Source organism: Fenollaria sp. C0166D3, from assembly GCF_056590255.1.
The window spans coordinates 1-115343 of the sequence record NZ_JBWPVU010000001.1 but is presented as its reverse complement, the minus strand read 5'-3'; the positions used below and the strand labels follow the sequence as shown (position 1 = coordinate 115343).

The following is a 115343-nucleotide window of genomic DNA, read 5'->3' as shown; positions in this document are numbered from 1 at the left end:
CTTCCTCTTTAAGATTATTATCCAATTTGCATAATAATAAATCATATGACTCAAGATTTATGTCTTTTTTTGCTAAAACATATGCTTCATCTATCTTTTTGATGTATGAGTAGTCACCCTTAATTATCATCTTGTAAAATCTTTCACTTAAATTATAAGTATATAGACTTGTGCCTTCAATTTTATTGTCAATTCTATATACAAAAGAATTGTCATCAGCATAATAATAGTTTTCTACTTCATCAATGAAGTCATAATCTTCAAAATCTCTCGTGATATATAGCATTTGATTAATATCATACTTTGATAAATATACATAGAAGCCGTTGATATAAGAAGCTCTGATTATATTATCCTCAGCGCTGAATAAGTCTATATAGCTATTGTCATTTATATCCACTTCGTATAGAGTAGTCATATTAGCCTCGCCTCTACTTATTGCAAGTAGTGAATCATCGCTCTTAAAGTTTGCGTCAATTATGTTTAAATCATCTCTATAATCTATAAACTTTATTTCATCTTTTGCTTCATTGTATATAGCACTGCTTAAAGCCGATGACTTGTCTTTAAAGTTGATAATTATGTCATCATTTTCATTCTTCTTGTATATAGACTTAATATCGCCACTAAAAGACAATATCTTCTTAGAGCTTCTGTTAGCTATATCATAGATATAAATATTGTTAAGTTCATCGTCTTTCTTATTATAGTATATAGCTTTATCTGTATTAAGCTTAAATACATTACCATTGTCAATAAACTTTGAAATAATTTCTTCATCAAGTGAAAGAACTTTACCCTCATTCGCATCAAAATTTATTTTTAAATTTTTTATAGGATGATCATGATCATCCTTTTCATAAACAAATTTATATTTAATCTGCCAAATGGGCCTGTCTGTATAAATTAAGTCAGCTGAATCAGGTAAGTTCGCAATAAGCTTATATTTTTGTTTGACATAGTTGATTGCATTGTCCTTAGTATATTTTATATCGATATTCTTAATACCACTTTTGTCAATAACAAAATCATCCGCTTCTATATCATCAGGAAGTTTATTAAGCAGCTTAATACTTATATATGGCGTGCAAACATTGTTCGAGTCATTCTTAGAATTAAGTAATATATGAAACTTTCCGTTCTTGTATACTAGAGACGAAAGCTCTATATCATCAGTTAAGCATGGCTTAATAACCATGCTTAATAATGAACTATCGTTTTTATCAATTTCTACCCTATCATTTTGCACTTCAAGATCCTTTAAATAATTAATCTTTCTAAGCACAAAAGGAATTTCTTTATTTTCACTTAATTCAATCTCTTCTCCTTCATTTATAGGAACATCAAGGTCATCAAAACCATAGCGCTTATCACTATCCTTGATGAATAGTGGTCCGTTAGTGCAAGCGCTTAGTGCAATTATTGAGATAAATATAAGTAATAAAGATATATTTTTTCTCATCTAAACAAATTATATTTCTTCGTCTTCATTAGATTCATCATCTGAACCTAAGTCTATATCGTTTAATAAATCTCTTAACTTTCTTGCTTCAGCATGTGTTAGGGATATGCCCTTACCCATCCTGCTGTGGTCTTCTCTCCAGTTTCTAATGTCAACTTTACCATCGGCACCGTTCCATGAAATAACGTTTACCTCTTTAACCATGCCTCTTCCATTGTTAGAAAATTCTCCTAATTGTTCTAATATTTCGTATTCAAAATCTTTTGCCATTTTAATTCTCCTATTTATTTAATATTTCTATAGCTTTTTGTATTTGATTATCTTTGTCAAGATTATCTATAGATATAGTTTTTACTTCTTCATTTAATTCTACTTTTACATCTGGCGCTATGCCCTTGCCGTGTATATTAACTCCGCTAGGTGTATAATAAGCGCTTGTTGTAAGTTTTAGGCCTTCACCATCTGGCATATTGTATACAGTTTGTACTATGCCCTTACCAAAGGTTTGTGTACCAACTATAGTTGCTCTCTTTCTATCTTTAAGCGCGCCAGCAACTATTTCCGAAGCTGATGCAGAGCCCTTGTTAACAAGAACAACTATCTTGATATCGTCTGCGCCTTTAGTAGCGTTTATTGTTTCTTTATTGTTTTGCTTATCAAGTGTGTACATGATTAAGCCGCCATCAAGAAAAGTATTAACTACTTGTGTTGATGTTGTTAAAAGTCCGCCTGGGTTGTTTCTTAAATCTAGTATTAGCTTTGTCATGCCTTGCTTCTTAAGCTCTTTGTATTGTTTGTTGAAGTCATTATATGTTGGCGTATCAAAACCTGATATGCTTATATAGCCAATATTATCTTTTAAAAGCTTTGATGAAACAGTTTGCACTTTGATTATTTCTCTTACGATATCAAAGTCTAAGAACTGCGCTTTACCATTTTTATCTCTTCTTAATATAGTGATTTTAACCTTTTCACCAGGCTTACCTCTCATAATCTTTACAGCGTCATCCATCTTATCAGCAGTAAAGTCTTCTCCGTTAATCTTTATGATCTTATCATCAGTCTTTAAGCCCGCTCTATCAGCTGGTGTGCCCTTCATTGGTGAAACTATAGTAATTAAGTTGTCATCAATTGATCCGCTTACGTATATACCAAGGCCAGCGAACTCTCCATCGGTCTCTTCATTAAACTTTTTGTATTCATCTTCAGTCATGTAGTATGAGTATGGATCATTTAAACTACTTACAGCGCCTTTAAGCATGCCCATAAGAACGTCGTAATCATCAGCCTTCTTATAGTAATTCTTGTCAATCATACTCTTAACTTCATTTATTCTTTCTAAAACATATTCGTCATCAAGTTTTTTATCCGTCTTTTCGTTATCTTCTTTTTTGGCAATGATTGTCGAATCAACACCTTTACTCTTTGAATTGCCAATATTGTACGAAATAAGATTGCTTGTAAAGAATAAAGCTAGGACCAATATTGTTATTAATACTTTCTTTGATTTCATTTTATCCTCCGTTATCTAAGCCAATTTATTGGGTTTGTGAAATTACCGTTCTTTCTTACTTCAAAGTGTAAGTGCGGACCTGTTGAGAAGCCGGTCGATCCAACTTTTGCTATTGCTTGACCTTTTTTAACTTTTGCTCCCTTGCTCTTTAGTAATCTCGAGCAGTGTCCGTAGCCAGTAACTATCTTTCCTCCATGGTCAACTAGTATTAGGTTGCCATAGCCAGCATATTTGCCAGAGAAAATTACTGTGCCATCTGCTGCTGCGACGATATTTGTTCCTGTTGGAGCAGGTATGTCAATACCAGTGTGTAATCTTTTTATCTTAAATATAGGATGATTTCTATAGCCATAGCCTGAACTAATTCTAGTATGACCAGGTAGTGGCCATCCAAGCTTACCTCCTACAAACTTCTGAGAATTAGATTGAAGCTTAAGTATTTGTGCTCCTAAGTTCTTAGAGTCTTGTTCAAGTTTTGCCAGACTCTTCTTTGCCTTCTCTATATCATTTTTTAATATTGAAAATTGTTTTTCTTGTTCTGATTTTAACTTAGTTACTTCATCTTTTTGACTAGCTAGTTTGTTTTTATTCTCAACTTGAGTGTTCTTTAAGCTTTCTAGTGAAGATTTTATCTTAACAATGTTATCAACTTCGCCTTCAATGCTTGCGATGAGGTTCTGGTCTCTCTTGGCCATCTTTTGAACCATGTTTTTCTTAGAAAGATAATCATCCAAAGATTTAGATGAAAGAAGTACTGTAACATAGTTATCATCACTATTCATATACATGCTTCTTAGTCTCTTTCTAAACAAAGCATCATTTTCTTTTAGTCTTTTTTGAGCATCATCAAGCTCAATAGTCTTTTGAGCTATCTTATTGTCAGTATCTTTAATAGCGTTATTAAGATTATCTATACTCGAGTTTAAAGATGAAATACTATTTCCATACTTAACTATATTGTTATAAACGTTTGTAGATTCTTTTTGTTTAGTGTTTATCTCAATTTTAGTGTCCTTAATCTGCTTGTCAACATTTTTCTTCTTATTCTTTAGCTTGCCAGCTGCAAAGACAGTTTGAAAACTTAAAGCTAATATTAATAAAACGATTATCAATCTCTTCTTCTTAAACAAATAATCACCTATACCTTTAATAACTTCTTAAGTGAACTGATGCTACCAAGCATACCAATTCCAACACCTAATGTCACAAATATAATACTAAAGTCTGTAATAATATTTTCTGGACTAACTAAGGCATCGCTAAGCATTCCATTTTTTGATCCAGCTAGATAATCATATACATATGAGTAGCCAAATTTTACACATAGCATTGCGATAAGTGCTGCAATTAGGCCTATCATTATACCCTCAAACACATATGGACCAGTGATGTAGCCGTTAGTTGCTCCAACATACTTCATAATCTCAATCTCTTTCTTTCTTGAGCTTATGGATAATCTTATAGTATTTGAAATCAAGAATATTGAGATGAATATTAAGGCTATGATTAAACCAAAACCGCCTATCTGCATGTACTTAGATATCTTAAGTAAATGTATTACTTCATCAGATAAATACCTTACATCTTCAACGCCTGGCATCATCTTGATCTCTCCAGCAACATCGTTTATCTTTTCTATATCATTAACATGAATCTTGAATGCATTTGGTAGTGGATTATCTTCCTTGTATTCTTCAAGTAAGTAGCTCTTATTTTCCCATTGTTCAAACATGCTTTCTAGGCCTTCATCTTTGGAGATAAATTTAACTTCTTTAACTTCATCTATGTCCTTAAGCTTCTCTTCCATGTCCTTAATACCTTCATCATCAACACCATCTAATAAGAAGACCTTTACTTCATTTATCTTTTCTTTAGTGTCGCCAACAACTTTATTAACACTTAAAACTATAATCAATACAGTTGAAAGTATTAACAAAACCGAAAGTATCGATACTATTGCTGCTAAGGCCATGTTGAAGTGCCTTGCTATACCTTTAAATCCGTCTTTAATTATATTTATTATCTCTCTAAATTTCACAGTAGTACCCACCTTCATAAACATCACTTATAACATTACCGTGGTTTAAAGTGATTACTCTCTTTTTCATCTCATCTACGATGTTCTTCGCATGCGTTGCCATGACTATGGTTGTGCCTCTATTGTTGATATCTTGCAATAGGTTCATTATTTCCCATGCAGTATCTGAGTCGAGGTTACCTGTTGGCTCGTCCGCAATGATAACATCTGGCTTATTTACTAAAGCTCTGGCAATGGCAGTCCTTTGGCACTCGCCTCCTGAAAGTTGGTGAGGATAAGACTTTGCCTTATCGCTTAGACCAACCATGCTTAGTATAATTGGCACACTTCTTCTAATCTCTCTAGGCTTCTTGCCTATGATTTCCATAGCAAAAGCAACATTTTCATAAACAGTCTTGTTAGGTAAAAGTCTAAAGTCTTGAAAAACAACTCCTATATACCTTCTGATATATGGAATCTTTCTGTTGCTAACATCTGTTATGTCTTCATTATTTAAATATATCTTGCCGCTAGTGGGCCTAATTTCTTTCAATATTAATTTTGTCAAAGTTGACTTGCCTGCACCAGATGGTCCTATCAAAAATACAAACTCACCCGGTTTGATGTGTATGTTTATATCATTTAGAGCAAGAACTTCGCCATATTTTTTACTTACGTTTTCTAATTTAATCAAAAATATAACACCTCTTGTCATTTATAATCGTTTTGTGGTAGAATATACATATATATTATAATACAAAATGCTTAAAAAATAAAGGGGGAATTTCTTTGAACAAGAAAACACTAAGATCTCAGCTCTTAGAGGCAAGAAAAAACATCTCCGAAGAAGATAGACTAAATAAGTCAAAGATAATAATCGATAAGCTGATGGCGACTCACGAGTATAAGAACGCTACTAATGTCATGGCCTTTGCTAGCTTTGGTACCGAGGTTAATACTCATGATTTTATAAAAACTTCACTTGCTAATGGCAAGAGAATCATCTTACCTATATCAATCAAAGAAGACAGAAGTCTTTTTTTGCAAGAAATTACAAATTTTGATGAACTAAAACCATCTACTTATGGTATACTAGAACCAGAGAAGAAAGAAAATTTTGATAGAAATAAACTTGACCTAGTCATAGTTCCCGGTGTTGCCTTTGACCACAGAGGCTTCAGGATGGGCTACGGTGGCGGTTACTACGACAGATTCTTAGCCTCACTTGACAAGAGAACTAAGATTGTCGCTATCAATTTTGAGGAGCTATATGTATATAGAGTTATTATTAGCAGGTGCGATATGAAAGTTCCTGTCCTTATAACAGATAGAAAAATAAGAAATTTCCAAAGGAGAGCAAGATGAAAAGATATATTGGTACAAATGTAATGGGCTTGAGATGCCCTATAATAAAAGCTGGCGATGATATAGTTGACATCGCTGTTGATACTATATTAAAAGCGAGTGAAGCTGGCAACTTTAAAATCAATGACAGAGACGTCGTTGGCTTAACTGAATCGATAGTTGCTAAGTCTATGAATAACTTTGCAACAGTTGATGACATAACTCATGACTTAAAAAACAAATTTAACTGCGATGAAGTTGCTCTAATCCACCCTATCATGAGTAGAAACAGATTTGCAATTTGCTTAAAAGGTATTGCTAAAGCATTCAAAAAAGTATATGTCTTATTTAGCTACCCTCATGACGAAGTTGGTAACCACTTATGCGATCCAGATGAGCTAGATAACTTTGATATCAATCCTTATGGCGAGATAGTTGAAGAAAAAGAATTCAAGAAATGCTTCCCTAATACAAAGCACATATTTACTAATGTTGACTACATTGAATACTACAAGGAAATAATCGAAGAAGCAGGCGCTGAAGCAGTTATGCTCTTTGGCAATAACGAAAGAAATGTACTTAAATACACTAAAAACATCTTAGTATGCAGTATACACACTCGCGTTAGAACTAAAGAAAAGCTTAAAAAAGCTGGCGCAGAAAAGATATTCTGTCTATCTGAAATACTTGATACATCCATTGACGGTTCAGGCTTTAACGAAAAATACGGTCTACTTGGCTCAAACAAGTCTACTGAAAACAAGATAAAACTATTCCCAAGAGATTGCGAAAAAATCGTTTACGCTATTCAAGATAAAATTCTAGAAAAAACTGGCAAAAAGATTGAAGTCCTTGTTTATGGCGATGGCGCTTTCAAAGACCCAGTTGGTAAGATATGGGAACTAGCTGACCCAGTTGTCTCTCCTGCTTTTACAGATGGCTTAAAAGGTACACCAAACGAAATAAAACTTAAATACATCGCTGACAATAGCTTTGCGGAATTAAAAGGCGAAGCACTAGAAGAAGCTATTAAAGAAAAGATTCACAATAAAGACAGTAATCTAGTTGGCTCGATGGAGTCACAGGGAACAACACCGAGACAGTTAACAGACCTTATAGGCTCACTATGCGACTTAACAAGCGGTAGCGGCGATAAAGGAACTCCTGTTGTCTATATAAAAGGCTACTTCGATAATTTCTCGGAAGAATAATATTAAGATATTTTTAAAGGCGATTAGAATTTTTTCTAATCGCCTTTAAAATGTTTTCCGATCATATTTGAGCAAAAACTAATTTGTAAGTTTTTCCTCTGCTTTTATTACTTTACCATCTTTTGTTTCAACAATATAAATTCTATTTGCTAAATCCTCGTTTGTTTTAAATAAGGAAGCAAAATCATTAAAACTTTCAAAAGTATATTTCCTGTCGCCCTTTGTATCTTTAGCGTACTTTTCTTCAACATCAATTATTATTACCTTTGTATTTTCATCAACTTTTAGCATATCCTTATTATCTAATTCCTTATAATAAAAACCACCTGGATATTCATCTTCAGGTATTTCTAACCTTTCTAGTTCCTTTTTATCTTCTTCTAAGAAGTAATTTAAAAGTATAACTTCTTGTGCTTCTATCTCCGTTTCATTTACTTTAAGGAATTTGTAAGTTTTAACTGTGCTTTCCTTAGAATCACCCTTTTCATTATTTGATACATCTTTGTTGCAAGCAAATAATGAAAGTGTAAAAATTAGTAATGTTGTTAATAATAGTATTTTTTTCTTGTTCATAATAATCCTCCTTTTTTAAACAATCCAATCATAAATTTTATATAATATAATTAATTATCAGTCATGCACCCCCATATCACTATAGTTTTATTTTATTTAAACAATTATAATTATAGCTAGCATTGTAAAATTATAATTGTATCAAATTTTATAACTGAAAAACTATTGTTCACAAGCATTTATTGTTATTTCTCCAGTTAAGATGTTTATTGATTTGTTACTTATTAAAACTTCATATTTACATCCTTCAGTAGTCTTCATCTTAATTATCGTATCATCTTTAAACTCATTATCATAAACTAATTTATTATTTTCCATAATAATAATATTGTATTTAATTCTACCATTACAGCTTAAGTCAGATAAATTAAGTGTAAAACCATTATAATTTAATCCTCCTAAATTAGAATTATCAAACAAATAATTAGTATATTCTAATTTTCCAAGTCTTAAATTATTATTTACATTTACAGATTTTAATTGTGCTGTATATATGTCATTTAATTTTAGTTTACTATATTCTTCTTCACTTATTATATGAATTCTTCCATCAGAATTGTCAACACTTTGAAACTCTACTTCTGTTCCAATAACTTCTATTCTATCTTTCTCTAATTTAACTACACTAGCAAAAACTGGTATGCTAAAAATAAATGTTAAAGCGAATATAAATGAGCCTAGTATTGTTTTTTTGTAATTTTTCATTATAATCATCCTTTCTAAATTTGGATTTAATTTTAAAGTTACTTCATCTCTTTTTACTGAATTGCTCATAAGTTGAAACATTGACTTACAGTAGCCTTTTCTTGATTCTAAAGTATCTCCCAATCTTGAAATGACCTCTTTGTCTGTAAAGATTTCGATATCTTGCTCTAGATATTTCAAACTTACAATAAGTAGTGGATTACACCAGAATACACAAGCTACAATATTTACTATATGATTAAATAAGATATGAAATTTTTTTATATGTGTCAGCTCATGCATCATAACATACTTTAATAACTCTTCATCATCTAGTATATATGACTGGAGAATTATTTTAGGTTTCAATAAGCCATATGTCACTGGTGTTTTTAAATTATTATTTATATAAATACTGACTGTCCTTCTTAATTTAAAAGACTTTATATAATCTATGCACTTATTTTCATGTATTATTTTTGAGTCCTTCATAATTTTATCAAATTTTATATATTTATATAGAACATAGCACAAAATAATCACTGTTACTATATAACGATTAATTGGATATAATACATAACTTGCCTTCTGTGACATTAATCTTATAACTGAGTCAATATAACTTAAGATGTATAATATAAAATTAAATATCTTATTGGAGTTAAATTCTTCAATTCTGATTAAAATTTGATATGGGCATATCAAGTATGCAAATAAGAGCGCCCATAAAATAATACTTGCTGATTTAAAAGCATTTTTGTTTAAAAATTTTCTTATGAGTAATATTAATATTATAAGCAGTAAACTTTTAAAACTTTTAAGCAAAGCATATTCATTATATATGTCTACTATCACCTTTACTATCCTCTACCTCAAAATTTTCTAATAAGTTTTTCATTTCTTCAAGTTCTTCTTCTGAAACTTTTTCTGTGCTTAAAAATGTTTTACACATATTTACAAGAGATCCTTTAAATAATTTTTGAAACACTTCTTTTTGCTTGCTAAGTAAAGCTTCTTCGCGTGACAGAATAACACTAATCGTATATTTTGGATAACGCCTATCCAAGACTCCCTTTTCTATTAATCTGCCGATGAATGTATAAGCAGAAGTTTTACTAATTCCATATTTTTCTTTTAAAATTTTGGACAATTCTAAAGCTTGTATTTCTCCGTTCTCATCTAAAACATCTCCTTGCCATAGAAGCTCCATAACTTGTAATTCACCATTTGATAAATCCATATTATACCTCCTATTTCATTTTCATTTATTTTAATATTTTCACTTCGAATATATCATATTTTATATTAAAAGTCAAGTACTTTTTATTAACTAATATCTATATTTATATATAAGTAAATTGCATAAAAAAACCCTCTCTACTCGTAATGAGTAAAGAGGGTTTTATAATTTTAACTATTTTTCTATAAGTTTAATTACTTCTTCTTCAACGTGTTCTTTTGTGATGCCATACTTTTCGAATAACACTTTTCCTGGCGCAGATGAGCCGAATCTATCGATACCAATCGCAGTACCTTCTAAGCCGACAAACTTGCCCCAAGGCATTGTTGAAAGTGCTTCTACTGATACTCTTCTCTTAACATTTGATGGTAACACCTTTTCGATGTATTCTTTGTCTTGATTTAAGAATATCTCTTGTGATGGCATACTAACAACTCTTATCGATTTGCCTTTTGCTTCTAAATCCTTAGCTGCTTCTATTGACAAAGCTACTTCTGATCCTGTAGCTATGATTATAGCGTCGATTGCATCCTTTGCTTCTTTATGAACAATGTATCCGCCCTTTAATGCTTCTTCAGATGAATTATCAAGCAGTTTTAGTCCTTGTCTTGAAAGTATCAAGCATGTTGGTGTTTCTTTGCTCATTAAAGCTGCTTGCCAAGCGTAAATTACTTCTCTTGAGTCAGCAGGTCTAATTACGTTGATGTTTGGTATGCTTCTAAGCATAGCTAAGTGCTCTATAGGTTGATGTGTTGGTCCGTCTTCGCCAACGCCGATGCTGTCGTGAGTTAATATATATATAGCTGGTAAATTCATTAGTGAAGCTAATCTGATTGATGGCTTCATATAATCTGAGAAGACTAAAAATGTTGCCGCATATGATCTTAGACCACCGTGTAATAAGATACCATTGCAAATAGCTGCCATTGCATGTTCCCTAACACCAAAGTGAATGTTTCTTCCTTCTGGGCATTCGCTTGAGAAGTACTTTTCATCATTCATCACTGATTTGTTTGATGGACCTAAGTCTGCTGAACCACCAATTATATTTTCTAATACATGGCTTACTTTGTTAAGAACTTTGCCAGATGAAGATCTTGACGCATCGTCTTTAAGCTCTATATCAGTACATGCTTTTAGTACTTCTTCACTTACTTCATCATTATAGAAACTCATAAGCTTGTCATAATCAGCTTTGTACTTAGCTTTGTATTCTTCTAATTGCTTATACCAATCTTCTTCATACTTATCAAGCTCTTCGCACTTTTCTTTCATGTAATCAAGAACGTCTTGGCCCACATTAAAGCCTTCTTCTTCATATTGAAGATTCTTTCTAAGTGCTGCAAGTGATTCAGCTCCTAGAGGTGCACCGTGAGCGCCTGCAGTTCCTTCTTTGCCTGTAGCGCCATAACCTATCTTTGTCTTGATCTCGATTAGTGTTGGCTTATCAGTGCTCTTCTTTGCTTCAGCTATCGCCTTTGATATGGCCTCGATATCATTACCATCTTCAACATATAAAGTGTTCCAGCCAAGTGCTTCATATCTTGCTCTGACATTTTCAGTGAAAGCTACTTCTGTATCTCCTTCTATGGTAATGTTGTTTGAATCATATAGAACAACTAATTTATTTAACTTAAGTGTTCCTGCTAAGGATGATGCTTCGTTTGAGATGCCTTCTTGAAGACAGCCATCGCCGCAAAGTATATAGGTCATGTGGTCAATAAGCTTGTTATCATCTTTATTAAATAATGCTGCTAAATGCCTTTCAGCAATCGCCATACCAACACCCATAGCAATACCTTGGCCAAGTGGTCCAGTGCTTGCTTCAACGCCTTTTGTATGCATGTACTCAGGGTGACCTGGCGTAAGTGAGTCAAATTGTCTGAAATTTTCTAAGTCTTCGATCTTTAAGCCATAGCCATATAAATTAAGTAGTGAGTATAAAAGCATAGATCCATGTCCTGCAGATAAGATAAATCTGTCTCTGTTTATCCAATCGGGATTCTTTGGATTGTGCTTTAAGTGCTCATTAAATATTGTAAATGCTGCTGGCGCTGCTCCTAGTGGCAAGCCAGGGTGGCCTGAATTTGCTTTCTCTATCGCTTCAGCTGATAGAACTCTAATTGTGTTTATCACCTTTTGTTTAACGTCCATATTAACCTCCTATTTTTCTTTATCTATATACTCTACTGCATTTTTTGTAAATATTATCTTCATTAAAAATTTTGGTATATCTAATTGTCTTTTAAATCGTTTTGGTTCTTTGATTAACCTGTATAGCCATTCCATCCCTATCTTTCTTATAAAAGATGGCGCTATCTTGACATTGCCTGCCAGTACATCTATGACACCGCCATTAGCAATAGCTAGTTTGCTCTTTAACTTATCTTTATTATAATAGATAAATTTTTCTTGATAGCCAGCGCCCATACCTACGAAGATGGCGTCTGCCTTTGAATCATTTATCTTTTGTATTAAAGCTTCTTCTTCATCAGATGAAGCGTGACCGTTATGGCTACCATTGAAATATCCGTTATTGTAGCCTGCTATGACAATGTTTGGATAATCATGATTGATTCTTTCAATAGCTTTTTCAGCTATCCCAGGCTTTGCTCCTAATAAGAATAGTGAAAGATGCCTCTCGTTCATTAGCTCTAATATTTTAATAGATGTATCATAGCCTGTTACTCTTGATTTAAGTGGCTTCTTTTTTAGTTTTGATGCAATCATTAATCCAATTCCGTCACATAAGTTTAGTGAGGCTGAGTTAATAATTTTCTTAAACTCCTCATCTCTTCCTGCTCTCATGACTATCTCTGGATTTGGTGTATATATATAATTTAGTTCATCGTTATTAAAAAATTCACCTATCTTGTTCATGGTCTGATCCATGTCAACGTTATTTATTCTAACACCTAATATTTTAATGTCCATTAGCATCATCCTCTAAAAGTTCTAGCGCAAGCTTACTTGCCTCTATCGCCTTTTTCTTATTCTCTTCATTAATAGTACTTAAATTAGAGATGAAAGAATCTCTATTATCTTTAATGTACTTATACGCTTTTAGTAAATCGTCATAATTAATTGCGTCAACGTCAATATTTATACTCTCGTCAAAGTCTTTAAGCAGTGTCTCTGTCTTTGGATCATAAGAAAGACCAATGAATGGCAGGTTTTGATGTATCGCATATATCATGGCATGAAGCCTCATAGCCACGATAAAGTCAGCGTTCTTCATAAGACTCATGAGTATCTCAACTGGATACTTTTCGTCTATAATCTTACTTGATTTTAAATTCGACGCAATCTTTTCAGAGATAGTTGTATCTCTAGGCGTTTGCATTGGCATGAAGACTATGTTTTTGCCCTCATCAATAAGGTAATTTAAAAACTTATTTAGCTCAGATATAAGCTTTTCGTCATCCATCCACGATCTAATTGATACCAAAACTGTATCCTTATTTATATCAAATTTCTTGCGAACACTTTCATCGCTAGCCTCTTTTAAATTGAATACAGGATCTGATAAGACTTTTATATTTGGATTGTTAACGCCGATGGACTTTATAAAATCATATGAGTCCTTGTCTCTAAGCGTAATGTAGTCAACTTTATTAAGTACTCTTCGTGTGATATTTATATTAAATCTCTTGTTTATAGGTCCAACACCATTGGAGTAGACGAAAACTTTTTTCTTGTAGCGCTTAGCGAGCTTCATTATTAACAAGTAGTACCAAATTGATCTTGAACTTGTCTTGTCTTGAAGTAAGCTTCCGCCGCCACTTATAAGCATGTCTGATGCCTTTAAACTTTTTCTTACATCAAAAAATTTAAATCTATCAACGGCAGCTACGCCATATTCCCTCTCAGTTAAGTCCGGATCTTTTGATAGAACTTTAATATTTAGATTAGGATCCAATGACTTAAATGATTCTATAATTGATTTAAGTATAGCATCATCGCCCGAGTTTGAAAAGCCGAAGTAGCCCGACATAATTATTTTCTTTGAGACTATCTTCTTGTAAATGTCTACATGCTTCTCAGCCATCTTGATGTGGGTGAAATTATCGATGATTCTACTATAAAGATTTTCGCCAAGCTTTTTTCGCTCGTCATCATTATTTTTTAAATCAAGTATATGCGCTGCTAAGGCCTTGTAATCTTGCTTTTCAAATAGTTTTCCTGTCTCTCCATCAAGTATGATCTTTGGTATACCGCCAACTTTAGATGCAATGGTAGCCTTCTTTAATGAGCCTCCCTCCATAATAACGTATGGGAATGACTCGCTTAAGCTGCATAAGACATTAATATCTATCGCGTTAAGAAAATCGTATGGATGCTCTTCGTTACCTAAGAAATAAACATTGTCTTCTAAGCCTAGCTCTTTACTTAGGCTTAATAAGTGCTCCTTATCTTGACCGTCTCCCGCAATTAGGAATATGACTGATTTGTCTTTATCAAGTACTTCTCTTGCCGCTCTTAGATATGTCTCATGATCTTTAACCTTATCTAGTCTAGCTAAGATGCCGACTATGAACTTATCCTTATAAGCAATATTTTTTTCTTTTAAATAGCTTTCTTTGTCCTTAATAGCTCTATCTTCTAAAAATATACCATTGTATATAGTAAATATTTTATCCTTATCAAAGCCTCTACTTACAAGCATATCCTTAAAACTATCAGAAACTGCTATGTAATTATCAAATCTTTTTAAGGCAAACTTGTTAAGATTAGTGAAAACTATATTCTTATAAAAATTATCTTTAAAGTCTAATAAATAATCGCTGTGAACTGTAGTTATGAACTTAGCCTTGACTTTCTTCTTTAAAAAGTAGCTTATAAGGTTAGCTCTTGCTCCATGTGAATGAACTATCTCATAATTTTCACTCTCAATAAGGTCCTTAAGCTTATTAACGACAGAAAAATCAAATCTGCTTCTTTGTTCAATGACCTCGACATCTATGCCATGCTTTTTTAAGTCCTCTGCAAAAGGTCCATCGATAAAGCAAACTAATTTTACATCTACTTTGTCTTTTAAACCGCAAAGCAAATTTATGATGTGAGTCTTTGCTCCACCTGTGTCCCCGCCACTAATTAGATGAAGTACTTTCATAATCAATTCCTTTATTTCTTAGTCCCATGATAAGCGCTGCATACATAACAAAATATATGATCATAGCTGGGAACTCAAATATATTCTCAACAGAGTTTTGTATCAAAACGCCTAAAGCGCCGCAGAATAGTCCGCATGCTAGTATCTTATTATCTAAGTTCTTTTGTGTAAATACTACTTTTAATGTAGATATTAAAAAGCCGAGTATCATAAAGCCTATTGCGCATATACCATAGTAGCCTGTTTCGACAAGTGTTTTTAAGTAGTAGTTATCTAAGTAAAACGGCGATAAATCATTATTTAAAGCAACTGCCCCACCATATCTACCAAGGCCAACGCCCCAAAACTTATGCTTTGACCAAACTTTTAGGCCAATTGTCCATCTATATATCCTGCCGCCACTAGCTGATTTAAACATGTATTCTGGTGTTAGCATGTATAATAATCTTGTTGATAGTGAGTTGCCTGATACTATAAACAAAGAGCCAAGTATCACGAATGGCGTAAGTACACGCACATTTGTAAATAATATAAAGACGAAGATGGCTAGTGCAAAGGCAATCCACGCGCCTCTTGAGTATGTTAATAGTAGTCCTAAGAGCATAACCATGACTTCAATAAAATATATGGCTTTTGACTTTTTATTCTTTTCAATTAAAAATAAAGCTATTGCAAGTGGTATTATTAGTACAAATAGTACGCCAAGTATATTTGGTGAGCCTACTATTGAAAAGGCTCTTACCTTTATTGATTCACTTGAATCAATCCAGTTGCCTGGCATTTTAACTTTGAATATGAATTGATATAAGGCGTGTAAACCAAGTAAGAAGCCGCCGTGCATTATAAACTTTGAAGTTGTCTTGACAATATTTTCATTTGTAAAAAATTGTACAAAGATGTAGTACCATAGAATGTGTTGGAACATAGCTCTAAATCCTTCTATAGCTATCTTAGTGTTCGGTTGCACTACAAGTACATGTATTATACCTAGAATGAAGTATACAGCTAACACAAAGCCAAATGGGGTGAAATTATATCTAATGCTTCCATTTGAATTCATCCTTCTCATTGCTATATAAAAAATCATGAATAAAAAGTAAAATTCATCCCAATAGTTTGCAAATGAGCTCAGTCCAGGTATCCTTCTAATAATATAGTCAGTAAATATATATGCTACAATTACTAAGACAAAAATAAAGCCAAAGTAGTTTACACCAGTAAGCTTAATAAAGCCCTTGTAAATGATTGACTCATGAAATGCAGTATTAAATTTATCAACTATGCCACGGATAAAGCTTTCTTTGTATACTTTGTTTAGCTTTTTATAAAATTTAGACATCTTTTCATCTAGTTTAGCTAATAATTTGTATAAATGGCTACCTTTTAAACTATCATTATAAGTTCTTAGTTTATATTGCGGTTTTGTGTAGTCAAATAGAAAGCTTGATCTAAGTAGAGAGAGTATATAGATGTATATTCTATAAAAAAGACTCTCTTTAAACAGTTTTTCCATCTTAATCAACTTTCTTCCTATCAGCTATAAGCGCACTAAGTCTATAATTATCAGACTCTAAAAATATTGTAGAGCCAAGTCTTAGCTCTTGCTTGCCAAACTTAAGCGAGTTATTTACATGTGAAAAATCGCCTTCTATAGTAACTATAGTCTTTTCCTTAAGTGGATCAATAGCTTTTATTACTTCACCATTGTCATCAACTGTATTTACATAGAAGTCTTCTCTTTTAATATCTTTAACGAAGATATCGAAGTGATTTTTCATTTCGCCTAGTTGATCGCCTACTCTTATACAATCTGTATTGCCTTTATCTTCATATAAATATAATGTCGCCTCATACTTTTCAGTCGTTTTGCCTAAAGTTATGTCGGCAACATCTTTTCTCATTAATTTTAGTGAAGCAAAGAAAACTAAGGCTATTACAATCAATACTGCTATTATATCTAATAAACTTATTTTGCCAAATAATCTTAATTTATTATCTATTATTTTCATCTACTTCCTCCACATTAGTTATATAGCCAAGATATGCGTGATCCTTAGTCTTTACGTACATATCAACGCCTGCTTTTATCTCTTGTCCGCCTAAAGACATGTAGGGACCAGTATAGTTGACATTAGCCTTAATCTTAACTATAGGGTTAACAAATTCCGCATCGTCAACTACAACGATCTCGCCGTTAGTCTTTACTAATTCATTCTTTTTAGCTTGTATATCAACGCTTATTATTTCGCCGTCTTGAAATGTTTCTTGCGCAAATAATTTATCTCCAGGTTTCAAATCCTTGATAGCGTCTCTTGTAATATCATCTTTAGCTTCTGCTGTGATGATAACTGTTCTTTTTTCTTCTTTACCTATGTTTGACTTAATATTTTTTCTATTGACAAGTAAAAATATAAGTACTAAGAAGATTAATATAATAAATATATCAAAAATATTTATCTTAAATTTCTTCTTCATTTATTCCTCCAAAATTTTGTTTATAATATTGTTTAGCTCTTCAGCTTGTGCTTGTCTTGAGTATTTTTTGATTAGCTCTTTATCGCCATAATAATTATTCTCGCTCTTATAGTTTTCGTATAGCTTCATTATAGCGTTTTTAATCTCTCTAGTCTCTCCAGGTTCTGCAACAAGGCCAGTCTTTGTCTCTTCTATAAGCTCGCCTGCTGCTCCATGCTTAGGAACTATAGCTAAGATGTTTTTATATGCTCTTAGATACTCAAAAACTTTTCCTGTGTAGAAGTTCTCAGAGCCTTTGCCCTTACCTATTAATAGCAAAAGCACATCCGCTTCAAGTAGCTTTCTTATTGAGTCTTCATGAGCCAGATATGATAGATAATTAATTTCTTTTTCAAAATTATATGTTTTTTTATACTCTTCTATTTGAGATTCTTTTACATTGCCTGCAATATTTATCCTAATCTCGTTCTTATCGATTTTACCTTCATCTACAAGCTCTTTTAAGGCTGATAAAAATTCATGTAAATTTCTTCTGCCATATAAAGCGCCAGTATGAATAAAGGTAAATTTATCACTTTCTTCTTTAGGATATATGCCTAAAAAGTCCTCTTCGTCGTAACCGTTCGGTATATAAATAGATTTGCCCTTAAGCTCAGGTAAATCTGCTATAAAGTTATCGAGCATAAATCTAGTGTTTGTAATAAAGTAATCGCACTTAGAATTTATTTCAAGCTCAGTCTTTTTAGATGCCTTCATCTTCATTCTTGATGAAAAGCTATCTAGGTGGAATGGATTATTTGTCCACTCATCTCTATAGTCGACTATCCACTTCATCTTTGGAAATTTTTCTTTTAAGTATAAGCCAAATAGATGAGCAGAATATGGATAGCTTGTAGTATATATCACATCCGGATTGAATTCTAAAGCTATCTTTTCTATCTCTTTTTTATTGAATTTATACCAAAAAACTTCTGCATCAGGAAGAGCAAAGAACTTAGCATAGACCTTCTTAAATAGACCGCTATTGTTAATATCATGGGCCTTAAGTCTAATAACTTTAACGTTTTCTGGAACGTCTTTTAATAAGCTATCGTCTTTTAAGTCTTTACTTGCATCCTTTGAAACGACCAAAACTTCATTTCCAAGCCTTGATAGGTATTTTACAAATTTTAAACTTCTTTGCACACCGCTTCCACCTATTGGCGGGAATTGATTTGCAATAAATAATATCTTACTCAAGTTCTCCACTACCTAATAAATAATAATTAAATCCTAGTTCTTCTACTTTTTCTCTATCAATAAAGTTTCTTGTGTCAAAAATATTCTTTTTATTCATAATCTTCTTTATTTCTTTATAGTCAAGGAACCTAAATTGACCATGATTTACGCCTAAAACCAATAAATCTGCGCCTGTAACTACTGGGCGTATATCATCATAAAGTTCATTAAATTCAAGTATTTGATCATTCTTAAATGGATCGTAAACGGCTACATTGTAATCATCTTTCAATAAAGCAATAAGATGAGTTATTGGGCTTTCTCTAAAGTCATCAATATTTGGCTTAAATGAAGAGCCAAGTATAGCTATCTTTGAGCCTTTATCAACTATTTTCCTTATCTTATCCGCAGTAAACTTAGGCATAGAGTCATTTATATCTCTAGCTTGATGAATTAACTTAGAGTTTTCCTTATCTGCTGTTACTAAGAACCATGGGTCTACGGATATGCAGTGTCCGCCAACACCTGGTCCTGGTGTATGAACATTTACTCTTGGGTGTTTATTAGCTAATTCAATTAGTTCCCATACGTTGACACCAAGTGTGTCACAAATCTTAAGCATTTCATTTGCAAGAGCTATGTTAACGTCTCTGAATGTGTTTTCTAGTAGCTTACATACTTCAGCTGTTGTTGCATCTGTTGTAAATACTTCTGCATCAACAAAAGTCTTATACACATCTCTAACTATTTCGGCAGATTTTGTATCTACTCCACCTACTACTCTATGGTTATTCTTTAGCTCATATAAAATATTTCCTGGGATAACTCTTTCAGGACTGTGAGCTAAATATATGTCTTCTGAAACCTTTAAGCCAGACTTTTCAAGTATAGGCTTAACAACATCTTCAGTTGTGCGTGGTGGAGATGTTGATTCCAATACGACAGTATCACCTTTTTTAATAACTTTTAATATGTCGTGACAAGCATCCTTAATGTACTTTAAGTCGCAGCTCTTGTCATCATTAAATGGTGTTCCGACGCAGATGATATACATATCAGCTTCATGAATCCTATCTGAAACTTCTATCCTTCCTTCTTCAAGAGCTTTGTCTAGAACTTCTTTAAGTCCTGGCTCATCTATCTCTAAAGTTCCATTCTTAATCTTTTCGATTTTTTCCTTAACTGGATCATATCCAAAAACCTTGAAATGATCACTTAGTATTGTGGCTGTTGGTAAGCCAATATATCCTAATCCTAATACGGAAATGCTTTTAATACTCATTATTTCCTCCTAAATTTTCTATATGTAAAAATTATTTAGTCAGTGCTAAACTTATCTTTAGTCCCTCGTCAACCTTGGCCATAAGCTTGTCAGTTACGCTTCCTATCTTTTCTCTTAATCTCTTCTTATCAATAGTTCTGATCTGTTCAAGCAAAATTACGCTATCCTTAGGCAAGCCAAATTCCGGTCCATCTATCTCTATATGGGTCGGTAGTTTAGATTTATTCAGTTGACTTGTAATTGCCGCAACAATGATAGTCGGTGAATACTTGTTGCCAACATCGTTTTGCACGACAATAACTGGCCTCACACCGCCTTGTTCAGAGCCTATGACAGGTGATAAATCTGCATATATAATATCACCTCTTTTAATCATATTCTCACATCCTTTCTGATAAGTAAGACAATTATATTATAAGTTAAAATCGCTTATAAGTCAATAACTTTACGGGTTTAAGCTATATATCTTTATAGTTGTGAGAGCTTATTTCTTCTCCATCGTAAAAATACTTTCTAGAAATTCTATCCTTCATATCAGTTAGAACTTCATAATTAATAGTGCCTTCAATCTTAGCCAAGTCATCGTAAGTCATAGCCTTGTTAGTGCCGTCACCTATTATAGTTACTACATCAGCTACTTGAGCATCAGTACCTGTAGCATCAATCATAAATTGGTCCATACAAATGTTTCCGATGTTATTCAATAGCTTGTCTTTATATAAGACCTTTAACTTGTTTTGTAAAAGTCTTCTTACGCCATCTGCGTATCCTATAGGTATTGTGGCAACCTTAGTCTTTTTGTCAGCGATGAAAGAGAAAGTATAACTAACGCCCTCGCCCGCTTCTATCTCTTTGACATTTGAAATACAAGCTTTTAATTGCATTAACTTTTTTAAAGGTAAATTCTCTTTAATAACTTCATCAGATGGATAGTAGCCGTAAAGAATGATGCCTGCTCTAACATAATCAAGGTTTAAATCCTTTAGATCCATGATGGATGCTGAGTTAGAAACGTGTTTTATCCTTATCTTAAGTCCAGCTTCTTCGAGCATGGCAACGGTGTTTTGATAATTGTCATATTGCTTTTGAGTTAAAGTTTTATCTTTGATGTCAGCATTAGCAAAGTGAGTAAATATACCTTCTATGTCGATATTGTCAAGCTTTGATATCTTTAAAATTTCTTCCACAGACTTTGCTCTATGAACTTCATCTGCTTGAAAACCAATTCTAGACATACCAGTGTCAAGCGCAATATGTATCTTGGCAGTCTTATTTTGTCTTAGAGCTTCTTCACTAAGCTTTTTAGCCTTATCATAGCTAAATATAGCGCTCGTTAAATTATACTTAACTACTTCTTCTAAATAATTATCCTCTAAGTAATTAAGCATAAGTATATCCTCTTCAATACCTGCTTTTCTAAGCTCCATTGCCTCGCTCGCAACAGATACAACAAATCTATCAATTCCTAAGCCTTCCATAAACTTAGCAAGAGCTACAGCTCCATGACCATATGCATCAGCCTTAATAACAGGCATGATCTTCGTTTCAGGACTGATAGCCTTTTTAATAGAGTTGATATTGTATTCAAGATTGTTTAAATTAATTTCAAGCCAAGCGGCTCTATTGCCCTTCATTTATTTTACCTCCATCATCTTAATAGCTTTCGGTATAAACTCAATTATATCGCTTGCTATTAATGAATATTCTGTGTATTTTTCTTTTGCAAGATCCCCTGCTAGTCCATGCAAATATACCCCGTACTTCGCTGCATCAAAGGTATTGAAGCCTTGAACAAGTAGTGAAGCAATAATACCAGACAGCACATCGCCTGATCCTGCTGTAGCCATACCAGGGTTTCCTGTATGATTTATGTATTCATTGTCTTCATCCATGACAATAGTATTGTGGCCCTTTAAAACTACTACTACTTCAAACTTTTCACTAGCAAGGCGCGCATATTTTTTAGGCTCTTCTATAATTTTTTCTGTGTCAACATCTATAAGTCTAGCCAGTTCAGCAAAATGCGGCGTGATTATAGTCCTGTATCCTAGTTTATCTCGATATTTCTTCAAATAATGAAGACCATCTGCATCAATCACAAGCTTTTTATTTGAACGGATTATGTCTTTGTAAATATTATCTCTATTCTCAAAAAATGACCAAGCTGGTCCAAAAAGCACAGCGTCCATATCTTTTAAATCATAATTATCATTGCATCTGATTATAGTTTCAGACAGCTTCACGCTGAGTATATCCTGTATATCCCTGTCAATGTACAAATAAGATAAACCGCAGCCCGTCCTCATCGCAGCAAGTGACGCAAAGTAAGGCGCCCCAGTCATTGAAAGAGAGCCAGCAAATATGGCAAGCTTACCATAGTCGCCCTTATGAGTAAAGTCATCCCTTTTCTTAAACACTTTAAATTCATCAGCAATATTGATTTTGCTAGAGCATTCGTTTGTACTTGCAACGCTTATTGCGTAGTCGCCATCATGCGAGATTGAGACAAAAAAATTTATACCATTCACATAAGCAAATGGTACATCATTTTTTCTCTCTATAGAGATGTCTTTATATTGTAGTCCAGCTAAATTGCCATTTAAAGCCTTAATAATAGCTTCTTTAGCCGCAAAAATCCCAGCACAAGTTTCATCAGCCTTAGCTGATGATTCTATATAGCTTATCTCTGCATCACTAAAGAAGCGATTCAAAAACTTTTCATTTTCCATTAATTTTCTAATTCTAGATATTTCAAGTATATCTACACCTATACTCATTAAATTATTCCTCTAATCTCTTCAAAACTTTCTATCTTATTATCATTCATATATTTTTCTAAGTCTTCAACAATATTTGGCATAATCATAGGCTCTGTAAAGTTCATAGTGCCAACTTGTACTGCACTTGCTCCAGCCATAATAAATTCGATTACGTCTCTATAGTTTTGTATGCCACCCATGCCTATAACAGGTATATTAACAGCCTTTGACACTTCATAAGTCATTCTTAAGGCTATAGGTTTGATTGCAGGGCCTGATAGACCTGCAGTTTTATTGTTAAATACAGTTTTGCGCCTGTCTATGTCTATGGCCATAGCGTTAAATGTGTTAACAAGACTTAGTGCATCTGCACCAACTTCTTCGCAAGCTTTAGCCATTTCCACTATGTCGTTAGCATTAGGTGATAGCTTTACTATAAGCGGTTTGTCTGTAGCATCTCTAACTTTTTTAACAACATCTTTAGCAACGCAAGTCTTGATACCAAAGGCCATGCCGCCGCTTTTAACGTTTGGGCATGAAATATTAAGCTCTATCATTTGAGCTTCTGTCTTTGATATTAATCTAACTGCCTCTAAATAATCTTCTATGTTATTACCGCCAATATTTACAAGTGTGATAAGGTCCTTTGATAGTAGAAAGTCTAGTTCATTATCGATAAAAGCTTGTATACCAGGGTTTTCAAGGCCTATAGAATTCATAAGGCCGCTTGGAGTTTCGAATAATCTTATGCCTTCATTACCATCTTTTGGATTTAGTGTAAGGCCCTTAGTGGAGACGCCGCCTATCTTTGAGATATCGTAGTACTCCTCATATTCTTTACCAAAGCCGTAGGTTCCGCTCGCAGCGATTAGTGGGTTTTTAAATTCAATATCAGCTATCTTTACTCTTAAATCAGTCAATTAAAAACACACCTCCTCCAAATATTGGTCCGTCCTTGCAAACGCGTCTCATGCCAACTTTAGTCTTTATACTGCAGCCCCTGCATGTTCCTACGCCGCAAGCCATCCTTGATTCCATGCTTACTAGTACTTTATTTCTATTATGAGCTTTTAATAATAGGGCTTTCATCATTGGGAATGGTCCGCAAGTATATATCTTATCGTATTTCTCCGATTCTAAAATATCTATGATATAGCCTTTATAACCGACCTTGCCACTTTCTGTTGAAATATATGTATTTTCAACATATTCTTCAAAATCTTCGATTAAGTATGGATTATCTCTAAATCCTGCGTAATAATCTATATTCTTAGTGATATCTTGTATAGATCTAGCAAGGTACTTAAGAGGCGCTATACCAACAGAGCCGCCAACTAAAGCCACTTTTTCATCTTTATTAGGTAATGGGAACTTGTTTCCTAGTGGTCCAAGTAAATATAATTTATCGCCTTTTTTAAGCTTCATCATTATATCTGTTCCTCTACCAACATTTGCTACCAAAAGATAGATATTGCCCTCCTCATCTATATCGTAGATGCTTATAGGCCTAGCTAGAAGAGGGTCTGTTCCTTGCCACGATTTAATCATATAAAATTGTCCAGGTGCACCTTCGAATGGTCCACTTACTTTTAAAACGTAGATATTGTCAATAATGTGATTGTTTTCTAATATCGTACCCTCTTTGTATGCATTTCTAGCCACAGATATCCTCCTTCATATTTATAACAGCTTCTCTAATGTATTTTAAATAATTTTCAGACTTATAATCAGTGTCGTCCATGTGCTTCATATGGCTTGTTATTATACCTCTTGATGAGTTAACGATGCCGCCATTAAGCTCTGTAAGCAATTTTCTTACAGTTGAAGCTTTTCCGCCTTGAGCACCATAGCCAGGAACTAAGAAAAATTCCCTAGGAAATCTCTTTCTTATCTCATCTTGTTCGCCACTGTCCATGATGTTATCACCAACAACGAAGCCTAGAGATGAGTAGCCATAGTCACCGATGTATTTATCTGCAATCTTACTTAGATTGTCACCAATTATATTATACAATGTTTCGCCTTTACTTTCAAGGTATTCTATGTCTAAAGCACCAGGATTTGAAGTTCTTAATAGCACAAATATTCCTTTTTCTCCGCTTTCCAAATAAGGCAAATAAGGTTTTATGCTATCATAGCCCATAAATGGTGAAAGTGTTATGAAGTCAGCTTCAAAATCTCCTTCAAAGTGTGCTTTTGCATACATTTCTGCGGTCTTTGCAATATCAGATCTTTTGATATCGCCTATGCTTAGCTTATTCTTCTCTCTAAGGTATTCTAAAGTCTTTTTGTATGCTAATAGTCCTTCTACGCCTAAAGCTTCGTAGTAAGCAATTTGAAGCTTATATACAGCTACCAAATCATAGCTTGCATCGATTATGTCCTTGTTGAATTTAAAAACTCTATCTGCGATACTTTCAATACTATTTAAATGCTCTGGAATATAGGACAAATCTGTGTCTAGACCGACACAGATTGGACCAAATTTTTGAACTTCTTCAAATAATCTATCTATAATCATATTATTCCCCGTAAACATGATCACAGTAAGCACATTTGTACTTGCCTTTTTCTCTATCAACTAAGACAAATTTGTGCGGAATATTTCTTTCAACAGATGTTATGCAGCGAGGATTCTTGCATTTTATAACGCCTTCTACAACTTCTGGAAGAGTAAGATTTATCTTTCTTTCGATCTTTTCATCTTTTATTACGTTCACAGTGATGTTAGGATCGATAAAACCTAGCGCAGATAAATCTAAGTCTATTTCATTTTCAATCTTAATCATATCTTTGCTGCCCATCTTTTCACTGTGTGCGTTCATGATTAATGCTACAGTGTAGTCAGCTTCTCTAAGATTTAGATATTCAAATATTTGTATACCATGTCCAGCTTGTATATGGTCTATAACTATACCTTTTGAAATACTATTTATACTTAACATTATTTAACCCCCAATAATTTTGCTATCAGTGCCATTCTTATATACATACCGTTCTTAACTTGTCTAAAGTACCAAGCTCTTGGATCGTCGTCTACGTCTACAGCTATTTCGTTAACTCTTGGTAGTGGATGAAGTATTGCTAGGTCTTTCTTTGCGTTCTTAAGCTTTTCAAGGTCTAGAACGTAGCTGTCTTTCAATCTTACATAGTCAGCTTCGTTGAAGAATCTTTCTTTTTGTACACGTGTCATGTATAATACATCAAGATCGTCAATTACATCTTCAAGTCTTTCTACTTCTGTATATGGTATAGATTTTTTATCAAGAACTTGTTCTTTTAAGTATTTTGGAACTCTTAGTTCATCTGGTGAAATAAGAACAAATTTGTTATTGCTATATCTTGACATTGCTTTGATTAGTGAGTGAACTGTTCTGCCGAACTTTAAGTCGCCGCATAGACCTATAGTCATGCCGTCAAATTTGCCTTTAGCGCTTAGTATTGTAAATAGGTCTGTAAGTGTTTGTGTAGGATGTTGGTGTCCGCCGTCTCCTGCGTTAATTAGTGGTACTGTGCAAGCGTTGTGGCCATATTGTGGAGCGCCTTCTTTTGGATGTCTCATAGCAATGATGTCTGAGTAGCAGCTAACTGTTCTTAGTGTATCAGCTAGTGTTTCTCCCTTTGCTACAGAACTAGAGCCCGGCTCCGAGAAACCAATAACATTTCCGCCTAATCTCAACATAGCGGCTTCAAATGAAAATCTGGTTCTGGTGCTGGGCTCATAGAATAGAGTAGCTAGGATTTTACCATCACATACGTGTATAAAATCCTTTTCGTTTTCAACAATTTCTTTACCTAGTGCAAATAGCTCATCAAGCTCCTCTAGGCTTAGATCTTCCGGATCAATATAATTTCTTCCTTTAAGCATAATATCCTCCCTATATTTTTTTTATCCTTATAATCATACTACTAATAAATTTAAAAGTCAAGAACTTTTTTTACTTTTTTTCAAATTTTACAAACTTATATGCTTCATCTAATTTTTTTAAAATCTCTTGTCTTATTTTTTCTAATTCTTCATCTTCCTCTTCATCTGCAAGTGAAGCCTTAAGATATTCATATCTAGCATCGAGCAATTCGCTGTCGGTATTGTCGTCTGAGTAAAGTGCGCTTAAATTTGTATAGTATTTAAAGTTTTCAAAGTTCTCTAATGTATAGTTCTCAATAAATAATTTATCATTGTACTTAAAGTTTTTGAAAAACTTTTCTTTCTTTGCTATCTTATTGCTACTTATATAAGCAAGTATGATTAAATACATGATAAATATAATCATCATGATGATAGTGTACTTGATGAAGTAGTGATTTGTATACATCTCAAGGTCTCTCTTTATTATGACGCGCACTAATAGAAAGTGTAAAAAAGCCCTTCTTGTTGCATTACTCGCAATAATCCTAAACACATAGAATGTTTGTGTATCCTTAATTCTGGGTCTTATAATTAGGTAATAAAAAATTAATGATATGCTTAGTGCTATATCCAGTCTATGCACCTTTGATATTGGTAACAATATTAGATTAAGTATCATTAAAGAAAAACTAGATAGCTCGATAATGGAGCGCAAGTCCATGATATATTCTTTAAAGTATTGTTTATTTCTTTCCATAGTATCACCATATATATTATATCATATATTAAGTCTTATCATATACTTTATATAAATTTTTTAATAGTAATATTTAGATTGTATTGATTATTCTTTTTAATTTCTTAATTTCTATATTTCTATATAGCTGTGTGTAAAATAAATTTTTGCATAAAAAAATGAGGCTTGCGCCTCATTTTTAATTAGCAATTTGCATCGCTTGTTATATATCCAGCTTTTGCTAAAACTTCTTTAGCTTTATCTAGGTTCTTTGTACTAACCATGATAACTGGTCCTGTACAACCCATACCGCTTTCAGCATAGATACCTTCTTTCCAAAGTGCTTGAACTGAATCTTCAAGTTCTAGTATATCGATACCAGCGATAGCTTCTTCAACAACTTCCTTTGCTGGAGCTGCTACTGCTTCCTTTGGACCGTCATCTTTCTTTTCATTAGATTTATTTAATGATGCTAAAACATCTTTTAAACCAGCTGCATTAGCTGCTTCAAAAGTAGCTTTTGCTACCTTGTGTAAGTTGCCCTTAACAAGGCTTGCAGCATATACTAATGCATTTGCTACAACAGGAACGCCTGATGCTCTAGATACTATAAGTATAGTTCTATCGAAGTCTTCACCAATACCAGGTCCATAACCAAAGCCAGCTGCTTCGTATGATCCACCAGTTGTGAATGAAGAGAACATCTTCATAAGAATGTTACCTGTAAGTGAGTCATTAACTACAACATCGCATGAAGCTTGTAATAAGTCGTTTCCTCTCATTACATCTCCGCCGTCTGCTCTGTGTGACTCAGCAAATTTTATATTAAATCCATTTTCGTTTAATTGTTTAAAAGCTCTTTCAACTTGTCTTGCTCCGTCAACATTTAGTATACCAAGACTTGGATCTTGATTACCTAATGCTTTAGCTACGATTAAACCATAGATACCATTAAGAACCATTGCTTCTACTCTGTGTGCAGAAGATGTTCCTGTTGTTGTTGCTATAAGCATTTCTTTACCATATCCAGGAGTAACAGCTCTACCTACAGTAGATACTCCGATTGGGAAATTATAATGCATAGTAACGCATGCATCTATCTCTCCAGCGTCTAGCAATTCTTCCATCTTCTTATAGCCTTGATCTTCATCAGAAACTTCATATTGAGTTAATTCAGTTTCTGCTTTAGGACCGATAAGGACAACTTCGATTGAAGAATCTCTAGATTGAGCAAGTTCTGCAGCTTTAACTAAGTTTTCAGTACCGTGTTCACTACCAAAACTTGTTAAGCCAACACGTACTTTTTTACCGAATGAACCAGTTTCTAAGCCATCAGCGATGTCATTAAAAACTTGTCCAATCATTTTCTTAATGTTGTCTGACATATCGTCACCTCTAATTTTCTTCTGTGAATGATTTAGCGAAATCTCTCATTGCATCTGCTACATATTTCTTGATAGTTTCTTCAGATGCTGCACCTTCTTCGCTAACCTTTCCTGGGTTCTTTTCGATTACTATAGAAACACCGTCGAATAGGTTTGTCATTCTACCTAAGAATAAGCTTCCCTTACCAACAATCATAGCTCTTTTTACTGCTCCGCTCTTGATATCATCTATAACAAATCCAAGATAAGGTGCTCCTGAAGGTATATGGCCTTGAGTTGGAGCCCAACCTTTCATACCATGTTCAACGATAAAATCAGGAAGTGCAGTTCTTTCGATTTCGCCATTCTTTACAGCTAAAGCTCCTATCATCTTAAAGTTAGCTTCAGGAACGTCACCTGCTCCAGCTGGTCTTGTTATATCTGGATTTTGCATTTCTACTGAATATTTATCTACATCTATGATTTTTAATCCAGCTTTTGTTAGTGGATTTGTAACTAAAGAAGTGATAACTGCTTGTGGTGATGAACCAGTGCCAACTGTGTGTCTACCAACTATATCAGTTCTGATTATTGGATGTTCTCCATCGTTTTGAGAGACAACAAATGCAAATCCTGCAACACAGTCTTCGATTATTGGCATTTCTTTCTTAACATGGTCTCTTCCGTTCATGCCAAGTTTAGCACTAGAACCACCTGCAACTACCAATACATTCTTAAATGTTCCAGCTTGTACTAATGACGAAGCAGAAATTAAAGAGTGAGTTGGAGCTGCACAGAAGCCTCTAACGTCTGAACCTGATGCGTTAACTAAACCAGTTAATTCTGCTATAGATTTAGCAAAGTTACCGCCACCTCTTTGGTTCATATCACCGCATGCTTCTTCTGAACATTCAATTACATATTCAATTGATTCAGGATCAATGTGGTTCTTTTCTATACAGTTTAAAGCAGCAAATATACCTGATGCTTTAACTACTAAGTTTTCAAACATTACGTGAGCTGATAAGTTTTGGTCAACATCATGAGCTCTCTTTACACAACCAACAACTTTGTCATCATTCATGATTGCTTCAGCACCGTGATCATTGATTAAACCTTCAATTTCTGCTAATTCAGTTCCTTCACCTAATCTTTTTATTAGATCTTCTTTTATTAGTGGATGTTCTTCAAATTCTTTTTTTACTTGTTCAGTAAATTCTTTAGTTAAAAATACTAATTCAAATACGTCAGCAACTTTCATCATACCGATAAGTTCTGATTGCGGAAGAATTTCACCCTTTTTGCCATGTCTATCAGCACCTTCTAATAAATGCTCATGCCATGGTTCAGGCACTTCTCTTAACTTTTCAGGAACTTCATTACCTATATAAATTTGGTTAGGTAAATAGTTAACACAGTCTTCGAAACTTCTTAAATGTTTTGGAACTGCCTTTAGATACTCTGAATCTGGATGTAGAGTTCTTTCTGTTGTTTGTGTAGTTCCATTGTGGATTACCATATCAGGTGCTTGTAACAATACATAAGCTGCACCCTTTAATACTGAATAATTCATCCATACACCTCCGTAATATTTTTTTATTATGAATTATCTATAACATAGCAATACTATGACATAAACTAATTATGTACTTCGCCCTTAATTGAAAGGGCGAATATAATTATCTAAAATAATTATTTATCGAAAACAGTTTGTCCATCAACTTCAGTTTCTAAAGCATGTAATGCTTTTTCAACTAGCTTTCTTCTTAGAGAAACTTCTTCCTTGTGGTCAAGTTTTGGATCTCCAAGAGGATGTGGAATAGCTATTGTTGGAACTATTCTGTTAGCACCAACTGTTAATGAAATTGGAACTACTGTACACATGTGAACTACAGGGATTCCTGCACGTTCGATTTCTTTTACCATTGTTGCACCGCAACGTGTACAAGTACCTCAGGTACTAGTTAATATAACTCCATCAACATGGTTTTCAACTAATTCTTTTGAGAATTCTTCAGCAAATTTCTTAGCATTTGCAACGGCAGTACCGTTACCAACTGTTGTGAAATATGCATTGTATAATTTTCCTATTTTACCTTCTTTTTCAAATTCTCTCATTATGTCAAGAGGTAAAACTCTGTTAGGATCTTCGTTAGCATATACAGGGTCGTATCCACCGTGAGCTGTTTCAGCATTTTCACTTGTGAATGCATCTAATCCTGTAATGTCATATCTTCCGTATTTAGAAGCTGATGATGCTTCGATATGATCAGGGTTTCCTTTTGCACAAATACCACCAGATGTTACTAAAGCGATAGTTGCGTGAGCCATATCTTTGATAGCTGGGTTTGGATCAACCCTGTCAAAGTTAGGCATTGGATATTCTGTAACATATTCTTCACCGTTTAACTTCTTAAGCATCATGTTAACAGCTCTTCTTGCTCCTCTTTCTTCTGCGAATAAATTGTATCTTACTCCTCTTTCGATGTATCCTTCTTCTGCTGGAGTACCGATTTCTTCATTCTTAGCTAGTTTAAGAGCTAATGGAGCCATCTTCTTAACAGCGTCAACCATACCAGCCGCACTGTTCTTTGTACTAACTATATATACTGATTTCTTGAACATATCAGCACCTGGGTTTTCAACATACATACCAGTTACTGCAGGAATGCCAAGTTCAGATTGTACTGCGTCAGTAATTGTAGCACAAGCTACACCGTATCTTCCTGCGTTAAATGCAGGTCCTGCGATGAATAGATCAGGTTCATATTTTTTAACCATTTCTAGTATAGCTGCTTTTGCTTCTTCAATGTTTTCTCCGAAATATGAGTCACCACATACTATAGTCGCAACAATTTCAGCTTCTCCTTTAAATTGGCCAGTTAAAGCCATACCAGGACCCATAACCTTTTCTTCAACATAAGGTTTTATATCAGCTTTTTCTTCTCCACCAACACCGGCAAAGAATTGGTTAATATAATGAACTACTCTAAATTTACTCATCATATTTCCCCCCTTTTACTAAAATTTTTGGGCACTATTAATATTGAGTGTACTCATCTCTGATAGCTTTGATTTCACTAGTAATAGCATCAACGTCTAATACCATTTCCATCATGCCTATTTGTTCGTCATAAACGCCTGCATCAACACTTTCCTTGAATTCAGGGTCTAATGCATGGTATACCTTAAGTCCCAACGAGACTCCGGCTAAAGGACCAGCCCATGTAGGGTCACCTGCTGTAACAGTTTCAGCTGCTAAGCCTGCTGTTTCAGCTTCTCCTCCACCAAGTAAAACTATAATGTTTTCTGCACCGTATTTATCTACGGCTTCTTTTACTCTGTTTTGGTTTTCTAGGTCCATAGCGCCTGCGGCAGTTCAGACAAAACATTCAGTAGCTGAGAATACAACTTCTGCAGGTGTTGTCTTTATACACTCTTCCATAGCAGGACCAGGAATACCGTCTCTGTCGCCAATTATAACAACTTTTGAATTTTCATTAAATATTGACATTCAAAAACTCTCCTTTCCTATTTTTATTTTTAATTAATTATTTGCCTCTTGCTGTTAAATATCCGAAACCTACTTCAGAAGTAGCTCCTGTTATAGCTTGGATTTCAACTGTTACTGAACCGTCTTCTTTTAATGAACCGTCAAATCCACCTGCGATTGTATCGATAAATTCAGGGTGACCAATAACTTTGTCCATCTTAGGTAATTCAATAACTTGGTTAGCGTTACCGCCAGTTACAACTGCATCTGCAGCCTTATCAGCGTCTGCTAACGATTGAGAAGCACCGTCTCTACCAGCGTATTCATCTGTAATGATTACAGTCTTAACGCCTTGTCCTTCGATCTTCTTGCAGTTCATGATTAAGTCTGTATCTGGGTTACCAAAACCTTCTTGTGAAACAACAGCTCCATCAAGATCTAGATATCTAGTTAGTTTAGCAGTCCAGTTTGAACTTCTTTCCTTATCAGCAAGATAAACGTTTTCGTTAGTGATAATCATACCAACAAAGTTGATAGTTTTACCGTGTTCTTTGTACAATTCTTTAACAACTGGGTTGTTCATGTGTACATAAGATGGGTTCTTATCGCATGATGATACGCAGTTACCACTAATTATAGCTCCATCAAAAACTTCAGTTGGGTATAAAATTGTAGGAACTATTTGCTTTGCATCGACACCATAAACGTATGTGTCATGTAGAAGTCCTTGAGATTGTAGCATTTGAACATATGCAACTCTTGGAAGTCCTTTGAACTTTTCAGCACCTTCCATTAAAGGTAGTGTTTCATAAACTTCTGTTTCATCTGGAGTCAAGTTTCTTGCTGCTTCAGCTAAGTAAGCTGCAGTCTTGAATCCACAATATCTTAGAGCTTTTTCATGTTCGTGTTGCTTCAAACCATCAATTGGTTCAGCAATAACTACAATGTTGTTAGTTTTTGAGAATGGTGTATATTGAGCACCTGGTCCTGTCATGTCGACAATACCTTCTTGGAAACCAACAATTTTACCTGTTGTCATTACTGCACAACCTTTAAGAACGTTTGTTTTACCTGAACCAACTACGTCAACTTTTGAAAGAATTCCAGGGAATACTCCACCAGGTCCTTCAACTTTAACTCTTGGTTCAACAACATCTTTAACCGGTGTGATTCTAACACTTTCTCCCGGTCTAGCGATTTCTACGTCTACGGATTTAATATGTTCATCTTCCTTGCAAAGATTGATAATGTCTTCTTTATTTACATATAGAACTCCATTTTCTACCTTTGTCTCTTGGCCGAATTGAACATCTTTAATAAGCACGTTGCCTATTTCTAGACGCATAATCTCACCTCCCTTAAAATTTGAATATATTTAACTATAAAATAGTAAATAAACTTTAGTTATATTTTTCTAACATTTCTCTAACTGATTCTTTAGTAGCGTCTTCTTTAACTCTTGAATCTACTTGAGAACCGTCTTTGTAAATAGCAATTACTGGTAAGCCCATAACTTTTTCACCAATTGCTAATCTTCTACCTTTTGAAATATCAAATGAAGTGAATTTAACGTTTGTAAATTCTTCTTCCATTGCGTGGATGTGTGGCATTAAAGCCTTGCAAGGTTCACATGTAGGACCCCAGAAATCCACTAATACATAGCCTTCTGCTTGTTTAACTTCTTGTTCAAAATTGTCTTTTGTTACTTCTAACATTACGATTCCTCCTTAAAATATCTTTACTTTATATACTTAGACTATTAGTCTGCAAAGTTTTCGTTAATATATTTTTCTGCTTGTGTAGCTGCTATAGCTCCATCTGCAGTTGCTGTAACAACTTGTCTTAATTCTTTCTTTCTGTTGTCTCCAGCTGCAAATACTCCAGGGATATTTGTGTGCATGTTTTCATCAGTAACGATGTAGCCACCTTCCATATCTAGGATGCCTTCAACAATATCGTTCTTTGGAATATATCCTACGAATACGAATAGACCAAATGTTCCGTCGTTTTCGTCAGCAAATATTTCGCGTTGTTCTTTTGTCTTAGTATCTTCAAGAACTATGCTTGTTAAGATTCCGTCACCTTTTACTTCTACAACGTTAGCGTTCCAGATGTAGTCAAGTTTTGGATTCTTGTATGCCTTTTCTTTAATACTTTCAGCTGCTCTTGCTTCTTCTTTACCTTTTCTGTAAACAAGTGTAACCTTTCTAGCAAATTTAGATAAGTACATAGCTTCTTCGAAAGCTGAGTCTCCACCGCCTACTACATAAACTTCCATGTCTTCAAAGAAGTTAGCATCGCAAGTTGCGCAGTAGCTTACGCCTCTACCTGTAAATTCAACTTCGCCTGGGCAACCAATCTTTCTTGGTGTAGCGCCTGTAGCAACAATAACAGTCTTGCCTTCATAAGTTTTGTCTTTGCAAACAACTTTTTTAACTTTATCGTTTAGTTCTAGTTTTTCAACAGTATCTAAAACGAATTCAGCTCCAAAGCTGTCTACTTGATCTTTCATTCTCTTAATTAGGCTTGGACCTGAAGCTTCTTCAACAGAACCAGGATAGTTAGCAACTTCGTCAGTTATAACTATTTGTCCACCAGCTTTTTCCTTTTCTAGGATAAGAGTTTTAAGTCTTGCTCTTGAAGCGTATAAGCCAGCTGCTAGTCCTGCAGGGCCCCCTCCAATAATAATTACATCATACATTAATGATATACCTCCTTATACTACATATTGTTTATTAACAAAATTGTCTGTAAAATAAAAAACAGAAAACAAGCCACTCTTGTTCTCTGTCTATAACCTGTGAGATTCTCTTAAACAAGATTGCTCCATCGGTGCTATAAGCTTTCCAGAGTACTGTCAAAATGCGGTTCTTTTACCTGAGACTTTTGAATTTAAGTAGTGAGCTCAAATTCTTTACCCTTCGGTGACATATGTTCTCTCCCGCATCTGTCGTCCAGTTCTTTACTAATTATATTATACCACAATTAGTATAATTTTACAAGCATTTCTATATTTTAATTTTTTATATCTGAATTAAAACAATTTATGAAGAAAATGACTTAATTATTCAAAATGTTTTAATATATATCCTGCGATATTGTCAGCGTGGTCTCCTATTCTTTCTAAATTTGATATTGTATCTAGGAAGATGATGCCTTGCTCTTCTTCACATTCGTTTGTCATCAGTCTTCTAAAATGTTTTTCTCTAAATGCTTCTTCGCAAATATCTATTTCTTTTTCAGTATTAACTATGTCATATGCTTTTTCCTCTGACATAGACCTATAAGCATCCATAGTCATAGTAAATACTTTATATGTTAAATCATAAATTTCATTTAATTCGTTCTTGCCTTCTTGTGTAAAATGTATGTCCATGTTAGTTTTTTCTTCGCTTAATTGAGCAATATTCTTAACATGGTCTCCAGCTCTCTCTATATCATTTACAATAAAGAATAAATCATCGACCGTTTCGTGCTGTTCTTTAGAAAGTCCTGACGTTGATACCTTTACTAAATAATCTATAATTTCTTTTTGCAGACTATTAATAAGCTCTTCTCTATCATAAATAACATCCATTAACTCGCTTTTTTTATTAATCAATAAATCTCTTGAATCATCAATATTTTGAAGAACCAAATCGTTCATTCTTGTTAATTCATCCATAACTGTTTCTATTGCTAAGGCTGGTGTAGTAAGTATACGATAGTCTAGATGTATTGCGTGCTTATCAGCTTTATCGTCGCCTTCTGGTATTAGCTTTTGAGCTAATTTAACAAGTACTTTTGCAAATGGCATCATCCATAAAACGTTAATAACGTTAAAGAAAGTATGCGCCATGGCGATTTGTGTTGTTGTTTGACTAAAGTTATTAACAACATAAGTTTCAATAGGATTCTTTAATAAAAGCATAAATAATAATGAGCCAAAGACATTAAAAATAAAATGTATAAATGCTGCTTGTTTAGCTGTTCTGCTAGCTCCAATACTCGAAATAAGTGCTGTAGTTGTTGTACCTATGTTTTGACCAAATAATATTGGAAAGGCTATGTGCATATTAATAATATTTTGTGATGCTAATGCCAGTATAATCGCTTGAGCAGCTGATGATGATTGCAGTATAGTTGTCATAACAATACCTACTAACATTCCTAGCCAAGGATTAGTAAGTTTCGCCATCAAATTTGCATATACAGTACTTTCTCCTAATGGCCTCATTGCTTCTCCCATTGCTGCCATACCAAAGAAAAGTATACCTATACCTAAAATAATTTCTGCATAGCTCTTAATTCTTTTCTTTTTACCTAGCATGAAAAGAAGCACACCAACAAATATTGCTATAGGTGCATATCTTGATATATTTAAAGCAAGCATTTGACCAGTAATTGTTGTACCTATGTTTGCTCCGAAGATTATTCCAACCGCTTGATATAGGTTCATTAAACCAGCGTTTACAAAGCCGACAACCATAACCGTAGTTGCTGATGAGCTTTGTATAATCATAGTTACCACTGTACCAACTAATATACCCATAAAGGTGTTTTTAGTTAACGCCCCAATTATTTTTTTTAATTTGCTTCCTGCCGCCTTTTGAAGTCCATCCCCCATAAGGCTCATTCCGTATAGGAATAAACCTAGGCCGCCCATAAGTCCTAATGCATAATCCATAAAATCACCTATATAAGTTCCATAAAATCTAATTGCCTAAGAGCTTCGTATAAAATTACTGTACAAGAGTTTGCTAGATTTAATGATCTTTTTAAATCTTTAATCATTGGTATCCTTATTGCTCTGTCACTGTATTTATTAATTAAGTCCTCTGGCAAACCCGCTGTTTCTTTTCCGAAAAATATAAAGTCGCCATCTTTAAATTTAACATCAGAATAAATGTTTTTAGTCTTTGTTGTTGCTAGATAAAAGTTTGCATCTTTATTCTTTTCAAAAAAATCATCCAGGTTTTCGTAGATTGTAAGATCCAGATACTTCCAATAATCTAGACCCGCTCTTTTAAGGTATTTATCACTTAAATCAAAACCAAAAGGTTTAATTAAGTGAAGTCTAGAATTAGTGAGCACACAAGTTCTCGCTATGGCCCCAGTATTGTGCGGTATCTCTGGTTCATGTAATACTATGTTTATTGCCATGAGCTCCTCCTAAAAATATTGTTTCAAAAATTTCATAATTCCGTCGTGATCATTATCGTAATCAGTTATGAAATCTGCTTTTTGCTTTAATTCGTTTGTTGCATTGCTCATAGCAACGCCGACTTTTGATTCTTCAATCATCTCTATATCGTTATTATTGTCCCCAAAAGACATCAAATTATCTAAACTTAATCCTAAGTTCTTACATAAATACTTAAGAGATTTAGCTTTATTTACCCCTTCTGGAACAATCTCGATATTATTAGACCAAGAGCTTGATATTTTAACGCCATCTATCTTCTTTAGCTCAGTTCTTATTTCTTCAAGATAATTTTCATCCTCTTCTACTAATAAAACCTTAAAATAAGAATTGCTTTCACATGAATCTCTAAGCTCTCCTATATTATTGTATTCAATTATGTCAATAGTATCTTTAATATTTTTAGGAACTCTTGAATAAGTGTTTAAGGATGTAGTTCCTTTAAGTCTATAGAACTCATTTACTCCATAAAAATGGAAATTCATCTTGTAGTCATAAAGTAGATTCACTACTTTTATAAATGCATCTGTGTCAATAGGTTTCTCGTAGACTCTTCTGCCTTCACTATCAGTAACAACGCTGCCATTTGTCGCTACTATAGATGTTTTAAATGGCAGTATCTTTGCATATGCTTCGATCGATTTATGAAGTCTACCGCTTGATAAAACTATTTCGACGCCGTTTTCATTTAATCTTTCAAGTTCTAGCGAAGTTCCTCTGCTTACCATTTTCTCGCTATTTAGTAAAGTTCCATCCATATCAAAAGCAAGTACTTTTATATCTATCATGGTAGCATCACCGCTTCATCACTGTTTGAAGCATCTCCACTAGGATCTTCCTCTCCAGCGGTTTTAGTAGAAACCCTAACTATAGTATCTCTCTTTGGATAATAGTCCTTTGTAAACTGTTTATTCGAAATTACTTTTCCATCTTTTGTAACAATCTTGTTTGTTACAACTCTATAGCCATCGTATCCTTTTACGTCAACAACTCTTTCGCCAGCTTTTAGGTTTGGATCTTCTTTCTCAATAGCCTGTGATTTGATTACTTCAACTATCTCTGATTTAAAGCTTATATCGTAATCTTTCTTTGTTTTATCGCCATAAACATAAAATGTTACTTTGTTATTTGTAACGCTTGAGTCTATATATATAGGAAAATCATAAGAATTTTGAAATCTTAGATTTTTAGATCCTTTCCAAACTGCGCAGTCTTGTCCTTTTGGCACATAGTTTGCAGCTCTTGAGTGAGGGTGTCTTTCAAGTATTTTAACTCCCGCTCTAACAAGCGCATTATAAAGCGTAGTTGAAGTTTGGCACATGCCTCCTCCTAAACCATTTTCATACTCTCCACCCTTTAAAACATGTGCATTTTTATATCCATTAGCTGCCGTTATATCTCCTATGGCATTATTAAAGTTAAAAGATTCTCCAGGAAGCAAAAGTTTTTTAGAAACAGAGTTTGATGATACTCTGATATTTGTCTTTCTTTCGTTTGAGCTAGTGCTTATATCTGTTGTGAACGAACCAATAAGTCCGTTTATTCTTTCAAGGTCAGAATGTTTCTTTTCTGGTTCTATAGTTTCTACACTTGCTGTAATTGTTTCAGTATTATTATTAATAGCATCTAAGATATCATTTTTAAGTTTTTCTCTATCTAGTTTTTTCCCATCTTTACTCTCTGTAGATGTGATTTTGCCATTGTTTACGCTAAATTCTGCATTTACCGCTTCTGTATCGATTTCACTTGCAATTTTAGCTACAAAATCATCTACATGTGAGTAATCAATCTCTTTATCTATGACTACGTTTAATGGATTTTCTTTAAGAGCCTCTAACTTATTGTATCTCTCTTCTAGTTCGCCCTCTCTAGCGTATTCGTAAGCTTCGCTTATGGCTTTATCTATGTCCATCTTATGATCTAGATTTTTTAGCTCAAATGTATAATTCTTATCTTCTACATTAATATTGATATTTTTACCTTCTAGCTCATCAGCTTTTGCGGCAAGTATCTTGTCTTTAGCTTCTTCTTTAGATAAGCCGCCAACATCTATGCCGTCTATAGTAATACCCGTATAAATATCGTCTCCTTTAAGAGCTTCTTCCATAGCTTCAATTCTTTTTCCTTCAGTATACTTTGTGTAGCCAAAGTACCCACCGCCTAAAATTAGTATTAGTACTATAAATATTGCTAATCCTTTTTTCATTTATCAATTCCCTTTCTGTATAAACAAATATCACTTAAATTACAAAGTTCACATAGTGGTCTTTGCGCCTTGCACACTCTTCTTCCGTGAAAGATTAAGAGGTGATGTGCTAGTGACCAAGTATCCTTCGGCAGCTTTTTCATAAGCGCCTTTTCTGTATCCAAGACATTGTCTTCATCTACTAAGCCGATTCTGTTAGACACTCTAAAAACATGAGTATCAACAGCTATCCTCTGTACGCCAAAAGCGTTAGATAAGACAACATTTGCAGTCTTTCTACCGACTCCTGGTAATTCAATTAGCTCTTCAAATGTGCTTGGCACTTGGCTATCGTATTTATGTACTAATATATCGCAAGTCTTTTGTATGTTTTTCGCCTTATTTCTGAAAAAGCCTATGGATTTGACCATGTCCTCTATTTCAGAAAGTGGCCTTTCTATGTAATCTACCGGTTCTGGCATGATTTTAAACATCACATCAGTAACCTTGTTGACTTGCTTATCTGTGGTTTGAGCTGATAATATCGTTGCTATCAAAAGCTCAAATTCATTTCTAAAGTGCAGCTCAGGACCTGCGTCAGGATAATCCTGACGCAGTATGTCCAAAACTGTATTTATTTCTTTTTTATTTAATACTTTTCTCATAACTATACATCTCTTTATCTATATTTGTAATTTCAACTCTATCGTCATTGTCGATGAAGTTAATAATCTTCTCGATAGTTTTCTCGTTATATTTACTTTCATTTGACACGAAGGAAAAGCCTAAATCACTCACCTGCCACTTATCATTGTCCGAAGCTTCACAAACAGATACGTTAAACCTTGACTTAATCCTTTCGACAATTGATTTAACAACCATGCGTTTATCTTTTAAGCTCAAAGCATCATATATAGTTATGCTGATAAGCATATTTGTGACGAACATTATTGTAAAATGTTCATTTCCTTTCCAACTTTTTCAAATATTCTGCATGCTTCGTCAAGTTGTTCTTTAGTGTGTCCTGCTGTAACCATGCATCTTACTCTGCCTGTTCCTCTTGGTACTGTTGGGAATACTATAGCTGAAACGAATACTCCGTTTTCAAGTAATTTTCTTGAGAATTCCATAGCTTTAGCTTCTTCGCCAATAATTACTGGAGTGATAGGTGTTTCACTGTGGCCAGTGTTGAATCCAAGTTTACCTAATTTTTCCTTGAAGTATTTAGCGTTATCCCAAAGTTTATCAGTATATTCGCTGCTTTCCATAAGCATCTTGATAGCTTCTGTTATAGCACCAACTGATGCTGGTGTTAAGCTTGTTGAGAATAATACTGGTCTTGCTCTATGGATTAACCATTCGTACATTGTTTCAGAACCTGCTACATAGCCACCTATACAGCCTATAGCCTTTGATAAAGTACCAATTGAGAAGTCAACTCTTCCGTGTAAATTAAAGTGGTCAACTGTACCTCTACCATTTTCACCAAGTACACCAGATCCATGAGCGTCGTCAACATATGTCATACATTCATACTTTTCAGCTAAATCAACAATATCAGGAAGTTTAGCTATATCTCCGTCCATTGAGAATACACCGTCAGTTATAATAAGTACGTTTCTATAGTTCTTTCTCTTTTCTTTTAAAACGTCTTCCAAACTATCCATATCAGAGTGCTTAAATATAGCTCTATCTGCTTTAGAAAGTCTTGATCCGTCGATGATTGAAGCGTGGTTTAACTCATCAGAGATGATTAAGTCGCCTTTTTCAGTTACTGCTTGGATAGTACCAGCGTTGCAGTTAAATCCTGATTGATAGATGAAGGCTCTTTCTTCTCTCTTGAACTGTGCTAAAACTTTTTCAAGTTCTTCATGGATATCCATGTTACCAACTATAGTTCTAACAGCTCCTGAACCTGCTCCGTATTTTTCTACCATTTCGATAGAAGCTTTTTTGATTCTAGGGTTATTAGCAAAACCTAAGTAGTTGTTTGAAGATAAGTTAATTACCTTTTTACCATTTAAAATAATTTCAGCGTCATCAGGTGAGCTTAGTATAGGTAACTTTCTATAAACTCCTTGATCCTTTAACTCTTGGATTTTGTCTTTTAAAAATCCTAATTCGTGTACATTTGACATAATACCCTTCCTTTCATTAAATAATTCATTCTTATTTATATCTATAATATTTGCATTTCTCTCAAGTATTTTCTTGCCACGCCATAAAGCGGCCATAGCTTTGTATTTTTCTTTAAACTCTCTATTGCTTAATTTAAAATCATCTTTATAAACAAGGCCATAGTCATCCGACTCGTGGAACTCTTCATGAAATACTTTTTTTGCGTTTTTATTGTATGGACATACTTCTTGGCAAATGTCGCAGCCATATATGTAAGTCTTTATATTCTTCTTTTCAAAATCGTCTAGCTCGCCCTTCTTTTGAGTGATGTATGATAAGCACTTAGACATCTGCATCTTATAATCACACAAGGCTTCGTTTGGGCAGGCTCTTTCGCATATATCACACGAGCCACAATCAATTTTTAAGCTTTCATCATAATAATCACTAGGCTCATTACTTATTATATACCCAATAAAGATAAAAGAACCTAAGTTCGGATTGATAATACAAGTATTTTTGCCTAAAAATCCGAGGCCTGATTTTTGCGCAAGTAGTCTTTCTACTAGTGGACCAGTATCTACAAAGACGTGACTTTCTGATTCTGCATTAATAAAGAGCTCTCTATCAATTGCTTTAAGCTTATCCGTAAGCACTTTATGATAGTCATAACCATACGAAGATCTTGAAAGCAAATAAGTACCATCTTTTTTCTTGGCTTTTTTATAATTATAGCTCAGTCCAAAAACTATTATGCTCTTTGCATTAGGAAAAAGATCCTTTGGATTTAGCCTTTCTTCCTCACTATACTTTGTAAATTCATTTGCCGCCACTCCAATAGCTTCAAGCCGTTCTGCGTCTGTAATTCTAAAGGTGTCTACGCCATATTTTTTAATTAATATATCTACTTCGCTATGCTTGATAATCATTTTAGTAGTTCTAAGCTATCGTCAGTAAATCTTGTAGCTCCTCTGTTGTAATTAACAGATAGAACTAAACCTATACAAGCTAGGCTCGTTAGCTGGAAGGTTCCCGCATAGCTTATGAAAGGTAGCGGTATACCTGTAACTGGCAATATCCCAAGTATCATACCTATGTTTTGAACTATATGAAAGAAAAACATTCCTAAAAATCCCGATACCATGGCTGAGCCAAAAACATTATCAGAGTTTTTAGCAATAATAATCATTCTTCTTAGCATACTATAATAAAGGAAAATCATTATAGCTCCGCCCACAAAGCCTGTTTCTTCGCCGACTATAGCGAAGATTGAGTCAGTATGCTTCTCTGGAACGTACTTATACATATTTTGCGTTCCTTTAAATAGACCTCTACCAAATAATTTTCCTGAGCCTAGAGCAATCTTACCTTGAATAACTTGTCTACCTGAGCCCATCGCGTCTCTTGTAGGATCCAAGAAGTCATAAATTCTGTTCTTTTGATATTGGTTCATAGAAAACCAAAGAGCAGGTATCGATAATACTCCTAAGCCTATGGCGTAAACAACATATTTTAAAGATATCCCTTGTGAAAATAGCATGATGAATATAAAAAACACATAAACGATTGCTGTTCCTACGTCTGGTTGTAATAATATTAATACAACTGGTAGAAATGCAAAAGCAAGTATCTTTAATAAAACAAATGGATTATTGATATTTTCAATATTGTTTTCTATGTATTTTGCTAGTGATATTATTAAGCCTACCTTTACAAACTCTGAAGGCTGAAATGTAAATCTTGAGCCAATCTCTATCCAGCTCTTGGCATTATTAACAGTCTTACCGAAGATAAGTGTTGCAATCAATAATAAGATGCAGCCAGCGTATATTATTAAGTATAACTTGCCCCAAATATTATAATCAATTAGCATTAAAGCAAACATAATGACTATGCCTAATGCTAAAGACAAAAAGTGTGTCTTCATTAGACCGTTTTGCACTGGCTTTGAAAATGATAGTGTAGTTGAATACACCATGATGGTTCCAAAGGCAAGCAGCGCTAGTATTGATAAGACAAGTATTATATCTACTCTAAACTTAGGTTTTTTAATCATATTACTCTCCCTTTGCATACATATTTATTATAAAATAAAGGCAGTTATAAGTCAAGGAGTAAGCGATTATTATTTTAAATATTCTTAATAATCTTATATAAATAAAATATTTTTTCTTTTAAACACAAAACGCGCAAAACGATTTTCTAAAAACGTTTTTACAAGAATGATTTTAGGCAAAATAAAAAGCCTTGCTACTCATAATGAGCGGCAAGGCCATATAATAATTAATATTATTCGTTGTCAGCTTCTTCTTTTTCTTCTTTACCTACTACAGGTACATCAGCTGCTGAAGTTTCTTCTACTTCTTCCTCTTCTTTTTCTTCTCTTGGCATTGATAATGCACATACAACTTCATCAAGATCTATAAGTACTTCAACATCTTTGTTGTCTCCTACTAGGTCCTTAACTGTGAATGAGTCATCATAATCCATGTTTTGAACGTCAATTGAGAAGCTATCAGGAATATTGCTTGGTAATACTAAAACTTCGATAGTATCAAGTTGTTGATTTAATACAGATGGTTGCTTTCTGATTTCATCTCTGTTAAGTAATTCAACTGGAACTTCAATTTTAATCTTTTCGTCCATGTTAATTCCTTGGAAACCAACATGATAGATTTGATTTTTGAATGGATGTCTTTGAATTTCTTTAATGATAGCTGGTCTTATTGCTCCATCGATATCAAGATCGATAACGCTTGTCATACCTGCTTTTTGATATAACATTTGAAATTCTAGATCATCAATAGTGATGTTTTCAGTTTCTTTTCCTTTTTGAAATATTGCTGCTGGTAATTGTTCGTTTTGTCTAATTTTATCAACTTTATTTTTTCCTACAGCTTCACGCTTTTCTGCTTTTAATTTGTATTCAGCCATAATATCCTCCTTAAAATTTATTACTTATTTATTATCTGACTTGTCTTCAGCTTCACCCTCATCAGGTGTTTCGCTGTCTTTGCTGTCTTCTTTTGTATCAGCGTCTTTGTCTTCTTCTTTAGTCTTTACATCGTCATCTTTTATTTCAGGTAAATCCATCTTCTTAACGTCTGCATTTGCTCTAAGATCTTTCATGTATTCAATGAATTTTTGACTCTTAAGAGTTTGTTCGATTTCAGTTTTTAAATCTTCTAATTGATCTTTCTTGTCATCAACTTTAACTATGTGATAACCCATATCACTCTTAAATACTTTAGAATAAGATCCAATTTCAGTAGCGCTTACTGCGTTTAAAAACTCTTCAGGCATAGTAGATGCTTGTACTTCACCCATATTGCCACCGTTAGCAGCTGAGTAAGTATCGCTCGATTCGTTTTTAGCTAGTTCAGCAAAATCTTCGCCAGCTTCAAGCTTATCATAAAGCTTCTTAGCATCTTCTTCGTTATCTGCCATGATTTGACTTAAGCTATACTTAATAAGTCTTTCTTTATTAGCATCGTAGAAGTCTTTTATTTCTTCTTCAGTAACTTTATTTTCCTTATAGAAGGCTTCTTCAAGCTTTTGTTGCTTATAATCTTTTTTAATACTATCCTTAATGAAGTCATCAGTGATATTTTGTTGCTTCAAGAACTCTTCATATTGTTCTTGTCCGCCCATATCCTTAATAGTTTGTTCATATAAATTATTTACTTCTTCGTCAGTGATAGCGATCTTCTTATTATCAATTTCTTGATTAATTAGTTCATCAACTATAAGTTTTTCAAGTATGTTTTCTTTAAGCTTATCTTTGAATGAAACACCGTCTTTATCAGTTTTCTTTAGTGCTTCTTCACCAAGTTGTTGCTTGTACATACGTTCATACACTTTATAGTTTTCAGTGAACTCTTTTTCTGATATTGCCTTTCCATTAACTGTTGCTACTGCATTTTCATCTGCCTTCTTGCAAGAAACTGCAAAAAGCATTGTAAGTATAGTTAATGTAAGCAAAACAATTTTAAAATTTTTCTTCATTATATCTCCCCTTAAATTTTACTCATAGAATTATTATATAACCTTTTGAATATTTTTTCAAGCTTTTTTTATCTATTTACTCATTTTAAGTAAAATTAATATATCTTTTATAAGCTTTATCTTGTTTTCTCCCTCAATAGAGACCCTTATAACGTTCATATATCTCTTATTGATATAGAGTCTGTTCTTATACTTCTTATAAATATCGGCTATCCACTGTGGGTTTATGACTTTCTCGTTTAAAAACTCTATCCTAAAGTCGCCACTCACTTCGTTAATAGATGTGATTGAGAACTCTTTGGCCATGGATCTAATCTCACTAATATCAATTAAGTTTACTATCGGCTTAGGTATGTCAGCAAATCTATCGACAATTTCGTCAATAAGTTCGCTCTTCATTTCTTCATTTTCAACGGCAGCTATCTTCTTATATAAATCCATCTTAACATATTCATCAGGTGCAAAGTCATCCGGTATATAAGCGTCTACGTTTATGTCAACTCTTGTATCGATATCCTCTTTCACTTCGTAGCCTCTAAGCTTCTTTATGGCAAGGTTCAAATACTTAATATATAAGTCGTAGCCAATGGCAGCGATGTGACCATGTTGTGAAGTGCCTAAAAGGTTGCCTGCGCCTCTTATCTGCAAGTCGCGCATAGCAATTTTATATCCGCTGCCAAGCTCAGTAAACTCTTTGATTGCCTTAAGTCTCTCCTCTTGCGTTTCAGTAAGAACTTTATTTTCTCTATAAGTAAAGTAGCCGTAAGCAATTCTGTTCATTCTACCTACTCTTCCGCGGAGTTGATAAAGCTGGCTTAGGCCCATATTTTCAGAGTTATATACGATGATGGTATTTGCATTAGGTATATCAAGACCAGTTTCGATTATGGTTGTCGATAGCAATACATCATACTTATGATACATAAAGTCTATCATGACCTTTTCAAGCTTCGCCTCAGTCATTTGTCCGTGGCCAATGGCGATTCTTGCTTCTGGTACTAGGTTTTGGAGTTCATTATACATAGACTCAATCTTTTCGACATTGTTAAAGACAAAAAAGACTTGGCCGTCTCTATCCATCTCTTTAAGTATAGCGTCTCTAACAAGACTTTTATTGTATTCCAAAACGTATGTTTGTATCGGGTACCTATCTTGTGGCGCCTCTTCTATGACCGACATGCTTCTAATGCCTGATAAGGCCATATGCATGGTCCTAGGTATAGGTGTCGCTGAAAGTGATAGCACGTCAACGTTCTCTTTAAGTTTCTTTATCTTTTCTTTGTCTCTAACGCCAAATCTTTGCTCTTCATCTATAATTAATAGACCAAGATCTTTAAATTTAACATCATCTGACAATAGTCTATGCGTGCCAACAACTATGTCAATGCTATGCGTTTGTAGCTCTTCAGCTGTTTGCTTTTGTTCTTTGCTTGTTCTAAAGCGTGACATCATGGCTGAACGAATTGGATATTTATTAAATCTTTCGATGATAGTTTCGTAGTGCTGTTGACATAGTATGGTTGTCGGACACAAGAAAGCTACTTGCTTACCGTCCATGATGGCTTTAAAAGCGGCTCTAAGAGCAACCTCTGTCTTGCCAAAACCAACGTCACCACATAAAAGTCTATCCATCGGCTTATTTGATTCCATATCCCTCTTTATATCAATTATGGCCTCGAGCTGTCCTTTTGTCTCTTCATATGGGAACGACTCTTCGAACTCTCTTTGCCAAGCTGTATCTTTTGAAAAAGCATAGCCTTCTTTTTCTTCTCTTATTGCATATAACTCGACTAAATCCTCAGCCATCCTTTCAATAGCTTTCTTTGACTTAGACTTTTGCTTTATCCAGTCGTTTGTCGATAGTTTATTTATCTTAACATCTTTACTGTCTTTATCAGAAAACTTCTGTATCCTATCCATCTGAGCGATAGGCACATAGAGCTTGTCCTCGCCTTTGTACTGTATATATAAGAAGTCTTTCTTCGCGCCAAGCACTTCTAGCTTAACTATGCCCTTATATATACCTACGCCGTGGTCCTCGTGAACTATGTATGTCCCTTCTGATATATCTGAAATATCAAGCTTCTTAGATGATTTCTTCTTTCTAATCTTTTCCTTTTGAGAACCATATACATCATTTTCAGAAAGAATAATAAATTTATTCTCGCTAAAGACAAAGCCTCTCGTTGATGAATCATTTCTTAATAATAGCTGAGATGACATTAATTTATCTTCAATTTCATTCTCTTGCACAAAGCCTACGTCGTTATCTTTTAGAAGAGAGTAAATCCTATCGTATCTTTCAATGTCCTTAATTGATAAAACAATCTTGTAGCCTCTTAACTTATAGTGTCTTAAATCATCAAGCAGTGCCTCATACTTCGAATTGTACTTCGTTACTGAATTTAAATGCAAATTGTAAATGGCTTTCGGATTGAAATCCTTTGTGTTTAATAAAATATTTGAGATTAGAGCTAGGTTATTCTTCTTAATTCTAGCTAGTACATCAGTATAAGACATGATGGCATTAAACTCTTTAAGAAGTATCTCTCCGTTTTTATATAGTGACTCCATCTCTTGAGTGTGAAAATTAATATACTTATCATACTCATCTTCAAGCCTTTTGCTCTCATCTAAGTATATATAAGTGTTCTCATCAAAATAATCAAAGATGCTACATTTGTATTTATCAGGTATGTATCTTAATAGTAAAGACCTGTTCTTATCAAAGCTGTCTTCCCCAAGCATCTCAAAATACTCTTTAAACTTTTCATTCATTAAAGAGTATGAGCTCTTATTCGTATCTTTTGTCTTGTCAAAGTCCTTTCTTAAATTATCAATAATGCTTTTTTTATACTCATCAAGAATTAAAATTTCTCTTGCAGGATTAATTAGGACCTCATCAGTCGTAGCAATGGTCTTTTGCGTATCCTTATCAAATATTCTTATAGAATCAATTTCATCAGAAAAAAACTCTATCCTAAATGGCATTTCAGATATCGAGTCAAAGATATCCACAATAGAGCCTCTAAGAGCAAATTCACCTTTATTAGAGGCAATACTTGCTCTTTTGTAACCAAGCTCAGTTAAAGAAGTAATTAAGTCATCAATATTAACGACTTGATTAGTCTTCAAGCTAAAACTTAGGCTCTTATAGATATCTTGACTGATAAGCTCTTCGTCGAGAGTCTTCACATCCATTATCAAAATAGAGTTTTTGTCCTTAAGTACAGACATAAGTGTCTGTATCCTTGAATATTCAGTTTCTAAAGAGGAGTCGCTTACATTGTAAAAAAGCATCTCTCTCTTTTTTAAATAATATACATTGGCATGAGAATTTTTTAAATCCTCATAAATTCTTCTAGCTCTTGCTTCATCATAAGTGATGATAATTGAGCTAGTATCTGTTTCGTCTTGGATAGTTTTAACACTAAGACCTATAGCTTCCTCAACTAGACCATTAATAAATATAGGACTTACGCCGCCCTTAACGTCATTTACTATATCTTTGTATTGAAAAGCTAATAAACCTTTTTGTAAAATATCCATGTTCCACCTATTTTCCGTTGTACATATTCATCGCATAATCTTCGCCTTTATCGAGTATGCAAAGGCACGCTTTAGCTGCGTTTTTATATGTTTTTTCTATATCTACTTTTTCTTCTTTAGAGTATCTAGACAGAACAAAGTCAGCTAGATCAAAATGTTCCGGCTTATTGCCAACTCCCAGCTTTACTCTAGTGAATTTATCGTCATTAAGCTGATAAACGATAGACTTTAAACCGTTATGCGTACCAGCGCTACCTGACTTTTTTATTCTAATCGTAGCAAAGCTAATATCGATATCATCAACTATAACTATAAGGTCTTTGATATCAAGTTTGTAATATGCCATAAACTCTCTTATAGCTATGCCACTTTCGTTCATATAAGTCATTGGCTTCATTAAGTAAAGCTTGTCTCCATTGTAATTAGTATAGCCAAATTGCGAATGAAACTTAGCGTTATTAAGCTTTACATTTAGTTCGTCCGCTAATATATCTATGGTCTCAAAGCCGGCATTGTGCCTTGTTCCGTCAAAGCGATCTCCAGGATTGCCTAGTCCTACTATGAGTTTCATTAATCAAATATTGAACTAATTGATTCGTTATTATGAATTCTTTCGATTGCCTTAGCTAGTTGATCAGCTATGCTTACTACTTTGATCTTATCAGTTACATTGCCAATGTTTAGAGGAATTGTATCTGTAATTACAAACTCTTCAAGCTTGCTTGTGATAAGTCTTTCAATAGCTGGTCCAGATAATACACCGTGAGTTGCGCAGCCATAAACCTTCTTTGCTCCGCCCTTTTCAGTTAAATATTCAGCTGCATGACAAATAGTTCCAGCTGTATCTATGATATCGTCAACTAAGATACAAGTTTTGCCTTCAACGTCGCCTATAACGTTCATAACTTCTGATACGTTTGGCTTTGGTCTTCTCTTTTCGATTATAGCGATAGGAGCGTCTAGTTCATTAGCAAAATTTCTTGCACGAGTAACTCCACCAAGGTCTGGTGATACAACTACTACATCTTCTAGATTTAATGTCTTGAAGTATTCTGCTAAGTGCTTTATTGCTGATAGATGGTCTACTGGTATATCAAAGTAGCCTTGGATTTGTCCTGCATGAAGGTCCATAAGAACTGCTCTGTCTGCTCCAGCTTTTTCGATTAGATTAGCAACAAGCTTTGCTGTAATTGGTTCTCTTGGTTTAGTCTTTCTGTCTTGTCTAGCGTATCCATAGTATGGGATAACTGCGTTGATTCTACCTGCTGAAGCTCTCTTACATGCGTCAATCATGATTAAAAGTTCCATTAGATTATCGTTAACTGGTTCATGAGTTGGTTGAACGATAAATACGTCAGCGCCTCTAACTGTTTCCTTGATGTTTACAGCTATCTCTCCATCTGAGAAATGAGTTACTTCAGAATCAATAAGTTCTGCGCCTAAGTGCTTGCATACGTCTTTCGCTAATTGTCTGTTAGCGTTTCCTGTTAATACTTTTAGTTGTCCTAGAAATGAATTCATTTTTCTTCCTCCATATTTTTTTTATTTTTTACCCAATCTATCTTATCAACTTGTCTAGCTCTCGCTATAGATAAAGAGTCTTTCATAACTTTCGTAATTATAGTTGATCCAGCAGCGACATAAGCGTTTTCGCCTATCTCAACTGGTGCAACTAGATTAGAATTGCTACCTATAAAAGCGTTATCCTCGACCTTTGATCTAAATTTATCCTTACCATCGTAGTTTGCAAATATTACGCCGCAGCCAATATTGACATTGCATCCAACATCAGCATCGCCCACATAAGCTAAGTGGCCAGCTTTAGTGCCATCACCTAAGCTTGCATTTTTTATTTCAACAAAGTTACCGACTTTACAATCTTTACCAATTTTTGAATTTGGTCTAAGATGTGCGTTTGGTCCGACCTTTGTTCTTTCTCCTATAAATGAATCTTCGATTAAGGAGCTCTCTATCGTAACATCTTTAGCTATATGCGAATTAACAATCCTAGTATAGCCATATATCTTTACATTGTCCTCAATTATTGTGTCGCCTTCAAGTATAACGTCTGGATATATCTCTACATCCCTGCCAATTCTGACATTTTCTTCTATATATACATTGGATGGATTCTTGAAGTAAACGCCTTCGAGCATCCACTTTGTAATTATTTTCTTTCTTACAATCTCTTCAATTTTAGATAAATCTAATTGATTGTTAACGCCTAAAGCAATATTTTGATCATCACTTATATATGCATTTACCTTTTTGCCTTTGCTTAGTAGATATGAAAGTGCATCTGTTAAGTAATATTCTTTCTTCACATTATCATTCTTAAGATTATTGATAGCATCTAAAAAGTCTTCGCCTTTGAAGCAATATATGCCTGAGTTAACTTCGTTTATCTTAAGCTCATCATCACTCGCATCTTTTTGCTCAACTATTTTAATTAGATTATTGTTATCGTCTCTGACTATCCTTCCATAGCCTTCGCAGTCATCAAGGACAGCGCTTAATATGGTCATATTGTTATCGTTATCCTCGTGATATTTAAGAAAATCTTTTAGTACTTCTTCATCAACCAGTGGTGTGTCACCAAATATTACTAGTACATTGTCACCAGCATTTACATGCTCTTTAGCAAGCGATGCTGCATAGCCAGTGCCATAAGGCTCTCCTGGACCCATCTTTTGCTCAATGAACGAAATGCTCGTATCTGAAGAAAACTCCTCCATAACCTTGTCTTTGTTATTACCAACGATTAAGTAACTCTTGTCAAAGCCAGCTCCTTTGCATGCGTCCAAAACGTACTTTAGCATTACTTTTCCATTAATCTTATGCAAAACCTTAATCAATGATGATTTCATTCTAGAGCCTTCTCCGGCTGCTAGAATTATTGCTTGATTCATTATATAATTTCCCCTTTCCATTTACCGCTCTTAAATAATATGTATCCATATAGTACTGTAAATAAATTCGATAAACTCATTGCAAGCCATATCGCTATTGGTCCCATCATAAATACGTATTTAAATATTATAATCATAGGTATTCTAAGTGCCCAAAGTCTGCCTAGAAGCATCTTCATAGCCATATCGGTTTTGCCCGAGCCTTGGAAAAGTCCTTGATAGACACTATATAGACCCATGCAGAAATTTGTTATCAGTATGAAAAACAAAAACTGTCTAGACAAAAACATTACATTTTCGCTTGCTTCTTTTAAAAATATCCCTAAGACTTGATCTCTAAATATCCAAACGATTATCGCTCCCGATATTGTAACGATATTTGACATATTACAAGCCTTTCTAAAAGCAAGCTCAACTCTATCATAGTTCTTGACACCTTTATTTTGCCCAACTATGCTTACTATAGATTGACCAATGCCTCCTGGTGGCATCGATATGATTGAAGTTACTCTATTGACAGTAACAAAAGCTGTAAGTGTATCTTGCCCGTATGACAAGACAAATACATTTAAGATGATAAAGCCAAGTGCCTCACCTGACTGACCTATACAAGATGGCAGTGCTATGGATAAAATTTTATTTGAAGCTTCTTTATCATATTTATAGCTTAAAAAATTAAGATCTACTAATCCTTTTTTACTAGCTATGATTATAATCGCTACAGCCATAAAGGCTTGTGAAATTACAGTTGCAAGAGCTGCTCCCTTAATGCCCATATTAAAGCCTTTAAAACCAAGATACGGAACTTTCTCGTATATGAATATAGGGTCGCAAATCATGTTTATCACAGCGGAAATACCGCTTATAATTGTTGGCGTCTTAGTGTCTCCAGAAGATTGAAATATTGAGTTTGTTGCAAAATATAAATAAACAAAGGGAAAGCCTAAATAAAGAATTTCTAGATAGTCTTTACTCTGTGTATATAAATCTCCCTTGGCGCCCATAAGTCTAATTATTGAACCAGATGAAAGTATGCCTACAACAACAACTATGATTGATAGTATAAAGGTTAATATATATAGGTTTTCTCTATATACTTTTGCTTTTTCGTAATCAGATCGGCCTATAAGCTGAGATATAATTCCAGTTCCAGCAATGCTTAGGCCGATACCAATTGAAATGAACAAGAATAGTATTGGCCAAACAAAACCTGTTGCTGCAAAACTTGTTTCTCCTATGCCGCTGACCCAAAATGAATCTACTAAATTGTATAATGTTTGTATTAAATTATTCAAAACTATAGGTGTTGCAAGCGTAATAATCGCTTTTCTCATATCACCATGCAGTATTAATTGTTTTCTTTCTTCTAAATCTAAAGCCATCTCGTCCCCTATTTCTTTAGTAAATATATTAGCGCTCCTAAACCAAGTAATGAATATAGATATATAAAAGGTGTATTTAAGAATATTAATAGGGCATTAAGTCCTGTAAGCACAGCTGTTATAAGCATAGCTGCCATACCGGCCCAGAAATATCCCTTTTGTCCATTCTTAATTTTTGCAACATCCATTGAGAATGGTATATTCTTAAGCATAAGCTCTGAAGCAATAATACATGATAGCATTATAAATATTATTGGATTGATGTAGTCAATAAACCAAGCATTTCTTATAAAGAATGACATTATCATCGCATTTATGAGTATTGGCACAAATATAAAAGCAAATAAGCCTCCTTTTTTTACACCATTTCTATATTCTTTAAGTCTTAGATTGCCTGTGATTAAATGTATTATTGATGCTTTATAATTTGTAGCATAATTTAAAATTTGCCAAATACTCATAGCCATCATTGCCGACATATAATTAATTAAAGTCACAAACCTCGCATGATCTTTTAAAGCTGTTTCAGCCATTGGGTCGCTACCCTTTTTAAACATAGCAAAATAAAATATCAATGGATAAACTATAATCATTAGTGATAAAGATCCGAGTTGAAACTTTAGTTTTTCATCAGAGCCCTTCATCCAAAAGACCATGTTTACCCCAGCCTTCTCCATATCGTTCTTAGCAAAGAATTTATTTGTAAGTCTTTGTAAAAAGCTTGACTTTTTATTTATAATTACTTTATCCTTCTTAGATAATATCTCTTCAAAATCCTTAGATATAGCTGTGTTTATAGCTATAAGAGCTATGAATAGTACTATTAATAAAACTGTATAAATTATATTTATAGTATCAAAATTGCCATAAATGAGTTCAAATGGTCCTGTAAACCACATCGGTATAAATAAATATTTAAATGACTCACTTGTAAATACTCTTAAAGCTGTCTCTTTGTCAATAGTGTTGGCAATTATTTGAAAGCCTATCATTAATATAACAAAGATCAGTACTTGAACTGTTGTTATTATAGATTTTATATTAAGATTTTTAAATATTTTAAATAATACATAATAAAAAATGTATTCAAACATAACTAGGCTTATTGAAAGCATAATTACTTCTAAAAGTAGTATTAAAAACTCTTGTGGCCTTTTAACTAATGTAATTATTAGTGTCGGACCAAACATAATTAAGCTTAGCTTTACAATGTATATAATTAGTGAGATCAATCTTGCTAAGTTTACTTCTCTTTCGCCAACAGGCTTATAAAGAAGTATATCTCTGTCTCTGGTATCTATAAGAACTTCAGTAAAGTCAACCACTATACCTGCAAAGAACAAAAATATACCCACAGCAAAAAGAGCTGTGTACCTTGTTTTTACATCATCAACACTAGCGCAAAGTCCAGCTAAGATCAGGCCATATATCAAAAATAATATGTAGCCTTTCTTGAAAAAGCTATTGTTTTGAAAGAATTCACTTACTTTGCTCTTGCTTTCTTGACCCGAAAAGCTGTTGGAAAAGGCAGATGTCCTTCTATTCTCCATAATTAGCTTAGCTTTAAGTATTGCTCTAAGCTTGTCATAATCAACTTTTAGTCCTCTAAAAAGCGGCTTGAATAAGTCAAGCACTTTTAGTGAGAATAATTTAAACATCGCTCTCACCCATAGCCGCAACAAATTCTTCCGCTAATTCTTTATGATTAGTAAAACCAGTTACTTCATTAAATATATTTTCAAGTGATTCTTCATTGTCCTCGCTGTTATTTAGTGATTTTTTGATATTGTCAATACTGTCGTTCAAGATAACTTTGCCATTTTGTAAAAGTATAATCTTGTCAGATAACTTTTCAACTACCTCTAAGATATGTGATGAGTAAAATATAGTCTTGCCCTTATTCTTAAGTGTAGCAAGAATTTCTTTTATAACGAGTACAGAGTTTGCGTCTATACCGCTCAGTGGCTCATCTAGAAAGACTATGTCTGGATCGTGTAATAGTGACAAGACAAATAGATACTTTTGCCTCATACCCTTTGAAAATGATGATATTTGTGAATCCATCGCATCTTTCATATCAAGCACTTCAAGCATAGTCTTAGCTCTCTTGACAGCGCTTTCAACATCAATTTCGTATAGAGCCGCATTTAGCTCTATGTTTTCTCTTGCAGTTAAATTCTCATAAACTTCACTTGCTTCTGGCACGTAACCTATCCTCTTCTTATAATCAAGTGAGTTTTTAATATTCTTTCCAAATACAGAAACATCTCCGTAGTAATCTCTATTTAGACCCATAATTATTTTTATAGTTGTTGATTTACCAGCTCCATTAGGTCCAATGTAGCCAATGATTTCGCCAGAATTGACTGAAAAGTTTACATCTTTTAAGATTTCTTTACCGTCAAAAGCGTTAGATAAGTGCTCTACTTTTAATATTTCCATATTTCCTCCTGTGTTTAATAGATTAATTAGCTTTAACTAAGTCTACGATATAGTCTTTGAAATCCTTACCGTTAACTGTAACTGCTCCTGTTCCTCCGAAGATATCTACGCTTATTTTGAAGAAGTTCACTACTATAGTATCTCCGTCAATATATTTTTCTTCTAAATGTCCTGGAACGAAGATAAGTGTCTTATCTGCGTCAATTCCGTCTAGGTTAAGTTTTTTGATTGGCTCAACCATCATGTTAACAACGCCTAAGTCTTCTGTCATCCACATATTGTTATTCCAGAATTTCTTTTCTTCTTTTGAAGCGTCGCTTAAAAGTTCGTTATTTGATATAGCTGATAATACTTTTCTAACTGATTCTTCATTGAAACCTTCGCAGAATGTGTATTTCATCTCATCTCTTTCTGCTACGCTTCTGATGTAGTCTTCAGAAACCTTTTCTCTTTCTGAAATGCTTTGCCAAAAGAAAAGCATCATTTCAATTACTTCTGTGTTAATTTGTACTGACATATTAATCCTCCTTAATTTCGATGGAATCGTCATTAATAATTATTTTTCTTTGTCTATACAAAATGGCGATTGCCCTTTTAAATGATGACTTACTCATGTTAAAAACCTTCCTAATCTCGTCAGGATCGCTCTTATCTGCGTAATTCATCTTTCCTTTATTCTTTAGTAGTATTTCATAAACCTTTAGTGAATCACTCTTGTGCTCGTCATAAGCCGACTTTTCAAGCTTAGTACTTAGTATAAGCCTTCCGTCGTCGCGAACAGCCTGTACCCTAAACTTCATTCTCTCACCTAGATCGTAGTCTTCAAAGACATCCTTCTTTTGAACCATGGCTTCATATTTGTCGTCAACTGCAACAAACAAGCCAAATTCTCTAGAAATATTATAAATAACACCATCTACAATGTCGCCTTTGTGAATACCACTAGATCTCTCTAAAGTCTTTCTTATCTTCATAGTTGTCGCAAGTCTACCAGACTTATCTATATATAGCTTGACTAGAACCATGGAATTAAGTTTTGGCTCCCTTATTGTCTCTGAAAATGGTAGCAAGACGTCCTTATCGAGGCCCATGTTTAAGAAGTAGCCTATCCTTGTCTTACTAACTACCTTTAGCTCCCTAATCTCGCCTAGTTCTATAAATGGCATGCGAAAAGTAGATACAATCTCATTATCAACTGGATAGTTGAAAATTTTAACAGTATCTCCTATGTCATAGTTCCTTTCATTAGACTTAATACGATAAGTGTTTTTATCAAAGTCTTCAAGAGTATATTCATCACCTTTGTGATTAATTACTTTTGCTTCAATTGTTTTTCCTAAATTGTTCATTTAATACCTCTACATAAAATTTCATGATAATTATATCATAAACAATAATTTTTTTCAATACAAGTCTAGTCAATATAAGAGTCTTAATCGATTGAATAAAAATCATTGGCGCATGAAAAACACCTCTAAAGCTAGAGGTGAATTACTTTATTTGTCTCTATAAGCAATCATGATGTCTTCTAGTATCTCTGGTGATGTTCTTGGTGTGTATGAAAGACAGTTTGCTCCTGCATTTATAGTCTCAAGTATATGTTCGTCACTGTGGCCGCCTGTAGCTATGATAGGAAACTTATCTCCGACAATCTTTCTTACATGTCTAATTAAGTTTGCTGTGTCTTTTCCACCAGCTATGTTAAGTATCCTTGCTCCAGCATTGATCTTGCCTTCAATATCATCGTTGTATGAAGCAATGGAGGCTATGACAGGTATATCAATATACTCAGACATCTCTTTAATTACTTCATTCTTCATAGGCGCGTTAACCACTACACCAAAGGCTCCATATAATTCCGCTTGAAAAGCTATCTGTATACTTCTTTGTCCAGTAGTTAAGCCGCCACCAACGCCAACAAAGACAGGCCCTGGTGATACATCAAGTATCGCCTTAGTTATAGATAGCTCTGGTGTGAATGGATATACAGCTATAACTCCATCTGCATTGGTATTTCTAATGATGGCAACGTCTGTTGAGAAAACTAATGACTTTATTCTTTTACCCTTTATGTTTATGCCTGAGCATCTATAAACGGCTTCAGGTACCTTTTGTACGTGTCTTCTAAGGATTGTTTCAACGCTTGGCACATACTTTTTTTCATCATTATTCATTTTTTTCTACCTCTTTTTCTACTTCTTTTTTAAAATTAATACAGAAAAATGCCCCAACTATAATTGGCATATAAAAAGTAAATAGCCTCCATAAGATTACTACTATCCCAACTGATGAGATATTAGTATATAAAGGTTTAAAAATGCTTACAAAGGCTCCCTCTGCTCCAAGGGCAGCCCCAGGTAGTGGTACAAAGCCAGATATAAGAGCTACTAAACAAGCAGCACATACACTTAGTACCGCATTAGTAGTTACAGCTCCAAAAGCTGAGAAAACAACGTGAGGAACTGTCCATAGTGATATGTTTTGTAGCGCTACAAAAAAAGCACACGGAAGCAATTTGTATAAGCCTTCGCACTTGAAAACTCTAAAAGAGTCATAAAAAGAATCTATTTGCTTTTCAAATTTTTTAATTTTTTCATCAGGATTCTTCTTGTTAAAAAATCTTACTACTTTTACCATTAATTTCTTGCTCTTATTTGGAAATATAATTACAGATGTTATTACAAAAGTCACTATAAGGCTTAAAAATACACCTGCTAGCATCAATACTGAGCTAAATAATTTTTCTCCTAAATTCTTATATGAAAATATCATTGAGAATATCGCTAGTATTAGTGTAACCAAATTATTGATAATAATCAGTAGTATTATAACTGAAGATGATAATCCCGGAGCCAAGCCATAATCTCTCATCCTTAAAACTTGCATTGGCTGTCCACCAGTTGATGACGGCGTTATAGCATTAAAAAATGCTCCAGTCATAGTTACTTTAAATGAATCAACTGGTCTTAATCCAGCTCCAAGAACCTTTAACAAAGAATTTAATGATAAAGATCCAAAGAACCAGAATAAAAACATTAAAAAGGCAGCTAGTACTAAGTAAGGCGCCTTTGCTTGGCGAACTGTTTGAAATATTTTTTCAGGTCCGTCTATAAAATAAGCGCTTAAAATTACAGCAACTATGGATATTGCTATAACGACCAAGGAAAAAATCTTCGTCTTTTTATTTTTCATTATTTAAAAAATTCTGTAAATATCTTATACAAATTATAATGATCTTCAACGCTGCCAAACTCTCTAACTGAGTGCATAGCAAGTATTGGGTTACCAATGTCCACTGATTTTATATCTAATTGTGTTGAGCTTATTGGGCCAATAGTTGAGCCGCCACGAACGTCTGATCTATTTAAGAAAGCTTGTACCTTTGCTCCAGCTTTTTCTGCAAATTGCTTAAATACAGAAGCTGACTCTGCATCTGATGTGTAGCTTTGATTTGCAGCATACTTGATGCAAACGCCCTCGCCCATCTTAGGTAAGTTAGTTATATCGCACTTTTCAGGATAATTTGGGTGATAAGCGTGAGCAAGGTCAGATGATATCATAAATGATTTTGCCTTTGCTCTGTAAAATTCTTCATCATCTAAGCCAAGTGCTAGTACTACTCTTCTCATTACATTCTTTAAGAATGGACTGTTAGCGCCTTGCTTAGTCATAGAACCAACTTCTTCGTTATCTGAAACGTAGATTAGATTTATCGCATCTGAAGCCTCATTAGCTAATAAAGCCTTGTATGATAGATGAGCCATAGCTAAGTTGTCAAGTCTACCTATTTGCATAAACTCGTCATTTAAACCAAGTATCTTACCGCCTTCTCTATCGTATAAGAATAAATCAAAATCAAGGATATCTTCTCTAGCTACTTTTAGTTCTTTTGCTAAAATATCTTCCAATTTAAGTTTTTCCATAGTATCATTAATTAGTTCAAGAATTGGAAGTGTATCCTTTTGAGCATTTATTTCAAAACCCTTATTCACTTCTCTGTGTTGATGTATACATAGACTTACTATGCTCATTAAGTCCTTGTCAATATTTACAAGGTGCATATGAGGATGAAGTGCGTCCTTTTCGTTCTTTGTATATACTCTACCAGCAATTGATAAAGCTCTGTCAAACCAAGTGTGTAAGATGGCACCGCCATAAACCTCAGTATTAAGCTTGTGATAGCCGTTTTGATATATATCAGCTGCTGGCTTTATTCTAAAGCATGGGCTATCTGAGTGAGATGCGATGATCTTAAAAGCAAGATCTTCCTTAGTCTTTGGCAAGTCAAAAGCTAAGATAGCTGAATCATTCTTCTTTACAAAGTACTTTCCGCCTAAGTCTAAGTCCCACTTGTCCTCTTCTTTAAGTTCTTTATAGTCATTCTTATTTAGTTCTTCTTCAATTGCCTTAACAGCAAAAAAGGCACATGGACTTGCGTCAATAAAATTAATTAAATCCATTGCTAAATCTTTTGAATTCATATCGATTCCTCCTTTTTATATAATTCAATTATAAACGATGCTTTATTTTATGTCAAGATAAAGAGTTTATACATCTCCATCGATATAATTATGGTGAAATTGTTACTATTTTGTAAGCTTTGCCTAATTGACAAGTGCTCCCCAGTAAATTATAATTTTACTTGAGGTGGTTATATGAAAAATATATTTAAAATTCTATTAGCATTGTCTATGGCGGCCCTACTTGTCTCATGCTCGCCTAAGACTAATGATGCAGATGGTCCAGCTGCTAACGAGACTGAGGAGCCAAGTGACAAGGACGACGACACTATAATGTACACTAATCTTACAAAGGATGAGACTAAGGACGAATTAAAAAAGACTCTTAGTGATAAGGGCCTTGACGATGGAGACGTAAATGCATTCATTAAAAATCTTGATGAGTACAACGAAAGTGCGGATGCAAATGAACTGGCTAGTGACTTCACTAAGTATAATGATGAAGTTGCTTATTATAATAGCATGGATAAATTTTCAGAAAATAATCCTGATTTCTTAGGCGTAAACTGCAGAATAACAACATTTACACTTATGAAGCATAGCTTAGACATTGCTAAAGAGCTTGAAGATAAATCTTCTGTTTTGGATTTTGATAAAAAAGCAATAAGCGACAAAAAATTATTTAATGAAGATGAATTAAAGAAATTTATTACTTACTATGCCCCAATCAATATTAAAGATGAAAAAGCAAAGTATGAAGATCTAATTATTAATGAGTTTAATGAAAGAGGTATTAAATTTAAGAATGACGATGTAAAAGTAGTTTCTGTCTACTTAAACTCAAATGATGAGATTGACGGAAACATTTTGTTCATTGGTCACACTGGACTTATGTATGAAGATCAAGGCAAAGTTTACTTCTTAGAAAAATTAAGCTTCCAAGAGCCATATCAATTGCTTAAGTTTAGCTCAAAGAAAGATCTTTACGACTACTTGATGAAGAAGTACAATCAAGACATGGGCGAAAATACTCACGAAGCCATAATTACAGAAAACGACAAAGTTTTCACATATTAAAAAAGACGGATTGCTCCCATTAAAATAAAATAAGTATATACATGAAAAAGCTCTCAGCACATATGTACTGAGAGCTAATTTATTAATGAGAATAATATTCTACTACGTAAACGTCTTCGATTTCTATTGGAATTTCTTCTCTTTCTGGTAATCTTGCTAGAACAGCTTCGAATTTATCAATGTCTTTTTCAATGTAAGGATATGAGTTTCCAACAACTGTTTGGAAGTTTTCCTTGAACATTTCGTTTGATCTTGATTTTTCTTTTAAGCTAATCTTTTGTCCAACTTGTAATTGATAAGCTGGTTTATCTACTCTCTTACCATCAACAAGAATGTGTCCGTGAACAACCATTTGTCTTGCTTGTCTGATTGATTGAGCAAATCCTGCTCTAAGAACAAATGCATCTAATCTTGTTTCAAGTAATTTGATAAGAGCGTGACCTGTTTGGTCCTTAGATTTCTTAGCTTTTAAGAACGCCTTCTTTAATTGAACTTCTGGCACTCCGTAGTAAGCTCTTAATCTTTGCTTTTCTAGTAATTGAAGTCCGTAGTTAGATAATTTCTTATCTGAACGTGCAGCTCCTTTTTTCATACCTTTATTAGCTTTCGCTAATCCATAGACATTTAAGCCTAATCTTCTGACCGTTCTTACTCTTGGTCCGTTTAAACTTGACATTAAAACACCTCTAAAAATATATTTGCCGCGGTATATTTTTAACATTCACATTCTATCACATATGATAAGCCTTGTCAACTACTTTTTTAATTTTTCTGTAAATATTCATATTTGATTGAAAAAGCTTTAATAATGATATATAATTATTTATATAAATATAAAGGATGAATAAAATGAAATTTGAAGATATAGAAAAGTATTACAAAAGAATAGATATACTAAGCGAAGCTAACCTTATTAATTTTTATGCCACTCGCCTAGCAAGAACTAAAAATTTTGATGAGAAGAACAGCTTAATCAGAGCTGTAGACATAATTAAAAGGCGCTACGATAACTTCTACGAGTATGTGTTTATAAGATATACACAGGATAGTTCAAACAATTTCTTTAGTGATGAGTTTAATTATTTTGAAGCTAATGAGGATGAGTTTAATAAGGCCTGCGTTAAATTTGCTCAGACTTTATTAGATGATGATGACTTGGATAGGCTTAAAAAAAGATGGGGCAAATATTTCTTTGATAAGCTTGAAATAATGCAAAACCTATACTCTAAAGACGTAATCGGCCTAAATATTAACGAGAATAAAATACTAAAAGAGATTATTGACTATAGAGATTCACAAGAAATCTATTGCGATGATGAAAAAATAACTAATAAAAATTTAGCTAAATATATTTCGCTTCCCGATAGAGAAAAAAGAAAGAAGCTTATGATTGCCATGAACAATAATAATGCTCAGAACAAAGAGTATTACGCTGAAAAGTATAGAGATCTTGTTGTTATTAGGCATAAAATTGCAAAGAGGCTTGGCTTTGATGGCTACCTTGACTTCTCTGATAAGGACAGGTGCAGAATTGATTACGACCACAATGACATAATTGGATTTAGAAATGCGATTAAGAAGTATCTTGCTTCTAACGCTCACACCATTTCGGATATACAAAAGGATAAGCTTGGCATAGATGCTTTATATACCTATGACTTAAGAGTCTACTTTAAAGACTACAATCCAATGCCATTAAAGGATCCTTACCTATTATTAAAGACTATAGCTAAAAATTTAGAGAGATACAATCCATACCTTTCAAAAATAATTAATAAGATCTTTGATGAGAATAGTCTAGACTTAGAACCGAGAGCTAATAAGGTCAATATGACCTATGCCTCATACCTTCATAACTATGATATCTCATACATCTTTACAAATTATAAAGGAAGCGACAAAGACTTTTCGAATTTTATCACTTGTCTTAGCTACACTTTGATTAACTACGTAAGCTCCTACAACGAGCTTATTGAGTATACCAATCCGCAGGACGATATAGTTCGCGCTTACTCCACTGCCTTTTCCTTCATAATCTTAAGCTTTGCAGAAGAACTATTTACTAAAGACGCCAAAAAATATGCTCTTGCATATAAGATAAAAGTTTTGTATGATATACTCTTCTACTGCTTGATAAATGAGTTTGAAGAGAGTCTCTACCTAGATATAAAGACCGATGTAGACGAAAGATATGAAATCTTTAGACAGCTTCACTCAGAGTATTTTCCTTTTTTAAAAATAGAGCAAGATGTTTTCGATGTCGGCATGTGGTGGCTTAACTACCACACCTTATTCAACACGCCGATGCTGTCAATTAACTACGCTTTAGGCGCTTTAAGTGGCCTTGATTATTATAATAATTTCACAGATGACAGAGAAAATGCTTTAAAAAAGATGACTACGCTTATGGAGAACGCCAGCAAAGAAGATTTCTTAAAAAGTATTGAGCTTAGTGGACTTAAAAATCCATTCATCGAGGAAAATATTAAAGATATAGTAATCAAATATATAGACAATTTAGCTAGTGAATATAAAAAAATATAGAGGGCTAATGCTCTCTATATTTTTCTTTATATTAACTTAATGCTTTTATCTCTTCAATAGATTTTTTGAAACGTTCTACTAAGAACTCAATTATCTTTCTTGGATAAGCTAGATTTATTCTGACAGAATACTTATCGCCAAATGTTGTTCCGTCTGATAAGAATATCTTATTCTTAAAAAATACCTCATGCATTTTCTTTGGATCACAATTTAAATCAGATAAATCTACCCAGATTAAATAAGTTCCTTCAGGCTTTTGAAATTTAATGCCATCTATCTTAGAAAATTCTTCTGAAACATAGTTTATATTTCCTTCTAAGTACTTTATCATCTCTTTGTACCAGTCTCTGCTGTCATTGTAGGCAGCTTTAAGAGCACATAAGCCAAATGGATTTACTCCGCCCATTAAGGACTTACTAGCTACATCATTAACCTTTGCTCTTAAATCATCATCAGGGATTATAGCATATGAAGTAGTTAGACCCGCTATGTTAAATGTTTTTGACGGCGCCATAAATGAAACCACTTTTTCATAATTTTTGAACACTCTCATCATAGGCGTATAAAAATTGCCATTAAAAGTAAAATCTTGATGCATTTCGTCGCTTAATATATATAGATTGTGTTTGTAAGCAATTTCAGATATCTTTTCAAGTTCAGGCTTAGTCCATACTCTGCCAACTGGATTGTGTGGATTGCAAAGGACTAGTGCTTTTGCCTCTTTAGCTTTTTCTTCTAAATCTTCAAAATCTATCTTGTATTTGCCATCTTCAAAAAGTAGTTTATTTTCAAGAATCTCCATATTCTTTAAGTTAGAGAAGCTAAAGAATGGTGGATAAACCGGTGTCTGTATAATAATCTTCTCGCCATCTTCTATTATAGTTCTTATAAGAAGATCAAGTCCTGGAACAGTACCTGGTGTAAATACTATCCACTCTTTCTTAATATCAAGCTCATGCATATCCTTTTGCCAATTGATTATTGCTTCATAATCATCATCGCTTGGTATTGTGTAGCTGTAAAAATCTCTATCAGCTCTCTTTAGGCAGGCAGCTTTAACCTCTGGAGCAGTTTTAAAATCCATGTCAGCTATTGTAAATGGTATTACAGTCTCGTCGTTACCAGATAAGCGCGAATGTTCATACTTGGCGCTTGATAAAGATCTTCTATCAATTATTTCATCAAAATCAAACATAGTACCTCCAAAAGTAAATTATAAGTCTAAAATATTTCTCCATCTAAATCCATATACTTCACTTGCGTTCATTACAACCAAGAATGAATTAGGTGCATTCTTTTGAATAAATCTCTTAAGAAGCAAGTAATCCCTTCTTGAACAAACAGTCATAATAACCGTACGCTCTTCGCCAGTATAAGCTCCAACAGCTTTATAAAGGTTAGCTGAGTGATTAAGGTCCTTAACGATGTAATTCTTAACAAGTTCTGGATCTTCAGTATTTATGATGATGTTTTTAGATGTGTTCAAACCATCTATAGTAAAATCTATGATTAGTCCGTTCATTATTATTCCAAGCAAGGAATAAAGTCCTATCTCTAGACCAAATACAATGCCAACAAATAGCGTGATTACTAGGTCACATAGCAAAACGCCCTTACCTAGATCAAGTCCCGTGAATTTATTTATAATCTTTGATAATATATCTGTTCCACCAATAGATGCATATTGATTAAGTATGATGGCCATACCTACTGCAGAAACTATAACTGCAATGATCATTTGTAAGAGCATGTCATCAACTATCGGACCATCTAGCGGAATTACTTTTTCTAAAATAAATATTATAAACGAAATACCAAGTGATGTAAGTACTGTCTTTATACCAAATTTATTACCTATAAATAAAAAACCTAGCGCGAACAAAACTATGTTAGTTGCAAATAAAACATAGCTCATTGGCAAATTTAATAAGTATGACAAGACTATGGCTATGCCTGTTGCTCCACCTATAGTCATATTAGTTGGAGTCAAAAAGAAATAAACTGCTATGGCAACCATAAAGGCTCCCAAAACTATTAATAAATTAGACTTTAATTTTGCGTTCATTTTATACCTTCCTACAAAATAATTATGTATTAGGGGCACTTCTTTGTGCCCCCATATATTACTTACTATTGTTCTTCTTCTTTACTGTATGTTAATACTGGCTTTCTAGCTGCCAATGTTTCATCTGGTCTAGATACCATTGTTGTTAATGGTGCATTTAGTAAGTCTTCTGGATTTTCTTTAGCTACTTTAGCAATATCGTTAAGAGCAGCTGCATAAGCATCTAATGTTTCTTTACTTTCTGTTTCAGTTGGTTCGATCATTAATGCTTCGTGAACGATTAATGGGAAGTATACTGTTGGTGGGTGGAATCCTCTGTCGATTAGTCCCTTAGCAACATCAAGTGTTGTTACACCAGTTTCAGCATTCTTAAGTCCACCTAAAACAAATTCATGCATACAAATTGTATCATATGGTACATTGTAATTTTCTTTTAATTGACTTAATAGATAGTTTGCGTTTAAAACGGCATTTGTTGATGCCTTTCTTAAACCATCTGAACCCATTGTTAAGATGTAAGTGTAAGCTCTTACTAGGATACCAAAGTGTCCGTAGAAGTCCTTAACCTTACCTATACTTTGTGGTCTGTCATAATCTAGGAAGTACTTATCGCCGTTCTTAGCTATAACTGGCTTTGGTAAGAATGGAAGTAATTCTTTCTTACAACCAACTGGTCCACCGCCTGGTCCTCCACCGCCGTGTGGTGTAGAGAATGTTTTGTGAACGTTGTAGTGAACAACATCAAAACCCATGTCTCCAGGTCTTGAGTGACCCATAACTGCGTTCATGTTAGCTCCGTCGTAGTATAATAGACCGCCCTTTCTATGAACTATCTCAGCTATTTTTTCAATATTTTTATCAAATAAACCTAATGTGTTTGGATTTGTAAGCATTAGACCAGCTACTTCTTCTGTCATAGCTGCTTCTAGTGCTTCAAGATCAACTAAACCGTTTTCATCTGATTTAATTTCTATAGGAGTAAATCCACCCATAGAGCAAGTTGCAGGGTTTGTTCCGTGAGCAGAGTCAGGGATAATCATCTTGTTTCTGTTCATATCGCCTCTTGCTTCATGGTAAGCTCTAATTAGTAGAACACCTGTTAACTCTCCGTGAGCACCAGCAGCTGGTTGTAGTGTTGCTCCGTCCATGCCTGAGATTTCAGCTAAATCATTAGCAAGGTCATACATTAATTTTAAAGCGCCTTGTGTGCATCCGTCTCCTTGGTATGGATGAAGATCTCTAAAACCTTCAAGTCCAGCCATTTCTTCGTTTATCTTAGGGTTATACTTCATTGTACATGATCCAAGTGGATACATGCCAGTATCAAGTCCGTAGTTTTTCATTGAAAGATTTGTATAGTGTCTTACTACGTCAACCTCAGATAATTCAGGTAAATCAAGTTCTTCTTTGTTTAAATACTCACTTGGAATTACGCTATCTAATTTTAAATCATCAACGTCAAGATCTGGTAAATTGTATCCAGTTCTACCGGGTCTTGAAATTTCAAATATTATTTTGTCATATCTATCTAACATTCAACACCCTCCAATACCTCAACTAATTTATCCATTTCTTCTTTTGTTCTCTTTTCAGTAACAGCAAGCATAAATGTGTTCTTGTATTCATCGCCATAGAACCATGAAAGCTTAAATGCGTCCATGAAACCGTTAGCTTTAAGAGCATCATTAATCTTATCTACGCATATATCACTTGTGATAACAAATTCTTTATAGAATGGTTTATTATATAATAATTTAAATTTACCAGACTTGCAAAGTTCTTTTTGTAGATAATGAGCTTTTTTAGCGCATTGCTCAGAAACTTCTCTTAAGCCCTTCTTACCCATAAGTGCCATGTAAATTGTCGCACAAAGTACGTTTAATCCTTGGTTTGAGCAGATGTTTGAAGTAGCTTTATCTCTTCTGATATGTTGTTCTCTAGCTGTTAGTGTTAGTACCCAAGATCTCTTACCATCTTTATCAACTGTTTGACCAGCGATTCTACCAGGTAATTTTCTCATAAACTTATCAGTTGATGAGATAAATCCAAGGTATGGTCCACCATAAGATAGTGGTATACCAAATGGTTGTGCTTCACCAACAACGATATCTGCGCCGTAGTCACCAGGTCTTTGAAGTATACCTAATGAGTTAGTGTCAACGTCAGCGATGAAGTAAGTCTTCTTTAACTCATGAGTTAAGTCGCAAGCAGTCTTCATATCTTCGATAACACCGAAGAAGTTTGGATTTTGCATAATTACACATGCAGCGTCATCTGTAAGTTTATTCTTTAAATCATCTAAGTCAGTAGCACCGTCTTTGATTTCTACTTCAACAACTTCGATGTTGTGGCTGTGTGTATATGTGTCTAAAACCATTCTAGCTGATGGGCTTAGTGCTTTTGATACTATAACTTGTTTCTTACGAGTTGTGTTGCAGCACATAAGAGCTGATTCAACAACACCATTAGAATTATCATATAGTGAAGCATTTGTAATAGGAAGTCCTACTAAATTAGACATCATTGTTTGGAACTCAAATATCATTTGAAGAGTTCCTTGAGATACTTCTGGTTGATAAGGTGTATATGAAGTATAGAATTCACTTCTTGAAGCGATAGCTCCAATTACTGATGGGATATAATGGTCATATGCGCCTGCTCCTAAGAAACAAACTTTCTTATTTGTTGAGCAGTTCATATCTGCAAGTTCGCCCATAATCTTTCTAACTTCTAGTTCTGATTTGTGTTTAGGTAAATTTAATTCACCTTTAAATCTAACACTTTCAGGTATACAGTCAAATAAATCTTCTTCAGACTTTACACCTATCTTGTCAAGCATCTCTTTTATATTTTCGGGAGTTTGACTAAGATATGGATACATACTAGTCCTCCTTAGCGAATTCAGCGTATTTTTCGTCGTCCATTAAGTCGTCTAATTCTGATGGGTCACTCATTTCAATCTTGAATATCCAAGCATCGTAAGGTCCTTCGTTGATTAGAGCTGGTTCATCATCAAGTTCTTCGTTAACTTCAACTATCTTTCCGCTTGCTGCTGTAAATACTTCTGAAGCTGCTTTTACTGATTCAACTGAAGCTGCTGCGTCGCCTTTTTCGAATTCGTCATCGATTTCAGGAAGTTCAACGTAAACTATGTCACCTAAGTTGTGTTGAGCATAGTCTGCTAAACCGATAGTAGCGATGTTTCCATCAACTTTAACCCATTCATGATCTTCTGTGTAAAGTAAACCTTTTTTAATTTCCATAATAATTTCCTCCTATATTTTTATAATATTATTTTACGTCTTTTAAGAATTTTCTGCTAATTTGTTTAGCTTTTTGAGCCTTACCTCTGATAATTACATCAAATTCAGCACCCATTTCCTTGTAAGATGCATCGATTAGAGCGTTACCTATCTTTTTGCCAAGTGTTGGAGAAAGATATCCTGTTGTTACATAGCCAATCTTCTTGCCATCTTTTTCAATTTCATAGCCTTCTCTTGGTATAGGCTTATCAATCATTTCGAAGCCAACAAGTGTTCTCTTCTTTTCTTCTTTAATCTTCTTAAGAGCTTCTTTACCAATAAAGTCAGCTTCTTGATCAAGTTTTACGAAGAAGTTTAATCCGCCTTCTACTGGTGAAATATCTTGTGATATTTCATGTCCGTATAATGGTAGCATTGCTTCAAATCTAAGTGTATCTCTACATCCTAGTCCGCATGGTTCGATACCAAACTCTTCTCCAGCCTTCATTACTTCTTTATAAAGATGTACTATGGATTCGTTGTCAGTATAAATTTCAAATCCGTCTTCGCCAGTGTAACCAGTTCTTGAGATTAAAACTTTTTTACCAGCTAATTCAAATCCATCAATAAAGTGGAAGAATTTGATTGTGTCTAAATCGACATCAGTTAATTTTTGTACAGCTTTTTGAGCAAGAGGTCCTTGAACAGCTATTTGAGATGTTTGATCAGAAACGTTTTCAACCTTAACATCAAAGTTTTTAGCTTGTTTTGTAATCCATTCAACGTCTTTTTCAACGTTTGCAGCGTTAATTACAAGGTAGAACTTATCTTGATTAAATCTGTAAACAAGTAAGTCGTCTACTGCACCACCGTCTTCGTAACACATAATGTTGTATTGTACTTGACCATCTTCAATAACAGTTAGATCATTAGTAATTAGATGATTTACAAAATCAAATGCATCCTTACCTGTAACCCATACTTCACCCATGTGAGATACGTCAAATACACCAAGTTTTTGTCTTACTGCATTGTGTTCTTCGATTAATCCTGAGTATTGAACAGGTAGTAACCATCCAGCATAATTAACAATTTTGCCGCCTAGTTTAACATGTTCATCGTATAAAGCAGTTTTTTTGCCTTCCATTTTTCATCCTCCTTAATCTACAATTATAATATACAATATTTCTAATCTTTTTACAAGGAATATTTTGAAATATGCCTATGTGGCATAAATACAAAATATAAGGCCTCCTTAGTAAAACAATATTGCTATTTATCGTTTAAGTGGTAATGCCCATAAAAATACTTTACTATATTTCATAGACAAACCATCACTATTATTATACCATATAAATCGTTTTTTTACTATTAAAATAGCTTTTATTTTTACTAATTTGTAAATAATTGTATTCAGTGAGTGATTGTAGTATAATTAGTATAATAAAGAGTAAAGGAGCACGCTATGCAGATAAAAAATTTAACAGTCAGACTAAAAAAAGATGGAAGAACTATAATTGACAATTTAACATTTTCGATAAATGATGGTGATAGGCTTGCTCTTATTGGTGAAGAAGGCAATGGTAAGTCTACTCTGCTTAAGGCAATTACAAACACGGTTGATTTTCTTAACTACGCAGAAATAAGTGGCGAGATTAGCCGTGACGAATCCATAGCCATGGTTCCACAGATAGCTACAAGTGATGTGCTTGATAAAAGTTTGAGTGATCTTATATACAGTAGTGATGGACTTGCTGTCGACATAAGTGATTTTTATAAAACAATAAACGCTTTTAAAGTTGATGTGAGCGATTTGGAAAGAAAGCTTGAGACTTACTCTGGCGGAGAAAGAATGAAAATTTTAATTTCTCTTGCAATTTCAAAGAGCCCTTCCCTACTTGTTCTTGATGAGCCAACAAATGATATCGACTTTAAATCGATGGAAGTGCTTGAAAAAATTCTTAAAGACTTTAATGGCAAAATCATTTTTGCAAGTCACGATACTTACTTCATCCAAAATGTCGCTACTAAAATTATGCACTTTGAGCTAATACAAAACAAGACAAAATCTCGTATCACTGTGAGCGGTAATGATTACGATAGCTATATTAAGCTTAGAGAGGAGCAAATTCTTACTCAAACGCAAAGAGCTAAAAATGACAAGGCTCGTATTGAGGAGAAAGAAGAGCGCTGGAGACGCGTACATGACAGTGTTGAACATGATTTGCGAAAAGAAAAGAATGACAGATTAGGTAGATACCTTAAAAAGACCATGCATGAAGTAAAGGCGCACGAGAAGCTTATTGAGTGGGAAAAAGAAAAGATGACGCAAATGCCAGACTTTGAAGAACAGATTTTTGTTAACTATAATAAGGAAAAGCTTATTGAGAATGGTAAATGTGTTTTAAATCTACATTTGGATGAATTAAAAGTTGCTGATAAAAAACTTGCCGATAATATTGATTTAGAGTCATATGGCAAAAATAAAATTGCCATAGTTGGAAAGAATGGCGCCGGCAAGACTACTCTTCTAAATATTATTAAGGATAATATTAGTAAAGACCTACGAGTATCATATATGCCACAAAATTATGAAGATGAATTAATTACTCATAATAACGCTATTGAATATTTAAAAGTTGACTATACTAAGGAAGAAGAAACTAAAATAAGAACTTATTTGGCATCTCTTAAGTTTACCAGAGATGAAGTGATTAATAAAATTTCTGAACTAAGTGGCGGGCAAAAGGCAAAGCTTTTCTTTGCAAAGATGCAGCTTATGGAGCCCGATGTTTTAGTTTTAGATGAACCGACGAGGAACATCTCACCATTGTCATTGCCAGCTATAAGTGATGAGATGAAAAACTTTGGTGGAGCCATCTTCTTTGTATCGCATGATAGGTACTTTATTAATCACGTAGCTGATGAGATATATGAGCTAGATGAGAACGGCTTAAGTAAAATAGATAAAATATAAATTTGCACAAAAATAAGACCTTGCATCTGCAAGGTCTTACTTCTATATATAGTAATAAAACTATCTCTTTGAGAATTGTGAACTCTTTCTAGCTTTCTTAAATCCGTATTTCTTTCTTTCTTTCATACGTGGATCTCTAGTTAAGAATCCAGCTTTCTTTAAGATTGATCTGTATTCAGGATCAACTTCAAGTAAAGCTCTTGATAAGCCATGTCTGATAGCTCCTGCTTGGCCAGTAAATCCGCCACCGTTAACTAAAACGTATACATCAAATTTACCAAGTGTATCAGTTAAGTTAAGAGGTTCACGAACAATGTTTTTTAACAATTCTTCTTTTAAATATTGATCAATATCTCTATGGTTGATAGTAAATTTACCATCTCCAGGCACTAATCTTACTCTTGCTACTGAAGATTTTCTTCTGCCTGTTCCTTGAATAAGTTTTTCCATCTATTCGTCCTCCTTTCTAAAACTCATACTTTTCTGGCTTTTGTGCTTCGTGATTGTGTTCTGGGCCAGAATATACTTTTAATTTTCTAAACATTTGTCTTCCTAATCTGTTCTTTGGAAGCATACCTTTAACAGCTAATCTGATTGCCATTTCAGGATTGTTTTGCATCATATCTTGGTAACTGATTTCTCTAAGTCCTCCAGGATATCCTGTGTGGTAGTAGTGTTTCTTTTGTAATAATTTCTTTCCTGTTAATTTTACCTTATCAGCGTTTACGATGATAACGTAATCACCTGTATCTACATGTGGTGTAAAAGTTGCTTTGTGTTTTCCTCTTAAGATCTTAGCAACTTCGCTTGCTAGTCTACCTAGGACTTTGCCTTCAGCGTCTATAACTAACCATTTTCTCTCAATATTTTGAGCGTTGGCCATAAATGAACTCATTTTTTTCCTCCTTTAAAAAACATTGTTTTTAAAAAAGTTTCCGGGTCTTTTCTAAAACACTAACAAATATTTTAATACAAAATACTCTAATTGTCAAGTATTTTCGTTAATTTTTTATAAATTTTTGCTTAATTCTTCAATTTTATCAACTATTGATGAAATATAGCTAATTGTGTTCTTTAGTGAATCAGTAGTAGTGATGTCAACGCCTGATAGTTTAGCCCACTCTACTGGGTTATATAGACCGCCTTGTTTAATTGCGTTTAACCAATTACTTACAGCTTCTTCATCGCCTTCAAGTATCTTTCTTGATACGTTTGTTGCAATTGATAAACCAGCTGAGTATGTGTATGAGTATAAACCTGAGTAGTAGTGAGGTTGTCTCATCCAAGTCATTTCACAGCCATCTGTTAATTCGACTTCACCTTGCCAGAACTCTTCAAGTGTTTCCTTATATAGTCTGTTTAATGTATCTGCATCTAGGTTTTGTCCTTCATCAACTAAGTTATATGCTTTTCTTTGGAAATAAGCTTCTAAGAAATGCGTAACAAAGTTATGGTAATAAGTCTTGGCAATGATTGAGAAGTAAATCCATCTAAGCATTCTAGGGTCTTCAGTCTTCTTCATCAAGTAATTAGCAAGCATCATCTCATTCATTGTCGATGGTGATTCTGAATAGAACATAGATGGGTTACAGTCAAAGTATGATTGATACTTTTGCGATAACATAAAGTTGCCTGCATGACCAAGTTCGTGTATCATAGTAAATACGCTGTCCATCTTTCCAGTCCATATCATAAGTATATATGATGGAAAACCAGCTGGCGTAGAGCAATATGCTCCAGTATATTTGCCTTTATTTTCTACGTAGTCAATGTTTTTGCCTTCAAGAACTTTCTTGATTTGTTCTAGATATTCATCACCTAATACATTTAAAGCACTATAGATATAGTCTTTAGCACCATCAAGTGTTATTTCTGGATCAAACTCTGGGTCTATATTTGCTTTTAAATCGTAGTAATTAATTTTTTCTAAGCCAAGTCCATCTTTTAATACTCTCGCAAACTTTCTCATTACTGGTGAAAGCTCTTTCATTATAGTATCTAGATGATTTTCATAGATCTCTCTAGGCACTTCTTGTTCAGCAAGTAGATAATCTGTTACGCTATCGTAGCCTCTTAGCTTTGACATAATCTTATCTTTTTGCATATTCAAATTAAATGCCATCGCTGTACTATTGACAGTCTTTGATAAATCTTTATAGAAATGATTAAATGACTCTCTTCTTAAGTCCTTATCTTCATCATACTCATACTTTTCTTCAAATAAAGCGTATGAGTTATTATACTTTTTGCCATTGACCTCAAATGCTTCAAATGTCAAGTCTTGTAACTTAATTGTGTTGTATAATTGTTCAGGCGCCATTCTCAATGGTGTAAAGGCTTGAATAACTTTTTCTTCAGCATCGCTTAAATAAGTTTTCTTCTTTAAAATAACGTTGTGGAAATAAACTTTTAAGCCATCTACCTTTTCTAGCTTTTCAAGCATTGGAATATCAAGTTTTGCTATCTCAAGCTCAACGAACAATGTGTTTTCATCTAGCTTGTTATACATATTTAATAATTCATTGAAAAATGCTAGTTCAGCAGAATTTGTTAAGTCTACGTCCTTGTTTAGATATGCATAATCTATAACTAAGGAAAATCTTTTAATTATCTCTTCATATTCTTTAAATGCTTTAACTATAGTATCGAAGTCATTTAATTTGCCTTCATAGTTTTCTTTTAGTTTTAATGATGCTTCTAACAAAGCATTTGCTTCTTTTCTAGCTTCTTCTTTTGATTTAAATATGGCTGACGTATCCCAAGTTAAATTCTTATCAACTTCACTTCTATTTAATATAGTCATAACACACCTCTATTATTTAAGTTCTGATGTGCAGTTAGGGCATCTTGTAGCGTTAATGTCAATAGTTGATTTGCAATATGGACATTCTTTTGTTGTTGGTGCTGCTTCTGCTTCAGGCTTCTTAGTAAGTGCTCTAGCTTTGTTTATAGCTTTAATTATTAAGAATAATACAAAAGCTATAATTAAAAAGTCAATAATTCTGTTTAAGAACAATCCATAGTTTAGTGTAGCTGCACCAGCTTCTTGCGCTTCTGCAAGTGTAGCATATTTACCGCCATCAAGTGTAATGAAATAATTGCTAATATCAGCTCCGCCAAGTAATAGTCCAATAAGTGGCATGATTATGTCATCTACAAGTGAGCTAACTATCTTAGAGAATGCTCCACCTATGATAACACCTACTGCTAGGTCCATTACGCTGCCTTTTGAAATAAATTCTTTGAATTCTTTTAACATTTTCTTTCCCTCCTATTTTAAAAAATTTTAACTAATCCATGTCCACATCTAATTTTATGTGTTCTATGTGGTTTTTGTCAAGTAATTCTAGTGCATAATCGTCTATCCTATATGCATTTGAATAATATATCTTACTGATACCTGCTTGTATCAAAGCTTTTGTACAATTTAAGCACGGAAAGTGCGTTACGTAGCACACACAGCCATCGACCTTGATGCCTTCTTTTGCGCAATATAGTAGCGCGTTCATCTCAGCATGTATAGTCGCTATGCAGTGACCGTCCCTCATTGTGTGGCCTATCTCTGAGCAGTGCGGATTGCCTTTGATACTGCCGTTGTAACCGCTTGAGACTATCCTGTTGTCCTTATTAACGAGTAAGCATCCCACATAGGCCCTGTCGCAGGTAGATCTTTTCGCTATCATGTGAGCAATTGACATGAAATACTCTTGCCATGAGCTTCTTGTATCAGCCATTAAATCACTTCCTCTTCATCAAATATTTTACCTTCGTAAATTTCTCCAGTTGTTGCATCGATGCTTATGATGTCTCCAGTTTTTATACTATTCATCGCTTCCCCCACACCAACAACTGTTGCTAGATGATAATTAATGCCAACTATAGCGCCTTGACTAGTTAGACCGCCTTCAACTGTTACTATGCCTGATGACTTTTGTATATATGGAAGCATGTCTTTATATACCCCAATAGTTACTATAATATCGCCATCTGAAAAAGTTTCTTCTAATTCCTTAGCATTTTTAGCAACACAAGCTCTTGCACTTATCTTATGTTTGCCTATGCCCATGCCTTTGCATAAAAGTTTGCCAACTGTCTTTACCATCATAATGTTTGTTGAACCAGCCTTTCCAAGCGGCATACCCGCTGTTAAAATGACTAGTTCTCCCTCCTTTACAAATTTTATATTCTTTAATATATTTATAGATTCATAAAATAAATCATCTATGCTTGATGCAAGAGTCGCTCTGATTGGGTAGACGCCCCACTCAATTGCTAATTGCCTTCTAACTTTTTCATCTGTAGTAGCTGCGATGATTGGTGATTTTGGCTTGAATTTTGAAATGTTTCTCGCAGTAAGCCCCGATGTTGTTGCGGCTATAATCACTTTTGCATCCAAATCAAGTGCCGCTTCTCTCGTCGCTTTGGCAATAGAGTTTGTTATGTTAATCTCGTGTTCATCGTTTGTGCTATCAACAATGATTTTATAATCAAGGCTGTCCTCAATCTTTACTGCGATTTTTCTCATCATCTCACATGCCTTGACTGGATAAGTGCCCGCTGCCGTCTCCCCTGATAGCATTATTGCGCTCGAACCATCTAAGATAGCGTTGGCAACGTCAGTTACCTCTGCTCTGGTTGGTCTTGGGTTTCTAATCATTGAGTCAAGCATTTGAGTCGCTGTAATTACGAATTTGCCTTTTAGATTGCACTTTCTGATTATGTCCTTTTGCACTAATGGTATGTCCTCTTCATCAAGTTCAACTCCCATATCTCCTCTGGCAACCATAATGCCGTCGGATGCATCTATAATCTCGTCAATATTTTGAACACCTTCTAAATTTTCTATCTTAGAAATGATTTTGATATCGTCTCCGCCATTGCTCTCAAGAATCTTTCTTATCTCTAAAACATCTTTTGCGCTTCTAATGAATGATGCAGCAATGAAGTCTACATCATTTTCAATACCAAAGATTAAGTCTTCAATATCTTTTTCAGTGAGCGTTGGTAAATTCACTTTTACTGAAGGCAAATTAACTCCCTTCCTATCGCTTAGCTCGCCCGAGTTAACAGCCCTCATGTAAACATTATTCTCATCGACTGATATTACAGTGAACTCTACAAGACCATCATCAATAAGCACTCTATCATCTGCTTTTAAATCCTTGGCAATGTCCTTATATGTGACAGAGACCCTTGTCTCGTCTCCTTCTACATCTTCACTTGTAAGAGTAAAGTCTTGTCCTTGCTCTATCCTTATCATGCCATCTTTGAAAGTCTTTATCCTTATCTCAGGTCCCTTTGTATCAAGCATTATTGCTATAGGCTCATCAAGATCATCCCTAAGCTTCTTTATCGTATCTATCCTTTTTTTATGCTCTGGATGAGTGCCGTGTGAAAAGTTTAGTCTAGCAACATTCATTCCTTCATTAACAAGCGCCTTTAGCACTTCGTATGAGTCCGAACTCGGTCCAATTGTACAAACTATCTTAGTCTTTTTCATCTTAATTCTCCTATATCGATAATATATCCACCATCTTTAGCTGATCTTTGTCAAAAGCTTTCTTCGTTTCAAGTGCTTCGTCTATATCTACTTCTATAATCTTGCCGCTCCTATATCCTAAAGCTAAGCCTGATTTGCCACTTAATAATAAGTTTACTGCTTCATATCCAAAATCACTTGCTAATATCCTGTCTTGAACAGTAGGTACGCCACCTCTTTGAACGTAGCCAAGAACAGTAACACGAGTTTCAATAGCGCCTTTCTCCTCGATAATCTTTGCAAGTTCATAAGCATCAAGTGCTCCTTCAGCTGCAACGATTATGTGGTGCTTTTTGCCCCTCTTTCTACCGTTTTGAATCTTCTTAATAATAGCATCTATATCCAATTCTACTTCTGGTATGACTATCGATTCAGCTCCACCAGCTATGCCAGAGTAAAGAGCAATGTCACCGCAATTTCTACCCATGACTTGAAGGACTATGGCTCTACCATGTGACTCAGATGTATCTCTAAGCTTACTTATAGCAGAAACTGCCGTCTCGACCGCTGTCAAAAAGCCGATAGTGTAGTCAGTATAGCCAAGGTCGTTATCTATAGTGCATGGCACGCCTATAATTTTAATGCCTCTTCTAGCTAGCTCCCTCGCTCCTCTTAAAGTTCCGTCGCCACCAAGAGCCACTATGGCATCTATTTTAAATTTCTTAATCACTTCAAGCGCTTGATTAATGCCTTCTTCAGTCATAAATTCATCGCTTCTAGCAGTTCTAAGTATAGTTCCGCCTCTGTGAATGATGTCAGCAACGCTTGATAGCGTCATCGTTTCGATGTCTCCCTTAATCAGTCCGTTGTAGCCTTCCTTTATAGCTAAAACCTTCAAATCGTTATATATAGCAGTTCTTACAACAGATCTGATAACGGCGTTCATCCCAGGCGCGTCGCCACCGCTTGTTAATATAGCAATAGTCTTCATAGCTCCTCCTATTTAATAACTATATCGTCTTCATCTAGATAAATTTTTAAATCTTCATATAGCTTTTCATTATCTATGTCAATGGCTGTGCTATCATTCGATTCAATACTTGATTTTGTCTCTTCAAAGTAGACAACTACAGGGTTATCTCCCTTGTATTTCTTTAATATATCTAAAATTTTTCTTTTATCTTCTTCACCTAAGCCATTTTTAATCCTTATATATAGAGTTTCCTTACGCTTTTCAAGCCTCTTAACTCTATCTGCAATGATATTGATCTCATCATTTGCACTTATTTGTAATCTTCCTTTGACTACAATATTTTCCCCTTCTTTAATAAGATTTCTATAATTTTCGTAAACTCTTGGGAAAATCACGACTCTTATGCTATCATAAAGATCTTCAAGCTCAATAAAGGCCATCATTTGATTGTTTTTAGTAACCTTCTTTGTTACGGCTGAGATCATGCCTGCATATGAAATGAACATATTGTCCCTAAGATCTGCATCTGTCTCGTCTAGAACTTTTTCTTTCATCTCAATGGAAGAAAAATCGCTACTTTGTCTAAGCTCTTCAGTGAACTCTTCAAGTGGATGACCTGAGAAATATATGCCCGTCATCTCTTTTTCGCCTTCAAGTAGCATGAACTTCGATAGCTCTGTCGCGTCTGGTATCTTGTACTGAACGTTCGATGAGCTATCATCACCAAGTCCAAATAGTCCCATCTGTCCTTGAGCGTTGTTCTTCGCGTCCTTTTGTATGCTCTTTAGCATGTAGTCATATGAACCAAGCATTTGGCTTCTATTAAGGCCTAGTGAATCAAGTGCTCCCGCCATAATCAAGGACTCAACCGACTTTTTGTTCATGGCAGTCGCATCAACTCTATGTGTCTTTGTTAAAAAGTCTTCGAAGGAAGTAAAGCCATCAATTTCGCCTCTTGCCTTAAGTATTGAGTCGATTACATTAGTGCCGACGTTTTTAATTGCTGAAAGGCCAAATCTTATACCCTCGCCTTCAGTCGTGAACTTTCTAAATGATTTATTTATATCTGGTCTTAAAACTTCTATGCCAAGCCTCTTGCACTCTTCAAGGTACTTGATTACATCTGTAGTATTGCCCATGACCGAGCTAAGTAGGCTCGCCATATACTCTTTTGGATAATAGTATTTTAGGTAAGCAGTTCTATAAGCAACGACTGAGTAAGCTGCCGAGTGAGATTTGTTGAAGGCGTAGTTAGCAAAATCAAGCATATAGTCAAAAATCTCGTTCGCTACCTCTTCTTTAATACCGTTTCTCACAGCGCCTTTGATAATCACTTCATCGCCATCGTCCTTGCCGTAGATAAAGTTCTTTCTCTCTTGCTCCAAGACCTTCATCTTCTTCTTGCTCATGGCTCTTCTAACTATGTCAGCGCCGCCAAGCGAGTAGCCAGCGAGGTTTCTAAATATCCTCATTACCTGCTCTTGATATACGATGCAGCCGTATGTCTCTTTCAAGATAGGCTCAAGATGCGGATCAAGATATGTGATCTTCGATGGATCGTGCCTTGCCTCAACAAACTTTGGTATCGATTGCATTGGTCCCGGCCTGAATAATGAGTTAGCGGCTATAAGGTCTTCGAATTTTTGTGCTCTTAAATCTTTTAAGAACCTTCTCATGCCGACCGACTCAAATTGAAATATGCCTATGGTTTCAGCCTCTGTAAATAGGCCTATAACGTTCTTATCATCGCATTCCATATGGTCAAAATCAACTTTTTTGCCATAGTTTTGCTCAATCATATCAAGCGCGTCTTGAATAACAGTTAAGTTTCTTAAACCAAGGAAGTCCATCTTTAAAAAGCCTAGCTCTTCAAGCTCAGTCATTGTGAATTGCGTTGATATCGATTCTTTATTTTTAACTAGTGGCAAGTGATTTGTAATAGTCTCTTCCGTAATCAATATGCCGGCCGCATGTGTACCAATATTTCTAGGTAGGCCCTCTAATTGCCTTGATATATCAATAATCTTCTTTGCTTCTTCATCCTCATCGTAAGCTTTTTTAAATTCTGGATTTCTCTCTAATGCTTTGTCGATGGTGATATCTAGGTCCCTTGGAACCATCTTAGCAAGTGCATCCGCCTTATTAAGTGGCACATCTAAAGCTCTAGCAACATCACGAATAACAGCTCTTGCCGCTAGTGTACCGAAAGTAATTATCTGGCTAACTTTATCTTCGCCATATTTCCTAATAACATAGTCAATAACTTCAGATCTTCTTTCGTAACCAAAGTCTACATCTATATCAGGCATAGAAACCCTTTCAGGATTTAAAAATCTTTCAAAAAGTAAATCGTATTTTAATGGATCAACGTCAACTATGCCTAAAGCGTAGGAAACAACACTTCCTGCCGCCGAGCCCCTTCCTGGTCCGACTGGTATGCCATTTTCTTTAGCATACATAATAAAGTCCCTAACTACCAAAAAGTAGTCAACATAACCCATGGACATAATGATGTTAAATTCCTTCTCCATCCTGTCCTTTATATCATCGCTTACCTCCCCATATCTCTTTACTAAGCCCTCTTCACAAAGTTTGTGTAAGTACTCAGCGTGAGTCATATCCTCTTCTATCTCAAAGTTTGGTAAGTGTTTTTGATGAAATTCAATCTCTATATTGCATCTATCTTTAATAATTTCAGTATTCTTTATAGCCTCTGGCGCATATGCAAATAACTTCGCCATCTCCTCAGGACTCTTCACATAAAACTCTTCACTTGGGAAACGCATTCTGTTTTCGTCGTCAATCTTTGAAAGAGTTTGTATACATAAAAGCACATCATGAACCTTGGCGTCTTCTTTCCTTAAGTAATGGCAGTCGTTTGTAGCGACTAAACCAATATCAAGCTCTTTAGAAAGCTCCATAAGATAATTGTTCACATAAGCTTGCTCTTTGATGCCGTGGTCTTGAAGCTCTAAGAAGAAATTATTTTCTCCAAATATATCCTTATACCTAAGAGCCGCTTTCTTCGCTCCATCAAGGTTTTGATCAAGTATCATCTTTTGCACTTCGCCGCCTAAGCAGGCTGAAAGCGCTATGAGACCTTCGCTGTGCTCATAAAGGTATTTAAAATCAGTTCTTGGCTTATAATAGTAACCGTTAATAGAGGCGTCAGAAACTATCTTTATAAGGTTTTTGTATCCTTTTTCGTTCTCACATAAAAGTATCAAGTGATAGTAAGGCGTTTCTTTGTCCTTAACAAGTTTGTCCTCGCAAACATAGACCTCACAGCCAATGATTGGCTTGATGCCCTTTGCCTTCGCTTCCTTATAAAATTTGATTACGCCATACATATTGCCATGGTCAGTGATGGCACATGCGTCCATGCCAAGCTCTTTAACTCTGTCGATTAGCTCACTTATCTTATTCGAGCCATCAAGTAAAGAGTACTCAGTATGTAAATGTAGATGCGTAAAACTCATAAAATCACCTCTAATATTTATTATACCATATATTAAGTGATTTTAATATTCTAATTTTTCTTGTAATTTTTCATTCTTTTATGTATAATATTCTTAAATGGGGTATAATACATCATAGGAGGGATAATATGAGTAATTATTATGATGACAATGACTTCAAAGACCAAGAAGTCTTAAGTGAAGATGAAATAAAAGAAAGACAAGAAAGAAAGAGAGCAAAAGGTCAATACTATAACTATAATAAGAATGATTATTATAACAGCTCAAATAACAATAAGTATAGCAATGGCAATACTAATGCTACTAACAAAGGTATGACATCGCTAGTTCTAGGCATTATATCAATCTTTTGTATATTCTTAGGACAAGCCTCGTTTGTAGGAAGCATACTAGCTGTAGTTGGCTTGATTATGGGTGTCGACGCGAGAAACAACGGTGACAGAACTTATGCCAAGACAGGCATTATACTAAACACTATAGGTCTTGCCTCAACACTTCTAGTAACTATCGCTTGCATAGCATGTCTATCATGCATAGGCTGCTCACTTGTTAACAATATGTGGTAAGCCTATGAAACCATTTTACACAATATTCGGCATTAGACTAGCTAGCTACGGATCACTTATCGCGCTTGGCATAATTGTAGCGAGCCTTGTCTATTGGTATAGAAAAAAAGATTACCCAGGCGATAAAGAAACTATATTTTACTCCATTGTTTATGGTATGGTGGGCGGCTTCATCGGAGCAAAACTACTATACCTAATTACAGATTTTAATTTTGTTGTGGAAAGCTTTAAGAACTCACCTGATACACTCACAACGCTTAAAAATATATTAGCAGGCGGCTATGTATTTTACGGAGGTATCATAGGAGCGCTTATAGCGATATACTTCTACGCAAAAAAATACAATATGAGCTATCTAGATATAGTTGACTCACTAGCACCAGAAGTGCCACTTGCACATGCCTTTGGTAGAATCGGATGCTTTATGGCAGGCTGCTGCTATGGCATGCCAAGCGACAGCAAATTTTCTGTAATCTTCCCAAAGGAGAGCGTTGGACTTAGTGGAGTAAGACTCTTCCCTGTTCAGCTATTGAGTGCACTAGGCAATATAATCATATTTGTCATTCTATTCATCTACTCAAAGAAGGATAGAGAAAAAGGAAAAGTAACTGGTCTGTATATAATTTTATACGGCATAGCAAGATTTTTAGTTGAATTTTTAAGATACGATGACGTAAGAGGACACTTCTTATTTTTCTCAACATCACAATGGATATCGATACTACTTGTTCCATTCGGCATACTACTATATAAAAAGGGTGAATACTTATGCAAGAAAAAACAGAAATAAAAGAGATAATGCTCTTTCAAAACATTGATTACAAAGGTCTTGAAGAGCATCTAAATAAATTAAGAAAAGAAGGATACAAGATCAAAGATATTAAAAAAGCATCGATTAGCTTGGAGAAAGCTGTCGATGCTAATAATTTTGAGTATTTTTGTGAGAGCTATCCATTTACAAAGTCAAGAAAGAACAAATTCGGTGCCTTCTCCACTCACCTTTATGATATGGAGAGCGAAGGCTTTGAATTTGTTTGTGGCTTTAAGGACATAAACATATTTGAAAATCACAGTGCGAGCAAAAAAGCGATTCGCGATGCTGATGAAAAAAGCTGGAAGAACATCTCAAATATAAGATTCTTCTCAATATCAGTTTTTATATCATTCTTCATGATATTTTTAGCGAGCAGCGTGTTTTTGTTTTGGCCAAACATTGACAAGTTTATAAATTTAAAACAGTTCATGTTTATGGTCTTCATACCACTGATATTCTTAACGCTCTCAATTATGTACTTAAGAAGAATTATTTTCTTCTACTCAAAAGCTTTACGTAAAAAATTTGCGAGCGAGAAGGCTTTTAAGTTTGGTAGAGTTTTAATGATAGTTTTAATCGCCCTACTAATACTTATGGTGCTTTCGTATGTGGCTTTAGATATATATAACTTTTCAGTTGGCAATATTACGCTGATCAAGTTATTCTCCTCATACTTCTTCCTAATCGGATCAGCACTAACATTTTTAATATATAAGCTATTAATCGAAAAGGTTTTTGATAAATTCTTCCCAAGATTTCTATTTATAGCGATATCTTTGTTTATGGTAACGAACTTGCAAACAAAACTACTTGACATGCCTATAAACAATGCTATTAATCAAGAGATTTTTCAAGTTGATAGCAATATAAGTAATAACAAGTACTACAACAATAATAAATACAGAAGCAGAAACTTTTTCATCGATGAATACACTAAGAACTATAGCTTTACTACTGATAAACATAAGGTCGGCGAGCTGCTCATTATGACTAGTGAGCACTATCACGGCAAAAAGACTCACATACTTGACTATATTTACAAGGTTATTAAAGATAGAAACATCTTTAACAATCAAGGCGATATTGAATACTTAAGCTTTGACAATAAATTTGATGATGACTTTGTAGAAGCCTACATCGCCAGCAAACATCACATATCCTCGCTTGTATTTAGATTCGAAGATGACATCTACATTGTCGATGGTAACTTCAGAAAGACTAATGAAGAGGTAATTAATGAAGCTATTGAGGAAATTATAAAAGATAGACAAGATAAATAAGACTAAGGGCAGAACTTAAATGTTCTGCCCTTCTAGTTTACACAAAACAAATACCTCACTGGAATGTAGTGAGGTATTTGTCTATATTGATTTAATTACATTTCGAAACTTACTTTTCTTGCTCTTAAAGCTTCAACCATAGCTGTTAAAGCAAAGTATACTGTGAATATTTCAATTGCATTCTTTGTTGCTCTTGCTGGTAGTAGTGCTAGAACACCCTTTCCCATGTAAGGATATAAAAGAACTGTGTTCAAGAAGATATTTAAAAATATTGCTCTAAATAAACTTGTTGAAATAATTACTTTGTTTTGAAGCTTTCTATCGTTTTGCATAGCTGCAAAGCCTTCGCCCTTTGATAACTTCCACAAGATAAAGCCTGGGAACCATGCTAGTAAGCCTTCTGAGATAGTAAAGAAAGCGTTGAAACCAAAAGAGCTTGGTGCTAAAGCGTAGTTAAGAACGTCTGTAACAATCCCCATCATAAAGCCGTAATAAGGTCCAAGGACCATACCTCCGAACATTAGCGGATATCCACCAAACGATAGTGATAAACCTGGAGCTAATTTTAATTTCAAGAATCTTGACATTAAAAGAGCTAAGGTAACGAACAATGCACTTAATACTAATTTTTTAGTATTAGTCTTTCCTTTTTGCATAAAAAAATCCTCCTAAAATAAAATTCCAGAGGCTGTTCTAAATAATATAATATTTATACAGCGGAAGCGAAGAAACACCGCGGCTTAATGCCATTCGTTTAAAAGCTACATCCCATCTTTTAACACTAGCGCATTTCCTCTACTCTGTATTTCATATTATATCATTAATCTTTATAATTTACAAGTCTTTTATAGATATTTTTTATACTTATAAGAATATCTCCTTGAGTCCTTCTTCATCTTGATATAGACCTACGCGTTCAAGGTCAATATCAAGCTCATCCATAACTATGTCTGTGTAGTTATTAAGTATATCAAAAACAAGTGCTGGCTTTAAAGAGCCCTGCTCGCTCATCTTGATGTAAGCGTATATGGCCTCATCCTTAAGCTCAAGTCTATTGAGATAGTCTTTGGCATTCTCTTTAACAAAAATCCTTCTTTTACCCTTTTTTCTTTTTCTCTCTATCTCAACTATGTCCATGGCGTTGACCTTATCAAGCTCTTTTGCTATGTCTATATCTTTGTTCTTATCGTAAAATGTATTTAATAATTTAAAAGCGTATACAACTGACTTTACCTTATTGGATATGGACTCGTCGTCATCGTACTTTGCTTCTACAATCTTGATTCCCTGAGGAAGTCTCTCGTTCATCTTAATCAAAAAATCTTTTAAATCAATCTTTGAGTTAAGATATATCTCCATGTACTCACTATTCGATTCAATGCCCAAAGGTAGTGGATAAGCTATGGACATCCTTGGATGCGGGTTGAAGCCTTCTGAAAATTTTACGTCAACCTTATTTTGAAAGAGTGTTCTTTGGAATAGGTCTACTAGGTCCAAGTGCGAGATGAACTTCAAGTAGCCTAGTTTTGTAAATTTACACAAAATTTTCATGCTTACCCCTCATTTCACAGTTCTCTATGCCGCAAGCGTTGCATGAGATTCTACAGTCCTTAGTAGTTTCAGCCTTCATTGACTTTTCATACTCTCTAATCAAAAATTCTTTACTAACGCCCACATCGATTATATCCCAAGGCAAGACCTCATCATAAGATCTTTCACGTCTTGCATAAAAGTCTGGATCAAGATCAAATTCTTTAAACGCTTTTAGATAATTTTCATAAATAAAGTCATTATCTACTTTCTCAGCCTTTGCCTCTTCTTTATAAGCGTGGATAAGCGCGTCATTAAGCCTTCTATCGCCTCTTGCTAAAACCGCTTCTATATAGCTAAGCTCTGGGTCGTGGTAGTTGTACTCGACCTTTTTATCCTTAATAGCTGAGCGAAGTATGCCTATCTTTTCATAAAATTCATCAATGCTATCTTGCTTAAACCATTGGAATGGTGTAAACGGCTTAGGAACAAAGCATGATGTGCTAACAACTAATCTAAAGTCTCCTTTAATATCTTCCCTATCTCTCTTGAAGAATAGGTCACGAACCAAATAAGCAAGCTCTTGAATGCCTTTAACGTCCTCTTCTGTCTCTGTAGGAAGGCCTATCATAAAATATAGTTTAATCTTTGACCAGCCCTCACCAAAAACATAATTCATTACGTCAATTAAATTTTCTTCTGTAACGTTTTTATTGATAACGTCTCTAAGCCTTTGGCTACCAGCTTCAGGAGCGAATGTGAGTGAAGACTTTCTTACGTCAGAAAGGTCCTTTAAAACGTCTATACTTGGTGAATCAAGTCTTAGTGATGGCAGCGAGACGCTTACATTGTTCTTAACAAAATACTCTTTCATCTCACCAGCCACTTCTCTAAGGTTTGTGTAGTCACAAGTACTTAGTGAAAATAAACTAACATCGTCGTAGCCAGTATTATCTATCATAGTCTTTGCAATATTTTTAATATTCTCTTCAGACTTTTCTCTTATAGGTCTATATAGCATGCCTGCTTGACAGAATCTGCAGCCCTTAGTGCAGCCTCTAAATATCTCAACTACAGCTCTTTTATGAACCACGTCGATGTATGGAACTATCATCCTATCGATTTGGAACATCTTGTCAACACTTGAGATGTAATTTCTCTTTACTCTATCTTTACAGTTCGGATTTAGTTTTTCATAATTTTTTACAGTGCCGTCTTCATTGTAATGAGGCTTATAGAATTTTGGCACGTAAAAGCCATCTTCCTTGGCAAGCGCTTCAAGGAACTCATCTTTCGTTTGATTTTTTTCTTTTTTAATCTTTAAAAGCTCCAAAAACCTTAGCATCATCTCTTCGCCCTCGCCTATTTGGAAGACGTCGATAATCTCGGCTATGGGCTCAGGGTTAACTGCGCATGGTCCGCCCGCTACTATGATGGGGTCACTTTCTTTTCTGTCTGCGCTTTTATATTCAATATTAGCTAAGTCAAGCATCCTAAGTATATTAGGAAAGCTTAATTCATATTGCAAAGTAAAGCCTATTGCATCGAAGTTCTTAAGCTCTTCTTTATTTTCAAGTGAAAATAATTCTAAACCCTCTTCCCTCATCTTTCTTTCCATATCATAATTAGGCAAAAAGGCTCTCTCGCATAAGTAGTCATCGTTTTGATTGATTAAAAAGTAAAGTATATGAAGCCCCAAGTAACTCATTGCTAGCTCATATGTGTCAGGAAAGCAAAAAGCGAACTTTACCTTTGTTTTATCAAAATCTTTAACTATAGAATTCTTCTCCATGCCAATATATCTTGCAGGTTTCTCTACAAGTTTTAGTATCTTTTCTAATTTCTTTCTATTTATCAATATATTCTCCTTACTTTAATACCTTTGTTACTAGCGGTAAATCATTCGAAATATTCTCTTTGTTCATGCCAAGGTACTCGGCTATGGCTTCTCTAACCATAGGTCCAGCGTTTATACCAGTTCCACCTTGGAAGATTAATGCGCTAACAGCAATTTCAGGCTTTTCATATGGTGCAAAGGCAACAAACCATGCAAATGGATCATATGTTCTTCCTGTATATGGATTAACACCATTTTTTTCTGCTGTACCAGTTTTACATCCAATATTTATAGGGAAATCTTTGAAAACAGCTTTTGCCGAGCCAAGTTTACTTACCTTATGCATACCATTTTTAATAACATCTAATTCGTCTTTGCTCTTAAGACCAATGTCTTCGCCTTGTCTTTCAAATTTATAAATTTCTTCTAAACCGTCATATGATTTTATCGAATCGATTAGGGTTAATTTGTTTCTAAAACCTCCATTGGCAATAGTGGCAACATAGTTTGACATCTGTATTGGCGTATATGCTGAGTCACCTTGACCGATAGTTACATATAGCGTGTCGGCAAGATTCCACGTAGCTTGATTTAGGTAAGTATATTTGATTATATCAGCTAAGCCCTCACGCTTGCCCGGAAGTTTCTTTTCTGTGTCAAGTCCAAGCTTGTCAAGCCCATCAATAACTTGATTTCTAGTCATATTCGGTCCTTCTTCAAGCCATGATAATATTTCGTTTATAGCCTTATCCTTAAATACTTCATCATATCTTACATCTTCTTTTACATAATTATGAAGATTGTCGTTTAAATAGTTTCTTAAGTAAAATCTCATGTTTTGAAGTTTCTTTTCTGGGTTTGGTACTCCGCCCGAGAATTCATTTGGCACGTTTATCTCTATACCAGTCTTGTCGTTAAGACCAAATCTCTTCGCCATATCAACTATGTCGTCAATAGATAGCTTTACTTCAAGTTTCTTGCCTAATCTTTGGTTTTCGCCCATTGCCAAAGAATAGAAGAAGTAGTTACAAGATACCTTTAAGGCGTCGCTTAAGTTGACTGAGCCATGAGTTCTATGATAGTCTGTCCATAAAAGACATCTAAACTTCTTAGCGCCAAGCTCAGCATATCCCATATCCGTGATTCTTGTCTCAGGACTTAAGCCTTTCTCAAGAGCCGCAAGTCCTGTACACATCTTAAATATAGAACCCGGTTGCACGGCAGTTTGTGTTGAAACATTTAGTAGCGGTCTTGCTGCTAGCGAGTTTTTAACCTCAGTAGGCTCTAAACTGTCCCAATCATTCTTGCTTATACCAGTTGCGAATAAGTTTAGATTGTAGCCTGGGTAGCTTGCCATAGTCAAGACTTCACCCGTGTTTGGATTGTTTAAAACGATGGAGCCTGAAGTAGTATTATCGTAAGTCCTCTTTCTCTTTCTATCCCACTCCATCTTAAAATCGCCGTACTTACTATCAAAAGTGCCGCTCTTTGGTATGGTCTTTATAGTTCTTTCAAGAAGTTTTTCACAGTTCTTTTGTAATTCAGCGTCAATACTTAGGTAGATGGTATTGCCTCTAACAGGTTTAGTCTCAGAAATAACTCTAGTTTTATTACCGATTCTATCGACTTCGACAACCATCTCGCCATCTTTACCCTTAAGTAGATCTTCATAAGCCTCTTCAATACCAGTCTTACCAATTATGGAGTCAGGTAAATATTTCTTTTGATTTATATACTTTTCTATCTCAGCATCTGTCGAGATCTTTCCTAAGGAGCCAATAACGTGGCACATCACCGAGCCCATAGGATAGTACCTAATTGGCTCTATGGATATGTTTATACCAGTATTTAAATAAAGTTTCTCTTCAATCTTAGCAACTGTTTGTGGCTTTATACCATAAGCAAAGTTGATTGGCTGATAAGCAAGTTGACCTTGCTTTAAGAATAATTCGTATATACTTAGAAGTGTTTTTGCTTCATAACGGGCATAATCTTCATCTATGCTGTATTTTTCCATAGCTTTTTGAAGAGTTTCCTCAGGAGTTTTTTCTTCAAAATCATCCTTAAATTTGAAAATCCTGTCTAGGAAAGTCCTGTACTGAATTAAGTCAACGTACTCGAAGTCACCTGCTATGGATATCCTTGTTTGGATTTCATCCTCTAGCATGCATTTTTGGGCATATGGTCTAATCTTGTTATTGCTGATAAATTGGTCCATGATCTCTTTATTGTCCGCTTCTCTAATTAGCTCATCTATAGCTGGGATCTCAGGATCTAGATTTTGGTCTTTGTATCTATATAAAACATCTAATGTGTCTGGATTGATTATAGCTTCGACCTTTGTCTCGATATTCTTTGACCTAATTAAGTCTATAAGTATCTTGCCTGGTGCTATTACTTCATCATCTTCGTTCTTATAAGCTTTACCAAGCATATTTTTAAGCGATGTGTTCTTAAATATATTAATAAAGTCTTCCTTAGCACTTGTATCATAAGTAACATAGTCTGGGTACTCTTTCATAAGTGATCTCTTTTGCTCAAGATATGACTCATACAAAGTGTTTACGCAGTCTTTAAGTGCAATCTTTTCAAGACCATCTTTCTTATACTTTTCATAAACTAATTTTCTAATCATAGGATGTGAGAATATCCTATTAAGCACTGTGTCATCACTAACTATAATCTCAGTAACTAAGGCTCTTGGACTTAAGTCTTCATTAAACTCATTCTTTTGCTTAAAGTCTAAGAACTTGTCATTAGCAACGAATTCATACCTTTCTCCAGTGTTTTTATATTCAACTGGAAAGTCAACAAACTTTGATTTTATCGCATATAAAGCTCTATTAGCAAGTCTTACATCATAACTCTTCTCATCATTATTAAAAGTCATATACATATCTAAGCAGCTGTCTAAAACTTCTTTATTCTTCATAAAATCAATGACCGTTTTAAGAGGCGACTTGTCTGTACTTATGTAATCAGCCTCATCTTTATAAGCAAAGTAGTTAAAGTCTATCGGGAAGTCGTTTTGATAGATAACACCGTCTTCTTCAAGGCTTGTAGCAAGCTCAAGAAGTGCCTTGTTCCTATCTTCTGCCTCTAAGTTTAGCATATCATCCTTATAAAGTTGCACAGTAAAAGAAGGAAGATTGCCAGCTACTAACCTTCCGTACCTGTCTCTAATCTCGCCTCTTGGAGCTGTAACAGTTATTGTTCTAATTTTAGAATTGTCCGAGATATATCTGTAGTGATCACCTTCGATTAAGGTCAAGTGAGCAAGCTTAAGCACTAATATGCTCAAGACGACGATAACAACTAGATTTATAAATGTATATCTCTTATTCTTCTCAATATTATTCATGAAATCACCTAGATATCATAGTTCTTATACCTGAATATCCTCTTTGATATTAGATATGAAAGTACCCCATATAGAGCTACGAATACTATCTTTATAGAGAAAATGTTTCTCGCAAGCTGTGCAATTACTATATTTACACTCATAAAGCTTAAAAGTACATATGTAGCGAGCACATAGAATATATAAACTACTATATTAATTAAAGCTATGCTTAATAAATTCTCCATGTTAATGTTGTCTCTGATGAAATATATCATTAGATAGATTATTGTAAATAAAAATAAATTTACAAACAATACTTCATGTGCAAGTAAATCGTTTAGAATGGCTACTAGCACTGTCCAAACTAAGCCTTCTCTACTCTTTGCTAATAGTGCAAGCGACACGATTATGCACAGTGTTAAGTTAAAGACAAAGTTAGGCGGTAAGAAGTTTGGCAAAATCGCTGCTTTTAATATATAGTTTATAAATAAAAAAATTAAAAACGCTAATATTTTCATCTTGCTACCTTTTTATTATAAATACGTTGGAAACGTCTTTTATATCTACTGCTGCTTTTATTTTGATAATCTTCTTAAGATTGGATTCATCATTAACTACTTCAACTACTTCACCAAGGTAGATGTTTGCTGGATACTCATCAGATGAGCTAGAAGTGATAAGCTTATCGCCAACAAGGACGTCTGCGTTTGAGTCAAACATGTAGCCTTCGATTGTAGAGTCAAAAGTACCGCCCATAACGCCCGACTCGTTGTTTCTAAGTATATTAAAGCTTACTTTAAACTTATCGTCGTTAAGCGAAATAACTCTGGATGAATCCTTTGATGCGTCTGTGACCTTACCTAATAGGCCTTCAATATATACATTGTTTTGTATCTCAGAAGCTCCTATAACTATGTCACCATCTTTAATACCGTCCTTTGTTCCCTTGTTGATGGTAAATCTCTTGTACCATTCATCAGGATCCATAGACGCTATCTTGGCCTTTGTTAAATCATATTTTGTATTTTGTAGTAAATTGTATTCTTTTTTAAGATAAGATGACTTCATAATAACAGTTTCGAGCTCTCTGTTCTTATCTTCAAGCACAGTTACTTTATCTTCAAGCTCTTTGATTTTGCTACTTGTATCATCTTTTGAAAATAAATTTTTAAAGCCATTAGAAATTCTGTTTGCTCCATCATAGAAGAAAGCCGATACCTTACTCATAATATCGCTAGGAGCAGACTCAAGACTATTAAGCCCTTTCTTTTTATTGTTAAGGCTAATAATCAAAACTATGGCTAATAATAAAATTAAAATTGTGAAAAATACTTTATGTTTTTTAATAAAATTCATTCTATCACTCCATGAGATTGTGTTCTTTAAAACTAAAGAATGTATCTCCAATAATTAAATGATCTAAAATAGATATACCAATAATTTTCGAGCACTCTACGAGTCTGTCAGTTAATAATTTATCCTCATTAGATGGGCTCGAGTCACCACTTGGGTGGTTGTGAATAAGTATGCAGCTGCTTGCGTTGCACTTTACAAGGTCTCTAAATACATCTCTTGGATGCACTTGCGTTGAGTTCACAGTACCTTTAGAGACTTCGATTATCTTAATAAGTTTAAGTTTTGTATCAAGTGCAAGAACTATAAACTTTTCTTGAGGCTCGTTCATAAACTCATTTCTATAAGCTTTGTAAACCTTTTTTGGATCGTTTAAGCTTTCTGCTTCATATAGACTAGATGGTCCTGTAAGTCTCCTTGCTAATTCAAGTGCGGCTATTATTTGACAGGCCTTTGCCTTGCCAATGCCATTAACCTCAGTAAGGTCCTCTACTTTTAGTGAGGCATAGCCATTTAAGTTATTAAATCTTTTTAAAATTTCTTTAGATAAATCAATTGCGCTAAAGTTTGTTGTGCCAGTACCTATGATTATAGCAAGGATCTCAGCTAGTTCAAGTGCTTCTCTTCCGCGGCTGATGAGTTTTTCTCTTGGCCTATCATCAAGCTTTATGTCTTGCATCATTAATTTTTTCTCTTCAAAATCATTCATTTATAAACCCTCTGATATTCTTAAATCTATTGATAAAAAGTTCTGCAATTTTAGCTATAAGTATGGATGTAAATGTGCCGATAATCACAAGTATTGGCAGGTATCCGAAGATAACCTTATTTGATAATAATATCGATGCGCATAATATTTGACCAAAATTGTGAAAGAATGCGCCGACTGCACTTACCCCATATATGCTAAAGTACTTATCGAAGTAACGCTTAAATATATACATAAAGATTACGCTAAGTAAGCCCCCAGTCATTGACATCAAAAACGCTATGATGTTACCAAATTGAAGAAATACTAATAAGTTCTTTATAATGATAATAAATATAGCGTACTTAAATGAGTAGAGATACAAAACCGCTAAAACAGCGATATTTGCAAGCCCTATTCTTAGTCCTGGTATGCTAAACGAAAGTGGTATGAAGTTTTCTATGATGCTTAAAACAACTGCAAATACAGTGAATAAAGCAATGTATATAAAATCTTTAGTCTTCATCATTTAATTACTGCATCCATTTCGTCATCATCTTTTTGATCAGTTTTTGATCTAATCTCAATAATCATTCTGTTTGGTATACAAACTATACTTTGATTAGTGCTATGTATCTTTCCTTGCAAAACGTCTAGCTTGTTTGGACAGTCCGCCTCCAAGACTCTTACGTAGTCTTTAGCAACTTCAATCTTGTTAAAGCCATACTTCGTTTTTAAAGGATATGTATATGTCTCGTCTTTAAATTCTAATCTCTTATAGTCTTTGCCATCAACTGAGATGGCGATGTATGTATCATTTGTATTAGGCGCGAAAAATTTATCTTTAATGATAAAGATAAATGAAAATAATATTAAAGATATTATTAAAACGACGTCTAATTTTTTCATATAATAACCTTCTTCTTTATCGTTTTAAGGGTATGGCTCTACCATACCCTTAAAAGATAATATTGATTAATTTTCTTCTTTGCTAATAGTTTCAGCTGCCTTTGCTTCTTCCTTTGCAGGTGCTTCTACTTTTGTAGCCTCTGCCTTAGGTGCTTCAACCTTTGGAGCTGCTGGCTTTGGTTTTAAGTTCTCAGCATGAATTGCCTTTGTAGGACATTTTTGTGCACATATAGTACAGTTGATACATCCTTCGTAAACAATGTGAGCTAAGTTATTTTCAAAAGCTATAGTATCCTTTGGACAGTTCTTAACGCATATCTTACAGCCAATACAACCTACGCTGCATGCTTCTTTAACTTTCTTGCCCATATTAGTGTTTTTACACTTAACAAATACCTTGCTCTTGTATGGAACCATCTCGATAATTTTCTTTGGACATACGCCAACACATATCTTACAAGCCTTACATTTATCCTTTAGAACAAATGCAACACCATTTCTCATCTCTATAGCATCGAATGGACATGCTTTAACACAAGATGCACAACCAACGCAGCCAAACTCACATGACTTTGGTCCGCCTGATATTTGTGATGCAAATGAACAGCTTTCTATGCCTTTATAATCGTATTTAATTTTTGTTTTATCGCAATCGCCTTGGCATAATACATTTGCAACCATCTTTTCAGAGCTACCTGCATCAACGCCAAGTATTTCAGCTATCTTACTTGCGCATGTTGCTCCACCTACCGGACATGCATTAACAGGTGCATCGCCCTTAGCGATTGCATTTGCAAGGCCTTCGCAGCCAGGGAAACCACAAGCACCGCAGTTAGCTCCTGGTAGTGCAGATAATACTTTATCTACAGTTGGATCTAGTTTTACTTCAAATACTTTTGAAGCTATTGATAGTAAAACAGCGAATATCAAGCCTATGATACCACAGACTGCTATAGGTATTAAATATACTTCCATATTCTACCTCCTATACTAGTCCTGAGAAGCCCATAAACGCGATAGACATAAGTCCAGCTGCGATTAGTGCAAGAGGCATTCCCTTAAGTGGTTCAGGTACATCAACAAGTTCAAGCTTTTCTCTTAATGATGAAAGTAGTATTAGTGCTAAGCCAAAACCAAGTGATGCGCCTATAGCGTTTGTAATTACTTCAAATATGTTGTATTCACTTTGAATGTTAAGTATAGCAACACCAAGTACCATACAGTTTGTTGTGATTAGTGGTAAGAATACACCCATCGCTCCGTAAAGCGCTGGTGATATCTTCTTTATAACCATTTCAACGAATTGTACTAAGGATGCTATGATAAGTATAAATACAATTGTTTGTAAATATCCTAAGTTAAATGGGTTAAGTAATAGTATTTGTACATAATAAGTTATGATTGAAGCAAGTGTAACAACAAATGTTACTGCCACGCTCATACCTGTAGCTGTCTCTACCTTACTTGAAACACCAAGGAACGGACAAATTCCTAAGAATTGAGCGAAAACGTAGTTGTTTACAAAAATTGTAGAAATTAAGATCTTAAATATTGTTCCCATCTAGTTTTCCTCCTTCTTTTTGCTCTTTAATAAGTAAATGTTAAAGATGGCTACGAATATACCTAGAACAATGAATGCTCCTGGAGGAAGTACGAATAAACTAGCTCCTTGGAAGATTTGTTTACCCCAGATTGATCCAGCGCCTATTAATTCTCTAACAAAACCTAATGCGCATATTGCGATAGCATAACCTAGGCCAGAAGCAAAACCATCTATCATTGAGTAGAAAACGTTGTTCTTTGATGCAAAGCTTTCTGCTCTTGCAAGTATCATACAGTTAACTACTATAAGTGGAATGAATAAGCCTAGTTGCTTATACATATCTGGTAAATATGCGTGTAATACTAAGTCTATGATAGTAACGAATGTTGCTATGATAACTATATATATAGGTATTCTTATCTTTGAAGGAATGATCTTTCTTAATAAAGAAATAAATATGTTCGATAGGATTGTAACTATCATTACAGCAGCTGCCATTGTAACTGAGTTTTTAAGAGTACTAGAGATGGCAAGTACTGAGCATAGACCAACTAATTGTGATAGTATTGGGTTGCCGTCAACCATACCGTCTTTAAATATTTTTGATATCTTCATCTCGCACCTCTACTTTATCTTACTTAATGCGTCAATTGCTTGATTAACAGCTTCTACAGTTGCTCTTGAGGAGATTGTTGAGCCTGATATAGCTTGTATTTCTTCTCCAGAAGCAGTCTTTGATAAAACTAATTCTTTGCTTGCATCTTTATCACCAAATTGATCTTTAAAGTCATCATGTTCGATTCTATCACCAAGTGATGGTGTCTCCTTGTGTGATAAAACAAGTATCTTAGTAATCTTATCTTCTGCAACGCCTGTTAATATAACAACGTCTCCGCCATAACCTGATCCAGAAGTTTTGAATGTGTATCCTATAACTGAACCATCTTTTTTCGCTTCGTATATATCTTGAATCTTTTTATTTTCACTCTTTAAGCTTTCAAGTTTTGCTGCATCAAGCTGATCAAAGCTATCAGCATCTGGAATTAATTCTTTGAAAGCAGCTTGAGTTTCTTCATATTCCCTTTGGTCTATGATAGGCTTAGTCAAGCTGTTTGTGTAAGATAAAACTCCGCCAGAGAAAGCTGCAATGATGAATAATATTAAACCAAGTTTTAATGTTTCTTTCATTTGCTCTTAACCTCCCCAAATACCTTAGGTGTAGTTAATGACTCGATTAATGGTGTAGCTGTGTTCATAAGTATGATTGCATATGAAACACCTTCTGCCATACCTCCATATATTCTGATTATAGCAGTGATTAGACCGCAGCCTATAGCAAATATGATTCTACCATTAGGTGTTACAGGACATGTAACGAAATCTGTTGCCATGAAGAAGGCACCTAGTATAAGTCCTCCGCCAAGTATATGGTATGGCAATAAGCTTATGTCGACACCAAATGCTAGCAATAATACTGCTGTAGTTAAAATATATAAGCAAGGTATTTTCCAATCAATAACTTTCTTTACTATTAAGTAGATTCCGCCAAGAATCAATAGTATAGAACATGTTTCACCTATAACTCCACCGATGTTACCAATTGCCATGTCCATAAGTGATGGCAATTCAGCTGTTGTACCTGCCTTCATTAGTTGAAGTGGCGTAGCAGATGCTACTCCGTCAGGTGTGATGTAATTAGTTATAAGTCCTGGCCAAGATGCCATGATAGCTGCTCTTGCTCCAAGTGCTGGGTTCATAAAGTTTGAACCGATTCCACCGAAGATTTGTTTTACTATGCATATAGCAAAGAAACCGCCAAATACTGGCATCCACCATGGTGCACTCGCTGGTAAGTTAAATGCTAATAAAATTCCTGTAATTACAGCTGATAAATCGCTAACTGTAACTTTCTTTTTGAATAACTTTTGCATAAGTACTTCTGCTACAACGCATGAAGCTACTGATACTACTGTTAGCATTAAAGCGTTCATACCGAAAAAGTAGATACTTGCTGCTAAAGCTGGTAGTAATGCTATGATAACGTCTAGCATCATCTTTTGAGTAGTATCCTTAGAACGCAAATATGGAGCTAAGCTTACTCTGTAAAGCTTTTCTTCTTGTAAATTTTTATTTGTTTCCATATTTCCCTCCTATCTAGATCTTCTTAGAGATTGTTTTATCTCTCTCTTTGCTACTGAAATTCTTTCAGCTAAGAATCTCTTTGCAGGACAAACATATGAACAAGATCCGCATACTATACAGCTTTGAGCGTTGTATTTGTCGCACATCTTAAGGTTGCCTAGCTCTTGATATCTTGAGATATAAAGTGGCATTAAGTGTACTGGACAAGCTTCTACGCACTTACCGCATTTTATGCATTGGCTTTCTTCTTCATCTTTATAGTCGTTATCAGTTAATAGGATTATACCTGATGTATTCTTTGATATAGGAGTATCTAATGAATATTGAGCAACACCTGTCATTGGTCCACCAACTATAACTTTTGTAACATCGCCATTAAAGCCGCCAGCTTGTTCAACTAGATCTCTAATAGATGTTCCAACATATGCGTTGATGTTCTTAGGTGTTTTTACTCCGTTACCTGTAACTGTAACTACTCTCTTATGTGATACGTGACCAAACGTTACTGCATCGTAGATAGCTACGAAGGTACCAACATTACTTACAAATGTATTAACATTCTTAGTTCTTCCTCCTTGAGGAACTTTTCTACCTAAGATAGAGTCAACCATTCTATAAGCGTCCCCTTGAGGGAATTTAGTTTTAAGTACTGCTACTTTGATGAACTTGTCATCTTTTAATTTTTCTTCTAGTAGGTCAATAGCGTCTTGTTTATTATCTTCAATTCCTATGTAAGCACTGCTAACATTAAGATATTTCATAACTATCCTAAGGCCGCCTATCATTCTGTCTGAATATTCAAGCATCATTCTGTGGTCACATGTCAAGAACGGCTCGCATTCAGCAGCATTGATGATTATAGTGTCTATGGTGCCATCATCTGATGATTGTAATTTTGCAAATGATGGGAACGCTCCTCCACCCATACCTATAATTCCTGCTTCTTTAATTAGTTCGATGATTTTTTCTTTAGATAAGTTTCTAAAGTCACCGTAACCTTCCATTAAAAGTTCACTACTGTTTGGATTGCCTAGTGCTTCTAATTCTTCATCACTTGCTTTTTCAATAGTGATTGAATTAACTAACCAGCCTCCTGTAGTGTAAACTTTGCCAATATCTCTAACTATACCAGAAATACTTGCATGAACAGGAGCAAATAAAGATGCATCGCTGTCACCAATCTTTTGGCCTTCTCTAACAAAGTCGCCTTTTTTAACAAGCGGCGTACATTCAGCACCTACGTGTTGATTTAGTGGAATAACAACTTTATTAGGCTCTTTTTGCTCTTCAATAGCTTGTTTTTCTGATAATTCCTTGTACTCAGGCATATGAACGCCCCCAGTAAAGGTTTTAAGTATTGACATAAAATCACCCCATTTCACAAATAAATATTATAACATTAAATTCGAATAATATCAAGACTTTGCGCTCACAATAATTAAATCTTTTATCTTCGAATAAAGGTTTTGAAAATTAATCTTGCCATCAAATATCATATTCTCTTTAAATATTAAAGCATTCTTCTCATAGCCTAGTGGTATATATATCTTTTCATCTTGAAGAAAATTATTTATTTCTTTGTATTCTATCTTATTAGTATATAAATTATTAAGTAGAGCCTCATATCTATCGTCAGCGTAGCCCATAAAGTTATTAGCGGACCTATTTGAAAACATATAGCTTAGGTCAAAGGCGTTGTTAACTAGGTACTCACCAACATAGATGTCATAATTTTCAGTAAAGCTAATCTCGCTCGCATCCTTTGCAAGCATCTCTACTTTAAAGCCTGCGTTATCAAGCTGTGTGTAAATAATATTTGCAATCGCTCTCTTCTTCGCGTCGTTTTTATTATATAGTATGCTTAGCTTAATAAGTTTATTATTTTCATCGACGTACTGATGATTTTCGTTTTTCTTTATACTTAGCTTAGATAAATCCTCTTTCTCTTTTATATCGTGAAGACCAAAAATTGATTCTTCAGGATAAAAGCCTTGGCATAAAGCTAAATTGCTTGAGAAAACCTCTTTATTGATCAGTTCCTTATTTATGCTAGCTTCAACTAGCTTTCTTAAGTCAATTGATGGCTTCTTCTTATGGTTAAAGCCAATATAATAAAGCTTATTCGATGGAAATTCAATCACAGAATACTTTGAGCTGTTTAAAAACGCTGAGTAATTTGAATCAAAAGCTGTGTATATATCAAGCTTACCAGTTTCGAATATGCCCTCAATATTAGCAGGGTTCTCTATAACTATGCCTGTAACTGTGTCAATGGATGCTTGACCATTGTAGTAGGACTTATTTTTCTCTAAGATAAGCAATTTATTGTTTTCGTATGACTTAAACTTGAATGGTCCTGTACCATTAGGCGTGTAATTATTATAGTCATCTGTTGCTGATATAATAGGAAAAGTTAATTTATACAAATTATTTTGACTTGCACTTGCAAATTTAACTTCTACACTATTATTATCAAGTCTATTGATAGTGAAATTTGCTGATCCATTAAAAATTTTATTTCCTTCGTCATTTATCAAATTATAATAAAAGGACCTATCCTTATTATTTAAGATATAATTATATGAAAAGATAACATCATCCGCGCTTAAAACTTTGCCATTATGAAATTTAACGCCCTCTCTTAACTTGATTCTATAAGTTCTCTCATCCACCTTTTCTACCGAACTCGCTAGCAAATTATTTAATGATGAATCATCATTGATTTCTAAAAGGCTTGAATAAATAAGGTCTTTATAGTAATAATAGTATAGGTTGTCATTAAGTATAGGATTAAATGTCTTAAATGGTGTTAAAGGCAGATTGATATTGCCTCCTTGAGATAATAGATAAGCTTCACTCGCCTCGTTTTGTGCGCCTTCGTTATTATCAGTTTTCTTGCAAGAAATTAGACTTACGCAAAGCACTAATACTAATATTAATAATATTTTCTTCTTCATTTGCTAAAGTCCTCCAATATACTTGAAAGCTCATCTAGAAAAATTCCATACTTATCCATAAAGTTAATGATATTTCTTGTCAATCTAATTTCTCTTACATATTTTCTTGTCTCTTCGAAATCCACGTAATTATCCATTTCATTTTTATTGTAGCCTTCAGCATTGATCCAGCGCTTAGCATTTTCAGGACCTGCATTGTATGCAAGGAGCGCATGCTCTTCATCTGCATCCATAAGCTTCATTAAGTATGACAAATAATATGTCCCTAGTCTAATATTGTTATCAGCAGATTCTATCCTGTAATCATCTATATTTAGCTTGTCCATAAGCCACATAGCTGTCGACGGCATAAGCTGCATAAGGCCTATAGCACCCTTTGATGAAACCGCCGTCTCCTTAAAGCGTGACTCCTTAAATATAACAGCCTTAACAAATGATTTATCTACACCGTATTCTGTAGAGTACTTATCTATGATATCATCATACTTTCTAGGTATAAAATATATATAAACTAGCTCAATAACAAATATTATTAAGAATAGTTTTATTAAAAATTTAATTAGCTTCTTCATTTATTCTCTCCAAAGTTTTCAAGACCTCTCTTTTTAAATCAGAATGAGTAGAATTGTTTAATATAATGTAGTCAGCTAACTTAGCCTTTTCATCATTCGTAATGCGAGTATCTATCCTAGACACAGCCTCTTCCTTAGTAATATTGTTTCTATTCATAAGTCTTTCAACTTGTATATCTTTATCAATATCTACAAAGATTATGCCTTTTATCTCAATATTTGCTTCATCAAAATATTTTTTCGCTTCAAAAAATACTGGCACTTCGATAAAATTAATGCCATCTATGAGCATATCTTTGATTTTTTTATAAACAAGAGGATGCACAAAGGCTTCCACCTTTTCTTTAAAGGCAGTATCTGTAAATATATCGCATCTCATCTTATCTTTATTAAGCTTTAAGCCTTCTGCAAAATATTCTTTGCCTATTAACTCTTTAAAGCTCTTTAAAAATTCTTCATCCTTATATAGCTCCTTCACAACATCATCCGCGCTGATGGTCATGTATCCTTCATCAGCAATGATTTTCAATACAGATGACTTTCCCGAAGCAATGGAGCCAGTCAAAATATAATTATTTTGCATCGTACCAATTATCCGCTTTATTGATATCAACTTTTAGATCCATATCAAGGCCATCAATATTTTCCATTAGATCCTTGATTATGTCTTTAACTCTATCCGCTTCTTCTTTCTTTACTTCAACAACGATTTCGTCGTGAACAGTTACAATTATATGAGCAGCTATATCCTCTTCTCTAAATTTATTGAATATCTTAACTATGGCAATCTTAATTATGTCCGCACTAGTGCCTTGTATAGGCATATTAAGCGCAACTCTCTCGCCAAAAGCTCTTATATTGTAGTTTGAATTTTGAAGCTCTGGTATATTTCTTCTTCTATTGAAAAGTGTCTTTACATAGCCATCTTCTTTAGCTTTTTCAACTACGTCATTCATATACTTGTGAACTCCAGAGAACTTTTCAAAGTAATTATCGATGTATTCTTTTGCTTCTTTTCTTGAAATCCCTAAGTCTTGTGACAATGAATAGTCGCTTATACCATAAACAATGCCGAAGTTAACAGCCTTTGCTCTACTTCTGTGCTCACTATCAACCTCGTCAAATGGAATACCAAAAACCTCAGAAGCTGTCTTCCTGTGTATATCTAAGCCCTCTTCAAAAGCGTGCAGCATCTTTTCATCATTGGCAATGTAGGCAAGTATCCTTAGCTCGATTTGTGAGTAGTCGCTATCAAGCAATGTGTAGCCATCTTCGCTCACAAAGGCTTTTCTAATCTTTCTACCAGCCTCAGTCCTTATGGGGATGTTTTGAAGGTTTGGATCTTGCGATGAAATCCTTCCAGTCGCTGTATTTGTTTGATTAAAGTAGGAGTGTATCCTGCCTGTCTTATCAATTAGGTCCTTAAGACCGTCAATATATGTTGATTTAAGCTTTTGATAAGTTCTGTACTCAACGATTTGATCCGCGATTGGATGCTTATTTGAAAGCTTCTCCAAAACCTCCGCATCAGTCGAATAGCCCGTCTTAGTCTTTTTGATAGGCTTAATACCAAGCTTATCAAAAAGTATTTCACTTAGCTTCTTAGGTGAATTAACATTAAATTCTTCACCCGCTAAGCTAAATATAATTCTTTCCTTTTCCTTAATAAGTTCGTCGTATTCGTCTCCAAGCCTTAGTAGCTCGTCCCTATCTACCTTAAAGCCTGTAAATTCCATATCTGCCAAAGCTTCACTAAGCGGAAGCTCTATATCGTAGAAAAGAGTTTTTTCGTCTAGATTCTCAATCTTTTCCTTTAATATTGGATAAACATCTTTTATAGTCTTGATCTCATTACTTAAGACTTCGCTTGCCACGTCCATATCAATAGCAGAGGCCACTTTAGTCCTAATTTTTTCCTTCTTATATATATCGTCAAATGAATTTATTTGTCTTTGCAAATAGTCCATAGCCATGTTTTGTATACTATAGTTTGACTTGTTTGAGTCGATTAAATAGTAGGCGATGGCTGTATCAAAGGCAAAATTTTTAATCAATATACCTTCTTTTTGCGCTAAGACATAAGCCTTTTTGATATCGTGTGAAATCTTTTTAATATTTTCATCTTCTAAAATATTTTTAATGCAAGATAAATTATCAGTTTTAATAATATAAATTTTGTCTAGAATAAAACTAATATATAAAATATCTGAAGTGAAGTATTTGTCAGTGTCTGTAGTGATATTAAAGATAAACTCATCCTTTACTTTATCAAGAGCTTTTAAATTATCTTCATCAAGTATTTCTACTTCTAAATTGTTTTGTGCTACTTCTATATTTTTACTGCATTCTAAAGAGTTAAGTCTAGAATTTAGTTCTAATTCTTCAAAAATTTCTCTAAGCGAATCATTGTTAGCATCATTTATTTTATAATCATCGATGTTCATTGATATATCAACGTCTTTAACAATAGTCGCAAGCTTTTTAGATAGAAAGGCCATGTCCTTGCCATCTTTTATCCTTTGATTAGTCTTGTTATCTTTAAGCTCGTCAATATGCTCATAAAGATTTTCTATAGTTCTGTACTCACTAAGTATTTTTAAAGCAGTTTTCTCGCCAATGCCATAAATACCAGGGATATTATCAGATTGATCGCCCATAAGGGCCTTTAAGTCGATAAATTCGTCGGGGCTTAGTCCATAAACCTCGTTCATCTTTTCTATATTATATGTATCAAACTCACTTACGCCCCTCTTAGTGATGATAACGTCTGTATCGTCCTTAATTAGCTGTAAGTAGTCCTTGTCTCCTGTTATAAGCACTTTCTTAACGTTCTTGTCATCAATCATAGTCAAAGTGCCTGCAAGGTCGTCTGCCTCAAAGCCAGCCTTGTCCAAAACCTTTATGCCCATCTTAGTAAGTATGTCCTTAAGTATTGGGAATTGAACACTTAGCTCATCAGGAAACTTCATTCTATTGCCTTTATAATCATCATAGATATCTTTTCTAAAAGTTTTTTCTTTTCTATCAAAGACCACGCAGATGTATTTTGGATCGTAGTCAGCCTTAATCTTGTCAAGCATGTTTAAAAAGCCATAGATACCGTTAGTAAATATGCCTTTCTTGTTACTCAATAATCTAATTGCATAAAAAGCTCTGTTAAGTAAGCTTGAACCGTCTATAATTACAAAATTTTCCACTATCATCACCTGCTAATATCTTAACATTAAATGAGGTATTTGTCAATTAATTAAGATCACAAATACATTGATTTATAAGCTTATTAAATACTTTTGAGCATAAAAAAAGATCAAACTAAAGCTAGTTTGATCATATATGGCGGGAGTATGTGCGAATCGAACACACCTATGAAGCTACAAACCCCACATGCACGGTTTTGAAGACCGGAGAGCCCACCAGGACTCATCTACCCCCAAGCTTATTTATTATAGCATAATTAAAGCTATTTTACAAGTATTTTATATTATTAAGACATTTTTTAGAAAAAATAAAGAAAATTTAAAAAAAGTCTTGCTATTTCTAAAAATATATGGTAAAATATCAATGTTATGAAATTTGGAGGTGAGATTATTGGCAAACATTAAATCTGCGAAGAAAAGAATATCAGTTAGTAAAAATAAAACTTTAGTAAATAAATCTAGAAAAACTGAGCTTAAGAACCTTATAAAGAGATTTGAATTATTGGTTAACGAAGGCAAAACAGATGAAGCTAGAGAAGTACTTAAAGTTATAGATAAAAAATTAAAGAAGGCTGAACAAAGAAACTTATTCCACAAGAATAAAGTAGCTAGAAAGATGAGTAGATTAACTCACAAGTTAAATAAGGCTGTTTAGTTAGAAGAGACCTTATTGTCTCTTTTAACTAAATTAAATTTTTTTAAGAAATTTTAAAAAAACCCTTTACAAATTAGAATTCTTGTTGTATAATGGTAAGGTAGTTTTGGACCATTAGCTCAGGTGGTAGAGCAACTGACTCTTAATCAGTGGGTCCAGGGTTCGAGTCCCTGATGGTCCACCAATAGAAACGTGTATTTGCACGTTTCTTTTTTTATGCTTTTTTTATTGTTTATCTCCCCCATATGTATTATAATATAGATATGAAGGAGTGATTCAATGAGTAAAATACTGAATTTCAAAAATAAGAACGACGATCAAAACGCAAAAGATAATAAATCATATACAAAAACCATTGCTACTAAACCTTACAAATTTACTTACGCTAATTACAAGAGCGGGCTTGTCCTTTCCTACTTATATATAAACGACAAGTCTTATGAGGTGAAGAGCTATTATGAAGCGTATGAGCTTATGCTTAAGATTCTTTCTCATGATTATGGCGATGCCATCTTAAAATATTTTGATGAGCATAATCTTTCATCTACTAAGAGCTCTGACTTTACTAGACCTTATAAGTTTATAAATGTCTATATTGAAATAAAGCTTGAAACGAAAAAGATGCTTAAGCTAATGGATGAGCTAGCCAAACTTTGCGGTGTTAATTACTATCTATTATCAAATAAAAAGAAACTTAATATTAATAGCACAAACGAAAGATATATCTCCTGGCTAAGCTACTCAAGCATTAGCGCTGAGGACGATGCTCTTCTTAAAAAGATGAGTGAAGATGAAATTAAAAACAATTTCGCAAATGACCTTGTCTTTGGAACGGCTGGCCTAAGGGGTAAGCTTGGTCTTGGTACAAACATGATGAACGTCTATACAGTAAAGCTCGCTGCTAAAGCCATTGCCCTAGTCCTTAAAGAAAAATTTGATTCCCCATCTGTAGTCATTGGCTACGATACAAGGCATATGTCAGAGGGCTTTGCTCATCTTAGCAAAAACATCTTCACAAATGAAGGCATTAAGGTATATCTCTTTGATGAAGCATTGCCAACGCCTTTCGTGAGCTATGGCATAAGGCATTACAAGGCATCTGCTGGGGTTATGGTGACTGCGAGCCACAATCCAAAGGATTACAACGGCTACAAGGTTTACAACGAGCACGGATCTCAAATACTTGAGGAGATGGCTGAGCTTGTGCAAAGTAAAATGAAGTCTGTGAACTTTGATAAAATTTCGATTAGAGAGAAAGATGATAAATATCTAAAAATGATTGACGATGAATTTTTTGCTTCTTATTATAAAGACCTCTACTCTATCAAAATGGATGTAGCTATGGATAAGGACTTAAATTTTGTCTACACACCTCTTAATGGTACTGGTCTTAAGCCTATTGTCAAAGTGATTAAGGACTTTGGCTTTGCAAATTATCATATACCTAAAATTCAAGAGAATCCTGATCCTGACTTTACTAGCTGCCCTTACCCTAATCCCGAATTTAAAGAGGCATTCAATGAGGCAATAAAGCTCGCGAAAGAAAAGAATGCTGACGCGATATTCGCAAGCGACCCTGATTGCGACAGAATCAACATGGCTGTTAAAAAAGATGGTGAATACATTATTTTGGATGGCAACAGAGTCGGCGCGCTTATGCTTGACTTCATTCTTAATCATACAAAGCCCACAAAAACTTCGTATCTAGTTAAGTCCATCGTCACATCGGATTTTGCAAAAGCCATTACCGAGGGCCATGGTCTTGAGTCCGCTGACGTTTTGACTGGCTTTAAGAATATCTGTAAGCTTGCTAATGACTTTGAAAATGTGAGTGACAAACACTTTTTCTTCGGCTTTGAAGAGAGCATAGGCTATGTCTATAGAGATTTTGTAAGAGATAAAGACGCTGTTAACGCTTTCATGGTGCTTATTCAAATGACTGCTTATTATAAAAAGCAAAATATAAATATCTTGGACCATTTAAATAGTCTTTATGAAAAGTACGGCTACTTTGTTCAAGCGCAAGAGTCCATAGTCTTCGAAGGACTTGACGGCAAGGACAAAATGGCTAAGATTATGGATAAGTTCAGAAATAATTACAAGAACGAGATCGATGGGCTTAAATTTATTAAGAGAGTCGACTACTTAAATGATGAAACTGGTCTAGATAAGTCAAACGTGCTTAAGTACTACATCGATGACTACTCATGGATAGCGATAAGACCATCGGGCACTGAACCAAAGATTAAATTCTATTTCTCGATAAGAGCAAATAATGAAGCTGAAGCAAAAAAAGAATTAGATAGAATTAAAACTATTGTTTTAGAAAAAATTAAATATTTTTAACAGATAAAGGGCTATGAGTTATCTCATAGCCCTTTGTATTATATAAATTCAGCCTATTTATTTTGTAGTTTTAGTAGTTTTATAAGCATATCAAGCGTATAAGCAAGTTCACCTCTAGTAAATTCAGATTCAGGTGCGTATTTACCTTTTGACTCAACTTGAAGAAGTCCAGTCTTTTTAATCGCTATAACTGCTTCTTTTGACCATTGCGGAAGATTTTTAAACTCATTCTCATCAACACTAACTACATCATATAATTTTATATTGTTTATCTTAATAAGCTTGTATAGCATAACTATAAACTCTTGTCTAGTAACTTTCTTTTCTGCTTTAACAGTTCCGTCACTATAGCCGTTTATTATGCCTTTAGATGCAGCCCACAATATAGATTCGTAATACCACTTATCATTTTCTAAATCGGTAAATGTATTCACAGCGTTTACATTTTTATCTAAAGATATGCTCATGAATACTTTTGTTACCATGGCTCTAGTAATGCTTAAATCTGCTTTAAACTCACCATTGCCCATGCCTTTTAGAACGCCTCTTTCCACCATGTTTCTTATAGCTTCATCTTTTGGTTCATTTGAAACGTCTTTAAGATTAACTTCTTGTTTAGGGTATTCGATTATAATACCTTCTTCCTTCTTTGTTTCAATAGGCTCAGTGCTAGATGTTTCTTCCTTAACTTTTTTCTCTTCTTTAATCTCAGTTTTTGGTCTAGGTCTATATGGCCTAATTGGTCTTTCATCATCTTCTGGTAATGGCCTTGGCTCAGGTTTTGGCTCTGGTTGTGGTTCTGGCTGTGGCTCTGGCTGTGGCTCTGGTTTTGGCTCTGGTTGTGGCTCAGGTTGCGGTTCTGGCTGTGGCTCTGGTACTACTCCCTCTTCTTTTTCCCATTTTGCATAAACAGTTGTATCTGTGATAGGTCTTTCTGAGTCAAAATCAAAAATTTCCGTACATTCTTTATCTTTATACCAGCCAATAAATTTATAATCTTTTTTACTAGGATCTGGATTTGGTTTTACCAGCCCAATGATTGATGAAGAGCCAACTCTTACAGTTTGATCTTCAATCTCTGTGCCGCCAAATGTTTCAAATTTAATTTTTGATACAATTTCAATAATATATAAAGCGTTCATGACATTATCATCACTAGATACTACGTGAAGTCTTAAATCTTTATATCCTCTTGCTGAAATAATAATCTCATCATCTCTTTCAAAGAAAGTTTTATTTGTAAATACAAGATTTAAAATATCTTGTCCGTTCATATCTTGTCCTGCTTCTTGAGTAAATATATAATTATTTATATCTCCACTCTTTCTTTTTATACTTATTTCTCTGATAGCATCAAGATATTCCTTGTCGCTTGGCTTATAAGCAATGCTGTGCTTACAATTTTCTTTATTATAAGATGAATCTTTTGATTCTATTTCTTCTAGAATTGGTTCAGAAGGATCTTTTGTGTTAAGCGATAAATCATACCACATAGCCTTAAGCTCAATATCTTTATCTAAAACAATCTTTTGACCTGGAAGTAATTTTTCATTATCTAATTGCCAATAATCAAATACTTTTCCATCCGGAGCTATAAATTTTGCTTCAGGTACAATGAAGTCTTCATTTGCATACGCTTTAGCATCTTCCATAGAACCACTAGCTTCGCCAGGATTGAATTTTACATCAAAGCTTTGATCTGCTAATTTCTTCCATAGAGCTTTTATTGTTACGTTGTCATTTATTTGATATTTATGACCTGGCTTTACTCTTGATCCCTTATATTCCCAAACATCAAAAACATAACCACTAGGTGCTGTAAATGTGCACTCTGGAAGCTCATATATATCTCCGTTATCAATTTTGACATCATCCATAGTGCCGCTGCCTTTATTTGAATCAAATGTAATTGTCCAGATAGTTTTTTGTCCCTCAATCTCAGAACTAATTGAATAATAAATGTCAGTTCCAAAATTATTATTAGATTTTATAGTTATTATAAGATTTTTATACTTCTTTGTGACTAATTTTATTGTATCTCCTTCTTTTAGTTCAGCGTTGTATGGGAATCTTAATTTTTTTATACTATTTGATGCATAGTCAACGTCATCAAATACGCTAAAATCACTTGTTTCACTTGTAGTGCCATTATGATTTATAATTATCTTATCTAAATCATCTAAATATTTTTTAGCTTCCTCACTAGATGCAAATTGAATAAAATGAGTATAGTCACTTGCACTTGCACTCGCCATTTGTGAATTTGGTTTTATTGGATCAAGTTTTTCACTCTCTTCCTCGTTTATCTTCTTTTTTTCTTTCCATAAGGCTTTTATTGTTATATCTTCGAATATATATTGATTTTCTCCAGGATTCTTCTCATTATTATAAACTTGCCAAGCCTTAAACTCTTTATTTTCTGGCGCATCGAAAGTACATTTAGGTAGTTCGTAGTTTGATTTCTTCTCAACTTGTACTGGATCCATCTTGCCTGTGCCAGTATTTGCATCAAAACTTATAGTGCACATCTCTTTATCGCTCAACTCATCTATCTTAGCACCTATCATATATGTTCCCTTTGTTGCTGGCTCGATCCAAGCATTATTAAACATTTCATATGATAAATCGCTATCCATCTTATTGTCAATTCCAAGAGCTAAATCACCATCAAGCTTTGTGAAGGCTATATAAAAATCGCCATCAACTTGTACATTAGTGATATCTAGTTTGTTCCAGCCTTCTTGTTTGAAGCTTAAATCCTTTTCAAATAAAATACGTCCTGGTAGTAAATCATTGTCATCTTTATCGTAGATTGAAATTCTGTACTTGCTACCACTAAGATCAACGTTCTTTGTCTTTGTTATATAATAAGATACTTCTTTAATCTCTACTAGCTTATCGTTTTTAATCTTATTGGCAAAAGCTCTGCCCTTTAAGTCTTGTCCAGCAATTTCATCACAAGTTTCATCTTGATATCCAAGATCTTTTGTGCCAAGATTAAATACCTTAGGACCCAAGTTTATATTTACCGTTCCAGAAGGCATAATAAATTCTTTCAAGGTAGATTTATATCCCGCTTTGCTAGCAATGGCAATGTATTTACCCGGAGTTAAGTTCTTGAAACTAATAAAGTCACTATCGATTTCTCCAAGCATATCACTCTCACCTTGTTTATATAGTTTTACATTGATATTGCCACTGATATCTCCGCCATTTTCATCATAAACATTTACATATACAGTTTTCTTTGCCGCTTTATCTAAGTATATGTCTTCTTTATGGTCTCCGCCTTTAAGAGTAAAGCTAATTGTTTTATCGTTATATCCTTCAGCGCTCGCAATGCCTGTATAATCACCTTTTGGAAGTTTTATCTCAAAGTAACCACTACCTGCTTCGCTGTCAACATAAGTATTAGTCTCATTGATATAAACTCTTCCGCTAAGAGGTATTATTCCTTGTCCCTCTTCACTAGATGAAAGTCTCTCCATATTTTCTAATCTAAATGGGCTTAGTTTTTCAGCCTTTGCTATTATATTTGTATCAGATTTCTTAGTATTTATGCTTACATCATCAATATACCAACCGCCGCATTGCTCTGGATTAAATTTTGGATTATCGCTTCCAGCATCTAAAACAAATTTAACTTTAAATTTATTGCTTAAATATTCTTTAGCAATGTCTACTTTGTTTGTAAACCAAGAGGTTTTAATGTGTTTTTCAACTTCACCTTCGTTAAGTGTATAAACTTTTTCCCAGTTTGCTCCATCATCTTTAGAAAAATAAATTTCGCCTATATCTTGATCATATGAATCATACTCATCAAAGCGTCTTCTGCCGTTTGAGCAGAACCAGTTTTGGTAGTAAAGACAAGCGTTATCTAATTTACTTAGGTCCATGCTAGGTGAAACTAAAGTATATTTTGTTTTTGCCTTTCTGTAATCATTCATTGATGTCGACCACATCTTCATTCCAGGGTTTTTACCTAGTGAGTTTACTGTAGCAGGCTTTTTATAATTATGATCATTTTTATCGGCTAACTCAAGCTCACCATACTCCCAAGGAGTACTGCCTTCTTCATTTGTCCAGCCTTGCTCGCCACTTTCGAAGTCATATACTAAATGCTCTTTACCTTCTGTAAATGTATGGCTTAAAGTTTCTGATGCTTCACTTGGCACATCTCCAATCTTGGCCACAGCATAGTAATAATAAGTTCCTTTTTGTGGTTTAGGTATATCAACTAGATCAATCGAATAATTTCCAAAACCTTTAAATTTATCTTTTTTATTTAATTTTAATACGCAATCAAATGGTCCATTAGGATCACTTGATCTATATAGCTCATAATCAGTAATTTTATCATTTTCAACTGGTGAAAAACTATATACTAATTTACCATCTTTTTTATCAGTTAATTTTATATATTTACTTGGTGCTTCAGGTACTTCATTTGATGCTTCATCTATCTTTATATCATCAATATACCAGCCCTTGCCCTCAGTATTATACTCGCCATTTGGTCTAAAGCCAAACATTATACATATCTTTTTGCCCTTATAAGCACTAAGGTCTATATACTCGTCTTGCCACTGTCCCTTTGATGAATTTTTATATGATCTTAATAGGTTCCATTCTAAGCTATCTGCGTCGCTGTCTTCACGAGCCTCAGCTATCCATACTTCAGCTTGATCAAAGAAGGCAAAATCCGAATTTCCTAAGTCATAGTAATGCTTAAAGCTTATAGCTGCATTTCTAGTCTCCTTGCTTAAATCTATTGGAGGCATAACAAGTATTGAACCAGTTCTGATTTTTTTGTATGGTGCTATACCAACTACTTTATTGTTTGGTTCGTCTTCTTTTATATTGCCCCACTTAAATAATTTTGATTCTCCTCCAAATTCAAAACCTGAGATATCTCCTTCAAAGTTTTGAGCATATCCGATGCCAATGCCTTTTTCAACTGTAAAATTAAATTCTTCAGTTTTAAAAGTTTGTCCATTGACATCTTTTGCTTCTATATAATAAGAACCATTATTTACTGATGTAAATGTGCTTATTGCAACGCTAACTGAGTAGTATCCACTAAGTTTACTTCCTTTCTTTAATTGCATTGGATATGCCTCATATCCATCTGTAGTTTTTAAATATAAAGTAACACTGTCAACACCAGCGTTATCGCTTACATCTGCATCAAAACTTGTTTTATATGTTGTAAATATTTTGTTTATAGGATTGTGAACTAACTTAGGTCCTTCTGTATCCTCTCCATGTGCTAATAATCTTCCTGAGAATATTGCCATAGAACTATCATTTACTTCATTGCCTTTTGCTTGTCCCTTCGCTAATTCAACTGCTAAAGCAGCATTTACCTTGCCATAACCATATGCATGGTTAGGACTACTTGTGTAGTCTTCATCTTTTAAAGGTGTTGCTGTTGAATTTAATATCTTCTCAATTTGATCAACGCTAAGGTCTTTATTGACAGAAAGCATAAGTGCAACTACACCAGTTACGTGTGGACCAGCCATAGATGTTCCAGTCAAGATTTCATATTTATTGCCTGGCATTGATGAAAGAATATTAACGCCAGGAGCAACTATATCTGGCTTCCATTTATCAGTGTAATCTGATTTACCTCTTAATGAAAACTTAGCTACGTGCTCATCTTTTCTAATAGCACCAACAGCATAACTTTCAGGATATGAAGCAGGAGTACCTATAGAATTTTCTCCACCATTGTTAAATTGACTAACGTTTCCCGCAGAAAATACTGGGAATATGCCAGCTTTTCTCCAAGCCTTAACTATATCTTGATAAAAACCATCTGTTGAATTGCCACCCCATGAGTTATTTACAACATTTGGAGCATATTTTGGATCTCCATTAGGAGCCATAATCCATTCGCCTGCTTTAATCAATTTTGCGTTATCTGTCTCGCCATCGTCATCAAATACTTTAACTGCCATCCACTTAGCTCTAGGTGCAACACCTAAAAGTGATTTCTCTCTGCTTCCTAATATAGTGCCGCATACGTGTGTGCCATGACCTCTAGAGTCGCTTGGTGTCTCTTGTGATCCGTCTTTGCCAGTAATTGTGTTATACCATGAATATGCTGCTAAACTTGCATCATTACCTCTATAATTATCTTTTATAGCTGGATGAGTGCCATCAACACCAGAGTCAATGATAGCTACAACCACTTCATTATTTGACGAGCTTGCAAGTTCTTGTGCTTTATCAGCGGCAATAGCTTTTAAATTCCATGGAACATGCTTGCCATTTGCTGTGAACATTGAAAAACTTCTTGCTTCTGGTGCATTCTTTTCTTTTTTATCAGCTTTTATCTTTTTATTTATAACTATCTTTTCAACATCACTTCTTTTAGCTAAACTAGATAGTAATGATTTTTTAGCAATTACATTAATACAGTTTATTATATGAAATGACTCGTAAAATTTGACTTGTCCTGTCGCTTTTTCGCTCTCAAGTATATCAAGTATGCTTTTTTGTGAGTATTCAGCAAGTCTTTCAGATTGTTCGACAATCTCCTCTCTGATTGCGTCTTGAATTTCTTCTTTGGATTTTCCATAGCTTTTGTTTTGAACATAGCTATCTATCCTAGAATAATCAAGTTCTTTGTTTAGTTTAATAATTGCGTCTACGAATTCATTATCTTCTATATCTTTAAGTTCTATAAGCTTTTCTTTATAGCTTAGTGAATTATTTTCTATAGCAAAAACATCAACAAAGCTTGTGAACATCAGTGCTAGAACAAGAAATAAAGATAAGATTCTTTTAATTTTGCTCATATTTTACCTCCTATGATAATATTAGTTAGCCTATGCTAACTTCTTAATTATAGCATAGATACTATCTTTTGTCAATAAAAAAACTATCACGATAAGACATATATTCTTAATTGTCAAGACATATGTTACACTTAGAAAAATATTCTTTTACAACTTGGTTTGGCGTTTTAAAGTTTAATGATATTTTAGCTGTATTGTTATATCTATTTTGATGCTTATATATTTGCTTAATCAGATCTTTTTCTCTTGTAAATGTTTTTCTGTTATACACTATTTTACTATCTTCTCTATGGCTTCTTTCTACTTTCCCATTTTGCCATGGTGAGTATGGTCTTGTCCTTTTAATCTTCATTCCTAGTTTTTGTGCAACTTTTTCAAATGCGCTTGTTTTGTCTGTCTTGTC

Annotated in this window: 101 protein-coding genes, 2 tRNA genes and 2 riboswitches (1 of these 105 running past the window's edge); of the genes, 11 read left to right on the top strand and 92 right to left on the bottom strand. The window is 34.3% G+C overall.

Annotated features, from left to right (window positions below; all coding sequences use genetic code 11):
* The 6 genes in view from AC1EJ0_RS00515 to ftsE are tightly spaced (at most 11 nt apart) and all read right to left on the bottom strand, a layout consistent with a single transcriptional unit that may run on beyond the window.
* A protein-coding gene (locus tag AC1EJ0_RS00515) for a hypothetical protein (RefSeq protein WP_480022847.1) crosses the window boundary here: on the bottom strand, nt 1-1462 show its 5' portion. 140 nt of this gene lie to the left of the window's left edge; only the first 1462 of its 1602 coding nucleotides appear in the window; the start codon lies at nt 1460-1462; the stop codon falls past the left edge of the window.
* A gap of 9 nt (nt 1463-1471) precedes the next feature.
* Nucleotides 1472-1732, bottom strand: coding sequence for a YdbC family protein (locus AC1EJ0_RS00510; protein WP_058260328.1), 261 nt, complete (start codon nt 1730-1732; stop codon nt 1472-1474).
* A gap of 10 nt (nt 1733-1742) precedes the next feature.
* On the bottom strand, nt 1743-2975 hold the full coding sequence (locus AC1EJ0_RS00505; RefSeq protein WP_480022848.1) for a S41 family peptidase: 1233 nt from the start codon (nt 2973-2975) through the stop codon (nt 1743-1745).
* Nucleotides 2976-2986: 11 nt separating this feature from the next.
* Entirely contained in the window at nt 2987-4105 is a 1119-nt protein-coding gene (locus tag AC1EJ0_RS00500) for a murein hydrolase activator EnvC family protein (protein WP_480022849.1), read from the bottom strand.
* A gap of 8 nt (nt 4106-4113) precedes the next feature.
* Entirely contained in the window at nt 4114-5013 is a 900-nt protein-coding gene (gene ftsX / locus AC1EJ0_RS00495) for a permease-like cell division protein FtsX (RefSeq protein ID WP_320605271.1), read from the bottom strand.
* On the bottom strand, nt 5003-5686 hold the full coding sequence (ftsE, locus tag AC1EJ0_RS00490; RefSeq protein WP_480022850.1) for a cell division ATP-binding protein FtsE: 684 nt from the start codon (nt 5684-5686) through the stop codon (nt 5003-5005). The genes ftsX and ftsE overlap by 11 nt, the downstream gene beginning before the upstream one ends.
* 95 nt (nt 5687-5781) lie before the next feature.
* On the opposite strand from ftsE, the gene AC1EJ0_RS00485 reads away from it, so the two are divergent.
* Together AC1EJ0_RS00485 and AC1EJ0_RS00480 are read left to right on the top strand one after the other, a co-directional pair.
* Complete coding sequence (locus AC1EJ0_RS00485; RefSeq protein WP_480022851.1) at nt 5782-6357, top strand: 5-formyltetrahydrofolate cyclo-ligase; 576 nt, start codon at nt 5782-5784, stop codon at nt 6355-6357.
* Nucleotides 6354-7547: a coenzyme F420-0:L-glutamate ligase gene (locus AC1EJ0_RS00480; protein WP_480022852.1), complete on the top strand. Its 1194-nt coding sequence runs from the start codon at nt 6354-6356 to the stop codon at nt 7545-7547. The genes AC1EJ0_RS00485 and AC1EJ0_RS00480 overlap by 4 nt, the downstream gene beginning before the upstream one ends.
* A gap of 78 nt (nt 7548-7625) precedes the next feature.
* Here AC1EJ0_RS00480 and AC1EJ0_RS00475 read toward each other — a convergent pair whose 3' ends face one another.
* From AC1EJ0_RS00475 to AC1EJ0_RS00235, 49 genes are all read right to left on the bottom strand, one after another.
* On the bottom strand, nt 7626-8120 hold the full coding sequence (locus tag AC1EJ0_RS00475; RefSeq protein ID WP_294796145.1) for a hypothetical protein: 495 nt from the start codon (nt 8118-8120) through the stop codon (nt 7626-7628).
* 162 nt (nt 8121-8282) lie between these two features.
* Nucleotides 8283-9659, bottom strand: coding sequence for a M56 family metallopeptidase (locus AC1EJ0_RS00470; protein ID WP_480022853.1), 1377 nt, complete (start codon nt 9657-9659; stop codon nt 8283-8285).
* Nucleotides 9640-10044, bottom strand: a complete 405-nt coding sequence (locus AC1EJ0_RS00465; protein WP_480022854.1) for a BlaI/MecI/CopY family transcriptional regulator — start codon at nt 10042-10044, stop codon at nt 9640-9642. The genes AC1EJ0_RS00470 and AC1EJ0_RS00465 overlap by 20 nt, the downstream gene beginning before the upstream one ends.
* Before the next feature lie 174 nt (nt 10045-10218).
* The gene (gene tkt / locus AC1EJ0_RS00460) at nt 10219-12198 is read right to left on the bottom strand and encodes a transketolase (RefSeq protein WP_480022855.1); all 1980 of its coding nucleotides are present in this window, start codon (nt 12196-12198) and stop codon (nt 10219-10221) included.
* Between the two features lie 9 nt (nt 12199-12207).
* The gene (locus tag AC1EJ0_RS00455; protein WP_480022856.1) at nt 12208-12978 is read right to left on the bottom strand and encodes a WecB/TagA/CpsF family glycosyltransferase; all 771 of its coding nucleotides are present in this window, start codon (nt 12976-12978) and stop codon (nt 12208-12210) included.
* Entirely contained in the window at nt 12968-15157 is a 2190-nt protein-coding gene (csaB, locus tag AC1EJ0_RS00450; RefSeq protein WP_480022857.1) for a polysaccharide pyruvyl transferase CsaB, read from the bottom strand. Before csaB ends, AC1EJ0_RS00455 begins: the two co-directional genes overlap by 11 nt.
* Nucleotides 15135-16670, bottom strand: coding sequence for an O-antigen ligase family protein (locus AC1EJ0_RS00445; protein WP_480022921.1), 1536 nt, complete (start codon nt 16668-16670; stop codon nt 15135-15137). The genes csaB and AC1EJ0_RS00445 overlap by 23 nt, the downstream gene beginning before the upstream one ends.
* Nucleotide 16671: 1 nt before the next feature.
* A complete protein-coding gene (locus AC1EJ0_RS00440; protein WP_480022858.1) occupies nt 16672-17166 on the bottom strand; it encodes a DUF4330 domain-containing protein in 495 nt (164 codons plus the stop codon).
* Nucleotides 17150-17632, bottom strand: a complete 483-nt coding sequence (locus tag AC1EJ0_RS00435; RefSeq protein WP_294796170.1) for a DUF4330 family protein — start codon at nt 17630-17632, stop codon at nt 17150-17152. Before AC1EJ0_RS00435 ends, AC1EJ0_RS00440 begins: the two co-directional genes overlap by 17 nt.
* Nucleotides 17633-18871 carry a glycosyltransferase gene (locus tag AC1EJ0_RS00430; protein ID WP_480022859.1) on the bottom strand — a complete coding sequence of 413 codons (1239 nt, stop codon included), beginning with the start codon at nt 18869-18871 and terminating at the stop codon, nt 17633-17635. It lies immediately after the preceding gene.
* Nucleotides 18864-20132, bottom strand: a complete 1269-nt coding sequence (locus AC1EJ0_RS00425; protein ID WP_480022860.1) for a nucleotide sugar dehydrogenase — start codon at nt 20130-20132, stop codon at nt 18864-18866. Before AC1EJ0_RS00425 ends, AC1EJ0_RS00430 begins: the two co-directional genes overlap by 8 nt.
* A 31-nt stretch (nt 20133-20163) precedes the next feature.
* Nucleotides 20164-20508, bottom strand: coding sequence for a type II toxin-antitoxin system PemK/MazF family toxin (locus AC1EJ0_RS00420; RefSeq protein ID WP_058260310.1), 345 nt, complete (start codon nt 20506-20508; stop codon nt 20164-20166).
* 82 nt (nt 20509-20590) lie between these two features.
* Nucleotides 20591-21766, bottom strand: coding sequence for an alanine racemase (gene alr, locus AC1EJ0_RS00415; RefSeq protein ID WP_480022861.1), 1176 nt, complete (start codon nt 21764-21766; stop codon nt 20591-20593).
* Nucleotides 21767-22909 carry an NAD(P)H-hydrate dehydratase gene (locus tag AC1EJ0_RS00410; protein WP_480022862.1) on the bottom strand — a complete coding sequence of 381 codons (1143 nt, stop codon included), beginning with the start codon at nt 22907-22909 and terminating at the stop codon, nt 21767-21769.
* Complete coding sequence (locus AC1EJ0_RS00405) at nt 22909-23811, bottom strand: dihydroorotate dehydrogenase (protein WP_480022863.1); 903 nt, start codon at nt 23809-23811, stop codon at nt 22909-22911. Before AC1EJ0_RS00405 ends, AC1EJ0_RS00410 begins: the two co-directional genes overlap by 1 nt.
* Complete coding sequence (locus tag AC1EJ0_RS00400; protein WP_294797167.1) at nt 23804-24553, bottom strand: dihydroorotate dehydrogenase electron transfer subunit; 750 nt, start codon at nt 24551-24553, stop codon at nt 23804-23806. The genes AC1EJ0_RS00405 and AC1EJ0_RS00400 overlap by 8 nt, the downstream gene beginning before the upstream one ends.
* Nucleotides 24546-25412: an orotidine-5'-phosphate decarboxylase gene (gene pyrF / locus AC1EJ0_RS00395; RefSeq protein ID WP_480022864.1), complete on the bottom strand. Its 867-nt coding sequence runs from the start codon at nt 25410-25412 to the stop codon at nt 24546-24548. The genes AC1EJ0_RS00400 and pyrF overlap by 8 nt, the downstream gene beginning before the upstream one ends.
* Before the next feature lies 1 nt (nt 25413).
* On the bottom strand, nt 25414-25836 hold the full coding sequence (locus AC1EJ0_RS00390) for an aspartate carbamoyltransferase regulatory subunit (RefSeq protein ID WP_058260304.1): 423 nt from the start codon (nt 25834-25836) through the stop codon (nt 25414-25416).
* On the bottom strand, nt 25836-26759 hold the full coding sequence (gene pyrB, locus AC1EJ0_RS00385) for an aspartate carbamoyltransferase (protein WP_058260303.1): 924 nt from the start codon (nt 26757-26759) through the stop codon (nt 25836-25838). Before pyrB ends, AC1EJ0_RS00390 begins: the two co-directional genes overlap by 1 nt.
* 70 nt (nt 26760-26829) lie before the next feature.
* Nucleotides 26830-27498, bottom strand: coding sequence for a hypothetical protein (locus tag AC1EJ0_RS00380; protein ID WP_480022865.1), 669 nt, complete (start codon nt 27496-27498; stop codon nt 26830-26832).
* A gap of 182 nt (nt 27499-27680) precedes the next feature.
* The gene (gene grdD / locus AC1EJ0_RS00375; protein WP_480022866.1) at nt 27681-28862 is read right to left on the bottom strand and encodes a glycine/sarcosine/betaine reductase complex component C subunit alpha; all 1182 of its coding nucleotides are present in this window, start codon (nt 28860-28862) and stop codon (nt 27681-27683) included.
* Between the two features lie 10 nt (nt 28863-28872).
* Nucleotides 28873-30414, bottom strand: a complete 1542-nt coding sequence (grdC, locus tag AC1EJ0_RS00370) for a glycine/sarcosine/betaine reductase complex component C subunit beta (RefSeq protein ID WP_480022867.1) — start codon at nt 30412-30414, stop codon at nt 28873-28875.
* A 119-nt stretch (nt 30415-30533) separates the two neighbouring features.
* Nucleotides 30534-31844 (bottom strand): glycine reductase complex selenoprotein B, encoded by a 1311-nt coding sequence (grdB, locus tag AC1EJ0_RS00365; RefSeq protein ID WP_480022868.1) that lies wholly within the window; start codon nt 31842-31844, stop codon nt 30534-30536.
* Nucleotides 31845-31881: 37 nt separating this feature from the next.
* On the bottom strand, nt 31882-32355 hold the full coding sequence (gene grdA, locus AC1EJ0_RS00360) for a glycine/sarcosine/betaine reductase complex selenoprotein A (protein WP_480022869.1): 474 nt from the start codon (nt 32353-32355) through the stop codon (nt 31882-31884).
* A gap of 37 nt (nt 32356-32392) precedes the next feature.
* Entirely contained in the window at nt 32393-33679 is a 1287-nt protein-coding gene (locus tag AC1EJ0_RS00355; RefSeq protein WP_294796911.1) for a glycine/sarcosine/betaine reductase component B subunit, read from the bottom strand.
* Nucleotides 33680-33734: 55 nt separating this feature from the next.
* Nucleotides 33735-34049 (bottom strand): thioredoxin TrxA, encoded by a 315-nt coding sequence (gene trxA, locus AC1EJ0_RS00350; RefSeq protein ID WP_058260295.1) that lies wholly within the window; start codon nt 34047-34049, stop codon nt 33735-33737.
* Nucleotides 34050-34093: 44 nt separating this feature from the next.
* Nucleotides 34094-35044 carry a thioredoxin-disulfide reductase gene (gene trxB / locus AC1EJ0_RS00345; RefSeq protein WP_148344913.1) on the bottom strand — a complete coding sequence of 317 codons (951 nt, stop codon included), beginning with the start codon at nt 35042-35044 and terminating at the stop codon, nt 34094-34096.
* A gap of 145 nt (nt 35045-35189) precedes the next feature.
* Nucleotides 35190-35288, bottom strand: a riboswitch (glycine riboswitch).
* A 110-nt stretch (nt 35289-35398) separates the two neighbouring features.
* Nucleotides 35399-37000, bottom strand: a complete 1602-nt coding sequence (locus AC1EJ0_RS00340; protein WP_480022870.1) for a Na/Pi cotransporter family protein — start codon at nt 36998-37000, stop codon at nt 35399-35401.
* An 8-nt stretch (nt 37001-37008) separates the two neighbouring features.
* Complete coding sequence (locus tag AC1EJ0_RS00335) at nt 37009-37476, bottom strand: tRNA (cytidine(34)-2'-O)-methyltransferase (protein WP_480022871.1); 468 nt, start codon at nt 37474-37476, stop codon at nt 37009-37011.
* A 9-nt stretch (nt 37477-37485) separates the two neighbouring features.
* Nucleotides 37486-38304, bottom strand: coding sequence for a Cof-type HAD-IIB family hydrolase (locus tag AC1EJ0_RS00330; RefSeq protein WP_480022872.1), 819 nt, complete (start codon nt 38302-38304; stop codon nt 37486-37488).
* Nucleotides 38301-39722: a VanW family protein gene (locus tag AC1EJ0_RS00325; protein ID WP_480022873.1), complete on the bottom strand. Its 1422-nt coding sequence runs from the start codon at nt 39720-39722 to the stop codon at nt 38301-38303. Before AC1EJ0_RS00325 ends, AC1EJ0_RS00330 begins: the two co-directional genes overlap by 4 nt.
* Nucleotides 39719-40366: an endonuclease III gene (gene nth / locus AC1EJ0_RS00320; protein WP_480022874.1), complete on the bottom strand. Its 648-nt coding sequence runs from the start codon at nt 40364-40366 to the stop codon at nt 39719-39721. The genes AC1EJ0_RS00325 and nth overlap by 4 nt, the downstream gene beginning before the upstream one ends.
* Nucleotides 40347-40649 carry a DUF503 domain-containing protein gene (locus tag AC1EJ0_RS00315; protein WP_304016016.1) on the bottom strand — a complete coding sequence of 101 codons (303 nt, stop codon included), beginning with the start codon at nt 40647-40649 and terminating at the stop codon, nt 40347-40349. Before AC1EJ0_RS00315 ends, nth begins: the two co-directional genes overlap by 20 nt.
* Nucleotides 40649-42748: a glycine C-acetyltransferase gene (locus AC1EJ0_RS00310; protein ID WP_480022875.1), complete on the bottom strand. Its 2100-nt coding sequence runs from the start codon at nt 42746-42748 to the stop codon at nt 40649-40651. The genes AC1EJ0_RS00315 and AC1EJ0_RS00310 overlap by 1 nt, the downstream gene beginning before the upstream one ends.
* Nucleotides 42745-43875 (bottom strand): rod shape-determining protein RodA, encoded by a 1131-nt coding sequence (gene rodA, locus AC1EJ0_RS00305; RefSeq protein WP_480022876.1) that lies wholly within the window; start codon nt 43873-43875, stop codon nt 42745-42747. The genes AC1EJ0_RS00310 and rodA overlap by 4 nt, the downstream gene beginning before the upstream one ends.
* A 233-nt stretch (nt 43876-44108) precedes the next feature.
* Nucleotides 44109-44753 (bottom strand): 50S ribosomal protein L25, encoded by a 645-nt coding sequence (locus tag AC1EJ0_RS00300; RefSeq protein WP_480022877.1) that lies wholly within the window; start codon nt 44751-44753, stop codon nt 44109-44111.
* 24 nt (nt 44754-44777) lie between these two features.
* Nucleotides 44778-45824: a peptidylprolyl isomerase gene (locus tag AC1EJ0_RS00295; protein WP_480022878.1), complete on the bottom strand. Its 1047-nt coding sequence runs from the start codon at nt 45822-45824 to the stop codon at nt 44778-44780.
* A 72-nt stretch (nt 45825-45896) separates the two neighbouring features.
* Complete coding sequence (gene mfd / locus AC1EJ0_RS00290; RefSeq protein ID WP_480022879.1) at nt 45897-49373, bottom strand: transcription-repair coupling factor; 3477 nt, start codon at nt 49371-49373, stop codon at nt 45897-45899.
* A 7-nt stretch (nt 49374-49380) separates the two neighbouring features.
* Nucleotides 49381-49944: an aminoacyl-tRNA hydrolase gene (gene pth / locus AC1EJ0_RS00285; protein WP_320604150.1), complete on the bottom strand. Its 564-nt coding sequence runs from the start codon at nt 49942-49944 to the stop codon at nt 49381-49383.
* The gene (locus tag AC1EJ0_RS00280; RefSeq protein WP_058260282.1) at nt 49944-50894 is read right to left on the bottom strand and encodes a ribose-phosphate diphosphokinase; all 951 of its coding nucleotides are present in this window, start codon (nt 50892-50894) and stop codon (nt 49944-49946) included. Before AC1EJ0_RS00280 ends, pth begins: the two co-directional genes overlap by 1 nt.
* Complete coding sequence (glmU, locus tag AC1EJ0_RS00275) at nt 50891-52282, bottom strand: bifunctional UDP-N-acetylglucosamine diphosphorylase/glucosamine-1-phosphate N-acetyltransferase GlmU (RefSeq protein WP_480022880.1); 1392 nt, start codon at nt 52280-52282, stop codon at nt 50891-50893. The genes AC1EJ0_RS00280 and glmU overlap by 4 nt, the downstream gene beginning before the upstream one ends.
* Nucleotides 52282-53664, bottom strand: coding sequence for an MATE family efflux transporter (locus AC1EJ0_RS00270; RefSeq protein WP_480022881.1), 1383 nt, complete (start codon nt 53662-53664; stop codon nt 52282-52284). Before AC1EJ0_RS00270 ends, glmU begins: the two co-directional genes overlap by 1 nt.
* 8 nt (nt 53665-53672) lie before the next feature.
* On the bottom strand, nt 53673-55322 hold the full coding sequence (locus AC1EJ0_RS00265) for a hypothetical protein (protein WP_480022882.1): 1650 nt from the start codon (nt 55320-55322) through the stop codon (nt 53673-53675).
* Entirely contained in the window at nt 55315-56106 is a 792-nt protein-coding gene (locus tag AC1EJ0_RS00260; RefSeq protein ID WP_480022883.1) for an ABC transporter ATP-binding protein, read from the bottom strand. Before AC1EJ0_RS00260 ends, AC1EJ0_RS00265 begins: the two co-directional genes overlap by 8 nt.
* A gap of 22 nt (nt 56107-56128) precedes the next feature.
* Nucleotides 56129-56623 (bottom strand): TDE2712 family protein, encoded by a 495-nt coding sequence (locus AC1EJ0_RS00255; protein ID WP_480022884.1) that lies wholly within the window; start codon nt 56621-56623, stop codon nt 56129-56131.
* 1 nt (nt 56624) lies between these two features.
* On the bottom strand, nt 56625-57455 hold the full coding sequence (locus tag AC1EJ0_RS00250) for a CvfB family protein (RefSeq protein WP_480022885.1): 831 nt from the start codon (nt 57453-57455) through the stop codon (nt 56625-56627).
* 147 nt (nt 57456-57602) lie between these two features.
* Nucleotides 57603-58280: a hydrolase gene (locus AC1EJ0_RS00245; RefSeq protein ID WP_480022886.1), complete on the bottom strand. Its 678-nt coding sequence runs from the start codon at nt 58278-58280 to the stop codon at nt 57603-57605.
* The gene (locus AC1EJ0_RS00240) at nt 58273-59298 is read right to left on the bottom strand and encodes a lysylphosphatidylglycerol synthase transmembrane domain-containing protein (protein WP_480022887.1); all 1026 of its coding nucleotides are present in this window, start codon (nt 59296-59298) and stop codon (nt 58273-58275) included. Before AC1EJ0_RS00240 ends, AC1EJ0_RS00245 begins: the two co-directional genes overlap by 8 nt.
* Nucleotides 59298-60587 carry a M18 family aminopeptidase gene (locus AC1EJ0_RS00235; RefSeq protein WP_480022888.1) on the bottom strand — a complete coding sequence of 430 codons (1290 nt, stop codon included), beginning with the start codon at nt 60585-60587 and terminating at the stop codon, nt 59298-59300. The genes AC1EJ0_RS00240 and AC1EJ0_RS00235 overlap by 1 nt, the downstream gene beginning before the upstream one ends.
* Nucleotides 60588-60761: 174 nt before the next feature.
* Between AC1EJ0_RS00235 and AC1EJ0_RS00230 the strand changes: the two genes are divergently transcribed.
* On the top strand, nt 60762-61643 hold the full coding sequence (locus AC1EJ0_RS00230; protein ID WP_480022889.1) for a DUF4300 family protein: 882 nt from the start codon (nt 60762-60764) through the stop codon (nt 61641-61643).
* Between the two features lie 82 nt (nt 61644-61725).
* On the opposite strand, the gene rpsD is transcribed toward AC1EJ0_RS00230, so the two are convergent.
* A complete protein-coding gene (rpsD, locus tag AC1EJ0_RS00225) occupies nt 61726-62319 on the bottom strand; it encodes a 30S ribosomal protein S4 (protein WP_294797211.1) in 594 nt (197 codons plus the stop codon).
* A 173-nt stretch (nt 62320-62492) separates the two neighbouring features.
* On the opposite strand from rpsD, the gene AC1EJ0_RS00220 reads away from it, so the two are divergent.
* On the top strand, nt 62493-64187 hold the full coding sequence (locus tag AC1EJ0_RS00220) for a gluzincin family metallopeptidase (RefSeq protein ID WP_480022890.1): 1695 nt from the start codon (nt 62493-62495) through the stop codon (nt 64185-64187).
* A gap of 31 nt (nt 64188-64218) precedes the next feature.
* On the opposite strand, the gene AC1EJ0_RS00215 is transcribed toward AC1EJ0_RS00220, so the two are convergent.
* The 6 genes from AC1EJ0_RS00215 to gcvT all read right to left on the bottom strand — a co-directional run bounded on the left by AC1EJ0_RS00215 (nt 64219) and on the right by gcvT (nt 70641).
* Nucleotides 64219-65382: a MalY/PatB family protein gene (locus AC1EJ0_RS00215; RefSeq protein ID WP_480022891.1), complete on the bottom strand. Its 1164-nt coding sequence runs from the start codon at nt 65380-65382 to the stop codon at nt 64219-64221.
* An 18-nt stretch (nt 65383-65400) separates the two neighbouring features.
* Entirely contained in the window at nt 65401-66252 is an 852-nt protein-coding gene (locus tag AC1EJ0_RS00210) for a YitT family protein (protein ID WP_058260268.1), read from the bottom strand.
* A 65-nt stretch (nt 66253-66317) separates the two neighbouring features.
* Nucleotides 66318-67787 carry an aminomethyl-transferring glycine dehydrogenase subunit GcvPB gene (gene gcvPB, locus AC1EJ0_RS00205; RefSeq protein WP_480022892.1) on the bottom strand — a complete coding sequence of 490 codons (1470 nt, stop codon included), beginning with the start codon at nt 67785-67787 and terminating at the stop codon, nt 66318-66320.
* Entirely contained in the window at nt 67781-69133 is a 1353-nt protein-coding gene (gene gcvPA / locus AC1EJ0_RS00200) for an aminomethyl-transferring glycine dehydrogenase subunit GcvPA (protein WP_294985738.1), read from the bottom strand. Before gcvPA ends, gcvPB begins: the two co-directional genes overlap by 7 nt.
* A gap of 1 nt (nt 69134) precedes the next feature.
* On the bottom strand, nt 69135-69515 hold the full coding sequence (gcvH, locus tag AC1EJ0_RS00195) for a glycine cleavage system protein GcvH (protein WP_058260265.1): 381 nt from the start codon (nt 69513-69515) through the stop codon (nt 69135-69137).
* Nucleotides 69516-69543: 28 nt separating this feature from the next.
* Nucleotides 69544-70641: a glycine cleavage system aminomethyltransferase GcvT gene (gene gcvT, locus AC1EJ0_RS00190; RefSeq protein WP_294985735.1), complete on the bottom strand. Its 1098-nt coding sequence runs from the start codon at nt 70639-70641 to the stop codon at nt 69544-69546.
* 318 nt (nt 70642-70959) lie between these two features.
* Between gcvT and AC1EJ0_RS00185 the strand changes: the two genes are divergently transcribed.
* On the top strand, nt 70960-72471 hold the full coding sequence (locus AC1EJ0_RS00185) for an ATP-binding cassette domain-containing protein (protein WP_480022893.1): 1512 nt from the start codon (nt 70960-70962) through the stop codon (nt 72469-72471).
* A gap of 60 nt (nt 72472-72531) precedes the next feature.
* On the opposite strand, the gene rpsI is transcribed toward AC1EJ0_RS00185, so the two are convergent.
* From rpsI to AC1EJ0_RS00145, 8 genes are all read right to left on the bottom strand, one after another.
* Nucleotides 72532-72921, bottom strand: a complete 390-nt coding sequence (gene rpsI / locus AC1EJ0_RS00180; RefSeq protein WP_019213663.1) for a 30S ribosomal protein S9 — start codon at nt 72919-72921, stop codon at nt 72532-72534.
* Between the two features lie 16 nt (nt 72922-72937).
* The gene (gene rplM / locus AC1EJ0_RS00175) at nt 72938-73366 is read right to left on the bottom strand and encodes a 50S ribosomal protein L13 (protein ID WP_058260261.1); all 429 of its coding nucleotides are present in this window, start codon (nt 73364-73366) and stop codon (nt 72938-72940) included.
* A gap of 114 nt (nt 73367-73480) precedes the next feature.
* Nucleotides 73481-75274: an oligoendopeptidase F gene (pepF, locus tag AC1EJ0_RS00170; protein ID WP_480022894.1), complete on the bottom strand. Its 1794-nt coding sequence runs from the start codon at nt 75272-75274 to the stop codon at nt 73481-73483.
* Between the two features lie 12 nt (nt 75275-75286).
* Entirely contained in the window at nt 75287-75730 is a 444-nt protein-coding gene (mscL, locus tag AC1EJ0_RS00165) for a large conductance mechanosensitive channel protein MscL (RefSeq protein ID WP_058260259.1), read from the bottom strand.
* A gap of 31 nt (nt 75731-75761) precedes the next feature.
* The gene (locus AC1EJ0_RS00160) at nt 75762-76205 is read right to left on the bottom strand and encodes a deoxycytidylate deaminase (protein WP_480022895.1); all 444 of its coding nucleotides are present in this window, start codon (nt 76203-76205) and stop codon (nt 75762-75764) included.
* On the bottom strand, nt 76205-77971 hold the full coding sequence (gene pyk, locus AC1EJ0_RS00155; RefSeq protein WP_480022896.1) for a pyruvate kinase: 1767 nt from the start codon (nt 77969-77971) through the stop codon (nt 76205-76207). The genes AC1EJ0_RS00160 and pyk overlap by 1 nt, the downstream gene beginning before the upstream one ends.
* A 10-nt stretch (nt 77972-77981) precedes the next feature.
* The gene (gene pfkA / locus AC1EJ0_RS00150) at nt 77982-78941 is read right to left on the bottom strand and encodes a 6-phosphofructokinase (protein ID WP_480022897.1); all 960 of its coding nucleotides are present in this window, start codon (nt 78939-78941) and stop codon (nt 77982-77984) included.
* A gap of 8 nt (nt 78942-78949) precedes the next feature.
* Nucleotides 78950-82402 (bottom strand): DNA polymerase III subunit alpha, encoded by a 3453-nt coding sequence (locus AC1EJ0_RS00145; RefSeq protein WP_480022898.1) that lies wholly within the window; start codon nt 82400-82402, stop codon nt 78950-78952.
* Between the two features lie 128 nt (nt 82403-82530).
* Between AC1EJ0_RS00145 and AC1EJ0_RS00140 the strand changes: the two genes are divergently transcribed.
* From AC1EJ0_RS00140 to AC1EJ0_RS00130, 3 genes are read left to right on the top strand one after another with little or no spacing between them, the layout of a single operon-like run.
* Entirely contained in the window at nt 82531-82968 is a 438-nt protein-coding gene (locus AC1EJ0_RS00140) for a DUF4190 domain-containing protein (RefSeq protein WP_480022899.1), read from the top strand.
* 4 nt (nt 82969-82972) lie between these two features.
* The gene (locus AC1EJ0_RS00135; RefSeq protein WP_480022900.1) at nt 82973-83758 is read left to right on the top strand and encodes a prolipoprotein diacylglyceryl transferase; all 786 of its coding nucleotides are present in this window, start codon (nt 82973-82975) and stop codon (nt 83756-83758) included.
* Nucleotides 83737-85062 carry an ABC-2 transporter permease gene (locus tag AC1EJ0_RS00130; RefSeq protein WP_480022901.1) on the top strand — a complete coding sequence of 442 codons (1326 nt, stop codon included), beginning with the start codon at nt 83737-83739 and terminating at the stop codon, nt 85060-85062. Before AC1EJ0_RS00135 ends, AC1EJ0_RS00130 begins: the two co-directional genes overlap by 22 nt.
* A 95-nt stretch (nt 85063-85157) precedes the next feature.
* On the opposite strand, the gene AC1EJ0_RS00125 is transcribed toward AC1EJ0_RS00130, so the two are convergent.
* The 20 genes from AC1EJ0_RS00125 to AC1EJ0_RS00030 form a co-directional block, all read right to left on the bottom strand.
* Complete coding sequence (locus AC1EJ0_RS00125; RefSeq protein WP_480022902.1) at nt 85158-85718, bottom strand: folate family ECF transporter S component; 561 nt, start codon at nt 85716-85718, stop codon at nt 85158-85160.
* A 56-nt stretch (nt 85719-85774) separates the two neighbouring features.
* Nucleotides 85775-85867: riboswitch (THF riboswitch) on the bottom strand.
* A 59-nt stretch (nt 85868-85926) separates the two neighbouring features.
* Nucleotides 85927-86613, bottom strand: a complete 687-nt coding sequence (locus tag AC1EJ0_RS00120; protein ID WP_294796374.1) for a TIGR03936 family radical SAM-associated protein — start codon at nt 86611-86613, stop codon at nt 85927-85929.
* On the bottom strand, nt 86597-88447 hold the full coding sequence (locus tag AC1EJ0_RS00115; RefSeq protein ID WP_480022922.1) for a TIGR03960 family B12-binding radical SAM protein: 1851 nt from the start codon (nt 88445-88447) through the stop codon (nt 86597-86599). Before AC1EJ0_RS00115 ends, AC1EJ0_RS00120 begins: the two co-directional genes overlap by 17 nt.
* Before the next feature lie 13 nt (nt 88448-88460).
* Entirely contained in the window at nt 88461-91790 is a 3330-nt protein-coding gene (locus AC1EJ0_RS00110) for a penicillin-binding transpeptidase domain-containing protein (RefSeq protein ID WP_480022903.1), read from the bottom strand.
* An 8-nt stretch (nt 91791-91798) separates the two neighbouring features.
* Nucleotides 91799-92290 (bottom strand): hypothetical protein, encoded by a 492-nt coding sequence (locus tag AC1EJ0_RS00105; protein ID WP_480022904.1) that lies wholly within the window; start codon nt 92288-92290, stop codon nt 91799-91801.
* A gap of 4 nt (nt 92291-92294) precedes the next feature.
* A complete protein-coding gene (mreC, locus tag AC1EJ0_RS00100; RefSeq protein WP_058260247.1) occupies nt 92295-93128 on the bottom strand; it encodes a rod shape-determining protein MreC in 834 nt (277 codons plus the stop codon).
* Between the two features lie 4 nt (nt 93129-93132).
* Nucleotides 93133-93834, bottom strand: a complete 702-nt coding sequence (gene radC, locus AC1EJ0_RS00095) for a RadC family protein (RefSeq protein WP_480022905.1) — start codon at nt 93832-93834, stop codon at nt 93133-93135.
* The gene (locus AC1EJ0_RS00090) at nt 93827-94342 is read right to left on the bottom strand and encodes a Gx transporter family protein (protein WP_304016098.1); all 516 of its coding nucleotides are present in this window, start codon (nt 94340-94342) and stop codon (nt 93827-93829) included. Before AC1EJ0_RS00090 ends, radC begins: the two co-directional genes overlap by 8 nt.
* Complete coding sequence (locus tag AC1EJ0_RS00085; RefSeq protein ID WP_480022906.1) at nt 94339-94722, bottom strand: NusG domain II-containing protein; 384 nt, start codon at nt 94720-94722, stop codon at nt 94339-94341. Before AC1EJ0_RS00085 ends, AC1EJ0_RS00090 begins: the two co-directional genes overlap by 4 nt.
* A 66-nt stretch (nt 94723-94788) precedes the next feature.
* A complete protein-coding gene (locus AC1EJ0_RS00080; RefSeq protein WP_480022907.1) occupies nt 94789-95697 on the bottom strand; it encodes an RnfABCDGE type electron transport complex subunit B in 909 nt (302 codons plus the stop codon).
* Between the two features lie 10 nt (nt 95698-95707).
* Complete coding sequence (rsxA, locus tag AC1EJ0_RS00075) at nt 95708-96283, bottom strand: electron transport complex subunit RsxA (protein WP_058260242.1); 576 nt, start codon at nt 96281-96283, stop codon at nt 95708-95710.
* On the bottom strand, nt 96284-96880 hold the full coding sequence (gene rsxE, locus AC1EJ0_RS00070) for an electron transport complex subunit RsxE (protein WP_294984913.1): 597 nt from the start codon (nt 96878-96880) through the stop codon (nt 96284-96286).
* 9 nt (nt 96881-96889) lie between these two features.
* On the bottom strand, nt 96890-97453 hold the full coding sequence (locus AC1EJ0_RS00065; protein WP_480022908.1) for an RnfABCDGE type electron transport complex subunit G: 564 nt from the start codon (nt 97451-97453) through the stop codon (nt 96890-96892).
* Nucleotides 97450-98406, bottom strand: a complete 957-nt coding sequence (locus AC1EJ0_RS00060) for an RnfABCDGE type electron transport complex subunit D (protein WP_294797188.1) — start codon at nt 98404-98406, stop codon at nt 97450-97452. The genes AC1EJ0_RS00065 and AC1EJ0_RS00060 overlap by 4 nt, the downstream gene beginning before the upstream one ends.
* Before the next feature lie 9 nt (nt 98407-98415).
* Entirely contained in the window at nt 98416-99771 is a 1356-nt protein-coding gene (gene rsxC / locus AC1EJ0_RS00055; RefSeq protein ID WP_294984908.1) for an electron transport complex subunit RsxC, read from the bottom strand.
* 51 nt (nt 99772-99822) lie between these two features.
* Nucleotides 99823-101364 carry an ABC transporter substrate-binding protein gene (locus AC1EJ0_RS00050; RefSeq protein ID WP_480022909.1) on the bottom strand — a complete coding sequence of 514 codons (1542 nt, stop codon included), beginning with the start codon at nt 101362-101364 and terminating at the stop codon, nt 99823-99825.
* On the bottom strand, nt 101361-101936 hold the full coding sequence (locus AC1EJ0_RS00045) for a lytic transglycosylase domain-containing protein (protein WP_480022910.1): 576 nt from the start codon (nt 101934-101936) through the stop codon (nt 101361-101363). Before AC1EJ0_RS00045 ends, AC1EJ0_RS00050 begins: the two co-directional genes overlap by 4 nt.
* Nucleotides 101920-102519 (bottom strand): dephospho-CoA kinase, encoded by a 600-nt coding sequence (gene coaE / locus AC1EJ0_RS00040; protein ID WP_480022911.1) that lies wholly within the window; start codon nt 102517-102519, stop codon nt 101920-101922. Before coaE ends, AC1EJ0_RS00045 begins: the two co-directional genes overlap by 17 nt.
* Nucleotides 102509-105133 carry a DNA polymerase I gene (polA, locus tag AC1EJ0_RS00035; protein ID WP_480022912.1) on the bottom strand — a complete coding sequence of 875 codons (2625 nt, stop codon included), beginning with the start codon at nt 105131-105133 and terminating at the stop codon, nt 102509-102511. The genes coaE and polA overlap by 11 nt, the downstream gene beginning before the upstream one ends.
* A 137-nt stretch (nt 105134-105270) precedes the next feature.
* Nucleotides 105271-105368, bottom strand: a tRNA-Sec gene (locus AC1EJ0_RS00030).
* Nucleotides 105369-105524: 156 nt separating this feature from the next.
* On the opposite strand from AC1EJ0_RS00030, the gene rpsT reads away from it, so the two are divergent.
* From rpsT to AC1EJ0_RS00015, 3 genes are all read left to right on the top strand, one after another.
* Entirely contained in the window at nt 105525-105788 is a 264-nt protein-coding gene (gene rpsT / locus AC1EJ0_RS00025) for a 30S ribosomal protein S20 (RefSeq protein ID WP_304016119.1), read from the top strand.
* 108 nt (nt 105789-105896) lie between these two features.
* Nucleotides 105897-105972, top strand: a tRNA-Lys gene (locus AC1EJ0_RS00020).
* A gap of 95 nt (nt 105973-106067) precedes the next feature.
* Nucleotides 106068-108134 (top strand): phospho-sugar mutase, encoded by a 2067-nt coding sequence (locus AC1EJ0_RS00015; protein ID WP_480022913.1) that lies wholly within the window; start codon nt 106068-106070, stop codon nt 108132-108134.
* A 53-nt stretch (nt 108135-108187) separates the two neighbouring features.
* On the opposite strand, the gene AC1EJ0_RS00010 is transcribed toward AC1EJ0_RS00015, so the two are convergent.
* Nucleotides 108188-114940 carry a S8 family serine peptidase gene (locus AC1EJ0_RS00010; protein ID WP_480022914.1) on the bottom strand — a complete coding sequence of 2251 codons (6753 nt, stop codon included), beginning with the start codon at nt 114938-114940 and terminating at the stop codon, nt 108188-108190.
* A 106-nt stretch (nt 114941-115046) separates the two neighbouring features.
* Nucleotides 115047-115343 (bottom strand): integrase core domain-containing protein (locus AC1EJ0_RS00005; protein ID WP_480022915.1); only part of this gene is annotated, 297 nt, incomplete at its 5' end.

Bases quoted from the DNA above. Each gene is read 5' to 3' on its own strand.
- AC1EJ0_RS00510 (WP_058260328.1), bottom strand. From the start codon at position 1,732: ATGGCAAAAGATTTTGAATACGAAATATTAGAACAATTAGGAGAATTT.
- AC1EJ0_RS00505 (WP_480022848.1), bottom strand. From the start codon at position 2,975: ATGAAATCAAAGAAAGTATTAATAACAATATTGGTCCTAGCTTTATTC.
- AC1EJ0_RS00480 (WP_480022852.1), top strand. From the start codon at position 6,354: ATGAAAAGATATATTGGTACAAATGTAATGGGCTTGAGATGCCCTATA.
- AC1EJ0_RS00475 (WP_294796145.1), bottom strand. From the start codon at position 8,120: ATGAACAAGAAAAAAATACTATTATTAACAACATTACTAATTTTTACA.
- AC1EJ0_RS00465 (WP_480022854.1), bottom strand. From the start codon at position 10,044: ATGGATTTATCAAATGGTGAATTACAAGTTATGGAGCTTCTATGGCAA.
- tkt (WP_480022855.1), bottom strand. From the start codon at position 12,198: ATGGACGTTAAACAAAAGGTGATAAACACAATTAGAGTTCTATCAGCT.
- AC1EJ0_RS00455 (WP_480022856.1), bottom strand. From the start codon at position 12,978: ATGGACATTAAAATATTAGGTGTTAGAATAAATAACGTTGACATGGAT.
- csaB (WP_480022857.1), bottom strand. From the start codon at position 15,157: ATGAAAGTACTTCATCTAATTAGTGGCGGGGACACAGGTGGAGCAAAG.
- AC1EJ0_RS00445 (WP_480022921.1), bottom strand. From the start codon at position 16,670: ATGGAAAAACTGTTTAAAGAGAGTCTTTTTTATAGAATATACATCTAT.
- AC1EJ0_RS00440 (WP_480022858.1), bottom strand. From the start codon at position 17,166: ATGAAAATAATAGATAATAAATTAAGATTATTTGGCAAAATAAGTTTA.
- AC1EJ0_RS00435 (WP_294796170.1), bottom strand. From the start codon at position 17,632: ATGAAGAAGAAATTTAAGATAAATATTTTTGATATATTTATTATATTA.
- AC1EJ0_RS00425 (WP_480022860.1), bottom strand. From the start codon at position 20,132: ATGAGTATTAAAAGCATTTCCGTATTAGGATTAGGATATATTGGCTTA.
- AC1EJ0_RS00420 (WP_058260310.1), bottom strand. From the start codon at position 20,508: ATGATTAAAAGAGGTGATATTATATATGCAGATTTATCACCTGTCATA.
- alr (WP_480022861.1), bottom strand. From the start codon at position 21,766: ATGAAGGGCAATAGAGCCGCTTGGCTTGAAATTAATTTAAACAATCTT.
- AC1EJ0_RS00410 (WP_480022862.1), bottom strand. From the start codon at position 22,909: ATGAGTATAGGTGTAGATATACTTGAAATATCTAGAATTAGAAAATTA.
- pyrF (WP_480022864.1), bottom strand. From the start codon at position 25,412: ATGATTATAGATAGATTATTTGAAGAAGTTCAAAAATTTGGTCCAATC.
- AC1EJ0_RS00390 (WP_058260304.1), bottom strand. From the start codon at position 25,836: ATGTTAAGTATAAATAGTATTTCAAAAGGTATAGTTATAGACCATATA.
- pyrB (WP_058260303.1), bottom strand. From the start codon at position 26,759: ATGCTTAAAGGAAGAAATTATATTGATCCGGAAGATCTAAGCCTAGAG.
- AC1EJ0_RS00380 (WP_480022865.1), bottom strand. From the start codon at position 27,498: ATGGAAAGAAATAAACAATACTTTAAAGAATATATCATGGACTTGCGC.
- grdD (WP_480022866.1), bottom strand. From the start codon at position 28,862: ATGTCAGACAACATTAAGAAAATGATTGGACAAGTTTTTAATGACATC.
- grdC (WP_480022867.1), bottom strand. From the start codon at position 30,414: ATGAATTATTCAGTATTAAAGGGTGCAGCTTATGTATTGTTACAAGCA.
- AC1EJ0_RS00355 (WP_294796911.1), bottom strand. From the start codon at position 33,679: ATGCGTCTAGAAATAGGCAACGTGCTTATTAAAGATGTTCAATTCGGC.
- trxA (WP_058260295.1), bottom strand. From the start codon at position 34,049: ATGTTAGAAGTAACAAAAGACAATTTTGAACAAGAAGTTAAACAAGCA.
- AC1EJ0_RS00340 (WP_480022870.1), bottom strand. From the start codon at position 37,000: ATGGATTATGCATTAGGACTTATGGGCGGCCTAGGTTTATTCCTATAC.
- AC1EJ0_RS00335 (WP_480022871.1), bottom strand. From the start codon at position 37,476: ATGGCAATAAACATAGTATTACATGAACCAGAGATACCGCACAATACT.
- AC1EJ0_RS00330 (WP_480022872.1), bottom strand. From the start codon at position 38,304: ATGATAGATATAAAAGTACTTGCTTTTGATATGGATGGAACTTTACTA.
- AC1EJ0_RS00325 (WP_480022873.1), bottom strand. From the start codon at position 39,722: ATGAAAAAAGGATTAGCAATATTTATAGTACTAATACTAATTTTAGGC.
- nth (WP_480022874.1), bottom strand. From the start codon at position 40,366: ATGAGAAAAGTATTAAATAAAAAAGAAATAAATACAGTTTTGGACATA.
- AC1EJ0_RS00315 (WP_304016016.1), bottom strand. From the start codon at position 40,649: ATGTTCGTCACAAATATGCTTATCAGCATAACTATATATGATGCTTTG.
- AC1EJ0_RS00310 (WP_480022875.1), bottom strand. From the start codon at position 42,748: ATGATTATCAAGCATAGCGAAGTAGATATATTAATTAAAAAATATGGC.
- rodA (WP_480022876.1), bottom strand. From the start codon at position 43,875: ATGATTAAAAAACCTAAGTTTAGAGTAGATATAATACTTGTCTTATCA.
- AC1EJ0_RS00300 (WP_480022877.1), bottom strand. From the start codon at position 44,753: ATGGCTGAATACAAATTAAAAGCAGAAAAGCGTGAAGCTGTAGGAAAA.
- AC1EJ0_RS00295 (WP_480022878.1), bottom strand. From the start codon at position 45,824: ATGAAGAAAAATTTTAAAATTGTTTTGCTTACATTAACTATACTTACA.
- mfd (WP_480022879.1), bottom strand. From the start codon at position 49,373: ATGGATATTTTACAAAAAGGTTTATTAGCTTTTCAATACAAAGATATA.
- pth (WP_320604150.1), bottom strand. From the start codon at position 49,944: ATGAAACTCATAGTAGGACTAGGCAATCCTGGAGATCGCTTTGACGGA.
- AC1EJ0_RS00280 (WP_058260282.1), bottom strand. From the start codon at position 50,894: ATGAATTCATTTCTAGGACAACTAAAAGTATTAACAGGAAACGCTAAC.
- glmU (WP_480022880.1), bottom strand. From the start codon at position 52,282: ATGAATCAAGCAATAATTCTAGCAGCCGGAGAAGGCTCTAGAATGAAA.
- AC1EJ0_RS00270 (WP_480022881.1), bottom strand. From the start codon at position 53,664: ATGGCTTTAGATTTAGAAGAAAGAAAACAATTAATACTGCATGGTGAT.
- AC1EJ0_RS00265 (WP_480022882.1), bottom strand. From the start codon at position 55,322: ATGTTTAAATTATTCTCACTAAAAGTGCTTGACTTATTCAAGCCGCTT.
- AC1EJ0_RS00260 (WP_480022883.1), bottom strand. From the start codon at position 56,106: ATGGAAATATTAAAAGTAGAGCACTTATCTAACGCTTTTGACGGTAAA.
- AC1EJ0_RS00255 (WP_480022884.1), bottom strand. From the start codon at position 56,623: ATGTCAGTACAAATTAACACAGAAGTAATTGAAATGATGCTTTTCTTT.
- AC1EJ0_RS00250 (WP_480022885.1), bottom strand. From the start codon at position 57,455: ATGAACAATTTAGGAAAAACAATTGAAGCAAAAGTAATTAATCACAAA.
- AC1EJ0_RS00245 (WP_480022886.1), bottom strand. From the start codon at position 58,280: ATGAATAATGATGAAAAAAAGTATGTGCCAAGCGTTGAAACAATCCTT.
- AC1EJ0_RS00240 (WP_480022887.1), bottom strand. From the start codon at position 59,298: ATGAAAAATAAAAAGACGAAGATTTTTTCCTTGGTCGTTATAGCAATA.
- AC1EJ0_RS00235 (WP_480022888.1), bottom strand. From the start codon at position 60,587: ATGAATTCAAAAGATTTAGCAATGGATTTAATTAATTTTATTGACGCA.
- AC1EJ0_RS00230 (WP_480022889.1), top strand. From the start codon at position 60,762: ATGAAAAATATATTTAAAATTCTATTAGCATTGTCTATGGCGGCCCTA.
- rpsD (WP_294797211.1), bottom strand. From the start codon at position 62,319: ATGTCAAGTTTAAACGGACCAAGAGTAAGAACGGTCAGAAGATTAGGC.
- AC1EJ0_RS00220 (WP_480022890.1), top strand. From the start codon at position 62,493: ATGAAATTTGAAGATATAGAAAAGTATTACAAAAGAATAGATATACTA.
- AC1EJ0_RS00215 (WP_480022891.1), bottom strand. From the start codon at position 65,382: ATGTTTGATTTTGATGAAATAATTGATAGAAGATCTTTATCAAGCGCC.
- AC1EJ0_RS00210 (WP_058260268.1), bottom strand. From the start codon at position 66,252: ATGAACGCAAAATTAAAGTCTAATTTATTAATAGTTTTGGGAGCCTTT.
- gcvPB (WP_480022892.1), bottom strand. From the start codon at position 67,787: ATGTTAGATAGATATGACAAAATAATATTTGAAATTTCAAGACCCGGT.
- gcvPA (WP_294985738.1), bottom strand. From the start codon at position 69,133: ATGTATCCATATCTTAGTCAAACTCCCGAAAATATAAAAGAGATGCTT.
- gcvH (WP_058260265.1), bottom strand. From the start codon at position 69,515: ATGGAAATTAAAAAAGGTTTACTTTACACAGAAGATCATGAATGGGTT.
- gcvT (WP_294985735.1), bottom strand. From the start codon at position 70,641: ATGGAAGGCAAAAAAACTGCTTTATACGATGAACATGTTAAACTAGGC.
- AC1EJ0_RS00185 (WP_480022893.1), top strand. From the start codon at position 70,960: ATGCAGATAAAAAATTTAACAGTCAGACTAAAAAAAGATGGAAGAACT.
- rpsI (WP_019213663.1), bottom strand. From the start codon at position 72,921: ATGGAAAAACTTATTCAAGGAACAGGCAGAAGAAAATCTTCAGTAGCA.
- rplM (WP_058260261.1), bottom strand. From the start codon at position 73,366: ATGAGTTCATTTATGGCCAACGCTCAAAATATTGAGAGAAAATGGTTA.
- pepF (WP_480022894.1), bottom strand. From the start codon at position 75,274: ATGACTATATTAAATAGAAGTGAAGTTGATAAGAATTTAACTTGGGAT.
- mscL (WP_058260259.1), bottom strand. From the start codon at position 75,730: ATGTTAAAAGAATTCAAAGAATTTATTTCAAAAGGCAGCGTAATGGAC.
- AC1EJ0_RS00160 (WP_480022895.1), bottom strand. From the start codon at position 76,205: ATGGCTGATACAAGAAGCTCATGGCAAGAGTATTTCATGTCAATTGCT.
- pyk (WP_480022896.1), bottom strand. From the start codon at position 77,971: ATGAAAAAGACTAAGATAGTTTGTACAATTGGACCGAGTTCGGACTCA.
- pfkA (WP_480022897.1), bottom strand. From the start codon at position 78,941: ATGAAGACTATTGCTATATTAACAAGCGGTGGCGACGCGCCTGGGATG.
- AC1EJ0_RS00145 (WP_480022898.1), bottom strand. From the start codon at position 82,402: ATGAGTTTTACGCATCTACATTTACATACTGAGTACTCTTTACTTGAT.
- AC1EJ0_RS00140 (WP_480022899.1), top strand. From the start codon at position 82,531: ATGAGTAATTATTATGATGACAATGACTTCAAAGACCAAGAAGTCTTA.
- AC1EJ0_RS00135 (WP_480022900.1), top strand. From the start codon at position 82,973: ATGAAACCATTTTACACAATATTCGGCATTAGACTAGCTAGCTACGGA.
- AC1EJ0_RS00130 (WP_480022901.1), top strand. From the start codon at position 83,737: ATGCAAGAAAAAACAGAAATAAAAGAGATAATGCTCTTTCAAAACATT.
- AC1EJ0_RS00125 (WP_480022902.1), bottom strand. From the start codon at position 85,718: ATGCAAAAAGGAAAGACTAATACTAAAAAATTAGTATTAAGTGCATTG.
- AC1EJ0_RS00120 (WP_294796374.1), bottom strand. From the start codon at position 86,613: ATGAAAATTTTGTGTAAATTTACAAAACTAGGCTACTTGAAGTTCATC.
- AC1EJ0_RS00110 (WP_480022903.1), bottom strand. From the start codon at position 91,790: ATGAATAATATTGAGAAGAATAAGAGATATACATTTATAAATCTAGTT.
- AC1EJ0_RS00105 (WP_480022904.1), bottom strand. From the start codon at position 92,290: ATGAAAATATTAGCGTTTTTAATTTTTTTATTTATAAACTATATATTA.
- mreC (WP_058260247.1), bottom strand. From the start codon at position 93,128: ATGAATTTTATTAAAAAACATAAAGTATTTTTCACAATTTTAATTTTA.
- radC (WP_480022905.1), bottom strand. From the start codon at position 93,834: ATGAATGATTTTGAAGAGAAAAAATTAATGATGCAAGACATAAAGCTT.
- AC1EJ0_RS00090 (WP_304016098.1), bottom strand. From the start codon at position 94,342: ATGATGAAGACTAAAGATTTTATATACATTGCTTTATTCACTGTATTT.
- AC1EJ0_RS00085 (WP_480022906.1), bottom strand. From the start codon at position 94,722: ATGAAAAAATTAGACGTCGTTTTAATAATATCTTTAATATTATTTTCA.
- AC1EJ0_RS00080 (WP_480022907.1), bottom strand. From the start codon at position 95,697: ATGGAAGTATATTTAATACCTATAGCAGTCTGTGGTATCATAGGCTTG.
- rsxA (WP_058260242.1), bottom strand. From the start codon at position 96,283: ATGGGAACAATATTTAAGATCTTAATTTCTACAATTTTTGTAAACAAC.
- rsxE (WP_294984913.1), bottom strand. From the start codon at position 96,880: ATGAAGATATCAAAAATATTTAAAGACGGTATGGTTGACGGCAACCCA.
- AC1EJ0_RS00065 (WP_480022908.1), bottom strand. From the start codon at position 97,453: ATGAAAGAAACATTAAAACTTGGTTTAATATTATTCATCATTGCAGCT.
- AC1EJ0_RS00060 (WP_294797188.1), bottom strand. From the start codon at position 98,406: ATGGAAACAAATAAAAATTTACAAGAAGAAAAGCTTTACAGAGTAAGC.
- rsxC (WP_294984908.1), bottom strand. From the start codon at position 99,771: ATGTCAATACTTAAAACCTTTACTGGGGGCGTTCATATGCCTGAGTAC.
- AC1EJ0_RS00050 (WP_480022909.1), bottom strand. From the start codon at position 101,364: ATGAAGAAGAAAATATTATTAATATTAGTATTAGTGCTTTGCGTAAGT.
- AC1EJ0_RS00045 (WP_480022910.1), bottom strand. From the start codon at position 101,936: ATGAAGAAGCTAATTAAATTTTTAATAAAACTATTCTTAATAATATTT.
- coaE (WP_480022911.1), bottom strand. From the start codon at position 102,519: ATGCAAAATAATTATATTTTGACTGGCTCCATTGCTTCGGGAAAGTCA.
- AC1EJ0_RS00015 (WP_480022913.1), top strand. From the start codon at position 106,068: ATGAGTAAAATACTGAATTTCAAAAATAAGAACGACGATCAAAACGCA.
- AC1EJ0_RS00010 (WP_480022914.1), bottom strand. From the start codon at position 114,940: ATGAGCAAAATTAAAAGAATCTTATCTTTATTTCTTGTTCTAGCACTG.